Source organism: Hymenobacter fastidiosus, from assembly GCF_039539565.1.
In the GTDB taxonomy this organism is placed as follows: domain Bacteria; phylum Bacteroidota; class Bacteroidia; order Cytophagales; family Hymenobacteraceae; genus Hymenobacter; species Hymenobacter fastidiosus.
Window position 1 is genome coordinate 115,343 of record NZ_BAABDJ010000035.1, and the last position, 115,343, is coordinate 230,685.

Below are 115,343 nucleotides of genomic sequence, written 5' to 3' on the forward strand. Positions count from 1 at the left end.
AATCATGTGCTCGGCAATCTGCACCGCGTTGGTGGCCGCGCCCTTGCGCAGATTGTCGGCTACTACCCACAGATTCAGGGTGCGGGGCTGCGACTCGTCGCGGCGGATGCGGCCCACCAGCACCGCGTCCTGACCGTGGGCATCTTTGGGCATGGGGTAGCGGTTGCTGGTCACGTCATCGACCACTTCCACGCCGTCGGTTGCGCGCAGCAGCCGGTAGATATCCTCGATTTCAAATTCCTGCGCAAACTCCACGTTGATGGCCTCGGAATGGCCGCCCATCACGGGAATGCGCACGGCGGTGGCCGTCACCTGAATCGTGTCGTCGGAGAGGATTTTCCGGGTTTCATTCACCATTTTCATCTCCTCCTTAGTGTAGCCGTTGGCCTCAAACACGTCGATGTGGGGCAGCACATTCAGGTCGATGGGGTGCGGGTAGGCCGGGTTGGAGGCCGCGTGGCCGGCGCGTTCCTCCAGCAGCTGGTCCACGGCTTTTTTGCCGGTACCCGTCACGCTCTGGTAGGTGCTCACCACGATGCGCCGGATCTGAAAGGCCTCGTGCAGCTGGTGCAGCGCCAGCACCATCTGAATGGTGGAGCAGTTGGGGTTGGCAATGATTTTATCGGCTGCCGTAAGCTGGCGGGCATTGATTTCGGGCACCACCAGCTTTTTGGTGGGGTCCATGCGCCAGGCGGAGGAATTGTCGATTACCACGGTGCCCACTTCGGCGAAGCGCGGGGCCTGCTCCTTCGAGACGCTGCCGCCGGCCGAAAAAATGGCTACGTCGGGCCGGGCGGCAATAGCCTCGTCCATGCTGATCACCGGGTATTTCCGGCCCCGGTACTCCATCTCCTGGCCTACCGACCGCGCGGAGGCCACCAGCAGGAGCTCCGTAACGGGGAAGTTACGCTCAGCCAGCACTTTCAGCATTTCACCACCCACCAGGCCGGTGGCACCAACGACAGCTACTTTCATTTCAGGAAGGGTTGAGGACTAGTTAAAATCCGGAAAGAGAATATTAGCAGAATAAATATAATTAAGAATATATTCCGTGGTGATTGGGTAGGATGACCTATTGGTCCTGCAGCCTTTCATCCTTAGGGCCACTATCGGGAACCTCATTATTACAATCCACGTGAAATATCTGCTGGTCTATCTGCTGTTAGGGCTGGCTGGTCCCGTCCGGGCCCAGCTGACGGAGTCATTCAGCGATGACGACTTCACCCAGAATCCAACCTGGACCGGCGACGTTTCGGGCTTCCAAGTTACGGCCCGGCAGTTGCAAAGCAATGGCCCGGCCATCTCGGGTACCACCCTGGAGCTGGTTACGCCCAGCCTGGCCAGTACCGGCACCACCTGGGAATTCTGGGCTAATCTGCGCTTTGCCACCAGTGGCGCGAACTACGCCGATGTCTGGCTGCTGGCTGACCAGGCCGCCCTCAAAACCGCGGGTACCAAAGGCTACTTCGTGCGCATCGGCGGGGCGCCCGACGAAGTGTCGCTGTTTCGCAAAGACGCATCCGCCACGCCCGTCTACGTAGTCAACGGCACCGATCAGACCATCAGCTCCCCCACCAACAACCTTGTGCGGGTGCGCGTCAGCCGCAGCGGGCAGGACGTCTGGACGCTGGAGCGCGACCTGACCGGCGGCACCACGTTCGTGAGGGAAGGCACCGGCACCGATGCCACTTACCAGCGCAGCGCCTGGTGCGGGGTGTTGCTGCTCTATTCCCAGGCCAACAACCGCAGCTTTTATTTCGACGATTTCCGCATCACCGATGCCACGGCTCCGACGCTGGTCCGCGCCAGTGCCAGTGCCGCCCGTCAGGTCGACGTGACGTTCAACGAAGCCGTGGCGGCCGCGCAGGTTGCGTCAGGCTACCAGCTCAACGCCGGCGCTCCCGCGGTGCTCAGCGCCGTGCGCGACGCCACGGACCTGAGCGTAGTGCACCTGACTCTGGCCAATGATCTGGCGGCGGGTACTAATACGCTGACGGTGCGCAACGTAGCTGACCTGTATGGCAACGTGGCCGCCGGCCCGCTGACGACCACGCTCACCTTCACGCCCCCGGCAGTCGGGCCCGGCGTCAATCAGCTGCTGATAACCGAAATAATGGCCGATGAAACCCCGGTGGTGGGGCTGCCGGCGTCGGAGTTCGTGGAAATTTATAACCCTTCGGCCACGGCGACGCTGGACCTGAGCGGCGTGCGGCTGCTGCGGCCCACCAGCACGACTACGCCGGCGGCGTTTCCGGCCGGAGCCAGCCTGCTGCCCGGCGAATATGCCGTGGTCTGCGGCAGCACCCGCGTGGCGCAGTTCACCCCGTTCGGCAAGGTATTCGGGCTGAACAACTTCCCCGCCATGAACAGTGCCGGCGACCAGCTGCTGCTGCGCGGGGCCAACGGGCGCACCATATTCGAGGTGCGCTATACCGAAGCCTGGTACCGCGACGCAATCAAGCAGCAGGGGGGCTGGACCCTGGAGATGATTGACCCCGCCAACCCCTGCGGCGGCGCGGCCAACTGGATTGCCAGCACCGACCCCAGCGGCGGCACCCCCGCCCGGACCAACAGCGTGCGGGCGACCAACGCCGACCTTACGCCGCCCGCGCTGCGCCGGGCCACGGTCGTCAGCCCCACGCTGGTCCGGCTCGAATTCAATGAGAAGCTCGACAGCGCGCAGCTGGCCACGCCGGCTTTGTATTCCATTCGGCCCGCCCTGTTGGTGCAGCGCGTGGCGCCCGTGCCCCACGATTTCCGGGCCGTGGAGCTCACCCTGACGGCCGCTATTCCGGCCAACCAGCTGTTCACCGTGACCGTGCAGCGGGCCGTCGACTGCGTGGGCAATGCCACGGGCGGGGCCGTGTCGGCCACGTTTGCGCTGCCCGTGGCTCCGCGGGTGGGCGAAGTCATCATCACCGAAATCTTTCCTGACGAAACGCCCGTCGTTGGCCTGCCCGCGGCGGAATACCTGGAGATTCACAATCCTTCGGCCAGCATTCTGGATCTGGGCGGCGTGCAGCTGTTCAAGCCGGGTAGCACCACGGCTGCGGCTGTATTTCCGGACACCACGCGCCTGCTGCCGGGCCAGTACGCGGTGGTGTGCGGCAGCACGCGCGGGGCGCTGTTTGCGCGCTACGGCACGGTGTACGCGCTGAGTAATTTCCCCAGCCTGACCAACGACGGCGACCAGCTGGTGCTGCGCGGCCGCACCGGCCGCACCTTGTTCGAGGTTACGTATTCTGACACCTGGTACAAGGACAACAGCAAAAAAGACGGGGGCTGGGCCCTGGAAATGGTGGACGCCGCCAACCCCTGCGGCGGCATCGAGAACTGGACCGCCAGCCTCGACCCCAGCGGCGGTACCCCGGGCAAGGCGAACAGCATAAAAGCCACCAACCCCGACAAAACGGCCCCGGTTCTGCTGCGGGCGCTGGCGCTTAATACCACTACGGTCCGGCTGTATTTCGGCGAAAAGCTGGATAGCGTGCAGGCCGCCAACCCGGTATGGTACCGCCTGAGTCCGGCCAATGCCATAGCCCAGGTCAGCCCCCTCGGCCCCGATTTCCGCACCATCGACCTCACGCTGACGACGCCCCTGCTGCCCAACCAGACCCTGACCGTGACGGTGCAGCGGGCCACCGACTGCGTGGGCAACGCCGCCGGCCCCGCCACTTCGGCCACGTTTGCGCTGCCCTCGGCGGCAGTAGCCAACGACGTGGTCATCAACGAAATTCTGTTCAACCCCCGCACCGGCGGCGTAGATTTCGTGGAGCTGCTGAACCGCTCGGGCAAGTACCTGAACGTGCAGGGCTGGCAGCTGGGCAACGAAAAGCCCGACGGCTCGGTGGATGCGGAGACTATCAGCGCCGGCCCGGTGGTGCTGGCTCCCGGCCAGCTGCTGGTGCTCACTACCCGCCCCGACATTGTGCAAAGCAGCTACCCCACCCACGACCGGGCGGCATTCCTGCCCATGGCCGACCTGCCGACCTTCCCCGACGACGCGGGCAGCGTGGTGGTATTCGACGCCCTGGGCCGCCCGCTGGACCAGATGACCTACTCCGCCAACCAGCACCTGGCCTTGCTCAGCGACCTGAACGGCGTGTCGCTGGAGCGGATCCGCACCGACGGGCCCGCCACGGCGGCCAATTTTCACTCCGCCGCCAGCACCGTCGGCTACGCCACGCCCGGCCGCCCCAATTCCCAGTATCAGGAAGACCCCGGCGGCGACCAGCTCTTCCGTCTGGAGCCGGAAATCTTTACGCCCGACGAGGACGGCCAGCAGGACTTCACCACCCTCAACTACACCCTCGACCAGCCCGGCTACGCCGCCAGCGTCACCGTGTACGACGCGCAGGGTCGCCTCACCCGCCAGCTGGTGCGCAACGAAACCATGGCTACGAGCGGCTTTTTCCGGTGGGACGGCCTCAACGACCAGGGCCGCAAGGCGCCGGTGGGCTACTACGTGCTGCACATTCAGCTATTCCAGCCCAACAGCGGCGGCAAGCGGGAGTACAAGAAGACCGTGGTACTGGGCGCGCGGTTTTGAGCCGGTCATTGCGAGGAGGTACGATATTCTGCGCTTCAGGCGGCGTCAATCCGTCCTCTGAAATTGTAGCAGCCTCTTTTTACTGAAACGCCCCACGGATTCGTCCATTGGGGCTTTCTGCTTTTACAACGCTGAGCTCATTGCCCGGGGCGGATTGCCTCGCTTCGCTTGCAATGACAGAAGGCATTAAACCCGGCCCGCTGCCCGCCGTCCAACCACCATGACGACGCAACAGCAAGTGCAGCATCTCTACTGGCGGGCCGGTTTCGGGGCCCGCCCCGCCGACGTGGCGGCCGGCCTCCCGCCAGCCAAGGCCCTGCGGCAGCTTTTCCGCGATTCGGCGAAAGTGGAGCCGCTGACTTCGGCCCCGGTGCGGGCCACCGCCGCGCAGGGCGTGAATCCGCTGCCGACGCCCGACCTGACGAAAGACCCGCAGGCCAGGGCGGTTCCGGGCCAAGCCATGACGACCGAGCAGCGCAGGCAGCAAAACCGCCAGATTCGGGAAGCCTTCTACACCATGAACACCGGCTGGCTCGACCGGATGGCCACGTCGCCGGCCCAGCTGCGGGAGAAGATGACCTTTTTCTGGCACGGCCACTTCGCCTGCCGGGTGCGCCGCCCCGAGGCCGCCCTCCAGCTCAACAACACGCTGCGGCAGGGCGCGCTGGGCAAGTTTGGCGACCTGCTGCTGGCCGTATCGAAGGAGCCGGCCATGCTCCAGTTTCTCAACAATCAGCAAAACCGCAAGCAGCGCCCCAACGAGAACTTCGCCCGCGAGGTGATGGAGCTGTTCACCATCGGCCGGGGCCACTACGCGGAGCAGGATATCAAAGAAGCCGCCCGCGCCTTCACCGGCTGGGGCTACCACGCCGATGGGCAGTTCGTTTTCCGCGAAAACCAGCACGACGCCGGCTCCAAAACCTTTCTGGGCCGCAGCGGCAGCTTCGGCGGCGACGATATCCTGCGCATCATCCTCGACCAACCCCGGACGGCCGGGTTCCTGACCACGAAACTCTACCGGTTCTTCGTTAACGACACGCCCAATTTGGCGCACATTCAGCCGCTGGCCAAAGCCTTCTACCAGAGCCAGTACGACATCAGCGACCTGCTGGAGCGGATGTTTTCGGCCGACCGGTTCTACGCCGCCGCCAACGTAGGTACCCGCCTCAAGTCGCCCCTCGAGCTGCTGGCCGGCATCAAGCGCACGCTGGGCCTGGAGCTGGACAACGACCAGCCGCTGATTGGGTTCCAGAAGGCCCTGGGCCAAACCCTGTTTCAGCCACCCAACGTGGCGGGCTGGGCCGGGGGCCGCAGCTGGATCGACTCGTCGTCGCTGCTGTTGCGGCTCCAGCTGCCGCAGGTGCTACTCCGCAATGCCGGGTTCAATATTGCCCTCAAGGGAGACGAAAACGACCTCGCGCCTTCAGTGCCCAAAGCCGATTGCACGTTCCGGCAGCAGGTGAAGGCCCGGGTGAAGCTGGGGCCCATCAGCCAGCTGCTGGCCCAAACTGCGCCTGCCGCGCAGGCCGCCCAGCTCAGCGGCTTCCTGCTGCAGGCCCCCATCCGCCCCGAAAACCTGGCCCTGATTCAGCAAATGGCCGCCAATGCCCCCGCCGAGGGCCGGCTGCGCACGATGATAACGAGTATGCTGAGTTTGCCGGAATACCAGCTGATGTAACCTAAACCAGGACGGTCATGCTGAGCCTGCCGAAGCAGCTCGCGTGCTTCCCTGAATCACCAACCCACCGTCGGCACGCGAGATGCTTCGGCAAGCTCAGCATGACCGTCCCCAGTACTAAAGCCACTGCCATGTCTACTTCCCGCCGCGACTTTCTGAAGACTTCCGTGCTGGCCAGCAGCCTGCTGTTCGTGCCGAAGTTCCTGCACGCCCTGGACCGTCAGGGGCTTTCCTCATTGCGCGATGCCAACGGCCGCCGCCTCGTGGTGGTGCAGCTCGGCGGGGGCAACGACGGGCTGAATACCGTGATTCCCTACCGCGACGACCTCTATTACCGGGCCCGCCCCACGCTCGGCATCCGCGCCCGGAGCGGCATTCTGCCCCTCGACAAAGACCTGGGTTTCAACCCTGCCATGACCCGCCTGAAGAACCTCTACGACCAGGGGCAGGTGGCGGTGCTCAACAGCGTGGGCTACCCGAACCCGGACCGCTCCCACTTCCGCGCGATGGACATCTGGCAGAGCGGCTCGGCCGCCGACCAGTACGTGACCACCGGCTGGCTGGGCCGCTACCTCGATTCGAGCTGCGCCACCTGCCCGCGGCCCTACAACGGCCTCGAAGTGGACGACACGCTGAGCCTGGCCATGAAAGGCAATGCCCGTAAAGGGCTGGCGCTAAGGAGCCCGGAGAAATTTAACCAGCTGACCCAGAACCGCTTCCTGGCCCAGGTGACCGGACAGGCCGGCCCGGCCGGCGGCTCGGAGCTGGATTACCTCTACAAGACCCTGGCCGAAACGGCTTCCTCGGCCGACTACCTGTACCAGACCGCCAAAGTCTACAAATCGGCCGTGACGTACCCCAACACGGAGTTCGGCAGGAATCTGAAAACTACGGCCGAGCTGATCAATTCCGGGGTGGACTCGCGGGTGTTCTACGTGTCGCTGACGGGCTTCGACACCCACGTGCGCCAGCAGGAGCAGCAGGGCAAACTGCTCGGCGACCTGTCGGAAGGGCTCGGTTCCTTCGTCGAGGATCTGCGCAAAAGCGGGGAGCTGGACAATACGCTGGTGCTGGTGTTCTCCGAATTCGGCCGCCGGGTAGGCCAGAATGCCAGCAACGGCACCGACCACGGCACGGCCAACAACGTGCTGCTACTCGGCGGCGGCCTGCGCCGCCAAGGCATTCTCAACGACGCCCCCGACCTGCTCAACCTCGACCAGGGCGACCTGAAGCACCAGCTCGACTTCCGCAGTATCTACGCCACCATCCTCCACGACTGGCTCGGCGCCGACGACAAAGCCATCCTGGGCAGCCACTTCGACCGGCTGAAAGGGCTGGTATAAGGCTGAGCAACCACCTCGGCTGGCATCTTTATACTCCTCGCGAAGTAGTTTGCAAAAAGGAAGTAGGGTGCGGGGCTTGCCCCCGCCCGTCGTTGAACGAACCACTAGGATTCCGTTCAATGACGGGCGGGGGCAAGCCCCGCACCCTACTTCGGGATGAGTATAACGTCTGTCATCCTTCGTCTCTGCTTTAAGCGCAGAATGCTCAGGATGACAGATGAAATTTGATGCAGACGCGGGCTAGATGCGGAAGCTGAACCCCAGAAAATATTCCTGGCTGGCTTCTTTGGTCAGGGCCAGGTGGGTGCCGCAGTCCAGAATCAGGTTGTCGCCGAAGTGCAGCTGGGGGCCGAGGTTGAGGGAAGCCTGCCAGGCGGCTTGGCGCACATCCCATTGGCCCGCCAGCTCGGCGAAAGTGGAGAGAAACGGAGAAAACTCGTAGTCGATGGCCGTGCTGGGCGTCAGCATCAGAAAGTGCCGCCCGTCCGGTTCGGCCAGCAGGTCGCTGCGCAGCTGGAGCTGGGTGTTGAGCTTTTTGCTGAAGTCATAGGCGAAGGGAACAATCAACCCATATTCGGCGGCGCTGGTGCCCACAGTGTGCCCCACCGGCAGGCGCAGGGTGCCAATTATGCCCAAAGCGGCGGGCTTACCTTCTTCACCGATCAGGGTGTGCTTCAGCCGCAGGGTTAAATCGCCGAATCCCCGGCGGCGTTCCGGCGGCTGTTGGTCGGTCCATTCCTTTTCCCAGGAATAGGAATCAACCTCCACGCCCAGGTCGGTGCGCTGGCTGAGGCCGAGCTTGAGCAGGGCGTGATTGAAGAAGAAGTCCCGTTCGCGGTGGCCGGGCTCCCGGTGGTTCAGGAGGCGGAACAAGTCACTTTCCAGTTGAAAATGCCCGGCGTCGACCGTGAACGGGCTTTCGGAAAAGCCCGGCCGGTCGGGCCGCAGCTCCCGGAGCGAGTCGCGGGGCACGGGCCGGAACAGGGTGTAAGCCTGCGCTCTGGCGGGAGTAGGAGCGGCCGATTGGGCCTGAGCCCGCACTGGACAAAGGCCGATAGCAGCCAGAAAAAGAAAAGTAAGCAGGCGCAAGGGAAGTGGTCTGGGGTAACGTTGGGGCTGCTACGCAGAACCTGCCCGTCGGGATGCCCGGCAATAGCTGAGCCGGCCCGTAAGCCAGGCATAGCCGCTGGGGTCCACGATTTTCGGGAAAAAAAACGTGCGGTATTCCGCGCCGGGTTTTTTTGTCGGATTTTTGCGGGCTTTTCCTGCTTGCCGTCTGCTCATGCCAACCACCAAAACCAAAAACCGCCTCGCTCTTTTATCCCTGGTGGTAAGTGTCGGACTGGTGGCCATTAAGTTCTACGCCTACTACCTCACCAGGTCGCAGGCGGTGCTGACCGATGCGCTGGAATCCATCATCAACGTTTTCACCAGCGGCTTCGCCTTCTACAGTATCTATCTGTCGGGCTTGCCCAAGGATGAAAACCACCCGTATGGCCACGGCAAGATTGAGTACCTCTCCATCGGTTTCGAAGGGGCGCTGATCCTGATTGCGGGGGTTTATATTTTCTACAGCGCCATCGTGGCCATGCTGCACCCGCACGCGGTGGGCCGGCTCGATACGGGTATGCTCCTGCTGGGCCTCACGGCGCTGATCAACCTGGGCGTCGGATTTGTGCTGTTGCGGGCGGGCAAGCGCCTCAACTCCGTGGCCCTGGTTGGCGACGGGCAGCACCTTTACCTGGACGCGCTGAGTACGATCGTGTCGTGCGTGGCGCTGGTGCTGGTACTGGTAACGGGCAACCTGCTCTTCGACGCCGGTGCGGCCCTGGTGCTGGGCGTGTTCATCGTGTTCAATGGCTTCCGCATGGTGCGGCGCTCCGTGTCGGGGCTGATGGATGAGTCGGACGTCGCCACGGTGGAGCAGGTAATTGCCGAGCTGCAGCGCCAGCGCCAGCCGGCCTGGATCGACGTGCACAACCTGCGCGTGCTGCGCTACGGGGCCAACCTGCACATCGACTGCCACATGCAGATTCCCTACTACTTCAGCCTGGAAGAAACCCACAACGAGCTGAACCGCATCGAGGGCGTAATCAAAAACCGGTTCGACGTGGAGGTGGAAATGTTCGTACACGCCGACCCCTGCACGTTTGCCGCCTGCTCGCTCTGTCACATGCCCGGGTGCCCGGTGCGGCGGCACCCGTTCAGCCAGGAAATCAGCTGGACGGTGACCAACGCGGTGAAAAACGAGCGGCACCACTTGCCAATCGGGTAGCCAAACCGGGGGTTGATTCCCCCTGCTTCAGAACGGCCAATTCAGATAGGGCGCGACGTTGATCAACGGGCCAGTTGCACCCAGCCTTTCGATTGGCCGCCGCTGTGGTCGGTGAGCCGGTAGAAATAAATGCCGGCCGGCTGGTCGTCGCCGGTCCAGTCGTTGGCATAGTCGATGTAGTCGCGGACTTTGCGGCCCCAGCGGTTGAAAATCTGCAGCCGGCTGCCGGGTGGGTTAATGGGGATGACAAAGGTTTCATTCAGCCCATCCCCATTCGGGGTGAAGATGTTGGGCACCTTCCCATCGGGCACAACTACCTTAACCAGCACCGAAGCAGTGTCCTGACAGAGGCCGGCAGGAAAGCTCAGCCCCAGCACGCGCACCTGGTAACGGGTGGTCTGGGTGGGCCGGACCGTGAGCGTCGGCCGGGTGCTGTCGGCCGGGTTTAACCCATTCGCCGCGGTCCAGCGGTAGCCATATTGCGCGGGGGAAGCGCCCACCGAATCGGGCCGGAAGGGCGTGGCGCTGAGCGTGACGGCCGCGCCGGAGCCTGCGTAGATAACCGGAGCCGAGGCCGTGGCTCTGGCGAAGTTGCCCGCCGCAATCCGGAGCACGATGGTCCGGTAGGTGATGCCTTTGATAGGGCAGCTGTTGTCTTCGATCTTGACCGGAATGCGGAAGGTGCGGCCCACGAAGGCGGCATCGGGCCGGATTTTCAGAATGCCGGTTGGCGTGCTGGTTTCATTGGCCACTACCCGGAAGGTGGCCACGCCGGCCGGCAGGTAGGCCGGCGTCAGCAGGCTGGGAGTGGCGGGGTCCAGCTCGGGGTAAGTAACCGTCAGCTTATCGGCCGGGTTGGGGTCGGTGAATTTCAGCCGTACTTCGGTGTAGTTGCAGCTGTAGGCCGTGATGAAGGTCGAGTCGCGGGAGCTGGCAATCCGGACGCTGGTCTTGGGCGCACCGGTCGCCACGGGTGGGGCCGGCGTCAGGTTGGCGTTGCAGTCGATAACGATAACCAGTATGTCGCGGCGCACGGAGCCCACTTTGTACGCGGTTGTAGTGCCGTTGGCCTTGCGCACCCGCCGCCATTCCGTAATGGTGCCCACCACCGCGTACTTGTTTTCGGCCATGTTGATGCCCGGCCTGAAGAAAGCGGGCGTAAACGTGATGGTGCCCAGCGTAGGGTTGAAGAGGAAGTTGGGCGTCGCTGTTTTCGTCGGGCACGACCCGCTGTAGGCGAAGGAAGCAATGGGAAACGTTGGCCGGAACAGCAGGGATACGCCGGGCGGAATAAAGGCCGCGCAGAAGCTGGTCGAGCCCTTCGGGGTGAGGTCGATGGCGCGGCTGGCGGTGTAAGGCAGGTAGGTGGTGGTGTCGCCGCAGTTTTCCAGCGAACGGCCCAGGCTGTACACCAGCGAGTCGCCATCGGGCTCGGTGGTGGCAAACGAGAGCTGCGTATCCTGCCGCCAGCACACGAAGGGGATTACGGCATTCAGCGGGTCGTTTTGCGGGGCGGTATTTTCAATGGCCTGCCCCCCGATCAGGTTGTTCAGAGTGGCCTCAAAGTAGCAGAGCTCGGAGCCTACGTCCACGTTGCCCAGCTTTGGCCGGGCCCCGAGCGTGACGCTCAGCGTCCATTCCGGCGCGGGCGGCAGCGTAACGACGGCTTCAAACAGGCCGGTTTCAAAATTGGTGGGCCGCCCCACGCCGCAGGGACTCGCGCCGAAGGGTCCGGTAGCGCAATACGGGTCGCCGATGCGTTGGGAGCCCGCAACCAGCGTCAGCCGCTCTTTGGGCCACGGCCCACCCTGGCAGCCCGTCGTCCGGTACTCCAGCTCCGGCCGGATGCTCGCGAAGGACGAGCCGCCACAGTCGCGGAAAACGGCGAGCGTGACCTTGTACTGGTTGGCGCCCAGGGCCTGGTAGGTGAGCTGGCCCCCCTGAATGTGGGAGGCCACCGCCTGGGGTGTTCCCAGCCCCAGCCAGCCCCAGGCAAAGACCAGCAAGCAAATAACGGATAGCAGTCTTGGCATGCGGTGGGTAAGGGGAGGCCGAATAAAGCCGTAATATATAACCGAACGCTAAGTTGGTCCCGCCCCCCAGCTCCGCCCGGCGTAGTGCCGGGGGCAGTAGTGGGCTATCGGGTGGCGCCGGAACCCCGGATGAGGCTGGCAGGAAACTGACCCGGCGACGAATATAGCCGCTGGCAAGCCTCCGCGGCCGGTGGTCCGGAAATAACCAAAGCACTTCGTTCCGACCAGGCCCTTTGGTTATTTCCGGTTTCTGGCCGCGGTTAGTTGATCAGCAGCCGCTGGGTGTAGGTGCGGGCGCCCACCCGGGCGCGGACTACGTACCAGCCCGCGCGCAGCCCCGCCACATCCAGCGACAAATCGGTTTGCCCTACGGCCACCGGCCGGGTAACGGCTAAACGGCCCAGCACGTCGAGCACCTCCACGGCGCCAGCTGCAGTGGGCGCGACGGGTAACCGTAGCCGCACTATCTGCCGGGCCGGGTTGGGCCACAGGAGCAGCGCGGGCCCGGGCAGGGCCGTAGCCGTGCTGGTAGGCTGGAAAGCCTTGTTTTCCAGTACCACGATCTTATCGTTGTTCTGGTTGCTGGTACCGATAAAGATGCGGCCCTGCGGCGAAATACACACGGCCCGCAGCCGGCCGAACGTGGTGAGGTAGCTTTGGGTGGTCGTTATGGCGTCACCGGTAGCGTTCAGCTTAAGCTGTACCAGTCGGGAGGCTTTGAGCGTGGCCAGCAGCAGGCTGCCCTGCCATTCCGGAATGGCGGGCGAGTTGTAGTACGCCAGCCCCGCTACGGCCAGCGTGGGGGTCCACGCAAACAGGGGTTCGCGCACGTTGTTGGCCGTGCAGAAGGCTTGCTCGGCGGGCAGGTTACAGAAGCCCTCCACATTGGGCCAGCCATAGTTGTGGCCGGCTTCGATCAGGTTCACTTCGTCGTCGTTGCTGGGGCCGTGCTCGGAGGCGTAAATCTTACCGTTGGGAGCCCGCACCAGACCCTGCGGGTTGCGGTGGCCGAGGGTGTAGAGCAGGCTGCCGGGGGTTGGGTTGTCGGCCGGAACGGAGCCGTCCAGGTTCAGGCGCAGAATCTTGCCGTTGAGGGAGCTGGTGCTCTGGGCCAGTGACGCGGCCTGGGCATCGCCGGTAGTCATGAGCAGGGTCCGGTCGGGCAGGATCAGCAGGCGGGAGCCGCTGTGGGTGGAAGCCGCCGTGATGTTGTCCAGCAGCACCAGCGGGGCCGTCAGGGCCCCGCCGGCGTAGGTATAGCGCGCCAGCTTTTCTTTTAAAGCCCCGTTCAGCAAATAGTTGTACACGATGTACACGTAGGGTGAGGTCCCGAAATCGGGGTGCAGCACCATGCCCAGCAGGCCGCTTTCCCCGGTCGGGGCCACATCCGGCACCGTGAGCAGGGGCAGCACCTGGCCCGAAACCGGGTCGACGCGGCTGATACGCCCGTTGCGCTCCGTCATCCAGAGGTAGTTATCGGGGCCCCAGACCAGCTCCCAGGGTATTTGCAGGTTGTCCACCAGGGGCGTTACCGTCACGGTGGTAGTCCCCACCTGGAACGTGGTGGTCTGGGCGCTGACGCAGGTAGCTGCACTCAGCGCCGTAAGCAGCAGGAGAAGGGTAAAAGATTTCATAGCCAGCAGGTTAAAGCGTGAAACGACGTCTGATGGTGCTAACGCAAAATAGGGATTTTCGGATTCTGCCCGTCACCGGAACCGGTCGGCTCCAGCCCGGCGGGGCCATTCAGTTGCGGAGCAAAGTATTTCTGCCAGCTTTGGGGAAAGAATCCGCGTTTCATTCTCCGCATTGCATGGCTTTCGAATCTGAACATCCGCTGGGCTTCACCATCAGCACCGACCCGGCCCGCCTCGACGTAGCCGCCATTCACGCTTACCTGGCGCAGGAGTCGTACTGGGCCACAGGGATTCCGCGCGAAACGGTGCAGCGGGCCATCGACCATTCCCTCAGCTTCGGCCTGTATGCTCCTGATGGCCGCCTGGCCGGCTTTGCCCGGGTAGTCACCGATACGGCCACGTTTGCCTGGCTCTGCGACGTATTCGTGCTGGCCGAATTCCGGGGGCAGGGTCTGTCCAAATGGCTGCTGGAGCAGGTATGGGCCCACCCCGAGCTGCAGGGGCTGCGCCGCCGTCTGCTGGCCACGCTCGATGCCCACGGCCTCTACACCCGGTTTGGGTTTGCTCCGCTGGCCGCCCCCGACCGGTTTCTGGAAATCCGGCAGCCTGATCCTTACGGGGCCGCTACGGCCAATTAGCTGCCGCTTGCCGCCGGTTGCGTCGTTGCCACGTCGGCCGGCTTGCGTTTGTTCTTGTCCGGCCGGGTATCTTACCACTTCTACTTCCCACCTTGCTCTTTTCCGATGCGTGCTTTCTCTTTCGTCCGGCTCTTGCCGTGGCTGTTGCCGGTTTCCGGCGTCTTCGCTCAATCCAGGGCGGTAACGCCCGTAGCGGCGCTGGGGCCGCTGACGGTGGAGAAAATAATGCGCGACCAGGCGCAGTGGCTGGGCTCGGCCCCCGGCGCTATTGCCTGGAGTGAAGACAGCAAGCGGATCTACTTCACCTGGAACCCCGAAAAGGCCCGCCGCGACTCCCTATACGTGACCACGCCCTCGGGCGGGGTGCCGCGCAAAGTGAGCGTAGCCGAGCAGCGCAGCTTGCCGGCCACCGCGGGCGAATACGACCAGCCCTACGCCCGCAAGGTGTACGAGAAGAATGGCGACATCTTTTTGCTCGACCTCAAAACCGGCCGTACCCGGCGCGTGACCAACACCGCGGACCGCGAAACCGACCCGGCGTTTGCCCTGCGGGGGCAGCTGATCAGCTACACCCGCGCCAACAACCTCTACACCTGGGACCCGGCTACCGGCGAAACCACGCAGCGCACCGATTTCCGCCGGGGCAGCAGGCCGGCCGGCACTCAGCCCACCGACCAGGCGGAGAAATTCCTGCGGGCCCAGCAGCTGGCGTTGTTTCAGGTGATCCGCCAAAAGGACCAGGACGCCAAAGCCCGGGCCCAGGCGCAGCAAGCCGTGGCCCGGCTCAGTCCCAAAGCTATTTATCTGGGCCCGAAAACCGTGGAAGGCATGCAGCTCAGCCCCGACGGCCGGTTCGTGACCTACCGGCTGGTGCAGGATCCGGCCAGCGATAAAACGGCCATCGTACCCAACTTCGTAACGGCTTCGGGCTTCACGGAGGATATTTCGACTCGTACCAAAGTGGGCGCGCCGCAGAAAGCTTACGAAATGGGCCTCTACGACATCGGCCGCGACACCACGTTTGCCTTAGGCTACAAAGATCTGCAGGGCCTCGACGAGCAGCCCGCCTACCGCAAGGAATACAAGCTCACCCCCAGGGCGCCCGCGCCGGCTGATTCGGCTAAAGCAGCACTGGCCAGGAAGCAGGAAAAGCCGGCCACCGAGCTGCGCCGGGTGGTCCCCTACGGGCCGTTCTGGTCGGCCGACGGGCAGCGGGCTTTCCTGGTGGTGCGCTCCGCCGACAACAAGGACCGCTGGATTGTAGGCCTGGACCCCGCCACGCAGAAAATCAGCCTGCTCGACCGGCAGCACGACGACGCCTGGATCAACGGGCCCGGCATCGGCTACGACGAAGGCAACGTAGGCTGGCTGCCGGACTCGCGCCGGGTATGGTTTCAGAGCGAAGAAACCGGCTATTCGCACCTCTACACCGTGGACGTGACCACCGGCCGCAAAAAGGCCCTGACCAGCGGCAGGTTTGAGGTGCAGAAGGCCCAGCTCAGCCGCGACCGGAAAACCTGGTACCTCTCGGCCAACAAAACGCACCCCGGCGAGCAGCACTTCTACCGCCTGCCGGTCGAAGGCGGCCCGCTGACGCAAATCACCACTATGCCGGGGGCCAGTGAAGTCACGCTGTCGCCGGACGAGAAAACCCTGGCCGTGCGCTACAGTACTTCCACCAAACCCTGGGAGCTGTACGTGATGCCCAACAAGCCCGGGGCCCAGGCCCGCGCCCTCACCCACAGCACCACGCCCGAGTTTGAAAGCTACGCCTGGCGGGAGCCCGAAATCATCACCATCAAAGCCCGCGACGGGGCCGACGTGTATGCCCGCCTGTACCGGCCCACTACGGCCGTGGCGCAGGGGCCGGCCGTGGTGTTCGTGCACGGGGCCGGCTATCTGCAGAATGCTCATAAGTGGTGGAGCCAGTATTCCCGCGAGTACATGTTCAACAACCTGCTGGTGGAGCAGGGCTACACGGTCCTGGATATCGACTACCGGGGCTCGAGTGGCTACGGCCGCGACGTCCGCACGGGCATCTACCGCGCCATGGGCGGCAAAGACCTCACCGACCACGTCGACGGGGCCAAGCTGCTGGTAGATAAGTACGGCGTGAGTCCGCGGCGCATCGGCATCTACGGGGGCTCTTACGGGGGCTTCATCACGCTGATGGCCATGTTCACCCAGCCCGACGTGTTCCGGGCCGGGGCCGCCCTGCGCTCCGTAACCGACTGGGCGCACTACAACCACGGCTACACCGACAACATTCTCAACGAACCCTACAACGACTCCCTGGCCTACGTCCGCTCGTCGCCGATTTACTATGCCGAAGGTTTGAAAGGGGCCCTGCTCATGTGCCACGGCATGGTCGACGTGAACGTGCATTTTCAGGACATCGTGCGCCTCAGCCAGCGCCTTATCGAGCTGCACAAGGACAACTGGGAGCTGGCCGTGTATCCGGTGGAAGACCACGGCTTCGTGGAGCCCAGCTCCTGGACCGACGAGTACAAGCGGATTCTGAAGCTGTTCGATACCAATCTGAAACCTGCTGAAAGCCCCCGATCCGGTAGCAGTAGCCAGTAGGGCAGCCGCAATGGGCACCCGGCCGGTACCCGGGGCATTACTAAGGTCCTTTCCCTTTTTCAGTTAGCTTTGCGGCCCTGTTCCGACGTTCGTCAGGGCAGGGCAGGGGCTACCGGCCTCTCGCGTACTTCTACCTTACAAGCTGATGCCCTACCTGTTCACTTCAGAATCCGTTTCGGAAGGCCACCCCGATAAAGTAGCCGACCAGATTTCCGATGCCATCCTCGACGAGTATCTGCGCCAGGACCCCGCCTCTAAAGTCGCCTGCGAAACCCTGGTTACCACCGATTTCGCCATGGTAGCCGGGGAAATCAAGTCCAAAGCCCACGTCGATGCCGAGCCCATTGTCCGGGGCGTCATCAGCCGCATCGGCTACAACAAGCCGGAGTATCTGTTCAACGCCGATACCTGCGAGGTAATGAACCGCCTGCACGAGCAGTCCCCCGACATTAACCAGGGCGTGGTGCGCGCCAGTGACGAAGAGCAGGGGGCCGGCGACCAGGGTATGATGTTCGGCTACGCCACCCGCGAAACGGCCAACTATATGCCCCTGGCCCTCGACCTCTCGCATCGTCTGCTCGATGAGCTGGCCAAAATCCGCAAGGCCGGCCAGGAAATGACGTACCTGCGTCCCGACGCCAAAAGCCAGGTGACCATCCGCTACGCCGACGACAACACGCCCGAAGGCATCGACACCATCGTGGTCAGCACCCAGCACGACGAGTTTGACGAGTCGGAGGAGAAGATGCTGGCGCAGATTTCGGAAGATATCCGCCACATTCTGGTGCCCCGCGTGAAGGCCGGTCTCGATGCGGCCACCCAGCGCCTGTTCACCGACCAGATCACCTACCACATCAACCCGACCGGCAAGTTCGTCATCGGGGGGCCCCACGGGGACTCGGGCCTCACCGGCCGCAAAATCATCGTGGACACCTACGGCGGCAAGGGGGCCCACGGCGGAGGAGCCTTCTCGGGGAAGGATTCCTCTAAGGTAGACCGCTCCGCGGCGTACGCTACCCGCCATATCGCCAAAAACCTGGTTGCGGCCGGCGTGGCCGATCAGGCCCTGGTGCAGGTGGCCTACGCTATTGGCGTGGCCCAGCCCGTGGGCTTGTACGTGACGACCTATGGCACCACCAAAGCCAAGCGCCCGAATGGTCAGATACTCACCGACGGCGAAATTGCCGATAAAGTGAACAAGCTGTTCGATATGCGGCCGTACGCTATTGTACAACGCTTCGGGCTGCGCAACCCTATCTTCGCCGAGTCGGCAGCCTATGGGCACATGGGCCGGCCCCCGGGTACCAAAGAAGTGAAAATGGGCAATGGCGAAACCAAAACCTTCGAGACCTTTACCTGGGAGAAGCTCGATTACGTGGACAGAATCAAAGCGGAGTTCAGCCTGTAATATCAATTCTGATTAAACCAAAAAAGCGCTCTTCCAAGCAGGAAGGGCGCTTTTTTGGTTTATGATTCGATGAGTCTCAATGACTCATGACTTTCTCTTTGTGCTTCGTGATCTGGCGGCGCAGGTTCTCGGCGGCGGCATCAGTGGCGGCTTCAAACGAAGCGGCATCTTCCTGGCTGAACAAGGTAGTCCCGGGGATGAAGAGCTTAATCTCGACCGTCTTATTGTCGATGCCGTCTTTGTTATTCAGTTTCAGAATCACTTCCCCGTTGGTTACACGGTCGTAAAACGTTTCGAGCTTATCGAGACGCTTCTGGATGAAGTCAAGTAGTTTTTGGTCGGCGTCAAAGTGTACCGAATGCATCTGTACTTTCATCGGTCGTAGGGGTTTGGGGTAGAAAAAAGGAAAACACTCAACTAGTCAGGCCTTGGGATGGGCCTTCTCAAATACGGCTTTCAATTTGTCAATCGACAAGTGGGTGTACACCTGCGTGGCCGCCAGGTTAGCGTGGCCCAGCAGCTCTTTGATAGCGTTCAGATCAGCTCCTTTGTTCAGCAGATGCGTGGCGAAGGAGTGACGCAGCACGTGGGGGTGCTGTTGGGACGTAGCGGTCGTGATTTGGCTCAGATAGTGCTTCACGGTGCGATACACGAACTTTTCGTAGAGCGGTTCGAGCTTATCTGTAACGAGGAGCGCCCCCCGGGCGTTGTCGGAGCCGCCAAATTCGCCCCGTTTGAGGGCTATATAGCGTTCCAGCACTATGAGCAGGGTAGGGTTCAGCGGGACCAAGCGCTGCTTGTTGCCTTTGCCCGTTACGCGCACCGTGCGGCCCGTCAGGCTCAGGTCGTCGTGGCCAATGCCGATCAGCTCCGACAAACGGATGCCGGTACCGTAAAGTAATTCCAGAATCAGCTGATCGCGGCGGCCCGCCAGCGTATCCGGGAACTCGAAGGAGTTGAGCAGGCCATTCAGGGAATCCTCCGGCACGAAGTCAGGCAGCTTCTTGGTCACCTTCGGCGACCTGATGCGCAGCATGGGGTTGCGGCCGATGACGTTGGTGCGGAGCAGAAACTTAAAGTAGGAGCGCAGGCAGGCAATCTTGCGGTTCACCGTGCGCGGGTCCAGCGGCTGCTGCATCAGCGTGACCACCCACGAGCGGATCAGCGTATGGTCGGCCTGGGCCGGATTTTCTAGCTCATACGCGGTTTTGAGGTAGTCCGTGAACTGCCTCAGGTCGGTCTGGTACGAAAGCACGGTGTGGGGGCTGTAGCGCCGCTCGAACCGCAGATAATCAAAAAATAACTCCATACTGACAAGGGCCCGCGACTAAGGGCGGGTATCCAATGTAGGGAATTAAATCGGAAAGGTAAGACGCGAAAAAACCGGCTGATTCGCTTGAAAAAGCAATTCAGCCGGTGGGCAATCTTCGCCGGAAGCTACGGATTAGTAGTTCTCCGTAGCGTACATCGTCTGCTTATAAACAGCTTTGATTTTCTGCTTACGCTTGGTAATGGAAGGCTTCTGGAAGAAAGTGCGACGACGCAGTTCCTTCAGAACGCCGGTGCGCTCAAATTTCTTTTTGAAACGCTTCAGGGCACGGTCAACCGACTCGTTATCCTTAATCTGGACGATGATCATATGCTCAGTAAAATTGAAAAGTCTTCTTTTAGGGGTTGCAAAGGTAATCACTGATTCAATTGATCATACTGATTGCCCTGATTTTTTTGTTCAAAGGTCTAAGAAATAACTCCTTCAACCGCCCGGACCGGGCAAAAATCAGCGCAATCAGTATGATCAGCGCAGATCAGTGATTTATTTCAGTAAGTTCCGGGCAATAACCAGCTTCTGAATCTCGGAAGTGCCTTCGCCGATGGTGCAAAGCTTGGCATCGCGGTAATATTTCTCGGCCGGATAGTCCTTGGTGTAGCCGTAGCCGCCAAAAATCTGCACGCCTTCGTTGGCGCAGCGCACGCACACCTCCGAGGCATACAGCTTGGCCATGGCCGATTCCTGGGTCACGTTCAGGCCTCGGTCCTTCATATCGGCGGCGCGGTAGGTGAGGAGCGAAGCCGCCTCGATTTCGGTGGCCATATCCGCCAGCTTGAAGCTGATGCCCTGAAAGCTCGAAATCGGCTTATTGAACTGGTGACGCTCCTGCGAATAAGCCAGCGCGGCCTCGAAAGCCCCCTGGGCAATGCCCAGCGACAGCGCCGCAATGGAAATCCGGCCGCCGTCCAGTACTTTCATCGACTGAATGAAGCCGTCGCCGACTTTGCCCAGGATATTCTCTTTCGGTACGCGGCAGTCCGTGAAAATAAGCTCGGTCGTTTCGGAAGCGCGCATGCCCAGCTTGTCCTCCTTGCGGCCGTGGGTGAAGCCTTCGGTGGGCTTTTCAAGCACGAAGGCCGTCATGCCGTGGGAGTCGCCGACTTTGCCGGTACGGGCAATAACCACGGCGATGCTGCTGCTCTTGCCGTGGGTGATGAAGTTCTTGGCGCCGTTGAGCACGTAAAAGTCGCCGTCTTCCACGGCTACGGTGCGCATGTTGCCGGCATCGGAACCCGTATTGGGTTCAGTCAGCCCCCAGGCCCCGATCCATTCGGCCGAAGCCAGCTTAGGCAGCCACTTGCGTTTCTGCTCCTCGGAGCCGAACTGTAGAATATGGCCGGTGCAGAGGGAGTTGTGGGCCGCCATGCTCAGGCCAATGCTGCCATCAATTTTGGACAACTCAGCAATAGCCGTCACGTATTCGACGTAGCCAAAGCCTGCCCCGCCGTATTCCTGGGGAACCAGCACGCCCATCAGGCCCAACTCACCCAATTTTTTGAATACTTCGATAGGAAATTCCTGGCTCTCGTCCCACTTCATCATGTCGGGCTTGATGTGGGTGGCGCCGAAGTCGCGCACCATCTGGGCAATCATGGTTTGGTTCTCGGTGGCTACTAATTCCATGGAAACTGGGGGATTGGGTGGGAAGGAAGATTGGCAGGAAAAACCAGGATGGTCCGGTTTTGGGTCTGCGAAAGTACGGCTTTGCCGCCAGACAAGCCAGCTTTACTCCGGGCTGGCGGGGCTTCAATTTTGAAAGGGCCCGCCAATTCGGTTACTTTGAAGGTTTTTTAGGGGAAAATGTTCGGTTTTATACCGTCTTTTCTGATACATTCTGTACTTAGCCCCCGGCTTTTCCAGCCTGCATGCAACAACCTGCTCTCTCCCGCTTTCTGCGCCTCTGGCTGCTTTGGGTGCCGTTCGCGGTGCTGTTTTCTTCCTGCGCTTCGTCCCGGTATTATCAGCAAAGTATCATGTTTCAGACTCCCACGGGAGTGGGCATTGATACGATGAAGCTCCGGGCGGCCGTGAACCGTACGGCCCGCAATTATCTGATTCAACCCAACGACTACCTGCGGGTGCAGGTCTACACCAACAAGGGGGAGCGGATTCTGGACCCCAACGGGGAACTGAAGTTTGGCCCGCCCGGCTCCACGAGCAGCGGCACCTCAACCCCCGGCACCAGCCGCATGAGTCAGGCCCTGCAGAGCATGCAGAGCATGCAGGGAGGCCAGTCGGGCCAGGGTAGCGGACAGCCAGCCACCACTTCGATGGCTGCCGACGAGTTTCTGGTGCAAAGCAACGGCAAGGTAAAGCTGCCCATGGTTGACATCGTCAGCGTGGCGGGCCTGTCGCTGCTGCAGGCTGATAGTGTGCTGCAGGTGCGCTACAGTGCTTATTACAAGGACGTGTTTGTATCTACCCACGTTACCAACAACCGCGTCTTCGTGCTCGGTCATATCGGGGGGCGCATTGTGCCGCTGACCAACGACAATACTAACCTGCTGGAAGTGCTGGCCCTGATCGGGGGCCTGAGCAACAACGGCGGCAATAATAACAACAACAATAATAGCACGGCCGGGGCGCTCAGCGGCGGCCGCGCATACAATATCCGGTTGATTCGGGGTGACCTGAAAAATCCACAAGTCCAGGTAATTGACCTGTCCACGATTGAGGGAATGCGCCGCGCCAATCTGCAGGTTGAGCCCAACGACGTAGTCTACATTGAACCGATAAATCGTCCGTTCTTCCAGGCACTATCCGATGCCAGTTCGGTGTTTGGCCTTATTGGTGGCTTAACCAGCTTGGTTACGACGCTTTATCTGATTCAGAGACTTTAATAATTGCTTGAAATTGGTTGGGAGCGGGCAGGGCCAACAGCATGCCGCGCTTTAAAACCAACTTGCTAACGACCGAATGGCAAACGAAAACGCTGAACTGGAAGCCTTGATTCGCAATGCGGGCGGGGGAGATACAGATGCTGAAGATGAAGAAGGCGGCGGACTTGATATCACAACGCTCCTGCTGGTCGCACGCCGTAGTCTGATCTGGATTGCCTTGCTCATCGCGTTGGGGTTGACGGCTTCGTGGCTGTTTTTGCGCTATACCAAGCCGGTTTACAAATCGACCTCCCTGCTCAAGATCGATGAGAAAACCGAGGCGGGTGCGCTGGGGTTGAGTGGGGCCCTCGGTCAGGGGCTGAAGGAGCAACAGAGTATAAGTCAGCTTTCCGGCGAGGTTGAACTGATCAAGTCCAACATCATCTACCGCCGGCTGAAATACTCCCTGGAGCTGGATGTAAATTACTATGTGGAGGGTAACGTGCTGGAGAGTGAGCTTTACGGTACCTCGCCTTTTGAAGTACAATACCAAATTAAGGATCCGGTTCTGTACAATACCAAATTCAATTTGGTATTCATGGGTTCCCAGCAGATCCGCCTGAGCTATCTGTATCAGGGGCAGGAAAAAACCGGTGAATTTACTTTAGGACAGCAGATTACCCTGCCCGGAATGCAGCTGCGCATCACCGCCACGCCGCGGTTGAATGCGGAAACCCGGGACCTGAAATACCATTTCCTGGTAAATGATGACGCCGGGCTGAATGCCTATCTGAGTAATAATTTGAGTGTTGAAATTGTAAATGCCGACGCCAATACCATTCAGATAGCCTTCACCGACTTTAACCCGGCCAAGGCCCAGGATATCGTCAATAAGATTGACACGGTGTACCTGCAGGAAAAGCTGGCCAAGAAGCAGCAGGCTACGGCCCAGACCCTGCAGTTTCTGGAAAAAACCCTCTCGGAAAATCGTACGCAGCTGCAGAACGCCGAAGAAAACCTGCAGTCGTTCGTGCGCATTAACAAGACCTATGACGTGCGCTCCGACGTGACGGCCATCATCACGAAGCTGGCTACGCAGGAAGAGGAACGCCAGAAGCTGGCCGATAAAGCCCGCCTGCTGAGCGAGGTGACGCGGCTGGTGGAGCAGGAACGCCTTATTGCCAGCGACGAAGCTACCCTGGAGGAAAGTATCCCGGGCTTGGCTATTCTCGAAGATGCGCCCCTTACCCAACAGTTGGGGGAACTCAATAACCTGCAGCGCAATCTGCGGCGCGTGCTTCGTTCCTATACGCCGGCCACTGAAGCGGTTCAGGCGCAGCAATCGGCTGTTGCCTTTTTGAAGAATAGTGTCCGGCGTCAGCTCCAGCAAAACCGGCAACTGTTGCAAAAACAGCTGGCGCAGATGAACCAGCAGCAGGCGGCCTTTAATTCGGAGTTGCAGACACTACCGCAAAAGGAAACCGAGCTGGCCCGCCTGAAACGCCCATTTGGGTTGTACGAGAAAACGTACCTCATGCTGATGGATAAAATCGTGGAGTTCAACATGGCCAAAGCGGGTACGACGGCCGACTTTCAGATTTTGTCGCCGGCCAGCCGGCCCGGGGCGCCAATTTCACCCGTGCGACTGATGATTTATTCTATCGGGCTGGCTACCGGTATCGTTCTGGGTTTGCTGCTGATAGCCGTACGGTTCCTGATGCACAACACGGTGACTAACGTGCGGGAACTGGAGCGGTCGACTGCCGCATCGGTGCTGGGCGTGATTCCGACCTATGACAAGGAGAAAATGACCGTGTCGAAGCTGGTGGTAGATAAAAGCCCTAAATCAGCTATTTCGGAGTCGATCCGCTCCATTCGTACCAACCTGGACTTTATCAGTTCGGCCAAGAAAAAGCGGCTGATATCGGTCACGTCGACTATTTCGGGGGAGGGCAAAACGTTCGTTACGGTCAATTTGGGCGGAATCATCGCCCTTTCAGGCCAGCGAGTCGTGATTCTGGATCTGGACATGCGCAAGCCTAAAGTGAATCTGGCGTTTGGAACCGAAAATATTAAGGGGATCAGCACCATTCTTATTGAAAAACATACCGTGCTGGAATGCGTGCAGCACACCAGCATCCCAACGCTGGATTTTATCTCGGCTGGCCCCACTCCCCCCAACCCATCGGAACTGATCCTTAACCCAAAGTTCGATGAGATGCTCAACGAACTCTACGAACACTACGATGTGATTCTGATTGATACTCCGCCGGTGGGACTTGTTACAGATGGAATTCTCATCATGAGGAAGGCCGATATCCCCGTTTATATCGTCCGGGCCAACTACTCCAAGAAAACTTTCCTGAAGAACATCAACAAGCTGATGCGGGCCAATAATTTCACCCGGTTGTGCGCTATTCTCAATGATGCCAATGCCAGTGGCGTGTACGGCTACGGCTACGGCTACGGCTATGGCTACGGCTATGGCTATGGCCAGGGCTACTACGAGGAAACCAAACCAACGGGCAGCGCCTTGTCCCGCCTGCGCAAGCGGTTTACCTGATTTTCCGGCTTTCTTTCCTTACGCGTGGCGTCATTCTTTCAGAAGCTTTTTGGCGGCGCTAATGCTTCCACTTCCATCGATCCGGCCGCTCTGGCCGTGCTTGGGGCGGATATGCACTCCCACGTGCTACCCGGGCTCGACGATGGCGCCGAAACCGTAGAGCAGTCAGTGGCGCTACTCCGGGCCCTGCAAAGCATGGGCTACCGCAAGCTTATTATGACGCCCCACATCATGGGCGACTTCTATAAGAACACTCCCACTGGAATCCGGGCCGCCCTGGCCCAACTGCAGGTAGCGGCCACGGCTGGCGGAGTAACCGGTCTGCAGCTGGAATGTGCCGCCGAATACTACCTCGATGAGTGGCTGCAGCAGAAGATTGATAGCGAGGAGCCTTTGCTCAGCTTTGGCGGCGACAAGAAGTACGTCCTCTTCGAGACGTCTTACATCAACGAGCCGTTCAACTTCCGCGAAGTCGTTTTCAACCTCAAGTCGGCGGGCTACCAGCCGGTGCTGGCGCACCCGGAGCGGTATACGTATTTCTACGGGCGTTTTCAGGAGCTGGAAAAGGTGCGCGAGGATGGGGTGCTGCTGCAGCTAAATCTGAACTCGCTGTGTGGCTACTATTCGCCGGGGGCCCGGAAAATAGCCGAACGACTGGTCGATGCGGGCCTGGTGGATATGGTTGGGACCGATGCGCACAACCTCAAGCATACCGAAACCCTCCGCCTGAAAGTGTTCCCAACCGACTACCTGCGGAAGGTGCTGGCGCTGCCGCTGTTGAATACCAGTTTATAGCGTCTGGGGGCCTCAGAGTCGTGGTTTCGGCTGTTAAAAACCAAGTCCCCAAACTCCAAGCTCCCCAAAGAATGATTTTCGTTACCGGCGGCAGCGGCCTTATTGGCAGGTTTCTGATTCCAGCGCTGGTAGCGCAGGGTTATGCGGTGCGGGCTTTATACCGCACCCGGATTCCGCAGCTTCCGGTAACCGGGAAAGTGGAATGGGTCGAGGGCGACCTGCGCGACACGCTGGCGCTGCAGGCGGCCATGCTGGGTATCACGCACGTATTTCACTGCGCCGGTCTGGTTTCCTACGCTCCCCAGGATGAAGATGCGCTGTTGCAAACTAATGTCGAAGGCACGGCGGCCATCGTGGATGCCTGTTTGGCGCAGCCGGGGGTACGGTTGTGCTATGTGTCATCGGTAGCGGCGCTGGGCACGCTAGTGAAGCAAGCCGGCAGTACTGCTCCTGCCTTGGTGGACGAACAGGCCAAGTGGGACCTGGGGGCTGAACACCCCGCCTACGCCACGTCGAAGTATCTGGGTGAGCTGGAAGTGTGGCGCGGCGTAACGGAAGGTCTGGCCGCCGTGATGGTGAATCCATCGGTGGTGCTGGGCCCCGGCGACTGGAACCGAAGCAGCACGCGGCTGTTCCGGTACGCCTACCAGGAACACGCTTTCTACACCCCGGGAAATCTGAACGTCGTCGACGTACGCGATGTAATAGAGGCCATGATGACGCTGACGCTGCATACCACAATTTCCGGGGAGCGGTTTGTCCTGAGTGCCGGAGCCGTGCCACTGGCCGATTTCCTGGGGCAGGCTGCCGCTTGCTTCGGCAAAAAGCCGCCTTCGGTAGCTGTTCCCAACTGGGCCGCGGAGGTGATCTGGCGACTGGAGCATGGCCGCTCCCTGCTCACCGGCGCCCGACCCCTTATCACCAGGGACACCGCCCGGGCCGGCCGTCATCCCGTGGAGTATGGGGCTGGAAAGGTGCAGCAGGCTATTGGCCTGACGTTCCGGCCCCTGGCCGAAACAATTCAGTGGTGTTGCGCCGGCCTGCGTCCGAACTACCCGGCATCCGGTGCGGTTGTTGTACCTTAGGACACTTACCGGCGGTGTGCCCTACCCTTGATTTAATACCCGTAGAGCCTGCCTTTTTGGCGGCTGTGCGCCGATTGTAGCAGCATGAGAATGAACGAGAATTTTGAGGACCAAAACGAGGTAATGGACATCGTGCGCCGCTTTGAGCGTATGCTGGCCAACAACGAGCCCGTGTTTTTTGATCTGGCTGACTTCGAGAATATTATCGACCATTACACTACCAACACGCAGTATGAGCAGGCCTTACGGGCGTGCGAAGCGGCCATTGCGCAATATCCCTTCTCCACTGAGCTGCTCATCGACCGCTCCCAGGTGCTGGCCATGAAGGGCGAGTACAGTGCCGCGGCCCAACAGATTGAAGACGTAGCTCAGCTCGATCCTGACAACCCGGACGTAGCCGTCACCCGGGGGATCATTGCCACCCAGAAAGGGGAGTTCTCGGAAGCCGTAGCCTATTTTCAACAGGCGGCGGAGCGCGCCCCCGACCGCGACGATATCTACTTTAACCTGGGGCTGGCTTACCAGAGCTGGCAGAAGTTTAAAAGCGCCGCCAAATTCTACAAGCAAAGCCTGCGTCTGAACCCCGACAATGAAGTAGCGGTCCAGGAGCTGCTGTATTGTCTGGAGGTAAGTGAGCGGCTGGAGAAGAATCTGGAGTTCTTCCGCCGCTTTACGGATGAAGACCCGTATTCCGTTATTGCCTGGTACAATCTGGGGCAGGCCTACTTCCGGACGGGTAAATATGCCGAAGCCGAAGCGGCGTTTGAGTACGCCATTCTCATCGATGCTGAATTTTACGAGGCGCACAGCTTCCTGGCCAGCACGTACGTGAGCCAGGAGAAGTACCGCGAAGCTATCCTGGAGTTTCACCTGAGCTACGAGCCCGGCACGCCTACCTCGGAGGCGCTCTGCAACATCGGGGAATGCTACGAGAAGCTGGCGGAGTGGGACCAGGCGCGGAAGAACTACCAGAAAGCCATTGACCTCGACCAGACCATGGACGAGGCCTGGTTTGGTATCGGCGTAGTGCTCAACGCGCAGGAGCGCTGGTTCGAGGCCATTCATTTCTTCCGCAAAGCCACGGAGCTCTACGACGAAAGTCCCGAGTACTGGCTGGCCCTGGCGGCGGCCGAATACCAGCTGGGCAATGTAATCAGCGCCATCGAGGCCTACGACAAAGCCACCCAGGTAGCCCCCGACAACAAGGATGCCTGGCTGAACTGGAGCATCATCCTCTACGAGCAGGGCAACTTCGACGGGGCCATCGACCTGATGACCAACGCCATGGAGATTCAGCCCGGCGAAGCGGAGCTGCACTATCGGCTTTGTGCCTACCTGTTGGCCGCGGGCCGCTACCGCGAAGCGTATCAGAACCTGGAAAATGCCCTGGTACTTGATTTTGACAAGCACCGGCTGCTCTTCGAATACTTTCCCGAGCTGGAGTCCCAACGCGCCTTGGCCCGGCTGATTGACCAGTACCGGAAGTAGGGACTTGGGGTCCGGGGGACTTAGGGTCTGGGTTGTTGTTCTGACAAAACTTGTAGAACGGCACCCAAGACCCTAAGTCCCCCGGACCCCAAGTCCCTTTTTACTACTTACAAAATTCGGGCGTACTTTTGCCGCATTGCTCCGGGCGCCCGGCACGAAAATCCAGCGCCCAAGTCCCTAAGACCCTAAGACCCCAGGAATGAATTATACCCTCAACAATCTTCCCGAGCGCACTGCCAAACCCCGCGAGCAAGGCTACACCATGGTCATGGATAAAGGCCTTAGTATCCGCGAAGTCGAAGACTTCCTGGAAGTAGGCACCCCGTATACCGACATCGTGAAGCTGGGCTGGGCCACTTCCTTCGTAACGCCCAACCTGAAGCGTAAGCTGGCCGTGTATAAGGAAGCGGGTATCCCGGTGTATTTCGGTGGAACCCTGTTTGAGGCCTTCATCATCCGCAATCAGTTCGATGATTACCGCCGGCTGCTGGAAGAGTACGGGATGGAGTATGCCGAAGTGTCCGACGGCTCCATCGATCTGGTCCACGACCGCAAGCTGGACTATATCCGCACGCTCTCGGAGCAGGTAAAGGTGCTGAGTGAGGTAGGGTCGAAGGACGCGGAGAAAATCATTCCCCCCTACAAGTGGATTTCGCAAATGAAAACCGAGCTGGAAGCCGGGGCCATCAAGGTGATTGGCGAAGCCCGCGAAGCCGGCAACGTGGGCCTGTTCCGCAGCACCGGCGAGGTGCGCTCCGGCCTGGTAGAAGAAATTCTGACCCAGATTCCGGCGGAGAAGATTCTGTGGGAAGCGCCGCAGAAGTCGCAGCAGGTGTGGTTTATCAAGATGATGGGCGCCAACGTAAACCTGGGCAATATTGCCCCCAACGAAATAGTTAGCCTCGAAACCATCCGCCTGGGTTTGCGCGGCGACACGTTCACGCACTTCCTGGATATGGACACCGTGGACGAGATGTTCAAGCCCGAGGCCAAGACCGGCAAGCCCGGCACCTCCATGCCGCGGGGCTAGGCGGTGTCGGGGCGCGGCCCGTTTGCGGTTGTCGTGCCTTACGCCATAAGCTTTCCCTGAGTGGCAGTGGCGGCCGTAGGGTTGCAACCTAATTCTCCCACATTTGCTCCTTTCTGATATGAAACATATTTTACTCGGCTTCGGCCTGTTCCTGTCTGCCTTGTCCGGCCAGGCTCAGGTGACCAATACGTTCAGCGGGGCCCTTACTGCAGCGGATCCAACCATTCCCGGCGTCCGTATGGACCGTAGTGGCATCACGGCGGCCTGCGCCACTACCCGGGTCTACCCCGGGGTAGCGAAGAACAACAGCATCGGCGTACGTTACGATTCCTACACCATTACCAATCCCAGCACCACCACCCCGGTATGCGCTACGCTGACCCTGACGCCGGCCTGTTCGGAAGGTACCAGCGACTACCTGTTCTGCTCGGTATATCTCAATTCGTTTGATAAGACCAATCTGGCCACCAACTACCGCTCCGATATGGGTTCCAGTCCAACCACGGCTCCCCTGTCGATGGGCGTAAAGGTTTCTCCCGGCGAAAAGCTGGTGGTGGTCATCAGCGGGGTTACGGCGGCCTCCACCTGCAGCGCCTACAGCCTGACGGTGGCGGCCCCCATTGCTTTGTCGGTGCGGGGGGGGCAACTGGCCGCCGCCGCCACGCTTTCTGCCTACCCCAACCCGGTGGAAGACGTGCTGCACATTACGGCCGCCAACGCGGGGAGCTACACGCTGTATAATGCTACCGGAGCCGTAGTGCAGCAGATTGAAGGCAGTGAAGTATCGTTGCGCAACTTACCCGGAGGAGTATACCTGCTGCAGCAGAATACCACTAAGGCCGCCACGCGCATCGTGAAACTCTAACGGGTGGTACGCTTTGCCGTTTCTCAGCTGCCCCACGGCCGACTTTTTCGTCAGGCCGTGGGGCAGTTGCCTGTGGTGACTTGGCCCCAGGCCAGTACGCAGACTCCGCCCCGGTTTTCTGCCCGTCCGCTACCTTACGCCCATGACCAATCGTTTGCTGTTGCTGTTTGCTTTGCTGGGGCTGGCGTTGACCGCGGCGGGGCAGTCGGCGGTTTCGTCCGGCCGTTTGGAACTCCTGCCCGCTTTCCCGTCGAAATTCGTGCCGCCGCGGTCCGTGGAAGTATGGTTGCCCGAGGGCTACGTGGCCGGCCAGCGGTATCCCGTGCTGTACATGCACGATGGGCAGAACCTCTTTGACCCCAAAGCAGCCAGCTACGGCATGGCCTGGGAGGTCGACAGCGTGCTGGCCCGCCTGAACCAGGCTGGTCAGACGCGCCCCTGCATTGTGGTGGGCATCAGCAATACCAGCCGGCGCTTCCAGGAATACACGCCGGCCAAGCCCTACGCTGCTCTGCCCGCCGCCACGCGCGCCCGGCTGGAGCTGGAGCGGTCCGGCCCGCCGCTATCCGACGATTATCTGCGGTTTGTGGTGCAGGAGCTCAAGCCTTACATCGACCAGCACTATCGTACCCGCCCCCGCCGGGCCGATACGTTCATCGCCGGCTCCAGCATGGGCGGGTTGATTTCCCTGTACGCCTTGCTCGAATACCCGCGGGTATTCGGCGGGGCCGCCTGCCTTTCCACCCATTGGCCGCTGAGCCTGAAGGAGAACCGGCCCGATTTCACCACGGCCATGCTCGCCTACCTGCACCAAACGCTGCCGCGCCGCCGCAAGCCCCGGCTCTATTTCGACTACGGCACCACCACCCTCGATGCCCGCTACGAACCCCATCAGCTTCGGGTCGATAGTCTGCTCCAGGCGCACGGCTACGACGCCCCGTACCGGCTGACCCGTAAATACGTGGGCGCGGCCCACAACGAAACTGCCTGGAAGCGCCGCTTTGCCGTACCGGCTACATTTCTGCTGGCGCCCCGGCAGCCCGTCCACCAGGATACCGGTAACCATCCGCGGAAAAGGCAGTAGAAAGAAGCAGTCCATTCTTTCTGACTCCATGAAAAAAATGACTTTTTATGCCGGCACCGCGCTGCTAGGGGTGCTGGCTGCCTGCAGCGGCCCTTCCAGGGAGGAAAAGCGGGAGGCTCAGGCCAACACCCCGGCCGACACCGTTAGCACCGGCGCGCAAACCGTAGTGCTGCCTGCCCCCTACGCCACCAAATCGGCTACCAAACGCAGCGAAGTAATCGACTGGCCGGCTGGTAAGAGGCCCACCGCTCCCGCCGGCTTTACCGTAACCGAGTTTGCCCGCGACTTCGACAGTCCGCGCTGGCTCTATATTCTGCCTAATGGGGATGTGCTGGTCGCGGAGTCCAGCACCATCCCCAACGACGCCAAGAAAAAAGTCGCGGCCGCCCTGGGTCTCGACAAGTCCCGCTCCCTCAGACCAACCAGTGCGAACCGCATCACCCTGTTGCGCGATGCCGATAAAGATGGCCGTCATGAGATACGGCAGCCTTTTTTGAGTGGCCTCAACCAGCCCCTGGGCATGCTGCTTATCGGCAACAATTTCTACGTGGCCAATACCGATGGCGTGCTGCGCTATCCGTACGTGCCCGGCGCTACCAGCATTACCGGCCCCGGGGAGAAGATCCTGACTTTGCCGGCGGGCGGCTACAACAACCACTGGACCCGCAACCTGCTGGCCAAGCCCGACGGTTCTAAAATCTACGTGAGTGTGGGTTCGGGCTCCAACGTGATGGAGCACGGGGCCGCCAACGAAGTGCGCCGCGCCAATATTCTCGAAATAAACCCCGATGGCTCGGGCGAAAAAATCTACGCCAGCGGCCTGCGCAACCCCGTCGGGATGGCCTGGGCCCCCGGTACCACCACGCTCTGGACGGCCGTGAACGAGCGCGACGAGCTGGGCGACGACCTGGTGCCGGATTACCTGACCAGCGTTAAGGCGGGTGGTTTCTACGGGTGGCCGTACTCCTATTTCGGCCAGCACGAAGACCCGCGCCGCAAGGGCGAAAAGCCGGAGCTGGTGCGCCGGGCCCTAGTGCCTGAAGTGCCGTTGGGCCCCCACACGGCCTCGCTGGGACTGGCCTTTTACAACCAGGCAGCTTTTCCCGCCAAATATCAGGGTGGGGCTTTTATAGGGCAGCACGGTTCCTGGAACCGCACTGAGTTCACGGGCTACAAAGTAGTGTTCGTACCCTTTAAGAATGGTCAGCCGGTTGGTCCGCCCGAAGACTTCCTGACCGGATTCCGGGTAGATGAAACCAGTAACCGGGTGTATGGCCGGCCCGTGGGCGTTTTCACGGCCCCTGACGGCAGCCTGCTGATTACCGATGATGCCGGGAACCGGGTCTGGCGGGTGAGCAAAACAGCCAGCTAACGTCGATTGTATCACCCGACTGCCGGTTGAACCGGCTGGTATATAAGCCCACCTTGGCTGAACGCATCCGTTCAGCCAGGGTGGTCTTTGTCGTTAAATAAAAATTTGTGTTTAATGTAATTAAGAATATATTTGATTGAACTAAATAAAGTAAATAGCTCGCTCGGGCTCTCAACTGCCCGTTGAGTTCTGCTGAACCAAACCAACCCTTTAGTTATGCAAACCACGATCCGCCCTACGTTGCCGGAGCAGACCCGCAACTTCGCCAAATCGATAATGGACCGCTATCTGGGCGAAACCATCGTGCAGAAGTGGGTGCGGCAGGGAAGGCCGCTGCCGCCCCCGCACCAAGTGAAACAGGCCGTAATTGAGGAGTATCGCCAGCGGTACGGCTGCCGGGTCCTGGTGGAAACCGGTACTTTTCTCGGCGACATGGTAGAGGCTCACCTGCGGCACTTCGATGCCATAATCTCTATTGAGCTAAGCAAGGTGTTCTACGAAAAAGCCTGCTACCGCTTCCGCAATGCGGCCCATGTGACCATCTACGAGGGCGACAGCGGAGCGGTGCTGCCCCAGGTGATGCGCACGCTGCGCCAACCGGCCATCTTTTGGCTCGATGGTCACTATTCCTCCGGCGAAACGGTGAAAGGCGACAAGGACTGCCCGATTTTCGATGAGCTGTCCGCTATTTTCAACCAGCGCAACCGGCAGGATCATGTGCTGCTAATCGACGATGCCCGCCACTTTGTGGGCGAAGGCGACTATCCCACGGTGGCCGCCGTGCGGGAATTCATTCAGGGCTGTGATGGCCGCTACCGCGTGGAGGTGAAAGATGATATCATCCGGGCCACCGTAGAACACTGAACCGAATAAGCTCCGACAAAAGCGGAAACATTGGGGTACAGGCTGCCACTTTCCCGGCAGCCTGTTTTCTTTGTGGGATAATTGTCTGGCGGTTTCCGCCGATTTTCTTACCCAACCCCGCAATGGAGCTTATCAAGCAATTTTTCGACCTAGTCCTGCACCTCGACAAAACGCTGATTGATGTCGTGCATCAGTATGGCACGCTCACGTATCTGATTCTGTTTCTGATTATTTTCACCGAAACCGGCGTCATCGTATTCCCCTTTCTGCCCGGCGACTCCCTGCTGTTCGTGGCCGGCACCCTGGCGGCGCAGACCGCTAATCCGGGTTCGCCCGAAACGCTGCTCAACATCTGGTACCTGATTCCGCTGCTGTTCGCCGCGGCTTTCCTCGGCGACAACCTCAACTATTTCGTCGGCGACTACCTCGGGCCGCGGGTGTTCCGGGAGGATTTCCGCTTCCTGAAGCGCAAATACCTGGAGCAGACCCAGGCCTTCTACGCCAAGCACGGCGGCAAAACCATCATCATGGCCCGCTTCGTGCCCATCGTGCGCACCTTCGCGCCGTTCGTGGCCGGCGTAGGCACCATGAAGTACAGCTACTTTATCAGCTACAGCATTGCCGGCGCGCTGTTCTGGGTTATTTCGCTCACGGCCGCCGGCTACTTGTTTGGCAACATTCCGGTGGTAAAGAACAACTTCACGCTGGTGATTTACGCCATCATTCTGGTATCGATTATGCCACCGGCCATCCAGTTTCTGAAGTCGAAGCTCAGCCCCGGTCCCAAGCCCGCCTAAGGCCTGAGTTTGGATTATATTTTAGAAAACCGCTCCAAGCCTGCGGGAATGGAGCGGTTTTTTTGTTTTTTCGGGGCATCGTTAGCTGCGCCATACTATGAGGGAATTCGGGCTTATCGGGCAGTCGCTCGGCCATTCATTTTCACAGACCTACTTCCAGCAGAAATTCCATACCCTGGGAATTGAAGGCTGTAGCTACGATTTGTTTGAGCTGCCCTCCATCACGCACTTTACTGATCTGCTGGGCCGCCGCCCGGCCCTGGCCGGCCTGAACGTGACTATTCCCTACAAGGAACAGATCTGGCCTTACCTGGACGAAGTAGCCCCATCGGCCGCCCGGGTGGGGGCCGTGAACGTGGTCGAGTTTGCCGCCGATGGCCGCCGCATCGGTCACAACACCGATTATATCGGCTTCCGGGAGTCGGTGCGGGGTTTTTACCCCACGCGGGGGGAGGCGGCCGGGGCGCTGGTATTGGGTAGCGGCGGCGCTTCCAAGGCCGTGGAAGCCGCCCTGCGCGAGCTGGGCATCCGGCACTGGCTGGTGTCGCGCAACCCCCTGGGCCGGGGCCTGACCTACGACGACCTGACGCCCGCTATTCTGGACGCCCACCCGCTGATTATCAACTGCACCCCGCTGGGTACGGCCCCCAACGTGCACGAGTGTCCGCCGGTTCCGTACGATTCTCTTACCGCTGAGCATTACCTGTTCGACCTGATCTATAATCCCAGCGAAACACTGTTCATGGAAAAAGGCCGCGCCGTAGGAGCCCAGACCAAGAATGGGTTTGAAATGCTCTGCATCCAGGCCGAAGCCGCCTGGGAAATCTGGAACCAGTAAGCGAACGAGGACATTCTGCCGCCGGAAGTATTGCTATTCAGGAATGCGGTGATACCTTAAGCGGGCAAGCCCGCAAGTGAGGCGGCCGCGCCGGCAACAGGGGCTCCGAAAGCTCCGGGGTGCCAGCGCTGCTGCCTTTCTCCACGGGGTTGCCAGCCACTGCTAACCACGCTTCCATGCCGGTAAGACTACCCCTGAAAACCCTGCTTCTCGCCCTGTTGACGTTGCTGGGTGCTGCTGACGCCACGGCTCAGCGTGCCGCGAAGCGCAACGCCCCGAAAAGCGCCGCCCTGCCCTACGACTCCACGCTCTACAATGGGCTGCGCTGGCGCTCCATCGGCCCCTACCGCGGCGGGCGGGCCGGCACGGTGACGGGTGTGCCCGGCAACCCCAACCTCTACTACATGGGCACGGCCGGCGGCGGCGTGTGGCGCACGATGGACGGCGGCGGCACCTGGGCCAATATTTCCGACGGCTACTTCGGCGGCTCCATCGGGGCCGTGGCCGTGAGTGAGTCGGACCCGAACGTGCTCTACGCCGGCGAAGGCGAGCAGACCGTGCGCGGCAACGTGTCGTCGGGCTTCGGGGTGTGGAAGTCCGTGGACGCGGGCCAGACCTGGCGCCACGTGGGGCTGAAGGACTCCCGCCACATCGGCCGCATCCGCATTCACCCCAAAAACCCCGACCTGGTGTACGTGGCCGCGATGGGCAACCTGTACGGGCCCGGCGAAATGCGGGGCGTGTACCGCAGCAAGGACGGCGGCCAGAACTGGGAGCGGGTGCTGTTTGCCAATGCCGATGCCGGCGCCGTGGACCTGACGCTGGACCCCGCCAACCCGCGCATTCTGTACGCCAGCACCTGGAATGCCCGCCGCACGCCCTACAGCTTCTCCTCGGGCGGTCCGGGCTCGGGCCTCTGGAAAAGCACCGACGGCGGCGACACCTGGAAGGATATTTCCCGCGCCGACGGCCTGCCCCCCGGTACGCTCGGCATTATTGGCGTGGCGGTTTCGCCGGTGAACTCCAGCCGGGTGTGGGCGCTGATTGAGGCCGAAAAGGGCGGGCTCTACCGCTCCGATGATGGGGGCCTGCACTGGCAGAAGCTCTCGGATGACCGCAACCTGCGCCAGCGCGCCTGGTACTACACCCGCATCTACGCCGACCCCAAAGATGCCGACGTGATGTATGTGCTGAACGTGTCGTACCACAAGAGCAAGGACGGCGGCCGCACGTTCCAGGCCAGCGACGCCCCGCACGGCGACCACCACGACCTCTGGATTGCCCCCGAAAACCCCGGCCGCATGGTCATCGCCGACGACGGCGGGGCGCAGGTGAGCACCGACGGCGGCCAGAACTGGACGACCTACGAAAATCAGCCCACCGGCCAGTTCTACCGCGTGGTCACCGACAACCACTTCCCCTACCGCATCTACGGGGCCCAGCAGGACAACTCCACCGTGCGCATTCCGCACCGCACCGGCAGCAGCACCATCGAGGCCCGCGACTGGGAAGCCACGGCCGGCGGCGAAAGCGCCCACCTGGCCGTGGACCCGCTCAACCCCGACATCGTGTACGGCGGCAGCTACGACGGCTATTTATCCCGGGTAGACCACAAAAACCAGCAGGAGCGCCTGATCAACGTGTGGCCCGACAACCCCATGGGCCACGGCGCCGAGGGCATGAAGTACCGGTTTCAGTGGAATTTCCCGCTGCTGTTTTCGCCCCACGACTCCAAGCGGCTCTACACCGGCTCGAACCACCTGCACGTGACTACCAACGAAGGCCAGTCGTGGGAGCTGCTCAGCCCCGACCTGACCCGCAACGACCCGAAAACCCTGGGGCCGTCGGGTGGGCCCATCACCAAGGACAACACGGCGGTGGAGTACTACGGCACCATCTTCGCCATTGCCGAGTCGCCGGCGGAGGCGGGCGTCATCTGGACCGGCTCCGACGACGGCCTGATCCACGTGACCCGCGACAACGGCAAGACCTGGACCAAAGTGCAGCCCCAGGGCCTGCCCGACTGGATTCAGATCAACAGCATCGACGCCCACCCCACCATCAAGGGCGCGGCCTACGTGGCGGCCACCATGTACAAGTCCGGCGACTTCCGGCCCTACCTCTACAAAACCACCGACTACGGCCGCACCTGGAGTAAAATCACGACCGGCATTGCCGATACCCACTTCACCCGCGTGGTGCGCGCCGATGCCAAGCGGCCCGGGCTGCTCTACGCCGGCACCGAGTACGGCCTGTACGTATCCTTCAACGACGGCGCGCAGTGGCAGCCGTTCCAGCTCAACCTGCCCCCGGTGTCCGTCACCGACCTGACCATCAAGAACGACAACCTGATTGCCGCCACCCAGGGCCGCGGGTTCTGGCTGCTCGACGACCTCACGCCCCTGCACCAGCTGAGCGCAACGGTAGCTACCCAAAAGTTTCACCTCTACACGCCCGCGCCGAGCTACAAGATGGAGGGCCGGGGCTCGGCAGACATTCCCAAAACCGCCGGCCAGAACCACCCGGGCGGGGTGCTGCTGTATTACCAGCTGGCTCAGAAAATGGACTCGACCAGCACCGTGAAGCTGGAAATCCTGGATCCGAGTGGTAAGCTCATTCGCTCCTTCGCCAACACCGACCGGGAAATTAGAACCCAGAACCTGACCAAGGACGACAAGGCCAAAGCAAAGAAGGAGCTGCTGCCCACCAAAAAGGGCCTGAACCGCTACGTGTGGGATTTGAGTTACCCCGGGGCCAGCAAGTTTGAGGGGCTGGTGCTGTGGGGTGGGGGCACCCAGGGCCCGAAAGTGGTGCCCGGCACCTACAAGGTCCGGCTGACGGTAAACCAGGAAACCCAGGAAACCGCCTTCTCCGTGCGGCCCGACCCGCGCAGCCCGGCCACGCCCCAGGATCTGCAGGCCCAGTTCGACTTCCTGCGCGAGGTGCAGCAGAAGCTCACCGAAACCCACGATGCCATCCGTGACATCCGCACCATTCGCGGCCAGCTCAAAACCCTCACGGGCCCGCTGAAAGAGCAAACTGCCGCCAAGGAAATAGTGGATTCGGCCGAGGCCATCGACAAGAAGATGACCGCCATTGAGGAGACGCTCTACCAGACCAAGAACCGCAGCGGCCAGGACCCGCTGAACTTCCCGATCCGGCTGAACAACAAGCTGGCGAACCTGACGGGCCAGGTCAACTCCGGCGACTTCCGCCCGACCGAGCAGGCCGTGGCCTACAAAAAGGAGGTTATCGGCCAGATTGATGCTCAGCTCAGCCAGCTTCGGCAGATAAAGGAGCAGGACGTGCCCGCGCTGAACAAGCTGGTGAAAGACAAGAATGTGGACGCCATTACCCTGCCCAGGCAGGCGGCGGCAGCGGCCCCGACGAACATTCCGTAGGTTTAAAAAAACCAGCAGAAAGCCCGGTTCCGTTGTGGAACCGGGCTTTCTGTTTTTAGGCTGACTGCGCCGGTGGTGGTTATACGCATCACGAAGTGGTTCGCGAAAAGAAAGTAGGGTGCGGGGCTTGCCCCCGCCCGTCGTTGCCCGAAAGCAGGTGTTACCGTGCAACGACGGGCGGGGCAAGCCCCGCACCCTACTTCGGGATGCGTATAACCACAAATTGTGTCAGGCGCTGGCTGCCATTATCAACTCTGCCGAAGCGGTAGTTGAACGAGAGCCGGAAGTTGCGACGAAACTGGTAGAAGCGGTTGGTTTCCTGTAATCCGGAACCGGGTGAAGAATCTGCTTCAGCTATCGGCTAAGCCTGTTTACATAACCAGGCCCTCTACCGGTGAGCGGTAGAGGGCCTGGTGCGCTGCACGACGAGTACTGCAGAATCAGAGGTAGGTCCTTCGCTTTGCTCAGGATGACAGACGGTTTACTTACGCATGTACCTACGCATCTGCTTACTGCTGGCCGTTGCCGCCTTCGCCCTGCTTCACGTCGTCGTTCTGGATGCCGCGGCGGCGTTTCTGGGGTTGGGTCGAGACTTTGCCGAAGCGGTAGTTGAAGGCCAGGCGCACCCCGCGCAGGTAGATGTAGTTGTTGCTTTCCTGGCGGAACTGGTCGGTATCGACAGCTGACTTCAGGTTGCGGGTGGCGCTCAGGAAGTTGTCGGCGTTCAGGGTCAGGTCGGCCTTGTCCTGGAGCAGATTTTTGCGCAGGCCCGCTGAGTAGAACGTCCAGGCGGCCTGGCTGCCCTGCAGCTGCACCCGGCGCGAGTTCAGCCCACCGTTGAACTGCAGGCTCAGTCCCTTCTCAAACTTGTAGCCGGAGTTGATATTCAGGCTGTACATCATCCCGGAGTTGGCCAACCCCAGGGAAGGGCTCTTCAACGACACGTAGTACACGTTCAGGGTGCCGCTCACGTCCCACTTGGGCAGGGGCTTCACCGAGCCGAACACGCTCATGCCGTAGGTGGCGTTGCGGCCGATGTTGCGGAACGTCTGGTTCTGCACGAGCCGATCCGCCTTGTTCTCAACCTTGACCGTATCCACGAAGCGGAAGGTTTCGATAGCGCTGCCGGTGCGGCGGGCGTAGGCCGAAATGTTCAGCACCGACCCCTTGATGAAGGTGGTGTAGTTCAGCTCGTAGCTGTTCGTCAGCTCGGGCTTCAGCTGGGGGTTGCCGTAGCTGATGTTGAGCGAGTCGGTGGCGTTGACGAACGGGTTGAGGTAGAAAATCTGGGGCCGCTGAATCCGCTGCGAGTAGGCGGCGCGCAGGCTCTGACCGGGTTTCTTGGGGTTGCCGGGCTGGAAGCTCAGGCTCACGTTGGGCAGCAGGGTGGTGTATTCCTGCGCCACGCCCGAGTCGGAACCCTGCCGGAAGCTGCCGTCGATACGGGTTTGCTCCACCCGGGTTCCTACTTTCGAGCTTAGCTTCTTGCTCAGGCTGAAGCCGTAGGAGCCGTAGACCGACAGCACGTCCTGGTCGTAGCGGAATTCATTGGAGCGGGGTTTATTCTCGACCAGGGTGCTCTGGCCGGTGGGGTCGGTCCGCACCGTGTAGTCGCTGCTCACGCGGCGCATGATGGCTTTGGCCCCGGTTTCGAGGGTGGTGGTTTCCGAGAACGGGTGCACGTAATCGGTTTGCAGCGTCGTTTCCAGGTTGCGCGACAGGTTCAGGCTCTGCTCGCGGTAGTTTCTGCCGGCGTCCGCCCCCACGCTCGCGCCCGGATACTGGTCGAGACGGTAGTCCTGGTTGTTGCGGTTGCGGGTATGCTGGGCCAGCACGCTCCACTCGCGGCGTTTCTGCTCGAAGCTGCGGGTGTAGCTGCCGCTCACGTCGTAGCTCTGGGTGCGGAACCGGCGCTCGGAGTCGCGGGTGAACTGGTTGAAGAGCGTCGGCTGCGGCGTGCTGGTGTTGAACAGCTGGTTGTCGCCGCTGTTGCGGAACATGCTGCCCTGCACGCCCAGCGTCAGGCTATGGTACCGGGCCGGGTCGTAGTCGAGGCCCAGGCGGCCGAAGCCGCCGCCGCCCAGGGAGTTGCCTTCGCCCCGCTGGTCCAGCGTCAGCCGTTCGGTGCCGTCCGCGTTTTTCAGGTAGCGCTTCAGGTCGTTGCGGCCGGGGCTGTAGTAGGCAAAGCCGCTGGCCGAGCTGGTCAGCCCGATTTTACCCTGGCGGTAGTTCAGCGCCGCGTTGGCGTTGGAGCTCCGCGTGCCGCCGGCCAGTCCCACGCTGCCGTTGGTGCCCTGCAGGTTGTTTTTCTTCAGGATGATGTTGATGATGCCGCCGGTGCCTTCGGCGTCGTACTTGGCCGAAGGCGAGGTAATCACCTCCACGCTCTTGATCTGGTCGGCCGGAATCTGCTTCATGGCATCGGCCACCGAGGAGGCCACGATGCCCGAGGGCTTGCCGTTGATGAGCACAAGCACGTTGCTGCTGCCGCGCAGCTCGATGTTGCCCTCGGGGTCCACGCTCACCAGCGGCACCTTGCGCAGCACGTCGGCCGCCGTACCGCCGGCGTTGGTGATGTCCTTTTCGGCGTTGTAGACGATGCGGTCAGGCTTGGTTTCGATGATGTCCCGCTCGCCGGTTACGGTTACTTCGCCCAGCTTCTGCGCCGACGACGTCAGCATTACGGTGCCCAGATCGGTACTGGCTTCGCCCACGGTTACGGCTTCGATGCGGGCGGCGTAGCCCAGAAAGCTGATCTGCACGCGGTAGGCGCCCGGGGCCAGGCCTTTCAGCGCGAACCGGCCCTTGTCGTCGCACACCGTGCCGTCGAGCGGGGTAGTACCGGTAGCGGGCAACAGGGCCACGGTAGCAAACTCCACCGGCTTTTTGGTGGCCGCATCCAGCACAACGCCCGTCAGCCGACCCGCGCCGCGCGGGGCCGCGGGCAGAGCCAGGGCTTTAGGAGCCGCCGGAGTGCCCGGAGCCCCGCCGGGCTGCCCGGAACGGGTAGCCGCCGGGGCAGCAGTCGGGGTAGTTTGAGCCAGGACCGGGGCCGTCAGCAGGCCGGAAAGCAGTAGCGGTAGATAAGCGTGTTTCATGGAGGTATAAAAGCTAAGAAGAAGTGAACCTGTTTAGGGTTTCGGTTTTTTCATCGTTTGTCATCCTTCATCTGGCGTACGCTTGCGAGGGACCTTCTCACGACTGCTCATTTTGGCCTAATTACAAGTGGTACGGACGTGATAAGGTCCTTCGCTCCGCTCAGGATGCCAGCTTTTTCGAAACCCTAAACAGCCTCAGTACAAAGGGACGGCAAAGCCTGAGCAATAGCAAACAAAAGAGGCCGAGTGGTAGAAATCCGGCGCTGAGAGGTAGAAACGGAGGGCTGAGGAGCAGCCTGCATCATTCTGCACAGGGTCACCGGGAGGCCGAACGAAGTTGCACGCAGCCGGAAAAAACAGGCGCTATTCGGCCCGGCGCAGCTGAAGCAAGGCGTAGCCCAGCAGGACGGCGGCGCCAAACCAGGCCAGGCTGTACCACTCCGCCGGGGTAAGCGCCGGATCGACCAGCAGCGTCTGCCGGTTCATAGCCTGGAGCGCCCGGGCCGGGGCCGCGTACGGAATCAGGTCCACGTGTTCCCAGCGCAGCAGGGTGAGGGCCGATACGATGCCGCCGATGCCCAGCGCCAGCGGCCCCACGAAGCCGCGCCACCACAGTGCCGCCACGTACTGCACGCCCAGCATGCCCAGCGTCGCCAGGAAAGTATGGCCCAGCATCAGCGCCACGGCCCCCAGCTCAACGCTTTCAGTCTGGAAGCCCAGCTCCGGGCGTACCCGGCCCAGTATCATGCCCGCCGCCAGCAGCAGCGCCGCGTAGAGCACTTGGGCCGCCACCGTAAGCTGAAGCACAACCAGCAGCTTACTCACGTACACGGCCCCGCGCCCCACCGGCAGTGCGTACAGGTGCTTCCAGCCGGCGGCCCGGTGCTCCACATTAGCCAGCAGCCCCGTGAGCATTACCACGAACAGCGGCAGCAGCAGCAGGGAAGCCGTCTGCCAGCTCATGCTCACGTACTGGGGCCAGGGATTTTCGCCCGGCTTCACCAGGTACTGACCCTTAAAAAAGAAGATGGCAAAGTTGAGCAGCACCGGCAGCGCGCCACCGGCCAGCGCCAGCCACAGCGCGGGCGTACGGCGCAGCTTGCGGTAGTCGGCGGCCAGGCAGCGGCCGACCTGGGTGAGCGGACCCGGGGCCGCCGACAGCGTATCCCAGGCTGCGGGGAGGGGAGTAGAGAGAGCATTATTCATTGGGCAACGCTGGTTTCGGTGAGCTGGAGGAAGGTTTCTTCGAGGCTGGGCTGCTCCTGGCGCAGGCCGTAGATGGGCTGGCCCGCGGCCACCAGGGCGGCGGCCAGCGCTGCTACCTGGGCCGGGGCGCGGCCGGGCAGACGGAGGGTACCGGGCCCGGTTACGGTGGCGTCGGCCAGCAGCCGGGGCAGCAGGTTGCGGCAGGTGTCGGCCGATTCGGTTTCCAGCACCAGCTGCTCCTGGCCCGCCCGCAGCTGCCGCAGCTCGGGCAGGGCCCCCTGAAACACCAGCCGGCCCTGCTGAATGACGCCCACGTGGGTGGCAATCTTCTCAATCTCGCTGATGAGGTGGCTCGACAGCAGGATGGTTTTGCCGTGTTCCTGCCGCAGCCGCTCCAGCAGCCCCCGCATTTCCATGATGCCGCTGGGGTCGAGGCCGTTGGTGGGCTCGTCGAGCAGGAGCAGGTCCGGGTCGGGCAGCAGGGCCAGGGCCAGGCCGAGGCGCTGGCGCATCCCGAGGGAGTATTCGCGGGCGGGGCGGTCGGCGGCTTCGCTTAGCCCCACCAGGGCCAGCACGTCGGCGGTGCGGTGGGCGGGCAGGCCCCGCAGGCCGCGGGTGGCGTCCACGTTTTCCCGGCCCGTGAGGTGGTCGTAGAGCGAAGGGTTTTCGATCAGGGCACCTACCCGGCTCAATAGCGCTACCCGGTGCCGGGCCAGGTCGTGCCCGAACAGCTGCACCGTGCCCGCCGTGGGCTTCAGCAACCCCAGCAGCAGCCGCAGGGTGGTGCTTTTGCCGGCCCCGTTCGGACCCAGAAAGCCGTAGATGCTGCCCGGCGGCACCCGCAGGTTCACCCCGTGCAGAATGGGGCGGGCGCCGAAGCGGAAGTGCAGGTCCTGGGTCTGGAGCAGGAGCGGAGCGTTGGTCATGGCGGAAGTGGGTAGGGTGGAACTGCCGCAAACCTAGGTCGGCCGCCGGGGTCGCGCCCGGCTATTCAACCAACCGGCCCGTTACCCGCCGCAAACCCGGATTTAAACCGTCCAACCCACGGGGCTGCCCCTGCCGGCTGCCCGGGAAGCCCTGGCGGCCGGTTGGTAGAGAAAATATGGGGGCTGAAGGCGCGCAGGACGGCATTGGTTGAATGCCGGTGGGCATTGCGGGGGCCAGCTGTATCTTCCGGGGTGCAAACTGTCGGATCGGCTTCCTCTTCCATCGAATCCAGCCGCTGGCCGGCGTGGCTCCACACGCTTAGCCGTCTCGACTGGTGGCCCCGCGTGAACGAAGTAGCCGCCGTGCCCTGGTGGGTGCATCTGCTGTTCTGGGGCATTCTGCTGCTATTCGATGGCATGATGCTGTCCTATAATCCGACCAAGTTCGGCAGCCAGCTGGTGCTGCGGCAGTTTCTGCTGCGCGCGGCCCTCACCGACGCGCTGGCGGCGGCCCTGTTCTACACCAACTGGATGGTGCTGATTCCGCGCACCCTGAGCCGGGGCCGGCTGGTGCCCTACATCATTGGCGTGCTGGTGCTGCTGCTGCTCTACATTCCCGCCCGGTTCGGCACTTCCCTGCTGATTGGGGGCGCCGCTGAAGGTGCGCGCAACCAGCCGCAGACGCTGGCCATGATAGTGCCTTATGGCATGATGGGGCTGATGGCCATCTTCTTCAGCTCGGCCCTGCGCATCACCGGCGACTACCTGCGGGCCCTGAGCAACCGCCGGGAGCTGGAGCGCCAGCAATTGCTCACGGAGCTGGCCATGCTCAAAACCCAGATCAACCCGCACTTTCTGTTCAACACGCTCAACAACATCTACTCCCTCACCAGCCGCAAGTCCGATAAGGCCCCGGAGGCGGTGCTGCGGCTGGCCGAAATCATGCGCTACCTGCTCTACGAAAGCGGTACCGAGACCGTGCCGCTGAGCCGGGAGCTGGCCCACCTGCATTCCTTCCTGGATCTGCAGCGCCTGCGCCTGCCCGCCTCAGCTCCCGAAGCCATCCGCTTCGAGGTAGCCGGCGGGCCCGCCGAAAGCGACTTCCCCATTGCTCCGCTGCTGCTGCTGCCGCTGGTCGAAAACGCCTTCAAGCACGGCGACCTGGCGGCCCGGCCGGTGGCGGTGCATATTGCCCTGGCGCTGGTCCCCGATACCGGCCTCACCTTCAGCGTCCTCAACCACGTGGCCCCCGATGATGCCGGCCGCGGGCTGCCCGACCAGCCCGGCGGGGTGGGGCTGGCCAATCTGCGCCGCCGCCTTGAGCTGCTCTACCCCGGCCGCTACGCCCTGCAGGTCAGCACCCCGCCCGGGCAACACCTGGTTACGCTCACGCTGCGCCAGTCCTAGCCGGACTCAGCTCAATCGATTCTTATCCTCTTTTCTGCCGCTTATGCTGACGTGCGTTATTCTGGATGACGAGCCCCTGGCGCTGGACCTGCTGGCCGATTATTGCGCCCAGGTGCCGGGGCTGGAGCTGAAAGGCCAGTTCGACGATGCCCTGGCGGGCCTGGCATTCCTGCAGGATCACCCCGTGGATATAGTGTTCCTCGATATTCACATGCCCCGTCTCACCGGGTTGCAGCTGGCCCAGCTGCTGCCCGCGCCCGGCCCGCGCATCATCTTCACCACCGCCTACGACCAGTACGCCGTGCGCAGCTACGAGCTCAACGCCGCCGACTATCTGCTCAAGCCCATTGCCTTTCCCCGGTTTGTGCAGGCCGTGCAGAAAGTACGGCAGCAGCTTTCATCCACCGGGGTGCTGCCTGGTGGGCCCGGGCCCGCCGGGCCCACTGGGCCGGTCGAAAGCCTGCCGGTTGCCCCGGATGCCATGTTCGTGAAAAATGAGCACCGTCTCCAGCGGGTCGCCTTCGCCGATATTCTCTACATCGAGGGCATGAAAGAGTACCTGCTGATCTACACCACCACCGGCAAGATCCTCACGCTCCAGTCGTTCCGGCGTCTGGAGGAGGTGCTGCCGCCGGAGCGGTTCGCGCGCATTCACAAGTCGTTTGTGGTGGCTCTGCGCTGCATCGAGCACGTGGAGCGCGGCAAAGTGCAGGTGGTGGGGCGCCTGCTGCCCATCGGCGACACTTACCGCGAAGCCTTCGTCAACCTGATCAAGCCCTATCAGCAGCTCTGATAAGCCCGTCGGCCCGGCGCGTACCGGAGGCGTATCCGCAGGGCGGCCGGACTGGTCTTAAACCAACAGCAGCCCACCGAAACCGGTGGGCTGCTGAAATTGCAGGTAGGCGTGCGAATGTGGGAGTAAGTAAGCTAATTATTTTCGCTTTTCAGCGGCTCCAGGCCGGAATCAGGGAAAAATCTCTGGGGCCTAACGCGCTCAGGTTGAATTTTTTCCGGGACCGGTCAGGAATTTTTGACCAGTGGGTGCAACCCTGCTCCGGCTCGTAGTATCTTCCCCATGGAGTCTGGCCCGCGCCGTGGCCGGGGCTCCGATTCTAGCTTATCCTACGCCCCGCATATGCTGCCATTTATTCTCTTCTGCTCCGCGCCGGCTCTTACCGGCCCGGGCGTACACCTTAACGGCGGCCGGGCAGGCCGGATCGGATAATGGGGGCCTTGTCAGCTGTACTGGGAAATTCGGGTGGGTTGCGCAGCCTGCTGCCGGAAGGCCTGTCGGCTACCAAATCCGCTTCCTCCCCCTCATCGTCCGCGGCTGTGCGTCATCTCACCCCGCCCGCCCAGCTCAGCGAGGCCGAGTTGATTGATGGCTGCCTGGCCGGTAGCCGTCTGATGCAGAAACACCTCTACGACCGGTTTGCCGGCAGGATGATGACCGTGTGTCTGCGCTACGCCCAAACGACCTTCGAGGCCGAAGACGTGCTGCAGGAAGGCTTCATGACCGTATTCAACAACTTGCGCAACTTTCGGCGGGAGTGCCCGCTGGAGTTCTGGATTCGCCGCATCATGGTGAATGCTGCCCTGCGCCAGCACCGCCGCAATGCCCCGCTGGTGGCGGTGAGCGAAGGCGAGTATCCGGAGGATCTGGCCGGCGAGGAGTTCACGCTGTCGAACTACGCGTTTGAGGAGCTGCTGCACCTGGTGCAGGAGCTGGCTCCCCGCTACCAGATGGTGTTCAACCTGTTCGCCATCGAAGGCTATGGCCACAAGGAAATCGGGGAGATGATGGGCATCTCCGAAGGCACCAGCAAGTCCCAGTATTCCCGCGCCCGGGCCATTCTCAAGTTAAAACTGGAGCGTCTCGACGCCCACCGTCCCAATGCTACCTTCCGACACTAATCATACTCCCCCTTCCGGCCCGCCAACCGGCGACCTGGAACACCTGTTCCGCCAGAAATTCGCGGAGGCGGAAGTACCGCCTTCCGCCGGTCTGTGGGCGCAGCTCGACCATAACCTGGTAGTCGGCCAGAATGAAACCTACCGCCGCCGGCTGGCGCTGTACCGGTGGGTAGCGGCCGCCAGCGTGCTGCTGCTGGTCGGTTTCGGCAGCTGGTTTGGCCTGCGCTACGGCAGTACGTCCGGCCGCCTGCCGGAATTCGCAACCCTGGCTGCCCCGGCCACCGATGCTCCATCCGCAACGGGCTCGGGTAGTCCGGCTGGTGCTGCGGGCCGGCTGGCCCTGGGGCCGCAAGCTGGCGCTACCCGCGCGGACGCGGGCAGCGCCGCTGAGCTTAATAGTGCGTTGTATGATATTCCCGCTGCCGCAGCGGAGGCTTATGTAGTGCCAATGGATCGGGCGGAAGGACCGGCGGTGGCGGTGCAGCTGCCCTTCGGTTTCACGGAGCAGGGTAGCTCGCTGCTGCCCGACAACGGGCGGCGTGGCGCAGACGGCCCGTTGGCCGCCGCCGGCTATGCCCGGACTCCCTCGGCCGCGCTGGGCAAAACAGCTGGTGGCAGTGGTCCGGTAACGGCGGTTTTCGCCGCCCTGCTTGGTGCCAGTGGTACTGCGGCTGCCGGGCAGCTGCCCGGTGAGCTGCCCGGATTAACTGCCCGGATGGCTGCTTTACCCCGTGGCCTGGGTTACGGCCGGCCGGCCCTGCTGCCCCTGACGACTATGCGGTCTATGCTGGCTGACCTGGCCAGTGCCACAAGTCAGGAGGAGAAAAAAGAGGAAGGCGTAGGGCGTCCGCGGCGCTGGCGTCTGCTCGGGTCGTATGCGGCCTCCGCGTACAACCCTAACATTGATTTCTCGCCGGCGGGCAGAAGCCCGGTCGTTGCTTCGCGCGGCTTTTTCCTTAACAGTGCCAGTACGTACGCCATGGCCGCCGCCGAGTACCGGCAGCACCTGCGGGCCGGGCTCGGCCAGCGCGTAGCGCTGACGGCCAGCTACACCGTTAACAAGCACTGGACTCTGCAGACCGGGCTGGAAGTGGCCCAGCAGCGGGCGTCCTCCCGCACTTCGCATGGCTTTCTGGATGGCCGGCAGGTGGTCGCGGATGTCAGTACCCCCAATGTTGACCCTGACCTGCTACCGGCTCCGGTAGCGGTGGCTCATCCTACCTATTACCGCTACCGCACGGCTGGTCTCCCGGTAGGCGTACGCTACGGCTCTACCAAGTCCGGGATATCGGTTTATGCCAAGGCCGGAGCGGTAGTTAGCATGCTGCTCAACAGCCGCTCAGAGCTGGAGGGTACGCCCGAAGCTACGCGGGTCTACACTATGAAGTCCATTGCTTCGCCCTACCGCCCGGTGCAGGCCAGCGGGCGGGTGGGCGCGGGGGTGCGGTTTCAACCGGCCAATGCCACCTGGAGCCTAGCCGTGGGGCCTACGGCCGAAGCGGGCCTGACTCCGCTGAATGCTGACTCCGGCCAGGGGCTGCAGTACCGTTCGCGGCCTTATTCAGTGGGTATGGAAGCCAGCGTGGAGTTCGGCGGCAAGCCGGTGCTGGCCCCGTAATAATTCGCTATGATGAAAACAGTACTGTTTCTGCTGCTAGTATGGGGTTGTCTGGGGCTGGTTCAGCCTGGCCCATTGCCAGGTAAGGAGCCGGCAGTGAAAACAAAATCCAGGGCCGCACAGCCAGCTCCATACCCCGCCAGACCACCGCAGGGAGCCCTGCCGGTATTGCCTGCGGGCAAGGATAATCGCTGACTTATCAGCGGATTGGTGCAAGCCATTTTCGCCCTGTTGAAAACCTGTCCGGCTCCCCGGATGGGTTTTTTCTTTTCCCAGGAAACCTACCTTGCCGCATCGGAGTTATCCGGGGCTGCCTTAGCCGCCAAAATCCCCTGTCCTGCATGGAGTATAAACTGACCTCAGAATTCAAGCCCACCGGCGACCAGCCCAAGGCCATTGCCCAGCTCGTGGCGGGCGTGGAAAGCGGGGAGCCCGCCCAGGTGCTGCTCGGGGCCACCGGCACCGGCAAAACCTTCACCGTAGCCAACGTAGTGGCCCAGACCGGCCGGCCCACGCTGGTGCTCTGCCACAACAAAACCCTGGCCGCCCAGCTCTACAGCGAGTTCAAGTCGTTCTTCCCCGAAAACGCCGTCGAGTACTACATCAGCTACTACGACTACTACCAGCCCGAGGCCTACATTGCCAGCACCGACGTCTTCATCGAGAAGGACCTGGCCATTAACGAGGAGATTGAGAAGCTGCGGCTGCACTGCACGGCCACGCTGCTCAGCGGCCGCCGCGACATTATTGTGGTGGCGTCGGTGTCGTGCATATACGGCATCGGCAACCCCGAGGAGTTTAGTAAAAACGTGATTTATCTGGCTCCGGGGCTGAAATACTCGCGCAACAACCTGCTCTACCAGTTCGTGCAGATCCTGTACTCGCGCACCGAGGTGGAGTTTACCCGCGGCACGTTCCGGGTGAAGGGCGACACGGTGGATCTGTATCCGGCCTACGCCGACTTTGCCTACCGCATCTTCTTTTTCGGCGACGAAATTGAGGCCATCCACAAAATCGACCCGCAGAGCGGTAAGAAGCTGGCCAACGAAGAGAGCGTGACGCTCTACCCGGCCAACCTGTTCGTAACCGGCAAGGACACGCTCAACCAGGGCATCAAGGAAATTCAGTTCGACCTGGTGCAGCAGCACGCCTATTTCGAGAAGGAAGGGCGCGACTCGGAGGCCAGGCGCATCATGGAGCGCACCGAGTTCGACCTGGAGATGATCCGGGAGCTGGGCTACTGCTCGGGCATTGAGAACTACTCGCGCTACTTCGACGGCCGCCAGCCCGGGGGCCGGCCCTTCTGCCTGCTCGACTACTTCCCCGACGACTACCTGATGGTGATTGACGAAAGCCACGCCACCATTCCGCAGGTGCGGGCCATGTGGGGCGGCGACCGAAGCCGCAAAACGGCCCTGGTCGAGTATGGCTTCCGGCTGCCGAGTGCGATGGACAACCGCCCGCTGACCTTCAACGAGTTCGAAAGCATGTACCGCCAGGCCATTTTCGTGTCGGCCACGCCCTCCGACTACGAGCTGACCCAGGCTGCCGGCGTGATTATCGAGCAGATTATCCGCCCCACCGGCCTGCTGGACCCCGAAATCGACGTGCGCCCCAGCGTGAACCAGATCGACGACCTGCTCGACGAGGTAGACAACCGCGTGAAAATGGGCGACCGGGTGCTGGTCACGACCCTGACCAAGCGTATGGCGGAAGAGCTGCAGAAGTACATGGAGCGGCTGGGTATCAAGTCGAGCTACGTGCACTCCGACGTGAAAAGCCTCGACCGGGTGGAAATCCTGCGCCAGCTGCGCCTGGGCGTCATCGACGTGCTCATCGGCGTGAACCTGCTCCGCGAAGGCCTCGACCTGCCCGAGGTGAGCCTGGTCGCCATTCTGGATGCCGACAAGGAAGGCTTCCTGCGCGACCAGCGCAGCCTGATTCAGACCATGGGCCGCGCCGCCCGCAACGAGAAGGGCAAGGTGATTATGTACGCCGACCGCATGACCGGCTCCATGCAGCGCGCCATCGACGAGACGAACCGCCGCCGGGATGTGCAGATAGCCTACAACGAGAAGCACGGCATCACGCCCCGCACCGTGCGCAAGTCGCACGACGAAATCAACGCCTCCACCTCACTGTCGGATAAGCGCCGGATTGAGCCCATGGCCTACACGGGCCCGGAAACGGACACGCTGCTGCTGGCTGCCGAGCCCGTTATTGCCATGATGACGCGCCCCGATCTGGAAAAGCTCATCAAGCAGACCGAGAAGCTGATGGAAGGTGCCGCCAAGGACCTCGACTTCCTGCAGGCCGCCAAGTACCGCGACGAGCTGGCCCAGCTCCGGCAGCTGGTGAAAACGAAGCGGGAGTAGCGGGGTTGGTGGGGCCGCCCCGCCCCGCCCCCCGGGTAGATAATGAGCGCGCCGATTCAGGACGAATGATGTTGAGCAATCGGGTAAACTGCTACTTTGGGGCATCCTTTCCTCTCAATGCCCTCTGTGTATGAAGCGCCTCTTCACGCTTACCCTGCTCTGCGCCCTTTGGCTGGGCGGGCTCGTTGGTTCTGCCCCGGCCGCGGCCCAAAGCAAAAGCCCCGCCTACACCTACATGCACATGACCACAATTGAGTCGGTGGTGGCCGGCGGAATGGGCCGGTCCCGGGTGCTGTTCACCCCCGATTTCAAAGGGCAGAAGGAAGTTGAGCTGGAAAACCTGTTCAGCCTGACCGGCATCAACATGAAGAATGTCCGGGTCAATGAGGAAGCTATCCTGCGCTTTCTGGGCGACGTAAACAGCGAAGGCTGGGAGCTGGTGCAGGCCATTCCACTCACCCAGACGCTGCAGAGCGGGGGAACCACCGGGCAGGGCATCTTCATGACCCGCTACCTGTTTCGCCGGGCGAAATAGCGGGGAAGTAAGCCGCCATAGAAAAGCTCCGAACCCAGCGTTCGGAGCTTTTTTTAGCCACGTTATTGGGGCCCTGGGTTCACCTGCTGCTGCGCCGCCTTGCCGCTCCTGGGCCAAGCAGTAGCAGCGGGGCATAACCGTTTGTTGGCCCCCGTCGTTAGGGGCAGCATCCCCAACGGCTTCCGGCATACAGCTTTATATGGCCAGGCGGGGCATAAAACACGGTCTGCCGCACTATGGGAAAACATCCTGACTCTTCAGCTCCGCCCGAGTTTACCGGCTTCGTGCGGGTACGCGGCGCCCGGGAGCATAACCTCAAAAACGTCGACCTGGATATTCCGCGTGATGCGTTGGTCGTCTTCACCGGCGTGTCGGGCTCGGGGAAGTCGAGTCTGGCCTTCGGCACGCTTTACGCCGAGGCGCAACGGCGCTATCTGGAGTCGGTTTCGCCCTACGCCCGCCGGCTGTTTCACCAGATGGCCGTCCCCGAAGTAGACACTATTGATGGGCTGCCGCCCGCCGTGGCCCTCCAGCAGCAGCGCGGTACGCCCACCACCCGCTCCTCGGTGGGCAGCGTTACCACGCTGTCGAATCTGGTGCGGATGCTCTACTCGCGGGCCGGGCACTACCCGCCGGGGCAGGGCATCGTGTACGCCGAGGGATTTTCGCCCAATACGCCCGAAGGAGCCTGTCCTACCTGCCACGGCCTGGGCCGCGTGTATGAGGTAACGGAGCGCACCATGGTCCCCGACGACGCGCTGACGATCCGGGAGCGGGCCATTGCGGCCTGGCCCCAGGCCTGGGGCGGCCAGAACCAGCGCGACATTCTCGTCACCCTGGGCTTCGACGTTGACCGGCCCTGGCGGGAGCTGCCCCGGCAGGACCGGGACTGGATTCTGTTTACCGATGAGCAGCCCGTAGTGCCGGTTTATCCCGGCTATTCGCCCGAAGAAACGAAGCGGGCGCTCAGGCGCAAGGAGCCGCCGAACTACATGGGCACGTTTACCGGGGTGAAGCGCCACGTGCTGCACACCTTCGCCAACACGCACAGCCCCCTGATGAAAAAGCGGGCCCTGCAGTTTATGCTCAGCAGTGAGTGCCCGCTGTGCCACGGCAAACGGCTGCGGCCGGAGTCGCTGGCCGTCACCTTTGCGGGCGTCGACATCGCCGACTTCTCCCGAATGCCCTTGCAGCGGGTGGCGGCTTTGCTGCTCCCGTATGCTGAAGGGCACAGTACCGGCAACAAGCAGCAGGATGCCGCCCACCCCGAGCAGGCCGTGGTGGCCCAGCGCATTGCCGCCGACCTGGTGGCCCGCCTCGCCGTGCTGCTCGACCTGGGGTTGGGGTACCTGGCCCTGGAGCGCAGCACGCCCACGCTGTCGCCGGGGGAGCTGCAGCGGCTGCGGCTGGCTACGCAGCTGTATTCCAACCTGTTCGGGGTCGTGTATGTGCTCGATGAACCCTCCGCCGGTTTGCATCCGGCCGATACGGAGGCGCTGCTGGCTGCTTTGGCGGATCTGAAGCGGGCCGGCAATTCCCTGTTCGTGGTCGAGCACGATCTGGACGTCATCCGCCAGGCCGACTGGCTCGTGGACGTGGGCCCGGCGGCCGGAGAAAAGGGCGGCGAAGTGCTCTACAGTGGCCCACCCGCCGGACTGGCGCAGGTGGAGGCCTCGCAGACGCGCCGCCACCTGTTCGACCACAACGCGCTGCCAACCAGCCAGTTGCGGACGCCTACCGGCTGGCTCCGGCTGCACGACGTACGGCGCAACAACCTGCACGGGCTCGACGTGGCTTTTCCCCTGGGCGTGTTTACCACCGTCACGGGCGTATCGGGGTCGGGCAAGTCGAGTCTGGTCAGTCAGGTACTGGTAGAGCTGGTCGCTGCTCACCTGGGACATGAGCTACCCGCCGAAGAGGAGGAGGGCGACCCGCTGGAGCGCAGTGCGCCGCGGGCTACCGGCGGCCATATCGGGAGTGGTATGGCCGCCATCAAGCGGCTGGTGCGCGTCGATCAGAAGCCGATTGGCCGCACGCCGCGCTCCAACATGGCCACCTACACCGGGCTGTTCGACCACGTGCGGAAGCTGTTCGCCGCCACCCCCGAGGCCCGCAGGCGGCGCTACGACGCCGGCCGCTTTTCCTTCAATGTGGCTAAGGGGCGCTGCGAAACCTGCCAGGGCGAAGGCTTCGTGATGGTGGAGCTGCTGTTCCTGCCCAGCGTGTACTCGCCCTGCCCCACCTGCCACGGGGCGCGCTACAACGCCAAAACTCTGGAAATCAAATACCATAATAAGTCCGTGGCCGAAGTGCTGGGGCTGACGGTGGATGATGCCTGGGCGTTCTTCGCCGATGAGCCGGTCGTGCAGCGGGCCCTTACGGTGCTGCGCGAAGTAGGGCTGGGCTACCTGCGCCTGGGCCAGCCCGCCACGGAGCTGAGCGGGGGTGAGGCCCAGCGCATCAAGCTGGCCACGGAGCTGCAGCGGGCGCAGCGCGGCAACTCGCTCTACATTCTCGACGAGCCCACCACCGGCCTGCACCCTTCCGACGTGGAAAAGCTCCTGGCTCAGCTCGATGGGCTGGTGGAAGCCGGCAACACGGTGATTGTGGTGGAGCACGACATGCGCGTAGTAGCCGGCTCCGACTGGGTGCTGGACATTGGGCCGGGAGCCGGGGAAGAAGGGGGCCGGGTAGTAGCGGCCGGCCCGCCGGCCGAAGTGGCCCAGGCGGCCGATAGCCGCACGGCGCCTTATCTGGCCCGCTTTCTAGCCGCGGGCAGGTAGCGCCTTTTTCAAGGTGGTGTACAAGGCCGTGCTGGTGGTCGCCTCACCCCCAGCCCCCGCATCAAGCAGCGTAGGGGCCGGGGAATGAAGCGTCTCGTTGAACGACTAAGCAACAGACCTGTTCCCAAATACCAAAACACAAAAACAGAACGTCATGCTGAGCGAAGTCGAAGCATCTCTACCGCCACGATAAATCTGATTACTACTGCGGTAGAGATGCTTCGACTTCGCTCAGCATGACCGTTCACTGAAGCGGCACCTCAACTCCCGCTCAGGAATTCCTGCCCGCGTTGGGTAGTCTGGTAGCGCTGATTGGGCGAGCTGGGAATATCGGGCAGTGTCAGCGCCAGCAGGCCGCGCTGGATGAGCGCATCGGTGTAAGCAGTCTTGAACCGGCTGCGGCTGCTGACCCCCAGCAGCTGCATAACCTCGGCCAGGGGCTTAGGCTCCAGGCACACGAAGAGCGTGGCCGCGAAATGGCGCAGTTTCACGGAAAGCAGCCTGTTCCCTTTTTGCGGTGGGCTTGTATCCTGCCACTCGGCAAAATCGGGTATTTCGTCATCTGGGACGGTTTTATCCAGGTTTAGCCTGTGCCCTTTTCGCATCCAGCTTGTACCCAACTCGTAGAATAACCGCTCAGGGTCGTCGAGATGAGAACGCAGTGACTCGCCCACGGCCAGTTGCTGGGCGGCTTGCTGGTCGACCTCGGCCACCCGTAGTTGCAGGCGGTCCAGCCACAGGTCGGCCACTACGCCAAGGGGGTACACCGCCAGTGGCAGGATGGTCTGGAATATGTTGCCATCGACAAAGCGGGGCACTGCGCCGCGCACGTACTGCGGCAAATATTTGGTGACGTTGAGAATTCCGGAGCCCAGCTCATCGACGCGCCCCAGCTGCAGGAAGAACTTGGCAATGCTGGGGTTTTTGGGGTAGGGGGCAAAGTTATCGAGCTGCACGGGGCCGGAACCGTGGTGCGGCACGTTGGCATTTTCAGCCTCAACCCGGTCAGCGTAAATAACGAGGGTAGTAGGCCGGGCGTTGGTATACTCGCGGTGCACCAGGATATTGGCCACTACTTCGCGGAATATCTTGTCGCGCAAACTTACCCGCGTGGTGCCTTCCAAATGAAAGGAATCGGGCAGGTGCTTGCCAATGAACTCCATCACCAGCACGTAGGTCTCAATCAGGTTGGTACGCACGTCGAGCCGGTCATCGTAACGCTCCAGGTTCTGGCGGCGCACTAACACATCGACGCGGTGGTGCGGCACAATCTGCGCAATCACCTCGTCCTGCCCGAATAGCAGCGCTGCCGCCAGGGTATAGCCCTCTTTACCGGTCTGGTAATCGCGCTTGAAAAGGCCGGCTTTGGCAAGCAGCTGCCGGTCGTCGAGCGCCAGCCAGGGATGTTCCGGGTTGCGGTTGGCCATCAGCCGCCGCACTTTGGGAAACAAGTCGGCCCGTAAGTCTTCAAAGCGCAGGTGTTCGTAGAGGGTGCCTTCCGTGTAGAAAAGCTTTTTGCGGTTGTAAAGCTCTGCTATCCGAGCCGGGTCGACAACCCGAAAGTCGCCATCCTCGCTGCGGTCGTACACGGCTCCTTTGGTCCGGTGCAGCTGCGAATCGGCTACTACCTGAACGCATAACACGATTTTGCCCTCGACCACTGCCTGGGTAGGAAACAGCACGCAAGCTGGGTCCAGCTTCTCAGAGTTGTTAGACTGGGTGGCAATGTTATTTCGGATGGCTTCTACCGCTTCCGGCTGTACTCCCAGGATAGTGCCGTCGTTTTTCACGCCAAGCAGAATCGTCCCCCCGTCCCGGTTAAGGAAGGCACAGGCGGTTTCAAAAAACGTCTCCGGTAGTGCGTAAGCCGCTTCCTTAAATTCCAGGTGAATACTCTCGCCTAGCGCAACAAGCCGGCGTACTTGCTCAAGAGTCATTAGCAGACGATAGGGTCTAGTAGAGGTAGTGTATTAGCATCTGTAAAGCTTGGTTGCTGCTCACACTGGAAGGAAAGGTAAGGATAAGGAGAATCGATTTGCTGAAAACACCCGTCATCGGAGCAAGATAGAATATGGTTGTTTAAACCAACGTTTAAACCAAAACCAAAACAGCCACCTAGCAATGAAGCTAAGTGGCTGTTAATCAATGAGCGAGAAACGAGGCTCGAACTCGCGACCCTCAGCTTGGGAAGCTATGATACAACCTCTATCGTGGTTACTCGCCATTTACTAAAAATGCTTTTAAATACCCTTAAACGGACTTTACCTTGTTAGCATTTATCAGAGCTAACTCGTTTTTTATTACATTTGTGTAAACCGCAGTGTAAACCACAAGTGGTTTACCTATCATGAGCAAGACCACTGACCATAAGGAAGGCAAAGCGGCCGTGAAGGTCATCTACTTCCCCAGCAAGACCCTGGCAGATGGCTCCCATCCCTTTCTGGTTCGTATTACAAAGGACCGGAAGCGTAAATACCTCGCTACAGGCAAGTCGCTACTTCCAAAGTATTGGAACGCAGAAAAGGGAAACTACCGCGATGCTATTCGCAAAAGCTACCCTGAGCCCTACCGTGAGCAACTGATAAAGGACCTTACCGATTGGGAGAAGAAATACAGCGAGGCGGCCGACACGCTGGCCAGCGCCGATGAACAACATGACGCGCCGGCTGTGGCGGCCAAAGCTATTGAGGGCCGCAAGGCAGCGCGGCGCATAAAGCTGCTGGCCTATTGTGATGAGCTGAGCGCGGGCTACCTCAAAACTGGGCAAGCCGGCAACGCTACAGTGTACCGTGACTTGCGCAACCAACTGGCGAAGTTCGTCGCGTCTGAAGCCAACGCGCCCACGCCACCCACTGGCCGGGGTCAAGCCGATGCTTGGACTGCTTGGATAAATCGACACGACGTACCTCTAGACCGAGTGAATGTGCAGTTCTGCACCGAGTGGGAGCAAACGCTACGCGCTACGGGCATAAAGGAAATAACCTTGTCACTGCGGTTCAGGACGCTTAGGGCAGTACTCAATCAAGCCATAGCGGCCGGGCTGGTGAAGCCCACGGCCTACCCTTTCGCCCGCACCGTGGCCGAAAAGCACAAGCTGCAAGTCGGCAAGTTTGACGTAAGCACGGGCAAGCGAGCCATTAGCCGCGACGAGCTGCGCAACCTGGAAGCCCTAACACCAATCACCGACCGCCAACGGCTCGCGAAAGACGTGTTTCTGTTCTCGTTTTATGGAGGTGGCATCAACTTCGTGGATTTGGCCCAACTGCGTTGGCGTGACCTGAGCGGGGCCGCCGTGGGCACCGGCCATGCCGACCGCCTGCACTACGTTCGCCAGAAGACGGGCGGCAAGTTCTCATTGCGGCTGTTGGCACCCGCCGCTGCCATCGTGGCCGCTTACCGGCCGTTCACCTTTGCCACGCCCGACAGCTACGTGTTCCCGGTGCTGGATTCGGCCAAGCACGTCAGCCCCGCTCAAGTGATGAATCGGCTGCACAAGGTGCTGGGGCAGGTGAACTCTGACCTAAAAACGCTGGGGCATCTCGCCGGCATTGCTACCCCCCTCACCACCTACGTAGCTCGGCACACCTTCGCCACCACGCTACGCATGAGCGGGGCCGGCACGGCGGTTATCTCGCAGGCGATGGGACACAAGACTGAAGCCGTTACGACAGTGTACCTCGACAGCTTTGCGTCTGATTTAATTGACACGGCTTTTGAAGGGCTGCTGTAAATGGCCCGCTCTTGACTGAATAGGAGCAGCACTGTTTGAGTAAGCCAGTACGGGCAGTATCTGGCTTCCACATCTTCGACCATGTTAATCGAGAAGAAGGCTAGCTGCCAACGTTGATGCCGTGGTGCAAAGGCCAGACAGTCCTATCAGTGACTACACATGGCTGCACTGACTACACATGGCTGCACTGTGCCCTGATGTAAAGGACAAAACCTGTGCTGACAGGTGCAAAATATTAGCGTCAGCTATCAGCTATCCTGTCTTGACAGGCATCGTAACAATCTGATAGACAGTCCTAATAAATAAAATTTTAAAAATAGACACTGGTGTACACCAGTGTCCGCTACCCAAGTAGCTGGTGCTTTGCAATCGTCAAACCAAAAACGATTACGCAATGACAAACCCATTCGATTTTTTAAATCATCGACTCGAAACGATCGAGGAGCTGCTCAAACGGCTGCTTCTACAACGTAGTCCCGACGCAACTCCTACCCTAGGCGGAATGGAGCTAGCCCAGCAAGTCACGAGACTTTCCAAGGCGCGCCTCTACAACCTTGTGTCCGCGCGGGCTATTCCTCACTCAAAAAGAGGAAATAAGCTATATTTTGATAGGTCAGAACTATTGGAGTGGGTAGCGGCTGGTAAGCGAAGCGAAAATAAAACGGTCACCAGCGCATGAGCACCAGCGACCGGAATTATTTGAATTTGCTTGGAATGCGATTCAAAAGTACAACGCAGAGCGAGATTAATTCCAGTGGAGGGGAGGACAAATGCTAACCTTCTCTTCCGCTGAAAACTACCAAGCCGCGATTTTGGCTGATGCTGCCCGCCTGGCCGCTGCGCCAGCAGACCCTGCTCCCGGCTGGCCCAAACCGGCTGCCCTGAAGCCCCGGCTTCTCCCGGTGCCGCTGTTTGATATGGCATTATTTCCACCAACCCTACGGGCATCTCTACTTGATGTATCACGTCGGATGAGTTGCCCGCCTGATTGGCCCGCTGTGAGTCTACTGGTGACACTGGGTAGTTTGATAGGAAACCGGTGCGGTATCAGGCCCAAACAACTGGACACAAGCTGGTTGGAGGTCCCAAATCTTTGGGGTGCCATTGTGGCCGAACCATCTTCGCTGAAAACGCCGGCCTTAAATGCTGCCTTGATGCCATTACAGCGGCTAGAGGATGCCGCCCGGAGGGAGTTCGACCAAAGCAATAGGCTTCATGAAGCCGCCGCTGAAGTATTGAAGGCTCGCAAAGAAGCTATCAAGAAAAAGCTGGCTAAGGCAGCTGATAAAGGCGATGAGCCCGAATTACAGCGGCTACAAATAGAATTGGCTGAACTTGAAGCTGTCGCGGCGCCCAAAGCCCGACGTTACATCGTCAACGACACTACCGTTGAAAAGCTGATAGAACTGCAAAATCAAAATCCGCACGGACTGTTGATGTTCAGGGATGAATTGACCGGGCTATTGATGAGCTGGGAAAAGCATGGTCGTGAGGGTGACCGGCAGTTTTTTCTCGAAGCCTGGACCGGAACCAGCGAGTACAGGTCCGACCGCATTGGCCGCGGCTCCCTTTATGTGCCCAGATGTTGTCTGGCGGTGCTGGGCGGAATTCAACCGGATAGGTTAGCTCAGTATCTGCATCAGACCCTGCACGGTGGCAATGACGGCATGACCCAACGCTTTTCGCTGCTGGCGTGGCCTGACCCAGTTCGATACAACTACGTGGACGAAGTGCCAGACTTGTCTGGTCAGCTTGACGTCGTAGAACTACTACGCCGTCTCGACCAGTTCGACCCGGTGCAGCTCGGGGCTACTTTGCTGTCCGAGAATGCAATTCCGAGCTTCCAGTTCAGTGCAACGGCTCAGGAAGTGTTCGTTAGCTGGCTCATTGCCTGGCAACGAGACCTTGAAGACACTGATGAGGCTCCGGCGCTGGTTCAGCACTTGGCCAAGTATCGAAAATTATACCCAGCTCTTGCACTGTTATTCCACCTGATTCAGGTCGTCGGTGGTCAAGCCGCCAGCGGTCCTGTCAGTTCCGAGGCGGCTAAACTGGCGGGCCAATGGTGTACATATTTCGCTGCTCATGCCCAACGCGTCTACACCTATGGAGCAGGTGTTGGAGGCGGGGTTGCAACTCTGGGCGAACGTATCAAAGAAAAGCAACTGCCTGACCGTTTCACGTTGCGTGACGTGCAGCGCAAAAACTGGCAAGGACTGAGCAATTATAGCTCTGTACGAGACGCCCTAGAGGGACTCGTTGAAGCGGATTGGATTCGGGAAGCTGCCCCAATGCCTGCTGCTGGCACAGGTCGTCCGCGGTCTGCCGCTTTCGAGATAAACCCGCGCTTATTTCTCCCCATCGTTTGATTGCCTAGCTGACAAAACCGACGAAAACCATTCCGTCAGTTTTGTCAGCTAGGAGGTCGCTAAATTATACTCAACACAAAAATGTCTAGCCCTTACCGCTTTACGCTCAAGCACCGCGCCGGACCTAAGTCCATGTGCCATAATTGCGATAGACCTAAGTGCTTCGTGCGCTACATCGATACAGACACCGGGGAATTGCTACCCTATATATACGGGCGTTGTGACCATGAAGTGAGCTGTGGCTATCACTTGAATCCCTACCGTGCCGACACAAACGGGATTAGCTACGCAAAACAAATCTACTTTAATGAAAAGCCGCAGCATGATTTTCCTCCGCCCCGCCCCAAAATCCGGCCGCTCGCTGTAACTCCTGCTGTAGTAGACTTTCCGACCCAATTGTACTTGGCATCATTAAGGGGCTATGGGCGCAACGCTCTGGCTATTCTTCTACGCCGGAATTTCGGGTTTGGGGTCGCTAACGACTTGATGCGACGGTTTAACCTTGGAACTTCGTCTCGCTGGCCTGGTGCCTGTATATTCTGGTTAATTGACCAACAGGACCGGGTGCGTGCCGGCCAAATAGTACTGCTTGATGCTACCGGCCATACCGTGAAAGACCCACACCGCCGTACCACGTGGGTACATACGGCACTCACCAATAACTACAAGCTTAAGGGACAACCAGTACCAGGCTGGCTGGCCGATTACAATGCTCAGGAACAGAAGAGTAACTGTCTTTTTGGCCTGCCTCAGCTAGCTAGCGCCCCTGCTTCACAGCTGGTAGCTCTGGTTGAAAGCCCTAAAACAGCTATGATAGCGACAGTGTACATACCAGAGTTTGTATGGATGGCTACAACGAGCAAGAGTTACCTTACGCTTGACCGCTTAATGCCTCTCAAGGGGCGTCAGGTGGTGCTGTTCCCGGACGCAGGCGCATATGCCCACTGGCAGGCCAAAGCCGCTGAATTTCGTGAACTGGGGTTTGATATGGAGGTGTCGGAAGCTTTGGAAAATAGGGTGACTGAGCAACAGCGAAAGGCTGACATTGACATAGCCGATGTATTTCTCAGTGCATGGCCTGGCTACCCCTGGAGTTGGGAACTGAAACCTCCTACTCCTGAAACGTTTACAGAACTCTAAAGAAAGTAAATGTTTTGAATTACACCCCGGGGTAAGGACCAGTAAAACGATGGTACTGACATCATACAATAAACTTGATTTATACCCATCAGAAATTGTGTGAAAGCTACCGGATGGTGATGTCTTCCAGGAGCGGGCAGTTCATCTCCTTGCGGATAAAAGCAATCAATGCTAGTTTATGTGGCTCCAGCCAAGCAGGGTTGTTGCCTTCAAATAAGATTAGCTCCCACTGGTACCTGTTGCGGCTGCGTGGACGGTGGTCCCAGATGATGTCTGCCACCGCTTTACATCCATAGAATAGGTTGACGATGCGGCTTATCTCTTCCTCCACATAGACCGATTCCTTACTCGATGGACGCTTCATCTCCAGAGTAGCCTTAGGAGCTAGCAGGCGACTCCTATGCACCCGGAAGTTGATTTCATTGATGCCCTTATCTTTGTGGCACACGCTGCAAAGGGTCTGGGAGTTGTCGAGGCTGGTCTCACCCCCAAACCGGAAGGGATTGATGTGGTCGACCTGCAAGGTTACCCGGCGCTTGGACCCATAGGTTTTACCACAGCACAGGCAGGTGTACTTGTCGCGCTGGAATACCTGCTGCTTTTCGTCCTCGGTCAACTCCCGCTGCTCGACCGTTTGCGGGGTAGAGGACGGCAGGTTCAATTCCGGCACGCTGCCGAACTTGCGGATGTGGTAGATACGGTTGCGAGCCGAGTCAAAAGCGGTTCTGAATCGGTCATAGCTCTTATAAAAGCGCTGCCACAGATAGGCACTGTCGTGGTAGGTGGCGTGCAGCTTATCCTGCACCACAAACTCATTAAACTCCAGCAGGTCACCAGCCAGCTTGTCAAGGTCGTGCTTGTTGCGCTCGACAAAGCTCTGGAAAGGAGGCACCGTCTTAGTCTGACCGTAATGCCGGGCAATTTTTATCAGGTCCGCATCGAGCAGCTTGCTGGTGTTATCGCTCAGGTCGAAGAACCCGGCTATCCAGAGCGCAGCCTGCTGCTGGGCGTAGGCCTCGTCGAGGCTGTCGTCTTCCCACTGCGCGGGCAGGTTCTGCTGGATGTGCGCGATGAAACGCACGAACTTGGGCTGGCACTTTTCCGACACCACCACAAACTCCCGGAAGCTGTCTGTTTCTTCGCCAGTGCTGGCCAGCACTTCGGTTTCGTACCAGCCCACGGGCAGGCTATCAAGATAAGCGTGGTCGGCAAAAACCAACCCGCTGTCGAGCTGCCGCGACAGGTCCTCTACCAAGCCGATGGAGATAAACTCGATGGGGTAGCCGCCCCGCGTGCGGGGTTCCGACTCCTCCCGGCCGCCGCCTTCCGGCGTGGCGAAGTTGATGACCTTCTTCCAGTTGTCAACGAAAAACACGATGTTGGCCACGTCTTTGTCAGCACCCCCACCCGCGGCCTTGCCGCGTAGGGCCCGGCCTATCATCTGCGTCAGCAGAATGGCGCTGGTCGTCTGCCGGGTGATGAACACCGTGTTAACGTTGGGCACGTCGGTGCCTTCTGACAGCATACGCACGTTCAGCAGCACGTCCAACTCGTTGTTGTGAAACTGACGCAAGATGCGCGTGTTCTCGGCCGTGTTGCGTTGGTTGCGCTCTTCGACCGTGCCGGCGCGAGCGTCAACGTGCGAGTACACCGCGTCGGCCCGCAACGTGATGCCGCGCTCTTTGGCGCGTTGCATCAACTTTTCTTTGAGGTACACGCACTGAAACCAGCGGTCCGCGAAGATGATGGTTTTGCCGTAGACTTGGTAGTTGTCGAGGTAATCGTTAACGATGTAGTCGTTTCGCCCGCTGTCCCGGGCCAAGCGCTCAATCAGGTCCTCGGGCAGGTCCTTATGCTGGCGCACCAAGCGGTCAAACAGGCTGTCGTCAACGGCGATGTCCTGGCCGGTGTTCTTCTGCACGTACTGGGGCAGGGCTAGGATGTTTTGACGAATGAGGTCGGCTTTTTCTACCTGATGGATGATACCATCCTTGAAAATGTCCCAGAGCCAGCCCCGGCGCCGGGCGTCGGAATAGCTGGGCGTGGCGGTGAGACCCAGGAAGTACGAGTTAGGTACTTTCTGGCGGATGCCGTCAGCAAAGCGATTGCCGCCAATCAGCAGGTTGCGACAACCATAGGCCGGGGCATGGTGCGCCTCGTCAAGTACCACGAACAGCCCGCTTTGGCGGGAATGCTCCAAGAATTTCTCAAAGGCCGTTTTGCGAGGTTGGCCGGTCGCATCCAGGGCCGCGGGCTCCGTGTTGGAGATGGCGGTCTGGGTCGTAATAATCAGCACGTCGTCGCTGGTGTCAATCTGCGAGGCATTGGAGTGCTCCGGGTCGCTTGACACCAGTCGCATGTTGACACTGCGCCGCTGGGGCACTTGCAGCAGGTTACTCTCGAAGGTCTTGTACGCCTGCTCCAGCAGGTGGCCGGTGTGGGCCAGCCACAGCACTTTCACATTTTTGGGCAGCACGTTGCGGCAAATCCAGTTCACCGAGGTGAAGGTTTTACCCGCACCAGTTGGCAGTACCAAAATACCGGCCTTGTGCTCCTTGTCCGAGAACGTGAACAGAGCGTTCAGCTTCTCAAAAGCGTCGCGCTGGTGCTCAAACGGGGTTTTGTGCATCGCGTGCGGATTATCCTGGCGCAGCTGTTCAAGGTCGGTTGATTGGTACATTATGGGTCAGAATCAATTAGCTAGTCAGACGTAGAGTTTAGGCCAACTAAAAGTAATGGTAATGATTTTGAAAAGGGTTATTGAAGCATAGACGGACACAATTTTAACACCAGATAGACTCTTGTCATGTTTTCCAAACGAAGGCCGGTATTCTGTAAGACGGTACCACCTGCTACAAGCAGCTGGCGGCTTCGTTACAACAAGTCCACACGGCGGCCAATCACACGCCTGGCATCCTACGAGGTGGCCTGTGTCTCTAACATGATGTGCGGGTCGCCGTACAGGTGCAAGCACGCCCAGGCTGCCGGGGTTGGATAAACTTCGCGAACGGCCATATTAGCGTTGAACATTGACGTACTGATATTGTGGCCATTCTGAAGGTTTTGGAGGAAAACAGGCAGCCATATTCCAGGAACGTACACGTGCAGCGCCCACGCCGGCGCAATGACCGCGCTGTAGCCTTTCCGCAGGTACCGTTTTACAAGGGAGGAGATGCTGTTCTTGAAAAACTCAGACCGCATGGACCCCGAGTGGCACACGAAAAAGACCAACACTTTGCCCTTGCCCACGACATTATCCAAATTGAACGTGAAGTGCTCGGTGGCTTGCTCGAAGTCCTCGGGTAGAAGTGTCTGCGATACTATCTGGGTTTCGGAAATGTTCCGGGCGCCGTGGGAGCACACGATGTTCAGGTCTGCACGAAGCGGCTCAGCCAACTCTATTTCTTCCGACACGGAAAAAGCGTGTGCAGACAAGGCGTCTTCTATTTTGCTATAAAGCGTGCTCAAAGCAAAGTCCCCGCTCGCAACCGGTATCCAGATGGACTTAGAGTAGTTTGCTGCCAGCTTTTGCTTGCCTGCATTGGCAGCAAACCACTCGCTCGACACAATGTTGGTGATGGCTCTTTCCCTGTGAATAAATTGACCATCAAGGCCGAGAAACAGATTGTGCGGATAGTTAGCCAACTCCATATCCTTGACAATCAGCAGTGTACGCTTGTAGGGGTTGATGTTTAACGTGGCGTAGGATAACTCTGCCACCAACTTCTGCTCAGCCTGCTCGTGCTCTTCCGGCAATACTTGCCTCACCCCGCCGCGCCGTTCTTTAACTGTGGTATCGAAGCCCAGGCCGGCGAATAACTCCTGGTGGAGGGAGTGCCGGTATAGGGCGTTTTCCCAGCTAGCTGGCTTGTAGAAGCTGAATTTCTCATCGGCCAGGTTTAACTGGTAAAGGGCTCCTTCGACCAAGGCCAGCCACGTTACTTCCTCCTGTGGTGTAATGGCGAAGATGCTGGGTAGCCCTGCTTCCTCCACATAGCGCCTGTACACTGGCTCATCAGCGGCTTGCTGCTGCGGTAAGATTGGGGCGGCGTCTTCGGCCGTAGTTGATTGAAACAACACACTGAAATCGGATCTGACCACCATGGCCAGCAGGAAGGAGGAAGCGTCCTGCTCGGCCACGCTGGTGGGAAGCAGCCGGCCCGAGAAGGTCAGGGCCTGGTCGTTGTCGTACACGAAGTCGTCGATGCTACGGGTGCGGTGGAGCTGCTGCAACGAGGTAAGCAGGTACTTCCTAAGATTCTGTCGGTCGCCTTCGACAATGCTCTTTACCCATTGCTTCATTTCGGCCGGGGCAATGTGCTCCAGAATGCTGATGTACTGGTCCAGCAACTGCAGCTGTTCAGGCTTTTCGGAATACAATCGCCGAATCTGATACAGCGTAGTGAGCCAGGGCATGGCCTCGTGCGGCCCTCCGTCAAATATGCTTTCTCGTTCCTGATTAAGGTAGTCGTAAATCTTATAAGGAAGCTCGGCTGCCTTATAGCTCAAAAGCACCGTGAAGTAGGTGTGGTCGAGGGAGTGCCGCTCATAATCCGATTCGTAAACCAGTGGGGGACGCTCTTCATACACCTTGACAGCAAAAAGCGCCAAGCCCAGGCCCCGGAACATCTTCAGGGACTGCCAGACCAGCTCTCTAATAAACCGGGTGGAAATGGCACCCATGGCACTCCTATCCCGCGTGGCATATAAAGTCAGGTTCGCATACATCAAAGCAGCCTGCGCATTCTTGCTGATGGAGTAGAACCGAAAACAGCAGAAAAACCCGAGTTCAGGCACCCCGTCGAGGAAGGAAGCCATGAGAAACTCTTCGCACACGTCCCGTCCCAGTTGGTAATGCTCGGAAGAAGCCAGACGGTCGAGAAATATACCAACCGCGTGGTAGAACGACTCGATGTTGTTGCTGAGGAGCAACGTTTTCCGGAGGACAGCGAGGTTGAGTGACCAGTCGTTCACCTCTTCTAACGACCAGACCATCTTTTTGGATCCGTCTTGCAGCAGGTGGACATATACGGAAGCTATAGATTCTGCCTCGGCAACAGTTAACGAACTGATATTCGGATTAAAGTTGTGAATGCGCACTTGGTTGTCCGCAGCAAGGGTAACCTGTAGGGCATCCTTTAACTTTTGAAACGCAGCATCGTCAGGCTCCCGCTGCATAAAAGCCGTATCGGGCTTCTTGGTGTTCTTGATGGCCACGATTTCGGGGTATATCTCGAAGAAAGTGTCCCCACTGAGCGATATTGCCGTTATGCCGATTTGCTCCAACACGTCCAGAAAGGAGGCGATATGGTGCCGGTAGGTATCGTAGTCTCTCAGCAGTTCGCGCAGGATACGCGGGTATAAGCCGACCAGCTCCTGGAGGTGAGTATCGGAGCTTAACAGGTTATCCGTGAATGCTTTTTTGCGAAAGTCGGCAATGAATTGCTTTACCATAGTGCATGCTTAATGACCGTCAAATTAGCTGCCCTCGTCTTGCCGCCCGGTCAGCCGCATGCGCCCTGGGAAGGACAGGCGCAATGGCGTACGCCGCAGTACACCACCCTTAGAAGATTTACTAATGGTTGGCTAAGCCAATTAAGTAGTTCGTTGGAATAGTTTTTACAATTAGGCGGTCATGCTGACGACAGGAAGTATTTCGCAAAGTCCAGTAAATCAATAGTTCATGCGAGATGCTGCGCTTTGCATGACTGCCTAATTGCATAATCAATTCAGCCCAACTACTTATTATGCGCCCAGCAAAAAGAGAGTTATCTGTGTAGTACTTCATACCGCCTTAAGAGAAATTGAATCTGGAACAAGTGCGGTTCTGGCCTCTTGGCGCAGAGTCATGCCCATAAAGAAACCCCCGGCTGGTGGAACAACCGGGGGCTCTGAAGCGAGTGCTGGTACACCTTGACTTCTACTCTATGAAACGGGAGTACCCAAAGTTAACTCACTATAACGAGAACCCTAGCTAACAGCCTCACTTATCCTGCTTACTGACCAGAAAATTAGTCTGAAGGCAAATAACTCCGTGGCTCAACAAGGTGCACCTTTCTGATACCCCCCTCCCTTGCTCTGGCTAGCAACTGTAAAAGGCCGTTTTTACGGCTCAAGAAGTGGGTTCTGAAAGTTTTTATGAATTAACTTTATGACCCATACTTACTGAGCCATGCAGCATATTTTCGGCTACGCCCGCGTTTCCGCTACTGACCAGAATCTCGATACCCAGCTGGACGACCTGACTCGTGCCGGGTGCTCACGCATCTTCCAAGAGAAGGTTTCTGGTACTCGCACCAGTAGCCCAGCGCTCGATGAGCTATTGGCCGCGGTGCGCGAGGGCGACGTGGTGGTAGTGAATCGGCTGGCGCGGCTGGGGCGCAATACGGTGCACACGATTCAGCTCGTAGAAGAATTCAACCGCTGCGGTGTACACTTTCGGGCGCTCGACCTAGGCATCGACTCACGCACCCCAGCAGGCAAGATGATTATTGGCGTGTTCTCGTCCTTCAACCAATACGAGCGCGAGAACAACCGTGAGAAGAGTTTAGCAGGCATTAACCTGGCTAAGCAACAAGGTAAGCATCTGGGTCGGCCAGCCGGGCGAGATACCGAAAAATTAACTAAAGTGGCTAAGGCATTGGAAAAGGGATTATCGATAGCTGAAATTGTAGCGCTAACCGGTATCAGCCGTGCAAGTGTAAAGCGCTATCGGCAGGAGCTTTTTGCATAAATTTCGCTTTGGGAAATTACAAAGCGGTCATCTAAGTAGTTAAGCCTAAATAATCGACACCGATTTGAACGCTCTGCTGAGCGCAGCCGAAGCGCCTCGCATAGTCGAATAAGCCTTCGAATGAGGCACGGACAACTGCGAGATGCTTCGATTTTACTTGGTATGGCGCTCTTCTTTATTAATGACGATTATTTAGGTCGAACTACTTATCAACTATCAATAAAAGCGAAACACGTTCGAAAACAGTAGTTTTGCGAATGGCCCAATCTGATTTTAGAGAGTACCAGCCTGGAGATATATACTCTTTCTAGGAATCATATCCAGATGCTCGACATCCATTTGCGATTGTAGGCCGGTTTGATGAGCAGTACTACCTCGGATGTATGATTACCCACGGTGACACTGAAAAGTGGCCTGACAACATACCGATGGAACCCGAAGATTTTAAACAGGAGTTTGACCAAGGCAGAGAAGCGACTGTTGTGTATTCGGAGAGTCGAGGCGTAGGCTCACATTTTGTCAAAGTGGCTCTTTTGAAAGAAGTTGACCTTGCCGTTGCATGGTCAGGGCAACTATCATCTCAGGGGTTGGAAAAGATGTGTAGAGCCATCGAAGGATTGAACCCTGAGATGTGGCGTCAATACAAGGTCAATTCTGCTGAGAAGCTTAAAATCAGTACGGGCAAAAGATGAATGCTGCCATTTACGCCCGCGTCAGTACCAAAGACAAGGGTCAGACCAACGAAAACCAACTCCGCGAACTACGAGTTTTTGCCGAACGGTTGGGCTATACTATATATAGGGAACTAGGAAAGTGGAGGGTCAGCTGAGCGGCCACGGTTTCGGAAGCTATTTGCCGATGCCTATAAACGCCGTTTCGATGTGGTGTTGTTCTGGAGCCTGGACCGTTTTAGTCGTGAAGGGGTAACCGAGACGCTCAATCATTTGCAACGGCTCACGGCAGTTGGGGTGCAATTCAAATCATTCACGGAGCAGTATCTCGATGGCACTGGGTTGTTCCGGGATGCTATCATTGGTTTCCTGGCTGCTATTGCCAAACAGGAGCGGGTGCGTTTTTCGGAGCGTATCAAGGCGGGTCAGGCTCGGAGTAGCAAGGCACTAGGTCGTCCACCATTAGCAGATACTGTCATTGCTGAACTGCGAAGGTTGCGGAGCGAAGGACTCAGCTTTAAGAAGATTCAACTAGCCACGGGAGTGCCGGTAGCAACGATGCACAAGTACTTGGTAGCCGATGATAAAACAATGCCGGTATAGTTGTATAATTTGTACTAAACGATGAATGGGTGCCGTGTTTTGTCTTCCTGAGGTGAGGTTTTCTTCTTGTTTTATAAGGCTAATTTTTGCCATGTTTTATTAGTTTTGTTTAAGAAAGAAATAGTTTTAACAATGTTTAAATTATTAATAGTTAAAGTGTTGAAATAATAGTTGGAATAAGATTGCGGGTTATTATCTTGCTAGTGAACAAGGGTTTTTGATGAGCAAATTAACGCTTCAAATCAGGAATTGCTTCTGCTTAACAAGTATCACTAATCATCTACGCATCGTGATTTTCATTCCAGATTTACTCGTTTCAGAGTGGTCGCAAAAAGGCAGTGGGGGAAACAATAAGAGCTACCTGACGACCCCAAACTGTGCGGCTACGGGGAGCAAGAAGTGTTCTGACGTTGTCAAAACCCGTTCGGCTATCGCCTCACTCTTCTCGCCTCTGCCGGGGGCTCTAACCTTCTAACTTCTAGTTGGTCATGACGCCTCAAAACGATACTCCCGAAGAGTCTAAAAAGAAGCGCGGACCTGGCCGCCCGAAGCAGGATGTCCACTACGCTTCGTTCACCATCACCATGCCGGCCGCCGACTTTGACCGGCTGAATGAGCAGGTAGCCGACACCGGCCGTAAGCGGTCTGAAATACTGCGCATGGCCTGGAATGACAAGCCTATCACCTTACGGCACGAGCCAGCTTTGGACGAGCATTACAACCAGTTGGTGAAGCTGGGCACGAACCTAAATCAGTTGATGAGTTTAGCACATTTAGGGCTTGTACCGCCCGCTCAGGTGCAGCACATTTTGGCACAGGTGGACCAGAAGATGGCGGAAATTAACGGCTGTGGGAACTGATGACTGCGAAGACCAAAACAGGTAAGACCTTTCCGGGCCTCGTCAAATACGCTATGCAGGAGTGCAAGGAAGCGCGGGTGCTGGGGGCGGAAGGGGTGCGTTCGGACAGTGTTGCGCACATGGCCGCCGACTTCGATTTCCAGCGCGACAAGCGGCCGCGGCTGGGCAACGCCGTGCTGCACGTGGCCATCTCACTGCCGAAGGAAGAAGCTGTCGGCAAAACGCGGGAGCAGGTTGGCGAGATGCTTAGGCAGGCGGCGGAGGCGTGGCGCAAGGAGATGAAAATTGAGAATACGCAATGGGCGCTAATACAGCATTTCGACCGCGACCATTCCCATGCACACCTCATCATCAACCGCGTCGACAATACTGGCAAGACAATCTCTGACCAGTTCATTGGCAAGCGCAGCCGGGAAGCTGCCAAGGAAGTGGAGCGTCAGCTAGGGCTTATATCGGCGGAGCAGCGCGGGCGGGAGCACGCTAAGCAGCCGGGGCCAACTCCAAGTCAGCTGAAGGCTCGCACGCCCCGAGAGGTGCGGCAGGCAGACTGGCAACGGACGCGGCACGAAGTGGCGAACGCATTGGCTCCCCAAAAGGGCAAGACTGGCTCATTCGACGACCTGCAAACCAAGGTGGTGTGGAATGGCATTGTGGTAAAGCCACTTATGCATAAAAAGGCCGAAGGGATGGTCGTGTACGGGGTCGTCTTCTCCAAAAACGGCTTCAATTTTAAGGGCAGCGAGGTCGGTAAGGATTTCAGTGCTGGCAACCTGCAAAAATCGTTCGCGGAGTATCGGGCCCAATCTTCCGCACAGCATGATGCTGTTCAGCAGTTGGGGACTGCCTTTGCTGCTGGAGCCCTGGGGCAGCTGTTTGCCGATGGCGCGAAACAAGCCCAGACAAAAAAGCAGGATAGCATCCCGAAACCTGCCGTGCAGGCAGCACAGATTCCCGTGCTACCCCAAAATGACTTTGAATTTGGTTTGTAATAACTCATTTATTTCCTGACACTTATGGAGCCTATCGACGTTTTCTCGAAAATAACTTACCTGGAGGAGGGTATGAAGAAGCTGCTAGCCGAGAAGGCCGCGAGCAGCGAAGAAGTACAGCAACTGCTGGCGGCTGTCGAGGCCAAAGCCCAGCCGACCATAACATTCGACACCGAAGCACTGGCGAAGCATCTGGCTCCACTGTTGGCAGCTCAAATGCCGGCCTTGAATGCTGCTGCCGTGGCTAAGCAACTGGGGCCGCTGATATCGGCCGGGCTGCCTACCTCTGACACCCTGCGGCAGGCAGGCAGCGACACGGCGGCCAGAATAAATAAGGAGTTCGCCCAGCAGGAGAAGCGGACGCTTGATTTTGTCGGCTACCTAAGGGGAGAGATGCTGGTAGTGAAGGACCAGGTAGAAGAAATAGTGGACCAGATGCCCAAGTCGGTGGGCCTGGATATTTTTCGGGATAAGAGAATCTTGGCAATGGTGCTGGGGACACCTATCGTCTGTTTACTGGCTCTCATTATCTACAGCTCGTTTTTCCGGGTATCTAAAGGACAATATGAACAGTTGCAACAGCAGAGCATCCTTTTACAGCAACAGCGTACCCTCTTGAAACAACAGAGTGACCGAATGGCCGATGCAGGCATCTTCTATTCAAACCAGATAAAGGGATACAAGCGGAAGTATCCGAAGTCTGCTGGTTACTTCCGCGACTATCGTCCCATGTCGTTGGCGCAACCGGTGAAGTCTGTAGCACATTAAGCGGTTGACCTAGCCGCCTCATTGTTTCTCCGATGCTTACTCAACTTCGGGTGATTCGTCCTCGTGGTATGTAGAAGCCACTGCGTTTCGAAACAGTAGCGAATGAGCTACTTCAGCTTCCTTCTGCTCATCTACATACCATACGGCACCATCTAAATACGTCAAATCGAAGCTCTTAATAGCATCAAAACCTCCGGCTTCGGCGGCTACGCCAACGAGTTTTCGGGTGTTGCCAAAGTTGCGAAACTTGACGGCCAAGCAGTAAGCACGTAGGGCTTTAAAACGCTCTGCTCGATAGTCCGCCTCGGGCACGCCCTCGGCATGAGGCAACAGCAGAAACAAGTATTGCACTCCCGTATCTTCGGTTGCGCTGGTGTGTTTTACCCGGTATTGGCCGGGCTGCGATTGTTCTATCATTTGTCGGAAAGCCTTAGCCAGCATCCGCCGACTCAGCCGGGGCTCTTGAGCCATGAGCCGTAACCCGGCCTCCCGGCTCGCAAACGACGTGTCGGTGCTTAGTGGGTGAGCCTTGCCGGGGGCGGTATTTGTATAAAGGTGTTCTATTAGCTCATCCCAGGTGTAGCTGCCTTTATCGGCCGCATGTTTAGATTGGTAGTAAGGACTACGGATGAAATCGCGCCAGTACCCTTCTTCAATGCTCACACCCTCATAACCCGGCGAAACTGGGAAGAAGTGTTGGCCAAACGTGGGGCTGTCCTCATCTTGGTCGGTGCTATGCAAGTAGTGAGCAACGAAATCATCTTCTCCAGCTGCCCATATTTTTAAGCCTTGATGCACTAGCAGAGCCTCTTTCTTCTCTAAATATTCCACGAAGTCGGTTATCGTGTCCAGCATTCCCATTACGGCCGCTAGCGAGGCATCATCGAAGACATGAACGTAGCCCTTGGCGGGGTCCACCAAGCCTACAGTGAAGGGCTCCGGCTTGAACCGCTGGGTGTCGTAGTGCGCGGGACCCACTACCTGATTGTCTAGCATCAGACTGCCTGTGCCGCCAAATTCTGCCTGGCACGGCCCCGAGGCACCATGCGCTACCACGATGCGATGCACCTTCATGTTGGCGGCAGCGGGTAGAGGCACCGGGAACGGGTGCTGGCAATCTTTGTCCAAGTACACTCGATTGGGGTGCTGTTTCAGCCACCGCTCGGCCCCATAGAGCTGGTCGGCACCAGCAGCTACAGCCCGCTTGTACCACCGGCTCCAATTTAGAATTGGGTCCGCCGTAGTAGGGTATTGGCAGTGTTTACTGGAGAAAATAATGACGTGGTGGTTAAACACCACCAGTAAGTCGCACAATTCTTTACCATCGCCACCTTGCGTGCTGGCGTTTTGGTTACGAAACGGGCTGGCATAGCTCCAAAGCGTTAGAAAGGACCGCTCACCGAGTCGAGCCAGGTATTGCTCGGCGGCTGTTCCACCAGGATTTTTTCGGAACTCCGACATGAGACAAAGCTGAAAAGCGTGTTAAGGCACAAACCTAACTTGGGTTAACTCCAGTTTAGGCACCTTTTTCTTCATCAGGGTCAGATACAGAGCGGCAGACTTGCGTTTATCATCCTTACACACGCTCTACTATCGAAAATCGTATTGCTTAATCAGCTGCTCGTATGGTGTTACCCCCGTGTTGTGTCACTCGAGGCCGAGTCAGGATTTTAATGGGCTGCTGAGTCACCAACTTATTATTGGAGCGAGTAGCCCACAGGAAGGCTTCACCGGGTCCTAACTGCGAAAGGTCAGCGGGCGTGAGCTTGTCGAATTGGACAATAGACTTCTGTATGTGCTTAAGCCACTGCGGTGAGTTAAAGCGGTGAACAAGAACCGCCGAGCTGAGCTCGATGATAGCATTAGGCAAACTAGGAGGGTCCTGACTAGCAATTAGTAAGCTAACGCCCTTATGGCGCATTTCCCGAATAGCCGTTACAATGCTTCCCGTGAGGTCCTCGTTGCCCATGTACTTGTGGGCTTCATCGAAGACGATGAACTTGTTGAATGTTTCGCCGGTGGGCAAGCGTGCGTTGGCGAAGATGTTTAGCATGATGACGAACAGTCCCAGCGCATCGTCTTGGTCTAGGAACTCGTCGCGCAAATCCACTACCAGCAGCCGACCGGGAGCCATTAGCTGCCCTAAACGAGTAGAATCGTCCAGATATTCGGCAGCCAGCGAGAGGCGCGAAAGCGCTAATTCACGTTGCGAAGTATTAAGCAAAGACGTACTTTGAATGGCAGTGCGCAAACCTGTTAGCGTCAAGTTACCCCGTAGGTCGCGCATGATGCTGTTTAGGTGCTTCATGTACAATGCCTGACTGCCAATGGCACCCATCAGAAAGCGCCAGTCTTGAATACTCAATTCGGCTGACGACAACGAGAGTGGCTTAACCTCTAAGTCGGGGTATTCGGCTTGCCGCTCGGCCAGTTTGGCTTTGGGAACCACCAATATCACGTCGTTCATGCCCTGAGGCCGCGCATTATACCACTCTTGCAAACGGTTAATTTCGCCGGGCTTGCGGTTAGGTGCCGTCATGGATGTAAACTCAGGCTTGTAGTCCTGACTTTCGCTGTAATGGAAAATTACTCCCGCCAGCGGCTTAGGCAGCGCATTCACGTTAGGAATGTGCTGCAATACCATCTCCGTAATGGTGCCGATGGAGTAGCTTTTGCCAGCGCCCTGCACCCCAAAGAGACTGATGGTCTGAGTGCCGTTTAGGTCTAGCGCCACACTCTGGCCGTGGGGCGTGCGGCCCAACATTCCATACTGCGACGAAGGCTCATTCTCACCTACATAAATATTGTAAGCTGGTGGTGTGGCTGCCGGTTGCGTCTCAGTACTATCAGCCCCTGGTTCTTCCCGAGTGGGGTTGTGCTCCCCACCAGAAATTACATCTACTCCTTCTGCATTGGTCACAACCGGACCAATCGCGTCAACTAGTAAAGGAGAGGCAACTGCTTCATCTACTAGGTTAGGTGTGGCCGTAACGGCAATGGTAGGTGACAGTTTGGGGGTGGGGACCGCCGGGTGCGGGGGTTGCTCAAGGCTAAGCAAAGCAACTACCCCATCAGTAGTTGTTACGCGTCCATTGGAAGTTGGCAGCTCTTTGGTTTGCAGAGGCCGGCGGCGCGTCAGGTCATCGCGGAGGCGGTGCCATTCGGGGGTGGGACGGCGCGTGTTGAACGTGGATTCGGGGTCCAGCAGGGCGTCAATACCAGGACGGCCCACGCGGTAGTACACCGTGTCGCCGTACTCGTCACGCTGCACTTTTACCGGGCTGTCAAGGTTGAAAACGATACCGCGACGGGTGAACTCCATCTGATAGGGCACTGTGGTAAGTTGCCCCAGATAGGCGCGTAGGCGCTCGGGCTCATCCGCACTTAGCAGGCCGTAGCGAGCGGCTCGTTCGGCGTAGAACTGCAACAACTCGCTCAATTCGCGGCTGCGCAAGGGTTGGTCGAACCGGGTGGTGCTGGCAAATTGCTCGAAGTCGAAACGCTGCCGCAGGTGCAGAATGGTGTTCGTGAGCTGGTCGCTCATCTGCTCGCACAATTGGCTCCATTCACTGCTACTCAAATCGGCCGTGCGCACTTTTATTTCCACCACCTGCACGTGGATGGTGTTGCGTTCGGGGTCAGCGTCTACCAGTAGCAAGTCAGCCCGGCTTTGGCTGGCATTCTCCTCACTCGCCTTGAAAAAATGTTGGTGCAGGTCAATAGGAATGATAAACTGATAGTCCAGCAAGCCCTGCTTCTCTAAGAGCCGCTTGGCCAGGGCAATGCCTGCGTATTCGAGCACCTTGGTTTGGTGAGGCTGGCTGCTCAGCTTCATCACCAACGAGCCGCTGACCGTGCGCAGGTCGTTGAGCACGTCCTGGGTTAAGACCTCCAGCCGGCCGGGGGCCAGGGTGCCGGTCAGCACCTGCATAACGGGGGCAAGCAAGTGAATTAGTTCCGCACCGGGCTTGCTAGTCAGAAACGTGGACACGCCCAGGAACTGTTGCCCAGGCAGATAGTCCAGCAGAAAAGGCACCTGGCCGTCTTCCACGGGCAGGTCAAATAGTTCGGGTCCTAGGTGCCGGTCAAACGTGACAACCCAATCCGAATAGGAATGTATTTTATCAATTAACACGCTTTCCGGGCCACCCAGCCGCAGCTCTGTGGCAGGCAGCGAGGCCGTAGGCTTGCCAGCCAGACACGTGGCTGTGAACTCACTGAGTTGCTGAAAAGCTTGGTGAACGATTGCTCCAATAACGCCAGCATCAGCCTCGGGCATGGCGCCCGGCGTAATGTATCGCGTCCATGTGTAGGTGTCGGGCGAGCGGGTGGCCAGAAAATCAACCTATGGCTCTACAACTAGGCCCGCAAGATGAAACGAGGAAGCATCCCGTGAAGGTACCTGAATGCGCGGCGTCAGCGGAAACGGGTTGATAACGAAACTTAGGTGGGCATCGGCTCCGGCAGGGGCACGGCCAAAGTCTTCCGTGGGGTTGATGCTCAGCCGAAGCTTGGGAAACAAACGGTTGCGCGTGGGCTGGGTAAATGCCTCAGCTTCCTCAGTGAGAGTGGTAGCCGGGTTCAGCAGCCGATTGAAAGCTTCGCCTTCCTGTACCAGTGAGCGATGTGCGGTGAAGAGCCGGATTTCATAACGCACAGATTTGAAGGTGGGCAACTGCTCCAGCTTCAGCAGCACGTCATGGAACACTTGGCCCTCGCCCGGATTGAAAATATTGAGGGTAAGCTGCTCAGTATAGGGGTGCAGCTTCAGGTAGTTTTTAAGGTGATGAATGACAACCTCGGCATCCACGTCATTTTCAATCACGCTGCTTGTGCCGCGCAAGTCGAGCACGTGTTGTAAGTACTGCACCAGCGAGCGGCTTGACCCGGCAGCTGCCAGGGCGGAGTCATTGCCCGCCGTCACGGTACGCGTGAATACGCCCCAGCCAAAGCACAGCTCGCCAGCGTACTCGTAGGGCTGCACATCGGCGTCCTTCACCAACAACGGGTGGTTGGTGGGCTGCAAGCGTCCGAAAAACAACTGCTCTATCTCGGCCGTCCAATGCGGGGCCTGCCGGTCAAAATCCTCGCGGGTTAGTTTCTCCCAGCGCTCAAATAATTGGAGTAAGCCTAGCTGCCAGCCTAGCCGCAGCGGGTGCAGGGGCGGCACCAGCAGGGCGGCGTACCGCTCCTGCGTATCGGGCAGCCGGCCCCCCAACGACACCATATCGAGTTGCTGCACGGCCACCAGCAACTCTTGTAGTTGTGCTTTTCCTTCTTCCGGCAAATCTAGCCACTGTTCTTGTTCCTGTTTCAACCCGGCCAACAAGTCAGCGTAAGCTTGGACATAAGCCGTGGCCGCGTCACGATGAAGCGCCAGGTCAAAAGTCTCAAAAATGCCGTTTTTGCTGGCGATGCTCTCGCTTACCACCGCAAAAAACTCGCGCCGAGCCTCCAGGAAAGGTTGGGTGCCGGCATGGTCGCTCAAAGCACTGGTTTCGGGCGTGAGGGCATCCGCCGCCAGGGATTGCCCGGCAACGGGTGCTTCCACTGCCAAACGCCCCAAACCTGCCGGGTACTGCAACACATACTGCTGAAACATTCGCAGCTTTGACGACACCGCCAGTTGAAAACTGTAGGGCGAGTCTTTGTACTTAATTTGAAAATTGGAAGCCGTCTGCTTATCCGGCTCATTCAGCCAGCGCCATTCGTCCTCGTCCGGCTCCAGGCGACGCTCCGTGGTTTCGTGCTTCCGCAGTAGCAAGTCGAGCCGGTACCGGAAATAACTTTGGAGCACACTAGATACCTTTTCCCGCCGCGAGGTTTCGCCTTCCGGGTCACCATCAATCTTATCGGCCTCGAAATAGAAAATCTCCGTATCCGAGGTCCAACGGCCTTTGATATCCAGGCGGTTGGCCGCTTCGCCGTCAAGGTCTTGCAGGCGCCGCCACTCGGCCTGGGCCTCCGACTCCTGAAAATCGTCGTTAGTGTTGAGCACGTTGCCTCGCGTATCAAGTGCAAAAACGCGCAAAAAATATTCCCCTGGCTCCAGCAGGTTCGCGTCAAACTTCATCTCGCGTGTACGGCTCTTACCCTGACTGCCCCCGCTGACCCACCGGTCGAATTGCGGAATGGCACAGGCGTAGTCACCTGCTCCCACCACCTGCATCAGGTCGGCCTGAAAATGACCCAGGTCAGCGATGTTGGTTGGCTTGGGGTCGGTGCTGAATTTAACCTTCACCTTTACCGGGGCACTGAGGTTGCCACGCAGTTCGAGCTTGCCGTTCTCGTCCCGCTCAAACACGTTGCTCGGGTTGCCTTTTAAGTCCTCCACGGTCAGCTTCGGGGGCTGGCTACGGTGCAGTTCCGCAATGGGCCAATGCTCAAAAAACAACTGCGGGTACTGCGCCTGGATAAGCTTAGTGAGGGCAGCCGGCGACTTGGCCGCTCCGTTCTCGCGCAGCAGCCGAGCCAATTCTAGCTGAAGAGTGTTTGGGTTAGCCGGCACCGGCAAAGCAGCCAGGCGCTCATAAACGCCTTTACTGAACTCGCACAGCGTATTGATGCACTGCTGATTATAATTCAGCCGGGCTGGGGTCTTGGCTGGGTTGCTCAACAAGTCGCCATCCGGAATCAGGTCCAGCAGGTGCAAGGCGTGGCCGGTACGGGTGGCATTGGCCGGCTCGTCCAGCACGTGCAGCAAAAACTTGTTACGCTTCTCAACGCTCACCCCACTGTCCATAAACTTGATGACGGCCGCGAACGGCCCACTGGCCAGCCCCACGGCCTCGGCCCGCTCGCGCAGTTGCCGGTTGATGAGGGCCTCAATGTCGCTCAAATCCAACTCCGAAAACGTGGCGTTGCCGAACGAGTCTTCGGCCGCCGTGCGCAGCATGGCCGGGCACAGCACTAGCAGCGGCGCAGCTTCTAGATTTCGACGTTCAATGAGCTTGGTGGCCTGAATGTAGCGCGGCTGCCCGGCGGGCGGATTTTGACTTAGGATGTAGCATTCCAGCTTGGGAGCGGCTTCGGTAAACCGCTCCCACAGCGTTTCCAACACCTGGTCGGCCACGCCGCCTAGCTTCATGCAGTGGCCCTTGGGGGCCTGGCGCAGCAGCGGCGTAAACTTCTGCTCAATAGCGTCAATAACAATAGCGTTGTAAGACATCAGGCGGGCTGGGAATTGAGCGTGTAGCGGGGACGAATTTTTTGCAGCAGGTAGGCGTCACTCAGCTGTGTGTAGAAGCCAATTTGGCGGAGCTTGTATTTGAGAGCCTCCACGTTCTCGCTGAATGCTTCGTGGATGCGTAGGTCAGCATCCTGAAAACGAGGCAGGCCCAGCCCGTTGATGACGATGCCGTAACGCTGGTGCAGGTGCGCGGTGAAGTCTTCGATGGAAACTGCTGTACTGTAGTAGGAATCCGTGGCGTCGTCGGTCCGCAACACACTGATTTGCACCAAGGCTTCAAGCAGCCGGGTGCCCAGCACAAAGCGGCGCTTATGGCGGCGGCTTTTGCCCTGAGCCAGCATTCCGTTCTCAGTGTTTTTGAGCAGCAGCGAATCCAGCAGGTTGGTGTGATAGAGTTGGTGCCACGCGCCGCGCACGTACAAAAACACGGCGAGGTAGCGGTTCACGTCGTCGGTTTCCAAGGCCACTAGGTCGTCCAGCGTCTTGTGTAGCTCGTCCGGCGTGCCCTTGTACACTTCGCTCAATTGCTGGCGGCAATAACCCACAAACTCGGTGTCCAGGCCACTAATTGCCTTCACAGCTAGCTCTAACCGCTGCTTAGCCGGCAGGTCGCGGGCGGCAAAGGGCAGCGCGGCCAAGCTGTTGTTGATGGCAAAAACGGCCCGTACGTAGTCGGGTAAGCTGTTGTAGAACTGGCTGGCATCGTCCATTGCCAGTTGCCCGGCCTCGGTGTCGGGGCTGTCGGTCACATCGAGTACGATGTCCAGAGGCCGCACAGCGGGCAGTTGGCCGGTGCTCACCAGCTCGGGCACGTAGCGGATGAGGCGCAGCAGGTAGAGACTCAGGTGAAAACCGGTGAGCGTCTTAAGGTAATCCAGCAGCACGTGGCGCGGTATCACGTGGCGGTATTGCAGTAGCCGGTGTACGTCGTCGCAGTACGTGGCCGCTTCGGCGGGCAGTAGCGGGCCAATCTTGTCAAATACCGGCTTAGCATCGCCTGTGGCGTCGGGCTGCGTTTTCTGCACAATGTCAATCATCCGCAGCAAGCCCAACGAGTCAATGTCGAGCAGGGCGCTCGGGCTGACGGTTTTCGAGGTCTCGTCCCAGCCTTCGCTCAAATAGCGCTGCAGCTCTTCGCGCACCGCCGGTTTTACCGACAGCATGGAATACACCTGGTCTGCCGAATTGTAGTCGCGGGTGTGCTTCTGGTTACGAATGCGGTAGCTGAATAAATGGATGGGCTTCAGCGAAGTGAAGTTTTCCTTTTCCGGCCCTTGTCCCCGGTACACCATGTCCATGAGGTTGGCCCGCAGCCAGCCCCGCACAGCCAGCTGGTTTTCCTTAATGCCGCTGGCCTGACCGGCTTCTTCCATCGAGCGGAAAACCTGCATCAGTTCTTTCTCGCCCACCTGCTTGTTGGCCTGACTTACGCGACTGCGGGTGCGCCCGCCGTTGTGCTTCAGCAGCACGTACAGGTTCACCAGCGTCCGGTCGAGGTTAATCTGCTTGGCATCAATGAAGAATATCTGCTCGTTGCGAAACGGCAGTTTGGGCATTTTAATGGGCATAGGACGGGCAGATTAAGCGGGTTGAGCGAGGAGTACGGGCGCAGCAAACTGCTTTTTTTGCACCACAATCTTGTTCTGCGGGTCGGCTTCTACAGTGTAATAGTCGCGGTGGTCGCCTGTTACCAGCACCTGCCGGTAGGGCAGGTTAGCCAGCAGATTTTTGAAAAGCTGTAACTCCAGGAAGCGCCCTTTTAAGTCGTTGAGTGAGGGCTGATAGCCTAGTCCGATGTAAGTCAGCAGCTCGAACAGGTCGAGTGAGATTTCCATCGAGACGTGCGGTAAGGTCAGATGGCGAAATACCAGCCGGTCCGGGAAATACTCCAAGTATTCGGTGCGCTTGGGTGGCACGCCCAGACGCAGCTCGAAGTCGGCCAGCGCAAATAGCCGGTAGGTCATGGCTACGTTGTCTTTTTCGCCCACGGCCAGCACCAGATACTGCTCGCTGATGAGCTTATTGGGGCACCTTTCCAGGATAGCAATAGCGTAAGCAATGTTGAGCCGTAGCTTGTCCAATTCCCTTTGCTGCTCGACCGGCGTCGCCATCAACACCTTCGCAAACTGCCCCACGGCCCGATAGGGCAGCCGCAAATCCGAATCGAAGCGCCCTTCAAAATACTGGTGGCGGGCCAGCAGGCGGTGCAGAGGCCGTTGGGGCGGCAGCTGCCCTTCTTCGGTGGGCGCGTCACGTAGCGCCACTTTCTCGCGTTCCAGCCAGCTAAGCAGGTCGCCTTCCCGCTGGGCGCTGAAGGGCAGATAGTTTCGGCCTTGCAGCGGGTTATAATACAGGTTGCGGTCAAGCTCGGGTAAGGCCCGCTGGCCCACGTCGGTCAGGCGAACCAACTTCACCAGCCGGTCGCGGTTGCCAGCATCCTCAGCCTCACTGTCGGGTAAGTTGAAGTAATACTTTTCTAGCAAAGGCATTGCCTGGCCGGCCGCGGCCAGTGCCTTCACGTCGGCGCAGCTATGGTCGCGGGTAAGCCAGAAGGCCAGCAACGAGCGCAGGTCGCGCATGGTCAGATGCAGCTCGCGGCGCAGGTGCACGGTTAGCAGCAGCCGTTCCATGCGGCGCAGCACTTCGTCGCCGGCATCAGGGTCGTTTAGGCTTTGGGCGTTGTATCGGATAAAGCACTGCTCGCGCACCGCACACGTGTTGCATCCGGTCCAGAACTCCGGTTTAACCAACTCTTTTATCTGGCGGCGAAAAATACTCTGTTCGCCTGTTAGCTCGCTCAGGCTCACCACCGAGCGCAGATTAAGATTGACCAGCAGCAGACCAGCGGGCAGGTCCGTTACGCCTTCCTCATAGAAAAAAGCCTCTACAGCCTTTTCCAAAGCCCCAAACTCGGCGCGGTGCGCTTGCAGGTATTCGACCAACCGGCCCTCGTTGATGGCAATGAGCCGCCCAGCCGGTACCTTGTCGAAGTCAGCGCGCCCGGCAAAGGGAGCTAGAAACTCGTCCAGTACCTGCGTGTTCTCCTTGTCGCCCTCGTCCTGCGAGCCGTCGTAGTTACTCTGAAACGGTATGCCTTGCGACTCGAATGAAGCGCCGTTTTGCGTTACGCTGTCGCGCTTAAATGATGCCGAAAATAGCTTTTGGGCCTCTTTTTCTAGCTTCTGAATGAAAGCCGTTTTGCCATCGCCTGCGTTGCCCGTGATGATTACCAGCCGGTATTTGGCTTGCAGAATGTCGTTGATGAGCTTGGTGTCCAGCCGCGTCTTGATGTAGGTGCGCTCGGCAAACGCATCGAGCCCCCGGGTACCAGCGTTGGTGTAGCGCGACTGGCTAAAAAGCTTGTTCAGCTCCATCACAAACTTCTCCGTCGGGATGGTCGTGGCGGGCACAAGGCGGTCGGCCAGCAAGCCCGGCAAGCCCAGCTGCTCCAGCGCGTCCTGCATCTCGCGGGCAGTGGCAAAACGGTCAGCTCGCTGAGGCTGCACCGCTTTTAAGAGCCAAGCCGCAAACCCGTCTGACAGCTCCGGCCGTAAGGTTTTGGGGTGGTGCGGTTCACGGGTAATGATTGGCTTGTTGGCCTTGCCGTTAGCATCTGCCCAAGGATGGCGTTTGCACACCAACTCAAAGAGCGTAATGCCTAGGGCAAACGTGTCACAGCTCTCATCCCAGCGCACACGCATTTGGTCCACTACCCGGTCGGGGGCAATGTAGAAGGAGGTACCTACGTGGTCCTTGTCAGCAGCTTCCGAGGTAGCCACGTTGAAATCAATCAGCACGAACCGTTCGTTACGGTGCCAGATGATGTTGCGAGGTTTGATGTCGCGGTGGAAAATCGGGTGTGGGCGCTCGTGCAGGTAGCGCAAGGCCCCTGTCAATTCCTGTCCCAACTGAAATATAATGGGCAAGGGAAGGCGTTGCTCTCCTTTCACGCCACCAACGTAGTCGCCCAGGCAGTCACCTTCCAACAGTTCCATCAGTGTGAAGAAACGGCCCGTAGGCAGTTCTCCATTCCACACGAACTTGACAATGTTGCGGTGGTCGAGGCCTTTCAGCGCATTATACTCATCGAGCACCGTGCGGGTATTCACGCTCTCATTGTACACCTTAATGGCGCGCTCTTCGCCTTGCAGGGTGTGTTTCACCTTCCATACTTCCGAGTAGCCGCCTTCGCCCAGCGGGGACACAAAAAGGTAAGACTCCTGTTGGTCGCCCACGCGAATGCGACCGTCTGAGGCAGTCGGTGCCGGTGTACTAGCAGGGGCAGGCGTAGTCAGGGTGCGCGTATTGCTTAAGCCCTGGTCGAGTTTGGCCAATACTTCGGTCATGGTTTGCAGCCGGTCAGCTGGCTGCAGTCGCACCATTTGGTCTACCAGGTTATCCACCCACTCAGGCAAGCCAGGTACCCGGCGGCCCGGTAGCTCTGAGGCAGGAAGTTTGCCCTGCCAGTGGTCTAGGTCGTGCCAGGAGTTGGGCAGAGCCCGTTCGCCGGTCAGGGTTTCGTACAAGGTCAGGCCAAGGCCGTACACATCGGTGGCTGCCGTGGCATCTGCCGGGCTGTCGTCCAGCTCGGTGGCGCGGTAAGGTAGGGCATCAGCATCATCGTCCGCCGCTGCTGGCAGTACCGTGATGCCTTCGCGCTGCGCAGCCCGGAAAAAGGCCCGGCTAAAGTTTCCCAGGAAGGCGCCTGCAGCTGTTAGGTAGATATTCGCCGGCCGCACATCGCGGTGGTACACGCCGGCGGCGTGAGCAGCTTGTAGGGCCAGCGCCACCTGGCGTATCAGGGCTAGCTTTTCGGGCAACGAATACGTGGCCCGGTCCAGCTCCATGGCCAGGGTCTTCTCGTCCAGGTAATCGGTTATCTCAAACAATTCACCCCGCAACTCATCCGTCAACATTTGAACGGTAAGCACATGAGGCGCCGCTCCAATCTTTTGGAGCGCCTGGTATTGGTTGCGAATTACGCCCAGGCGAAACGCGCGGTCGGCGGGGCTCAGCTCGTGCACATCAAGGCTATAGGCACGCACCCGCTTCTGGCCAGCGCCGTCGAGGCCGCGCGGCCGCACTAGGTACTCTGTGCAGTCGGCGCTTTGGGCCAGGATGTCCAGCACTTCATAATCGGCCTCAAACAGTTTAGGCTCGGGCCGTGGCTCTTGGCTGAGGCCGGTTAGGAAAGCCACCACACCCTCCTGCAGGTCGGCTATTTTGCCAGGCGTGCTGCGGGCCGCGTCATGGTCTTGCAGGTAAGTCGTGAGCGACTGGTCAAGGGAGAATACCCGGCTGCCGGTGGCATCGGGCAGTTGGCGCGACACCATTGATGGGTCCGACAGCGTGATGGACGTTTCTATCCACGCCCGGCCCCAGGCGGCATTTTCCTGTTTGAGCCGGCTAGCCAATACACTGGTTTTGAACCGCGCCCCGAGTAGGGGGCTTTTGAAGCTACGGCCACTTACCCGCCAGGTGTGGTCGTCGCCAATGAGGTGCCCTCGCCAATCTTTGTTTTCAAGGTGGTAAAGCGCATGGGGGGCCACTACTATCAAGTCATACTCCAGCAGGTCCACCGCGTTATTGCGGGGGTTGCGGTATGCCAGGTTCACGTTGGGAACCAGCAAAAACGTGTCCGGTAGCTGGGCTTCTAGAAAATCTAGGAGCCGCTGCTCGCCGGCCTGCACCGCGCCTTCATGGTGGGCTGGGTTGATGATTCGTGCCATGCGGCTATGGAGTCAACAAGGTTAATCCTTAGTTATTATTCTATGCCCAGCTTGCTACCAAGAAGCAATTGCCGATTCAATGTGTTGAATGGCTTGGTTTTCAAGCTGAAGTGCCTCATAGCGTTTGGCATGGGCCGTAACTACAAGCTGATGTATCTCCTCCATTTTATCAGTGCTCAAAACAGGTACAGGCACGTCAGCCAACAGCTTCGGTATCGGACGGCAGAGCTTAGTGCCAGACTGCGTGGCCCGAATTAGACGAAAGCCGTACTCGCTGGCCAACCACGCATAGAGGTAGCCAGGTGGTACTGTGCCATTCGTATTCATGCGTATGAATTCCCCCGAAATCAGCTTGCCGCGCAGCTCCTCTCCAGCGAACAGGGCTCGACAAAAGATTTCGTTTTCGCCTAGTGTCCCGACACCTGCAATCAGCACTTCGCCATAATCTACAAGTCGTTGGCTGCCGGCGTATTTGCGAGCCAAGCGCTTACCCTTTATTCGGATGTCGAAGACGTCGGACTGGTTTATGAGCTCAATACTGGTGGGCGAGTCCAACTCCAACCGTTTGAACGAACCAGTGCTGAAAAACCGGTTGCCTTCTAGACATTCCGCTAGTGGCACAGTATTCACATTTTCGATGACCCGCGCCCGGAGCCGACCTATACGCTTTGAGTAGTTGAAAGCAGTAAGAGTCGTAGCATCTACTTTACGCGAAGTAAAAGTTGAGACAGGCCTGCTTCCAGGATGGAAACCAAAGTATTCATACTCATCAGCCGTAAGTTCTGAAAGTTCGCAAGCGAGCATTAAGTCTTCGCTTGCTTTCCTCATTAAACGAGTTGCTTCTTCCCGGAAACTAGCGGATTGCTCAACCCACTGAGTTATCTGTTTAACTTCTGCTTCAGATAGAAGCGGCACGGGTAAATCAAGAACGTGATGCTGTTCGATATGCTGTATTGCCGAACCGTATGTGTTCTGGGTAAGCAGCCCATACCCATATTTTGAAGCTAGAAATGCATACAGATAGCCTCCCGGTATTTTATCTACATCTGGTACCACACGCATTATGTGTTCCGACCCTGTTTTGCCAACAAAATCCTCGGTGGCATAAACAGCTTTACCAAGAGTACCACCATAGGTGCCTGAGCGAGAAAGAAGGGTCCACCCCTTCTCAAACCATAGGTCGCTGAGATTTGCGGTCTTAGTCTTTGATATCAGTTTCAAAGAAGTGAAGTCCGCTTTTAGCATATCAGCATTGCCCATGAAAGGGATGCCACGCTTCACATCATCAACGTAGTACCGTTTAGGCCGGCCACCATTGAAAATCCGCTTTGTTATGTCTCCAAGCTCTTTCCAACCGTTTGGGCTTTGCTTAATCTTATATTCTGCCTGTCGCCCTTCGCTTAAGTGATAGGAGGCATCTAAGCGCACACCTGTTTCGGTAAACCAAGCAGCTTTTGCACGTGCTGTTATCATAGTCCTTGGCTTTTAACAAACTCGTGGTAAGCAGCGCGGATTTTGGGAAGGTCGTCATCGACTGTAGGCGCCTTTTCGGTACGGTGCTTCAGTTTTTTTTCACCTGTTTTCCCATCTAAGCTTAAATAAGAGATGATTTTTGAGCGGACAATCTCCGCTCCATCCTCGTCCCGCTCATAGACAGGTATACCTCGGCGGTCTTTTCCAACCCTTTCAGCAATGGCCATAAACACTTCATAATCGTGGTCGCCACGGTCATATGCCAAGCTGCGTTCTACATCAGTGAGCTTTTGCAAAAACAGCAGTGAAGCATGGACCCCTACCTGTGGCAAAAATGCCTCTACGGGTAAGTCCACTGAACCCAAGAGCCGAAATTTGCGAAGTATCCAAGCCCGTAAGTATTCGGTGTTTGGGTTGCCCAGAATGCCATCGGGTAGCACAATGGCCAAACGTCCACCAGGTTTGAGAAACTGATAGCAGCGGTCAATGAATAGGATTTCAGGAGGCTGGCTCGTGGCTACGCCTTGCTTATCCCACTCTTTACCGTTGGCCATGCGCCGCCAAGTATGGCCCAGGTCGAACTCGCGCAGAATGCCTTGGTCATTAATAGGAATTTTAGCCCCAAACGGCGGATTCGAGAAAATGAGGTCAAAGCAGCCTAAACCATTGGTGTAATACTGTGGGTCAGTCTCTTCCTGGTCACCTGCCGCGTCCACACTGTCCCGAACAGCATCATTGAATGTCTTGATGTCAGGAAAGTTGCCTTTAGGGTACTCCAGCGAATTGAAGTGAAAGATGTTGGCGTGGCCGTCGCCGGCCATCACCATGTTCATGCGGGCCGCTCGTTTCAGGTCGGGGTCGAAGTCGATGCCAAACTGATACTGCTGGGCATAGGCAAGTACCTTTTCGTTTACGTCGGGCGAGTTGTACTTGTCGCGCAGCCATTCGCCTTCCAGGTCGGGGTATAGGTCCTTGGCAATCTTGTGCCGCACGTGGTCGAGCACCATCACCAGGAAGCCCCCACTACCGCAGCTGGGGTCCAGCACCCGTTGGTCGGGCTGGGGGTCCAGCATTTCGACCATGGCACGTACGATGTTGCGCGGCGTGAAGAATTGTCCCCGCTCCCGCTTCAGTGTCGTGCCGACGATGGTTTCATAAGCCAGGCCTTTCACGTCAACGGTTGCATCCAAGAAGGAGTAACGAGCCAGCTCGGCCGCTACATAGCCCAGGCCCCGGTCGGTCAGACGGATTTCTTCATTGCCTTCGAATACCTCCGCAAATTCGAGGGATTCTTTCATCTCGGCAAACAACCTCTTGATACGCTCGGCTACACCGGCGCGGCCTTCCTCGGTGTTGTTTTCCTTCACCCCCACCCAAAAGTAGCGGCGGTAGCTCTTGCCCTCGCGAGCGCAGATGTCGCGGCGCTTCTCGTCGTAGATTTTGCAGAAAATCAGGTTCAGCAGCTGCCAGAAAGCGTCTTTCTGGCGCCCCTCGTTGCCATAAATGTAGTCGTGGCAAGCCCGGAAGGTGCGCACCAGCGACTCGTTGGCCGGGCTGCGGCCGGTCATCTTGTCTGAGCGCTCCAGGTCGGCCAGCGTTTCGCCCGCCCCAGGAAAGTCAGCTAGCTCCTCGAACACCACGGCGTTCATCGCATCGAGCTTTTTCTGAAAGAAGGTGAACACCGTGCCGTTCGACCACAGTCCGAACTCACAGTTCTCGGCCGCGCTCAGCGCGTCTTGCAGCACCGGCCAGCCTTTTTTGGGGTCGTTAGGCTTCGTTTTTTCGTCGTTCACCACGCACATCCGAATCAGATGCTCCTGCTTATGCTCGGCGTTCGCCTCGAATACCACCAGTTCCACGCGCCGCTTCCACTTCTTACCCTCATCGGTGGTGCCGGTTACGGTGAAGTCGCGGGCCATATCTTCCTTGTCGAAGCCGTATTCTTCGAGCAGCATCAGAATTAGAGCTTGCAAGTTCTTCTCCTTGCCAGTTTCCTTAATAGGCTGGCCCGTTAGGCGGCATTGGGCAGTGCTTTCGTCCTCAGCCGGGTCTTCGGTCAGCAGGTCGGGGTCGGTCAGGTCGTCGGGTTGCATGGGTTGGGGCGTTTGGCAGGGCGGAACTTGCGGGGTGGGCCGTGGGACGGGGATAGCGCGAAGCAAGCGCAGGCTAGGTTTCGGGTTGGAGTAGGTGTTGCACTTCGGCCCACAGGTCGCGCCGGTTGGCGTAGCGGCGCAGGCGGCTTTCGTTCAAGGCGTAGCATTGGCGGGCCTGGGCAAAGATGCCAGGCAGGCTCACCTGATAATCGAGGTATAAGTCGCGGTGGGCCAGCGTGTCTACCAGTAGCTTTTCAATGGGACTAGTGCTAGCCGAACCCGTTCTCGTCAGCGGGGCCTCGCTAATGAGAGGCCGTAGCACCACGGCCCGTTCGTGTCGGTGCACGTAGGTGAGTACAGCCGCCGAGTCGGGATTTAGAAATACTAGCCGGCTATGCGTCAGCAAGGCCTCATAGAGCGCGGGCAAGTGGACTTTGCTGGTTTCCAATAGTCGGTAGCTCGGTAGCATTGGGCCATTGTGAAACTCATTCAGCCAAGCGGTATCAGAAAAGCAGAGCGCCGCCCCGGTGGGTAGGGCCAGTTGCGCTTGGCGCAGGAGCCGGGTCGTGCCACTGTCGAGTACCGGCGCAAAGGTGGGGCGTGGGGCCAGCGAGGTGTAACAGCCGCGTCCCACTGAGTGCAGCACTCCCTTAATTTTCAGTGTGTGCAGGCGTGAGACGAGAGTTGCCACCGGCACTCCTGGCTGCTCTTGTCCCAGCAGCATCAACAACTCCTGACGTGACCATTCCGGCCGACTCAGCAGCATTTCCTGTAAGGGCGAAGTAGGTAGGGTTTGCGGCACGCCAGACAGGTTTTTACCAATTCTTAAGCGAAGGTTGCTGCCGAATTTAGTATTTCCAAATTTTCGGCAAAAATTACTAGCTATTTGCCGAAATTTTGCTTGTCATACGTTTCACAAGCAACTTTAAAAACCCATTTTTACTAACCATGATTATACTTTCCTAGTCAATCTAATATTTTTAGCCAAACGGAAAAATGGTGCACTTCGTCTTACAAGAAAGGGCTTTGAGAGAAGAATGGCTAGCTCCTTTCTGCCCTCAAATCAGAAGTAGATGGTGGCCATGCTCTATACAATGGTGTTAGCAAATGACTGTATGCTCTGGCTGGCGTGATATTTCATCCTGCCACCACAAGCTGCTAACACCAAACCTAACTGCCCACCCCTGCTCGCCATTGAAGTCCTAACCACTGTCTGAATCTCTACGCCGACAAAACTGACAAAAGACATTGCGTCAGTTTTATCGGCGTTAGCTTTGGTAATCCTTCCGGATTACGATTAAGCTAGTTGGCTGGCGAGCGTTCCTGAGTGCAAGAGCAAGTTGCTACAGTGACATTCTGGGGGATGGAATGATGGTAGAACAAACTTGAATGATGAATACGGGAACTGAGTTGTTGGATAGCCAGATAAAAGCGAAACGTGAGCAGTTGCGTCGTCAAGACCCCTCTCACAAATACCACGGTATGCCTCCCGTATATCATAGTACGTTCCACTTGTACTTGCGCTGGGTGCTCGCTCGGATTCGACCACCACGTATAGGTTCGGATGGAACTCCACCACCGCCTCTCATCAATGTCTATGATGACGAGTTCCAGAGGGTTGTGGCACTTTACAAACGGGCGCCCATTAGTCTGAATGAAGTAGGGGCCTTTCTAGAAGAGTTATTTGGTGAGCAGTTCGAGGCCACATTCGACCGCATAGCCAATGCGAACGACTATGAGTACGTGGCGGATACTCTTAGCGAAGAGACAGACCTACTGAATCCTACTTCTGCTACCGTGGTTCGGGCACTTACTTGGCTTAGAGAGCAGGGAGAACTACTAAAGGTTACTAGCCACAGCCTGCCAGATAATATCATGCCCTCTGTTCCTGATAGCTTACCTCAGGAAGTAAGCTTGGCAATTGAGCCGGTAGAGTTGGCAGTGAAAACGACAGTCAAACTAGATTTGAGGCAGGTAGCGCTGCTTTACATTTACCAAGGCAAAGTCATTCCTCCAGCTCCGGAAGCTGATGCCATAGCAAAGCAATATCATCACAAGAGTGGACATTCACTATATAACCGTTCGCTTAAGCTACTTGAACCTGCTGACCGTACAGGAGTTAGTGTGAAAGCGCGACCAAAAATGATTAAGGATATAACGGCAGTTATACCACTTCTGACAGGGGCAGCACAGCAAAAGGCAAAGAAAGAATTGGAAAAACTGTCTAATAAAGAAAAATAGAGATTTCTGTAAGGTTCCTCCGTGTATACAGGGATTAACCTGATTGAGAAGCTAGAAGTGATGCAGTAGTGAAAGGCTGTGCATCAGCTTTAACGCTTGTTCTACATTAAGTAGCATGATTTCAGCTCATCAACGTGCGCACGCTGCCGAGCTAAGCCATATGCTGGAGCCCCGGCGGGCGCATCAACTACACGTGCAGTAGCTTGCACCTGGACATTGACGGCGTGTCCGTGTTCCGCGTGCGTAAATCGGATGACGACCCGCGCATCCCCTTGCAGCAATGTTGGGGCAGCTTTTCGTTGGCAACAGCAAGAATAGGGTAATAAGGGGTGTGAGCAAGGGCCCTTGTGTAAACCAAATTGTAAACCAAAACCAAAACAGCCACCTAGCACCGAAGCTAAATGGCTGTTAATCAATGAGCGAGAAACGAGGTTCGAACTCGCGACCCTCAGCTTGGGAAGCTGATGCTCTACCAACTGAGCTACTCTCGCGAAAAAGTTTGGTGGGCCAAAAGTACGCAGGGAAAATCAATTTGCAACTACAGCCGTACGCGGAGAGTTATCAACGCCTCCGCCATGAAACTCCTCATTTTTGGTGCCTCGGGTGCTACCGGCCGCCAGCTGGTGCAGCAGGCCCTCGACCAGCAATTCAGCGTAACGGCCTTCGTGCGCGACCCGGCTAAATTTACCCTCGCGCACCCGAACCTGCGGGTAGTGCCGGGCGATATTCTGCAGGCCGACACCGTGGAGGCGGCCGTGCCGGGCCACGATGCGGTGCTGTCGGCCCTGGGCGTGAACCGCAACCAGGTAGGCGAGACCACGCTGTCGGATGGCACCCAGACGATTCTGGAAGCTATGTGGCGGCATGGCGTGAAGCGCTTCATCTGCGAAACGTCGCTGGGGCTGGGCAACAGCCGGGGCGAGGAAAGCCTGTTATTTCGCCGGCTCATCCGGCCGCTGTTCCTCAAGCACGTATTTGCCGACAAGGAGCGGCAGGAGGTCCTGATTCAGGCCAGCCCGCTCGACTGGGTTATCGTGCGTCCCGCCGGGCTCACCAACGGCCCCAAAACCGGGGGCTATAAAGTGGCCCTCAGCTTTGCCAATGCCCGCATTAAAGGACGCATTTCCCGCGCCGACGTAGCCGACTTCATGCTCAAGCAGGTAGCCACGGAGGCCTTCGTGGGCCGGGCCGTGGGAATTTCCTACTAAGTTTGCGCCTTAACCCCTTTTCCTATGGCTTCTTCTTCTCCTGAGCGCTGGCGCGGCATACTTTACCTGGTGGCCGGCGTATTGCTGCTGGTAGTACAGGGAATCCGCTTTTCCGGCTTCTATGCCGACTGGCAGGCCGGCCGCCTGGATTCAACCCGGGTCGTTATCAGCATGATGGGTTTAGTGGCTGCTATGTTTCTGTTGCGCACCGGTTGGCGGCTACGGCGCAACAGCGACCAGAACGATATGATTGACTGATGTTACGCAGGATGAGGCGGGTCGCCGGCTGTTAGGAGTCAGCAGCCAGGAGTCCGGCGTTTAGGGAGCCGGTAAAAGAGCAAGGAACGAAACGGCTGCCAAGGCAGCCGCGCCTTACCTCGGCAGCCTGCTCGTAGGCTGACTTCCAGCTTCTAACTCCTGGCTTCTAACTCCTAACTCCTCAAACAGGGTTTCAGAAATGCCCCGCGTAACATCAGTACTTAATCCCGGTTTTTTACCCGCATGCCGCGCAAGCTTCATCCTGTATCCCAAAAGATAGTTGGCTGGCTGTTTCTGACGGCGGGCGTTTTGCTGCTGCTGGGGTTGCTGCTGCGCCTGGTGGTGCTCTGTTACCGGTTTCGCGCGACTGGTTTGCCTGGCATCAGCGGCCGGGAAGGCGCGCTTGGGCTGGCCATGCTGGCCGCGGCCCTCATCATGCTGCGCGTCGGGTGGCGAATGCGGACCAGCAACTGACTGATTTTTTTGTTTTCCGGGCAGGCGAAAATTGCCTTTCGCCCCCAGTGTCCTGTTTTTTGCTCTCAATGACTTCTCCGCTCCGTATCACCGTGGCCAAACGTACTGCCCCCGTAGCGGCGCAGCTAGCCGAACTGGGTCATCAGACGTTCCAGGAAACCTTTGCCGCTACCAACACGGCCGGGGATATGGCCGCTTTTCTGGCTGAGAACTTCAGCCCCGCTAAGCAGCTGGCGGAGCTCCAGGATCCCAAAACGACCTTCCTGTTGGGTCAGATGGTGCAGGAAGTAATTGGCTACGCCAAGCTGCGGACCGGCTCGGCTTTGGGCCTGGAACCCCGCAAAGCGGTAGACGACCGGCTGGAAATCGAGCGGCTCTACGTGCGCGAAGACTGGATCGGAACCGGCTTGGGGGCTTCGCTGATGCGCCGGGCGCTGGAGGAAGCCCGCACCCAGAGCTGCCGGACCGTGGTGCTGGGCGTCTGGGAGCATAATCAGCGGGCCCTGGCATTTTACCAGCGGTTCGGCTTCAGGCCAATCGGAACCCATGAATTCCGGGTGGGCAACGATATTCAGACCGACCTGATTCTGCGCAAAGGCCTGTAGGTGGTGAATGGTGAAATGGGGAGTTTTTCGTTCTGGTAGCGCAGTCTGCCCGGGTCGAGCAGCAAACTCCCCGTTTCACTGAAGCTGTTCAGGAAGTCGGTTTTTCTAAGCGTTTGTCATCCTGAGCGCAGCGAAGGACCTTATCCCGCCTGGTAGTTCATCGAGCGGGTACCGTTCAGCCGGGATAAGGTCCTGCGCTCTGCTCAGGATGACAGACGTCTTGACTTTCTAAACAGCTTCACTATCTCCCCGTTTCACCACTTACCTTTGACCCCTGGTTTACCAACCCCTATTCTGTGCGCCACAGCCGGTCAGCTTTTCTTTCTTTTCGGTTTTGGAGGACCACAACGTGGCGGCTGCTGTCAGGCTGGGCGTTGTTAAGCAGTTGCTCCCCGAACAGTGGAGCCAAGGTAGTGCCTCCGCCAACGGGGCATTTTGAGGGCCGCGTTACCTACCAGGGCGCTGACCTGCGCCTGGCCCTGGACCTGAGGGAAGTAAAGCCGGGCCAGCTCCAGGCCGATCTGCGCTTTCCGGATCGGGAGGGCCTAGGCTTTCCGGTGGAGAGTCTGTCATTCAACTCGCCCCAGCTGCATCTGGAACGTCAGCCTGGCGCATTGGCGGGTAACACCGTAATCGATGCTATCCGGGAGGGAGACTTCCTGCGCGGCCTCTTCACCGCCGACAGCGTGCAAGCCGACCTGCTGCTGGTGCGCCGGGGTAAGCCGGAGCCGCGCCCATACCGGGCCCTGCCGGTTCGCTTCCGTAGCGGTAGTCTGACCCGGCACGGTACCCTGCTTATTCCCGACGATACTATCCGCCGGCACCCGGCCGTGGTCCTGGTGCCTGATGCCAACACGCCGCCCCGGCCGCGCAACCTGCTGCCTTACGCCGATTTGTTAGCCCGGCATGGCTTCGTCGCTTTGGTGTACGATCAGCGCGCCGCGACTCAACCAGCCAGCCAGCGGGCCGGCGAACCGGCGTTGGCCGATGAAGTTCTGGCGGCTGTAAAGGCTGTTAAGGGCAATGCGGCTGTCGATTCCACGCGGGTTGGACTGTGGACCCTCGGCCAGGGTGGGCCGGTGGCCGCGTCGGCGGCGAGCCAGCCGGGCCGGCCGGTAGCATTTGTCGTAGCCCTTTCGGCCCCGGGTACGTCCCTGGCCACGGTCAGCCAAACGCAGACGCTCGATGCTCTCCGCCGGCAGAACGCTCCCGCGGCAGCTACCCGGCTGGCGCAACGCGGGTTTGCGCAACTGCAACGCTATGTGCGGAGCGGGGGTCAGGGTGATACGGCCCAGCTCCACGAAACTTTACTGGCCGCCTGGCAGCAGCCCTGGGCCGCGTCGACGACGATGCCGCGCCGCATTCCTACGGCTGCCGAAATCCAGACTCAGCTGCCGTGGCGCGACTGGCTCCTGGACCCGCGCACGGACTGGCAGCAGGTGCGCGTCCCGGTACTGTTGCTCTACGGCGCGGCCGACCGTTTCCTGCCGGCCCGCGAAAGTGCCCAACGGCTGCGAGGTGCGGTCGGCTCCCGGCGAGGCTCGGCGGTACGCGTCTATGCTCAGGCCAACCACGAGTTACTGCTGCCTGCCGGAATCAGGTCCGATACCGACGGGCAGTGGGACTGGGCGCGCCCGGCCCCCGGTGCCATAGAAGATATGTTGGCCTGGATGAAGCAGGCCGTGAAATAGGGGCTTATCCAGCTACTGCGCTAAAACAGTAGCAAGCCCTTCTCGCGCAGCAGCAGCCACGTCGGCGACAGCACAAACTCCCCGAACGATGTCCCAGCCGTGGTCGGGAAAGTCGCGGCCATGTCCTTCAGCAGCCGCTTGGTCTGGTAATCGGTATGGAGGGTAGTCAGCAGGTCGTGGAGCCATTGGCCGATGGCGGGCGTGGTTTTCAGCTCGAAATCCTCGGCCTGCTCGTAGAAGGTTAGCGTGGCGCGGGCCCCGGGCCGGGCATCGATGGGCTGCAGCTCAGGGGCATTGCCAAGCCAGAAGAGGCGCAGGTTCTGCTTCGCAAAATCAGGTTTCGACGCTTCCTGAACGGCTTTCTGAATCAGCTGGCGGGGTACGGTGGTGCGGGGTACGCGGAAGTCGAACCAGAACTGGAGCGGCTCCTGCAGGGCCACGCCGTGCATGTAGTTGTAGAGGGCTTTAGCCAGGCCCGGGCCGAACTGCTCGTGGTCGGTGCCCGTGGGGTCGTCGTGCCAGAGGTCGTTCCAGGCGAAGTTGCCGGGCTCGGGGCCAATGGCGGCTACTTTATATTTCGCCGGGTTCTTCCCCACCGGCGAGTGGGCCGTCATCGAGAAGCGGTGCCAGTAGCCGCTCTGCACGATGCCCGCGCCAAACAGCTGCCGCACCACTTCCAGCGAATCCACGGTTTCCTGGGCCGTTTCGGTGGGGAAACCATACATCAGGTAGGCATGCACCATGATGCCGGCCTGGGTGAAGCCATCCGTAACGCGGGCGACCTGGGCGATGGTGACGCCCTTTTCCATGAGCGCCAGCAGCCGGTCGGAGGCCACTTCCAGCCCGCCGCTCACGGCAATGCAGCCCGCGGCGGCCAGCAGGCGGGCCAGGTCGGGGGTGAAGGTTTTCTCGAAGCGAATGTTGCCCCACCAGGTGATGCTCACGCGCCGCCGCAACAGCTCCACGGCCAGGTCGCGGAGGGCCAGGGGCGGGGCGGCTTCGTCCACGAAGTGAAAGCCGGTCTGGCCCGTTTGCTTCACGATCTGCTCGATGCGGTCCACCAGCAAAGTGGCGGGAGCCGTTTCGTAGCGGCCGATGTAGTCCAGGGTTACGTCGCAGAACGAGCAGCGCTTCCAGTAGCAGCCGTGGGCAATGGTGAGCTTGTTCCAGCGGCCGTCGCTCCAGAGGCGGTGCATGGGATTCAGCACCTCAATCACCGACAGATAGTCGGCCAGCGGCAGATCGGAGTAGTCCGGCGTACCTACCTCGTGGTGGGGCACGTCGGGGTGGGGGTGGTTGATGTACTCGACTTCGCCGGCCGCGTTGCGCAGAAAGGTGCGCTGCAGGGTTTCAGTTGCCAGTTGCCGGTTGCCAGTTGCCAGTTGCGGGTTGCGGGTTGCCGGTTGCGGGTTGCCGGGTGCCGGTTGCGGGTTGCCGGGTGCCGGTTGCGGGTTGCCGGGTGCCGGTTGCGGGTTGCCGGGTGCCGGTTGCGGGTTGCCGGGTGCCGGTTGCGGGTTGCCGGGTGCCGGTTCGCTCTGGCAACTGGCAACCGGCAACTGGCAACTGATAGCTTCGAGCAGCCGTAGCCAGGGTCCTTCACCATCGTCGAGGGTCAGGAAGTCGACGTAGTCGAAAAAGCGGGGCTCCCGGATCTGGCGCAGCTCCGTGTTGGGGTAGCCGCCGCCCATCAGGATTCTAGCCGCGGGCCGCAGTTGCCGGATGCGCCCGGCCAGCCGCAGGGCCCCGTACAGGTTGCCCGGAAACGGCACCGTGAAGCCCACAATATCGGGCTGCACCCGCGCCATCAGCTCATCAACCAGCTCCAGCAGCATCCGGTCGACCAGATTGGGCGCGGTCTGCAGGGCCTCGTGCAGCGCATCGAAGGAGGTAGCCGACATAGCCAGCTTTTCGGCGTAGCGCGAGAAGCCGAACTGCGGCCCCACGGTTTCCTTGATCAGGTCGCCGAGGTCTTCGAGGTAGAGCGTGGCCAGGTGGCGGGCCTGGTCGGTGAGGCCCATCGTGCCGAAAGCAGATTCCAGGTCGGCCACGTTGTCGAAACGGGCGGCTTCGGGCAGAAACCGGCTGTGGCAGATGCGCGGGGCCAGCGTATTGTCCTTGTTTTGCAGAAAGCGGATGACCGGCTCAATCGTGCTCAGGTAGCTGCGCCGGAGGCGCACCATGCGGCGGGCATTATCGGAAAGCACGAAATCACCCTGCTCAATTTCGGCGAAAACCCGCGCCAGCCCTGCCGCCGAAAACAGCTTCAGCACCAGCTCCAGCCCCAGGTCGGCCTGGGTGCTGCTATAGCCGCGCCCGCCCAGGAAGCCTTTGATGTAGGCCGTAGCCGGATAGGGCGTATTGAGCTGCGTTAGCGGCGGGGTCAGAAGCAGAATGCGGGGAGAGGTCACGGCAGCACAACAACGAAGCGAGGCGTAAAGATACGGCAAGCCAGAACGAGACGCGGCCCCCGATCCGTTCCCGGTTCCATCCGGGTGGGGCGCTGAACGCAAAAAACCTGCGGGGTAGCGTAAGGATTGTGTCCTCACGCTACCCCGCAGGTTTTTTTTAGCCGCCTGAAGGGCAGCAGCAGTCGTTAAGCCAGCTCGTCCAGCGACAGACGCTTAGGCATCAGGTCGCGGCGGAATTCACTTACGGAACGGCCCGTAACCTGACGGAACTGGTTACTCAGGTGCTGGCCGCTGCTGTAGCGCATCTGGTCGGCAATTTCGCCCAGGGTCATTTCACCGTAGCTCAACATTTCTTTCACCCGCTCGATCTTCAGCCGGATCAGGTATTTCTCAATGGTCAGGTTGGCGGTGCGCGAAAATACCTTGCTCAGGTGCGAGTAGGTGGCCGCGAACCGGTCGGTGAGGAAAGCCGAAGTCGTGAGCGGCATCCGGGCTGTGCGCAGGTGCTCCAGGTATTCGCCCAGGGCGCCTTTGATCTGCTCCGTCAGCTGTTCCGCGCGGCCCAGCAGCACATCAAAGCCGGCTTCCTGGAGCAGCGAGGCTACGGCTGCCGGGTCGGCGGGCGTGGTCTGGTCGAGCTGGGCCTGCCCCAGGGTAACCTGCGTGGGCCGGTAGCCGGCTTGTTCCAGCAGGCCGCGCACCGCTTCGATGCAACGGGGGCAAACCATGTTTTTGATGTGCAGGAGCGTAGTTTTCACGGGCGTTTCGAAGATGAGTCCAACCGGGCGGCGGGCCGCCCGGGTTTCCGGGTAGGAGAAGAGACAACGGCAGGGGCAGAACGGGAATTACGCCGCGCGGGTTCCGGCGACGGTTCAGCCCATGCTTTCCCAAACCAATGGAGCGCCGCCCAGTTCACAAAAGGCACCACGCCCAGGAACGTAACGGCTAACAGCCAGAATAATACGAAAAAAGCACCGGATAGCCGGCTGAAAAAATGGTCGGCAGCGCCGAACAGGTAAGCTACCAGGGCCAGGGCCAGGGTCAGACTCACCGCCGCCAGCCCGCCGGCCCGGCGCAGCAGGGGGGAAGTAGCCAGGTTCAGCGCGCGGGGAAGGGTCATAAGTAAAATCAGGACAACAAATATATCGGGTTACGCGACTTTTGATACTGGTTAGCGTCCCGTTTATGAGGTACTTCTCCCGTTGGGCAGTCGCTTGCCCCGAACTAATGGCCGCGGCGATGTTGGCAGATTTGAGTAACTAAGCACCCGAACGATGATCTGCCGCTAAAAACCACGTTGGCGCGCTGTCGTACGTTAATGAAATACTCGCTTCGCCTTTTATTGTTTCAGACCCACTACCATGAAAACTGTTTTGCTCCGCCCTTTGGCCCTGGCTCTGCTCCTGGCTACGGCTTCGTTTACTGCCTGCAACACCGGCACCGGCTCCGGTGATACCAACGTGGAGCGCGGGGCCGATAAAACCAAAGACCCCGACTCCGGACAGCGCGCCACGTCCAATACCACCGGCACGGCCAACGATACGACCCGCGTCACGACCGGCCAGGACCTCTACGACCACGCCGCGGATGCCAAAGACCGCAACAACGACGGCATCGAGGATAAGTAACGGGCGTATGACAAGAAAAAGCCCTTCTGCTCCGGGAGCAGAAGGGCTTTTTGCGAATGGTGCCTCAGCCTGCGGGCTAGTAAAAAATAAACCCGTTCGGACCGATGCCGACGGCGGCGGAGTCGATGGCCTTGCCTGCGGACGTGTAGCGGATAAACTTGCCCGGTGCGGTGAAAGTGGGGGCTACGCCCACGTACACGGTATTGTCGTTGGGGTCGATGTTGAGACCGTAGATGTCGAAGCTGCCCCGGGTCAGGAAAGGCTTGGTTGGCAGAGCCGCGTCAGCCGGGCTCAGCCGGTAGACCGCGGCATCGGTCTTGACGTAGAACTGATCACGCGTACCGTTGGTGCGCAGGCGGGCCAGATAGCCCAAATCGGAAGCGAAATCACGCTTGCGCACGGTGTATGGCGGCGTTGGCGCGAAGTCGGTCAGGCTGCCTTTCGTGGACAGGGCCGGGTTGGAGTAGTTGGTTACGCCATTGCCCAGTACCCACAGCCGGCCGTTGTTGTCCAACGCGAGGCTGGCCGGAGCCGGTCCTACGGTCAGGGTAGTTTCCACGACGTCGGTGGCGGTGTTGATGACGGTTACCGTGTTTTCTTCGCTGTTAGTCACGAACAGCTTGCCGCCCGCCAGCAGCATTTCCTCGGGCGCTTTGCCCACGACGATGGTGCGCGTTACGGTGTTCGTCCGTAAGTCGATGACGGATACCCGGCCCGGCCCCGGCGTGGGGAACGTCGGCGTTACCCATTCCGACACGTAAGCCTTGTCGGCCGAGGCCGCGACCAGGTAGCGGGGGAGCTTAAGGCCGGCGGTTATCGTGCCCACCGACTTGAAGGAAGGCAGGGTCACCACCTCAATCTTGTTGCTGTTGTTGGCCACGATGTAGCCCTGCTGCCCGACTACCGTCATCGACTGGGTGACGTTTGAAAGTAGCGGCCGGCCGTTGGCCGCCTGGAAAATGTCGGGGGACGTCACTTTGGCCGCGGCCACGTCGAACACACTGACGGAGCCATTGGGCTGGTTGTAGGTGCCCTCGTTGATGATGAAGACGCTGTTGGTGCGCACTTCCGGAACCGGGACCTCCGTGGTTTTCGGGTCGCAGCCCAGCAGCGTCAGGGCAGTGATGCCGGTAAACGTCAGACGGGTAAGCAAAGCAGGGTAAGGCAGTCGGGGGAACATAAAAAGGGGTTAGAAGGAAAGAAAAAAGCCGGTTAGCGCCACGCCACCCGCAGGCTCAGCGCCGCCGACCGTAGCGGCATGGCCCGGTAGGCGTAGCTTTGATACATCAGGTTGGTGAGGTTATAGCCCTGGGCCAGCAGAGTCAGCGTCCAGGCCTGGTCTTTCCGCAGCGTGTAGCCCGCCGAGGCATTGACCAGCGTGTAAGACGGCAGAAACGTTGTGGCCGAAGCGTCGGTGAAGCGGAAGCCGGTGAAGGTGAGCGTAGTGCCTGCCTGCCAGCCCCGCCAGGTATGCTGCGTGGTAAAAGCCGCCGAATGCTGCGGCACGTAGGGCAGCTGCTGCCCCACGGGGTCGACATCGGTCGTGGTGCCCCGCAGTTTCACCGACTGGGTGAAAGCGTAGCTCAGGCCTGTGGCCAGGGAGTAGCGACTGCCCGGAGCCTGCCAGTCCAGGCGGGTACTGGCTTCTGCCCCCCGGGCCCGTACCTGTCGCAAATTGCGCGGCGACCAGATTCCCCCCGGGCCCGGCGTCCACTGCACCCAGTCGTGGATGAGCTGGTGGTAAGCGGTCAGCTCGGTTTGTAAGGAAAGCCGGGGCTGGCCTATCGGGGTCAGCTCCTGGCGCAGTCCGGCTTCGTAGCCCAGGCTGTTTTCGGGGAGCAAATCCGGCCGGCCCCCGGGGCGCCAGTACCGTTCGTTCAGGGTAGGGGCGCGGTAGGAGCGCGAAACGCTGGCTTTGGCTACCACTACCTGCCGGGCTGAGCGGGCTAGCTGCCACTCGGCGCCAACCGTGGGGGTGAGGGGCGGCCGGCGGCCGGGTAGCAGGGCCTGGCGTACGTTCAGCGTGAGCCGCAGGGTTGGGGCCGGGTCGTAGCGCAGCAGGCCGAAGCCGGAAAAGCGGTGCTCGGTTATCCGGGCCGCGTCACCGTAGCCCTGCACCTGGGCCGCAAAGCGCTGGGCTTCGCCGCCTATCCGCAGACTGAGGTGAGGCTTGAAGGTGAAGGTATGGTCGGTTTGCAGCTGGGTGGTGCGCACCCGCGACTTGCTGGCGTCAGTATCACCCAGGCCGTAGTCCAGCACGTCCTCAAACCAGGCCGCCCGCACGTTCGACTCGTGCCGCTGGCTGGCCCGGTGGCGGTAGCCCAGCAGAAAGCGCCGGCTGCGGTCGTATTGCCGGGCTTCGTCGTTGTTGGCCCCAATGGTAGGCTGAAGCTGCCGCTCGGAGTGAGTGAGCCATACGGCGGCCTGCACTTCCCCCGTCGTTCCTACCCGGAGCGAGGCATCCTGGGCCAAGCTCCGCTGCCGTAAAGCACTGTTTGGATTGCGCCGCCACACCACGCGGTTGCCTTCGGGCAGGGGATAGGCAAAGTCGTTGCGGGCTTCGCGGTAGGAAACCTCCGTCCGCAGGGCCAGCTGCTGGTTGCTGAAGCTGCCTTCGGCCTGACCGGCCCCCAGGCCGAAGCTGCCGGCTTCGGCCTGAGCTGCCATCCGCAGGCCCGCCCCCCAGCGCACCGGCGACGACAGCAGTACCGTGCCGCCCACGGCCCCGCTGCCATAAATAGCCCCCGCCGGACCGTGCTGTACGCTCACCTGCGTGATACCCACTACTGGCAATAGCGCGAAGTCCGACTGGCCCAGCGTGGGCAGGCCGATGTTGAAGCCGTGCCACAACACGGCCGTATGCTGAGCCGCCGTACCCCGAAAGGAAATTGACGCCAGCTGCCCGGGGCCGTAGCTTTTGATGTACACCGGCGTGCGGGCGGCCAGGACGTCGGCCAGGGTTCCGCCGCGGTGCTGCGCCAGCGCCACGGAGTCCAGCGTGGTGACGCGGCTGCCCACGGCAAAACGGCTGGGCCGGGAGCCTGCCACCCGAACGGCGGGCAGAAGCTGCTCCGCAATTCGGCGTACCGAATCGGGGGAGGACTGCTGGACCCACGCACTGGCCGGCCAGGAGCATAGCAGCCCCAGCAGTAAAAAAACAAACGAAAACAGGTTGGGTCGCCGGAGCGGCGCCAACTGACAGGTAACCATCATCCGAACTAAATTTCCGGTTTAGGAAAATTCAGTTCAAAACTTCAGGTGGGCTTTATCCGGGGAAAAAGCTGCCCCGAAGCCGAGGCCGAAAACAGGGAATCGGCGGCCCGAAGGCCGCTGCTGCAATCATTCTCCGCCTTTCTCCCGAAAGCGCTGAACACTAAAAGTATATAGGCAGGTCTCCTGGCTTGCTTCGGGTGGGCCGCCTTCCCATTTCTCCAGCTTCCTGCCAAGCAGGAAACCTTCACGGAAACAGTGGCTGGGGGATAGGCCCACCTGGTAACGGAAGCGTACAGTTGCGGGGACAGCTCCGGCATTGAACCGGATTCCCTTTTCAGCCTCGCCCCGCAATCAGGGTCCGGCCACCTATAACGAGGGCAAAGATAGCGGTTTTCAACGGGGTTGATGTGATTGGAATGTGCTAATGTGGTTAATGTGCTGATGGGGTAATGTGTTTTGAATGTGCTGATGTGGTTAATGTGCTGATGGGGTAATGTGTTTTGAATGTGCTGATGTGGTTAATATGCTGATGGGGTTGATGGACTGAGGTGAACCGGTATTGCCGGACTAGTCAGCGGCAACAAGTACCTGAAATCGATAGTATGGCTGGTATAGCTTCAATCACTGGTATAGCTTCACTCAGGTAGGGGCACCTCTGAGTTGGCGGACAACCGATCAGCCCATCAACCCCATCAGCCCCGTCAACCCATTCAAGCTACATTAACCCCATCAGCACATTAAAAACACATTACCCCATCAGCACATTCAAATCACATCAGCACATTCAAACCACATTAGCACATTCAACCCCATGAAGCTTCCTGTCGCCTTTTACCAGCGTTCCGATGTAGTGCAGATTGCCCGCGAGCTACTGGGGAAATACCTGTTCACCACCATCGGTGGCGTCCTCACCGGCGGCCGTATCGTCGAAACGGAAGCCTATGCGCATAGTGGGGACCAGGCTTGTCACTCCCACCTGGGTCGCTACACCAACCGCACCCGGGTGATGTACGAAGCCGGGGGCGTCGCCTACTGCTACCTGATTTATGGCCGCTACACGCTCTTCAACATTATCACCAATGAAGCCGGTAAGGCCGATGCCGTCCTGATTCGTGGGCTTGAGCCGGTGGAGGGCATTGCGGAGATGCTGCTCCGTCGGGGGCTATCCGCGCCGGCCCGTAACCTTACTGCAGGCCCCGGCCTGCTCACCCAGGCACTGGGTATCACTACCCAGCACTACGGCACCGATTTAGGTGGCGACCTGATCTGGCTGGAAGACCAGCAGGAGCCGGTGCCGGCCGATCTCATACTGGCCAGCCCCCGCGTTGGTATCGACTATGCCGGAGCTGATGCCGCGCTGCCGTGGCGGTTTCGGCTGAAAGGCAGCCCCTGGGTAAGCCCGGCTAAGTGAGTGGCGACCGGTTCGCTCTACCGGCGCAGGCCGCTCAAACGCTCACCAGCTAAATAGATTACACCTTCTCACATACCATCACCACCAACCGGCCGCGCAGGTCGGTGGTCGCAAACAAATAGATGTGGCCGCCTTCGCGGATACCCGTATGCTGTCGGAACTCGGCGACGCTGTCAGGAAAGTTGCGGGTCGTAACGTGGGCGCGGCCTTCCGGGCCGAGGTGAGCCCGCAGCTTTTTCCGGTCGTATTTCTCGGCTGCCAGAATGCGGAAAATGCGCCCCGGAAACTCTTCCCGGAGTGTATCCGACATGTAGAGGTGGCTGTGCTGGTGCAGCTTCAACAGCTCGAAGGCCGTGCCGACACTGCGGAAGCCGCCGGCCTTGAGCACGGCCACGTTCGGTTCGTAGAGGTAGCCCTGCGGCAAGGGCTCGGCGTAGCGGGCCACGGCACGGGTTTCGCGGGCTTTGTTGAGGCGAAACTCCTGCTGCTGCCCGTTGCGGAGCAGATTCACGGTGTAGCGCTCCGGGTCCACGGCGGGCTCCGGTCCCAATTCGTACAGTACTTCCTTGCACTCATTATCCACGGCCACTACCCACAGGCGGCGTACCTGCTTCAGCTCCAGCAGGGCCTGCTCAATGTCGAGCATGGGCGACGTTTTGAGCAATATCCGATTGCCTTTATGCAGCAGTAGCGGTAGCAGGCGCAACACGTCCGGCTCGCAATCCTGTAACCGGTAGATTTTGCGGTCGGCAGTATCACGACGAGCAGGATCCAGGTAGATCCAGTCGAAGGTATCGGGGGTGCTTTTTAGAAACTGCAGCGCATCGCCCCCGTGGCAGTGCACGTTGGTCACTCCCAACTGCTGCAGATTGTATCGCACCACCGCTACCAGGGCCGGGTCGCGTTCTACGTAGTGCACTTCCGGTATCCGGGTGGCAAAGCAGCAGGCATCAACGCCAAAGCCCCCGGTCAGATCAACCAGCCGCTGCCCGTTGACCAGGTCGGCTTTGAAGGCGGCGGTGCGAGCGGAAGACGCCTGCTCCACCGATAAGGCCGGCGGAAATATCAGGTCGGGATTGTCGGCCCAGATGGGAAGCTTGGTCCGGGCTTTCTGCCGGGCCTGAATCTGGCGCACCAGATCCGGCACGGGCAGATTCGGATAGCGGCGGGCTTGTAAAGCCAGCTGAGCGGGGTCGTCGTGCAGATGCTCGGCCACATATTGCCGGGCCGCTGCCGGCAGCGGGTATTCCATGAATAAAGCCTACGTAAAAATGCGGGGCCCGGACTAACGCAGGCTCCAGCGTAAAGCCAGCTGCGGGTGGCCGCTGGCGGCTAGCGTCATCCCCACGCCCGTTGGGGCCAGGCGCTGCAGCCCCCCCGCGCGGGCCGACGACAGCCCGGCATTATACTCGCCGATGGCCCGCTGAAAGTGGTCGTTGGTGTGGCGGGAGAGAAACACATTCGACAGCAGGCTGAAGGCCATTATCCCCACGGCGAGTTGCTGCGTGCTGTTGAAATACTGCTGCTGCTGTTCGCCGGAACCAGCCAATACCTGCTGGCTGTAGAGACCCACGGCGCTTACGAATACGAGACGCTCCAGCAGAAACAGCCGTTTCTGCCGCCGGTACAGATTCAGACTGGCCAGGGCTGCGTTGTTCCCGGCCAGATAGGGCCGCAGGCGTTGCCCAAAGACCCCGGCATTTTTATATTCCTTCGTTGGTATGTTCTCCGTAGTGAAATAAAAGTTTTTCTGTGGTCCGCTTTCCCGGCGGTCCTCATCCTCCGGGCTGAGCCGGATAAGCGGGCCGGTCGAAACCTGCTGCGCACGGGCAAAACTGAAGGTAAGCAGCAACAGCAATACGAGAGAAAAACGACGGTGCATAGGGGTAGAATCGGAGAGGACGGGGAACCGGTAAGAGTGCAAAGGTAGGTAGTATATTATATCGTTATAATGTATTGAGCGGGAGAATAGTGCAACTCGCCGGGGAAAACTTTGTTTTGCCCGCCCAACAAAATCCTGAGCCCTTACGTTCTGAGCCCAGTTAACCCTGTCCTTTCCCCAGTTCTGACTTATGAAGACTCTCGCCCCTGTTTTTTTTCGCCCAGTTTTGCTGGCTGCGCTGCCCGCTGTTTTTGCCTTCGCCGGGTGCAGTAAAGATGAGGACCCCGTGATAACGCCGGCCCCGGACCAGGGGGCCGTGCTGTTTGTCAATGCTGCCGCCAACACTTTCGTGGGCATCAAAGCTTTCGTAGATGCAGAAGAAAAAACCCAGCTTACGTACGGGCAGAACGGCGGCGGGGCCACTCCCCTTTACCAGACCGTAAATGCCGGTAGCCGAACTATCAAGATCGACAACGCTGCGGCCGGGACTGCTTTCTTCAGTCAGTCGGCTACCGTTGAGAAGGATAAGCGACACTCCTTTTTCATCTACTCGCCCAATGCCACGGCTACCCCAGCCGGCCTGTTTACCACCGACAACCTGACGGCGCCGATGGCTGGTAAGGCCAAAATCCGTCTGGTGCACGTGGCCCTGGGCTTTCCCGTTACTACGGGCGCCATCAGCCTGAGCCAGACGCAGCCCGTTGGTTTTCTGCCGCTCACGGCAGCCGTAGCTTTCCCCGGCAGTTCCGACTTCGTGGAAATTAACGCCGGCCCCGCCAATCTGCTGGTTACAACCGGGACCAGCCCAGCCGGGCTTACGGTGGCCACCGTTGGCGATGGTACGGGTACCGGCACGGGCAACAAGAACTTTGAGGCCGGTAAAATCTACACCATTGTAGTACGAGGCGCGGTGGGCAACCAGGACCCGTCCCGTGATGCGAAGGCTTTCATCATCCAGAACAACTAGTGGCCTCCACTTGCCAAGTAATTAGAGCCCGGGCTGAACAGGTCCGGGCTCTTTTGTGATCATATGCCGCGAACAAAACCTGTATCTTTGTGGTTGACAAGCCACACAAAACAAACTCCATCATGGTGGAAACCACGACGAAAACGTACGTTCCGTACAAAGTAGCAGACATGTCATTGGCCGAATGGGGCCGCAAGGAAATCCGTTTGGCCGAGGCGGAGATGCCCGGTTTGATGGCCCTGCGCGACGAATTCGGGGCTTCGCAGCCGCTGAAAGGTGCCCGCGTGGCCGGCTGCCTGCACATGACTATCCAAACGGCGGTCCTCATCGAAACGCTCATCGCCCTGGGCGCTGACGTAACGTGGTCGTCGTGCAACATCTTCTCAACCCAGGATCACGCTGCTGCCGCTGTTGCGGCGGCCGGCATCCCGGTATATGCCTGGAAGGGCATGAGTGAGGAAGAGTTCAACTGGTGCATCGAGCAGACGATGTATTTCGGCGAAGACCGCCAGCCGCTGAACATGATTCTGGACGACGGCGGCGACCTCACCAATATGGTGCTGAACCAGTTCCCGGAGCTGGCCGCGGGTATCCGCGGTATTTCGGAGGAAACCACGACCGGCGTGCTGCGCCTGCTGGACCGCGTGAAAAACGGTACCCTGCTGATGCCGGCCTTCAACATCAACGACTCCGTTACCAAGTCGAAGTTCGATAACAAGTACGGTTGCAAAGAGTCGGCCGTAGATGCTATCCGCCGCGCTACCGACGTAATGATGGCCGGCAAGATTGCCGTAGTGGCTGGTTACGGCGACGTCGGAAAAGGTACCGCTGCTTCGCTGCGTGGTGCCGGGGCCCGGGTTATCGTAACTGAAATCGACCCGATCTGCGCGCTGCAGGCCGCTATGGATGGCTATGCCGTGAAGAAAATGGCTACCGCCATCAAAGAAGCGGATATCGTGGTAACCGCTACCGGCAACTGCGACATCATCACCGAAGAGCATTTCCGCGCCCTGAAGGACAAAGCCATTGTCTGCAACATCGGTCACTTCGACGATGAAATCGACATGGCCTGGCTGAACGGCAACTACGGTCACACCAAAGACACGGTGAAGCCCCAGGTTGACCTGTACACCATCGACGGCAAGGAAGTAATCATTCTGGCCGAAGGCCGGCTGGTGAACCTGGGCTGCGCTACCGGTCACCCGTCGTTCGTGATGTCGAACTCCTTTACCAACCAGATTCTGGCGCAGCTGGAGCTGTGGGAGAATGCGGCCAACTACGAAAACAAGGTATACACGCTGCCCAAGCATTTGGACGAGAAAGTAGCCTACCTGCACCTCGCCAAAATCGGCGTGGAGCTGGACGAGCTGAATACCAAGCAGGCCAGCTACATCGGCGTGGATGTAGCCGGTCCGTTCAAGTCGGATGCTTACCGCTACTAAGTCACCCTTCGGGTGCTAAAGTTAAAAACCCCGCCCGGCAGTATGCCGGGCGGGGTTTTTCTTTGAAAAATTTCAGGTGCTGCGGCAGTTAGCTTAGGGTTCGAACCGTAGTCGTTGGTTTCGTTATCACCCGGAGCAACCAGCATCCAAAAGACCTGTTCGCAAATACCAAAACACCCAAAAAAATAGCCCGTCATGCTTCATCTGGCGTCCGCGAAGTCGAAGCATCTCGCGTGCGGCACTACTCCATCCGATTAGGAATTACGGCTGCAGGCGCGATGCTTCGACTCCGCTACGCTGCGCTCAGCATGACGCCTCCTTTTTAGGTAGGACTTACGCCCCTGCGCAGTTGGCTAACCCCCGAGGGGCGGTACCCGGCTGCCGTTCTGGCAAGTGCCGCCCCTCGGGGACTTGGTGAACATAGTTTTGCGTAAGCCCTGTTAGTATTTGGGAACAACTCTAGTGGCTATGATCAGCTCACCAAGAGCTGATTTGGAAATATATCCAAATGGGAGAAAAGACGTGCGGGCATTCGTTGCGGCAGAGTTGTCGATATTTGGCCTCCTATGCCTATTTCACTTTCGGTCGTCATCATCACCTACAACGAAGAAGCCAACATCGGCCGTTGCCTGGCGGCGCTGGGGAGCGTAGCCGATGAAGTGCTGGTGGTCGACTCGTTTTCCACCGACCAGACCGTTAGCATCTGCCGCCAGCACGGCGTGCGCGTACTTCAGCACACTTTCGAGGGCTACGTTCAGCAGAAAAACTACGCTACGGCCCAGGCCCGGCACGACTATGTATTGCAGCTTGATGCCGACGAAGTCCTCACCGAAGAGTTGCGTCAGAGCATTCAGGCGGCCAAAGGCAACTGGCAGCACGCCGGCTACACTTTGGCCCGCCTCACCAATTACTGCGGCACCTGGGTGCGGCACGGCGGCTGGTACCCCGACCGTAAGCTCCGGCTCTACGACCGGCGGCTGGGCCAGTGGGAGGGTCTGCTGCTGCACGAGCGGTACGAGCTGACTCCCGGGCAGCCGGCGGGTACTTTGGCCGGCGACCTGCTGCACTATTCCTACAACTCGGTGGAGCAGCACGTGAGTCAGCTCAACCGCTTCACCAGTATCGCGGCGGCCGAGCTGGCGTTGCGGGGTAAGCGCCGCGTTACGGTGTTTCATCTCCTGCTGAAACCGCTCTGGAAATTTGTGCACGGCTACTTCTTCCGGCTGGGCCTGCTCGATGGCTTCGCGGGCCTGTGCATCGCGGGTATTTCGGCCTGGGGCGTATTTCTGAAATTTGCCAAGCTGCGCACCATGCCGGCCAAATCATCTGCTGCCGCATGAGGACTTTCCTGGTTAGCCGTACCGACGCTATTGGTGACGTAGTGCTCACGTTGCCGGTGTGTGGCCAGCTCAAGCGCCTGTTTCCCGGTTGCCGGATTGTGCTGCTGGGACGCACCTATACCCAGGCCGTTGCCGAAGCCTGCCCGTGGGTGGATGCGTTTCTGAACTTCGATGCCCTGGCGCAGCTGCCGGCCGCGGAGCAGGTTGCTTTGATGCGCCGGCAGCAAGCCGACGCAGCTATCCACGTTTTTCCTAATAAGCAAGTCGCCCGTCTGGCGCAGCAGGCCGGTATTCCGATTCGCATCGGCACCCGTAACCGCTGGATTCACTGGCTGACCTGCAACCGGCTGGTAGCCCTGAGCCGCCGGGAGTCGCCGCTCCACGAAGCGCAGCTAAACCTGAAGCTGCTCCAGCCGCTGGGCCTGCTGACGGAGCTGCCGTTGGCGGAAATAGTCCCTCTGGTGCGGCTGAGACCCCAGATAGCCCTGCCACCGGAGCTGCATCAGCTGCTGCAGGCCCGCCAGCCGGGCCAGCTCAACGTTATCCTCCATCCCCGCAGCCGCGGCAGTGCCCGCGAGTGGGGGCTTAGTCATTTTGGTGCCTTAGCCCGCTTACTTCACCAAGCCGGCCACCGCATATTCATTACCGGCACCGCTGCCGAAGGCGAAGAGCTGCGTCCCTGGCTGACGGAACACGCCACCATATTGGCTGCCGACCTGACGGGTAAGCTTTCTTTACCGCAGCTCTTGGCCTTTATTGCTGGTGCCGACGGCTTAGTAGCCAATAGCACTGGCCCGCTCCACCTGGCAGCCGCCCTCGGTCGTCACGCTCTGGGGTTGTACCCGCCCATGAAGCCTACCCACCCCGGCCGCTGGGCACCCTTGGGCCCCCACGCTGACTACCTGGTATTTGACCGCCCCGAATGTTCTGACTGTCGCTCGCAACCAGCTTGCTGCAGCTGTATCAAGGCTATTGCACCTATAACGGTCCGGAACCGGATTTTGCGGTGGCAGTCGTTGCCTTCTGCCCAATCCTGACTTTCTTGCGCTACTGAAGCCATTGCCTGATCCGGGCAGCCACCGGCCGTGGCACGGCGGGCGGTAACCTGAACGCCGCGAGTGTCTGGTAACAGGCTGGATGGCCCGGCAGAGGTGAAAATGCCCCCGCCCATGATGCCAGGCAGAAGCCCAGGACTATATTCTGGCGTATCGTTTCGAAGACTGCTCTATCTGCTTATATGAAGTCAACTCTGCCGGCTGGTACGTTCCGGCAAGCTTATGCCGACGGGCGTCTTTCCCAGTATCTGTTGCTGCTGGCCTGTCTGGCGGGGGTGGTTGGGCTGCAGGCGTCCCGGGCGCTGGTAGCGCTCAGTCCGGTGGTGGGCGTGCTGGCCGCCGCCGCCAACCCGCGGCTCCGGCAGGAGCTGCCATCCTGGCTTCGCAACGGGGCGGCCGGGCGGCTGGCAGTACTCTACCTGCTGTTGCTGCTGAGCGGGTTCTACACGTCGGCCGGGGAGGAGTGGCGGCATGAGCTTTACCGGCAGCTGCCCCTGATTGGGGTGCCATTGGCTTTTTCCCTGGCTGTTCCGTTGAGTAGCCGGCAGCGGTTTGGAGTAGGCGTGCTGTTTGTAGTGGGCCTGGCGCTGATTGGAGGAGCTACGCTGGGACGATATCTGGCGAATCCGGCCGCGGCAAACAAGCTGATCGAAATTGGCCAGAATGTGCCTTCCGTGACGCGGATCTTCCATATTCACTTCAGCATTATGCTGAGTCTGGCTTTCTATTTTGGCTTGCTCCTGCTCCGTAGCCGCTGGACGACGACTCCGTTGCGGTGGGTGTTGCTGGCCGCCGTAGCCGTAGTGGCCGTGGTGCTGCATGTGCTGGCCTATCGGACGGGACTGCTGGTGTTGTATGCGACGTTGCTGGCCGATACGATCTATTTGCTGACCGTGAAACGGCAGATTTTCCTTGCCTTGCTGCTGGTCTTACTCCTGGTTGGGGTTCCCCTGGCCGCTTACACTGCCTTACCATCAGTACGCCAGCGGGTGAGCTCTACTCTGTTCGATCTATACGCTCTCCGTGATGGCCGCGATATCAACAACCTCTCCTGGTCCAAACGACTGGCGGCCTGGCAGACGGCTCGCACCATTGCCAGCAATAACCCCTGGCTCGGGGTAGGAGCCGCCGACACCTACAATGCCATGATGGAGCAGTACGCCTACAAGGATTTTGGCGTGCGGCCCGAGAACCGGGTAATGATTCATAATCAGTATCTGCACTACTTGGTTAGCGACGGAATTGTCGGACTATTTCTGTGGCTGCTGGTCCTGTTAGGACCGTTGGCGCAACCCAGGCAGCGCCATAATCCGTACGTATGGCATTTCCTGCTTATACTGGGCACGGCAATGCTGGTTGATTCTCTCCTGGAATTACAGATAGGATTCAACCTCTTCGTGTTTCTTTACGGATTCTTGGTGGTGGCTACCGAGCGTGGCCAGTTTCCCCGACCGCAAAACCCTGCTTGAGCGGATTGGTATAATCTGTACATTTGTTTACACGACTGCTTTATCCTTATCACTGCAGCCGCAATTTCCAGCGTCCATGAGCGACTCTCCCGAACGGGTTTCCAAGTTGAGCAAAGAAGAAAAAGACCGCCGCTTTCAGGCTGAGCTGATGCCGGTGCTTGATTCGTTGTACAACTTCGCCTTCCGCCTTACCCTTGATGAAGACGACGCTAACGACCTCGTCCAGGAGACGTATTTGAAGGCTTATCGCTTTTTTGAGTATTTTGAACAGGGAACCAACGCCAAAGCGTGGCTGTTCCGGATCCTGAAAAATTCGTTCATCAACGACTTCCGGAAAAAAAGCAAGCAGCCCGCCAAAGTCGACTACAGCGAAATTGAGGGCTACTACAATACGGAAGATGTAGAAGCCGACGGCGACGCGGGCAGTACGTCGTCTGACATGCGGCAGCAGTCCGTGCGCGACCTCATCGGCGATGAAGTGGCCAGTGCCCTGAATTCGCTGCCGGTGGATTTTCGGACCGTCATTATTCTCTGCGACCTGGAAGGGTTCACGTACGAGGAGATGGCCAAAGTGCTGGATATTCCTATCGGTACCGTCCGTTCCCGCTTGCACCGGGCGCGGAACTTCCTGAAGGATAAATTAGAAAAATACGCAAAATCAATGGGCTACGGTAACGATACCGATGGCTCTGATGTTGAGGACGACAACGACTAAAATCTCCCCCGGCTCGGCTATGGAAAACACTGCTACTACACCAACCAACCAGAACGTCTCTTCCCCCGAAGGCGCCGACTGTGAACGCGTGAATACAATTCTCGACCAGATCATCGTGGGCCAGGTGCCCAGTGCGGAGGATGAAGTCTATTTCATTGATCATGCCAAAGATTGCTCCCCGTGCTTCGACAGCATCGACAAACAGCGCATTTTTGTTGACTTTCTGGTGCAGAAAGTGGGCCGCAAGGGAGTTCCTTCCGCGCTGCCACAAACAATTTTAGCGCGTGTTCAAGCAGAAATGGCCTAATTTTACCCCATGCAGGGTAAAATCATCGCTTTTTCAGCTCCTTCCGGGGCCGGTAAGACTACTATCGTTCATCGGCTGCTGGAAAGTGTTCCGGAATTAAGTTTCTCTATTTCAGCGTGTACGCGCGATAAGCGGGGCCGAACTGAAGCGAATGGGAAGGATTACTACTTTATTTCAGTTCAGGAATTTCAGGAAAAGATCCGCCATGATTCCTTCGTAGAGTGGGAGGAAGTTTATGAAGGGGCCTTTTACGGGACGTTGAAAGAGGAAATAGAACGGATCTGGGAAAGCGGCAAGCATGCCGTGCTGGACGTCGACGTAAAAGGCGGGCTTAGCATCAAGGAATTTTATAAAGACCGGGCGCTGGCCGTGTTTGTAAAGCCCCCGTCCCTGGAAATTCTGGAGGACAGGTTGCGCACCCGCGCTACTGATTCGGCCGCGAGCATCTCGGCCCGGCTTTATAAAGCTAATTTTGAGCTGACGTTTGAAGACCGGTTTGATGTGACCGTCATCAACGACGACCTCAGTCATGCAATGGCCCAGGCTGAGAAGCTGGTGCGGGACTTTATTACTGCCGAGCCAGCTATTCTGTGAGCTACGATACCCGCGCCACGAAGGTAGGGCTGCTTTTTGGGTCCTTCAATCCTATTCACACCGGCCATCTTATTTTGGCGCACTTCATGGCTACCCACACCGATCTGGATGCCGTCTGGCTGGTTGTGTCGCCCCAGAGTCCATTTAAGGTAGGGCAGCAGATGCTGGCGGAGCAGAAACGCTACGAGTTGGTACAATTGGCCATAGCTGACAACGAACGCCTCCGGGCCTTGAACATTGAGTTCAATATGCCCAAGCCCAGCTATACTATCGATACCCTCGATGAGCTGGCCCAGCGCCATCCGGAGCATCGCTTCGTACTGCTCATGGGCGAAGACAACCTGCCTGGGTTACCCCGCTGGAAGCAGGCGGACAGAATTTTAGCTGAACATGAGGTGTACGTATATCCTCGTCCCGGTGTAGATGCTACCGATGTCAATGCTCATCCCGGCGTGCGCGTCGTAGATGCCCCACTCCTCGATATCTCCGCCACTTTCATTCGCGACTGCGTCCGCGCTGGTAAGTCGATCCGCTATCTGGTGCCGGAACTGGTCGAAGAACGGATTCTGCGCGACGCGTACTGGCAGGAATAAAAAGCTGTGATTGAAGCGGACGAAGCAATCCGTCCTGAAAAACACTGAAAGCGTTATAAACGGAAGAAGCCCTGACGTATGCGCTACGTCAGGGCTTTTCTGTTTGCCGGAAACCGCATCTCTGCGCAACCAGCAGTTTGTTGCGCAGAGATGAGAGAAATCAGATGGTCATGATTTCCGTTTCCTTCTTACTCATCAGCTCATCAACTTTACTGATATAGCTGTCGGTAGTTTTCTGCACTTTGGCCTCCGCGTCCTTGATGGAATCTTCGGCCGCGCCATCTTTCAGCAATTTGCGCAGCGAGTCGTTTACATCTTTGCGGATACCGCGGATGCGCACTTTGCCCAGCTCCGTTTCATTTTTCACCTGCTTCACCAACTCGCGCCGCCGCTCCTGCGTCATGGGCGGAATATTCAGGCGGACCCCTTCCGCATCGGACTGCGGATTCAGGCCTAAGTCACTATTGTTGATGGCCTTCACTACCTCGGCAATGATGTTTTTCTCCCAGGGCTTAATCATCAACGTCCGGGCATCCGGAGTGGTAATGTTGGCTACCTGGGCAATGGGGGTAGGGGTGCCGTAATAATCTATCCGTAAGCTGTCCAGCATGGCTGGCGATGCTTTACCCGCCCGAATGCGGCTCAGCTCTGAACCGGTGTGTTGAAGCGACTTGCTCATCGATTCCTCGGCTTCGCTCAGGTAAAACTGGATTTCCTCGTCCACTTTTGAAAGGTTAAAGGGTGAATGTTGAAGGCTGATCTATGCGGGTCAGGTGCAACAGATACAGCTTAGGGTTCCATATTTGTTAGGCTTGCTCTGGTTGATTGCCCACCAAGGGTTGCAACGCGGTATGCTTAGGGTCCGACAGAGGCTGTATTTGACGCGGTCGGCGGCCCGTGCCACCCATACTTACCAGGGTACCAAGCGGCTCACCATTCAGGAGCCGCTCCAGATTGCCCGGCGTGTTCATGTCGAATACGATAATGGGCAGGTTGTTTTCTTTGCAGAGAGTGAAGGCCGTCATATCCATGACGTTAAGATTTTTCTCGATTACCTCGTCAAAGGAAATTTCCGAAAATTTCTCTGCCAGTGGGTTTTTCTCCGGGTCGGCCGTGTAAATACCATCTACGCGCGTTCCTTTCAACACCACGTCAGCCTCT

85 protein-coding genes, 1 tRNA gene, 1 pseudogene and 1 riboswitch (2 of these 88 running past the window's edge) are annotated in these 115,343 nt (G+C 59.1%); of the genes and pseudogenes, 55 read left to right on the forward strand and 32 right to left on the reverse strand.

Features of this window, described 5'->3' with window-relative positions:
• Positions 1–975 carry the 5' portion of an aspartate-semialdehyde dehydrogenase gene (locus ABD833_RS14780; protein WP_345074014.1) on the reverse strand. Its footprint begins 24 nt before the window's first position, so the window shows 975 of its 999 coding nt (coding positions 1–975); it begins with the start codon at positions 973–975; its stop codon lies off the left edge, out of view.
• A 160-nt stretch (positions 976–1,135) separates the two neighbouring features.
• On the opposite strand from ABD833_RS14780, the gene ABD833_RS14785 reads away from it, so the two are divergent.
• The 3 genes from ABD833_RS14785 (at position 1,136) to ABD833_RS14795 (ending at position 7,570) form a co-directional block, all read left to right on the forward strand.
• Positions 1,136–4,549, forward strand: a complete 3,414-nt coding sequence (locus tag ABD833_RS14785) for a lamin tail domain-containing protein (RefSeq protein WP_345074016.1) — start codon at positions 1,136–1,138, stop codon at positions 4,547–4,549.
• 220 nt (positions 4,550–4,769) lie between these two features.
• On the forward strand, positions 4,770–6,227 hold the full coding sequence (locus ABD833_RS14790; RefSeq protein WP_345074017.1) for a DUF1800 domain-containing protein: 1,458 nt from the start codon (positions 4,770–4,772) through the stop codon (positions 6,225–6,227).
• Between the two features lie 131 nt (positions 6,228–6,358).
• Positions 6,359–7,570 carry a DUF1501 domain-containing protein gene (locus ABD833_RS14795; RefSeq protein ID WP_345074018.1) on the forward strand — a complete coding sequence of 404 codons (1,212 nt, stop codon included), beginning with the start codon at positions 6,359–6,361 and terminating at the stop codon, positions 7,568–7,570.
• A gap of 240 nt (positions 7,571–7,810) precedes the next feature.
• Here ABD833_RS14795 and ABD833_RS14800 read toward each other — a convergent pair whose 3' ends face one another.
• A complete protein-coding gene (locus ABD833_RS14800; protein WP_345074019.1) occupies positions 7,811–8,659 on the reverse strand; it encodes a transporter in 849 nt (282 codons plus the stop codon).
• A 193-nt stretch (positions 8,660–8,852) separates the two neighbouring features.
• Between ABD833_RS14800 and ABD833_RS14805 the strand changes: the two genes are divergently transcribed.
• Complete coding sequence (locus tag ABD833_RS14805) at positions 8,853–9,845, forward strand: cation diffusion facilitator family transporter (protein WP_345074021.1); 993 nt, start codon at positions 8,853–8,855, stop codon at positions 9,843–9,845.
• Between the two features lie 62 nt (positions 9,846–9,907).
• Here ABD833_RS14805 and ABD833_RS14810 read toward each other — a convergent pair whose 3' ends face one another.
• On the reverse strand, positions 9,908–11,878 hold the full coding sequence (locus ABD833_RS14810; protein ID WP_345074023.1) for a T9SS type B sorting domain-containing protein: 1,971 nt from the start codon (positions 11,876–11,878) through the stop codon (positions 9,908–9,910).
• Between the two features lie 260 nt (positions 11,879–12,138).
• Entirely contained in the window at positions 12,139–13,512 is a 1,374-nt protein-coding gene (locus ABD833_RS14815) for a PQQ-dependent sugar dehydrogenase (protein ID WP_345074024.1), read from the reverse strand.
• Between the two features lie 176 nt (positions 13,513–13,688).
• Here ABD833_RS14815 and ABD833_RS14820 point away from each other — a divergent pair, with 176 nt between their 5' ends.
• From ABD833_RS14820 to metK, 3 genes are all read left to right on the forward strand, one after another.
• Positions 13,689–14,150 (forward strand): GNAT family N-acetyltransferase, encoded by a 462-nt coding sequence (locus ABD833_RS14820; RefSeq protein ID WP_345074025.1) that lies wholly within the window; start codon positions 13,689–13,691, stop codon positions 14,148–14,150.
• Positions 14,151–14,255: 105 nt separating this feature from the next.
• Complete coding sequence (locus tag ABD833_RS14825) at positions 14,256–16,733, forward strand: S9 family peptidase (protein ID WP_345074026.1); 2,478 nt, start codon at positions 14,256–14,258, stop codon at positions 16,731–16,733.
• A 145-nt stretch (positions 16,734–16,878) separates the two neighbouring features.
• The gene (gene metK, locus ABD833_RS14830) at positions 16,879–18,141 is read left to right on the forward strand and encodes a methionine adenosyltransferase (protein WP_345074027.1); all 1,263 of its coding nucleotides are present in this window, start codon (positions 16,879–16,881) and stop codon (positions 18,139–18,141) included.
• A 76-nt stretch (positions 18,142–18,217) separates the two neighbouring features.
• Here the strand turns inward: metK and hpf are convergent, their stop codons facing one another.
• The 4 genes from hpf to ABD833_RS14850 form a co-directional block, all read right to left on the reverse strand.
• The gene (gene hpf, locus ABD833_RS14835) at positions 18,218–18,517 is read right to left on the reverse strand and encodes a ribosome hibernation-promoting factor, HPF/YfiA family (protein ID WP_345074029.1); all 300 of its coding nucleotides are present in this window, start codon (positions 18,515–18,517) and stop codon (positions 18,218–18,220) included.
• A 45-nt stretch (positions 18,518–18,562) separates the two neighbouring features.
• Positions 18,563–19,450: a tyrosine-type recombinase/integrase gene (locus ABD833_RS14840; RefSeq protein WP_345074030.1), complete on the reverse strand. Its 888-nt coding sequence runs from the start codon at positions 19,448–19,450 to the stop codon at positions 18,563–18,565.
• A gap of 135 nt (positions 19,451–19,585) precedes the next feature.
• On the reverse strand, positions 19,586–19,780 hold the full coding sequence (rpsU, locus tag ABD833_RS14845; protein WP_073107232.1) for a 30S ribosomal protein S21: 195 nt from the start codon (positions 19,778–19,780) through the stop codon (positions 19,586–19,588).
• A gap of 174 nt (positions 19,781–19,954) precedes the next feature.
• The gene (locus ABD833_RS14850; protein WP_345074031.1) at positions 19,955–21,094 is read right to left on the reverse strand and encodes an acyl-CoA dehydrogenase; all 1,140 of its coding nucleotides are present in this window, start codon (positions 21,092–21,094) and stop codon (positions 19,955–19,957) included.
• Positions 21,095–21,336: 242 nt separating this feature from the next.
• On the opposite strand from ABD833_RS14850, the gene ABD833_RS14855 reads away from it, so the two are divergent.
• From ABD833_RS14855 to ABD833_RS14915, 13 genes are all read left to right on the forward strand, one after another.
• Positions 21,337–22,311, forward strand: a complete 975-nt coding sequence (locus ABD833_RS14855; RefSeq protein WP_345074033.1) for a polysaccharide biosynthesis/export family protein — start codon at positions 21,337–21,339, stop codon at positions 22,309–22,311.
• A 76-nt stretch (positions 22,312–22,387) separates the two neighbouring features.
• Positions 22,388–24,853, forward strand: a complete 2,466-nt coding sequence (locus ABD833_RS14860) for a GumC family protein (protein ID WP_345074034.1) — start codon at positions 22,388–22,390, stop codon at positions 24,851–24,853.
• 24 nt (positions 24,854–24,877) lie between these two features.
• Positions 24,878–25,648, forward strand: a complete 771-nt coding sequence (locus tag ABD833_RS14865; RefSeq protein WP_345074036.1) for a tyrosine-protein phosphatase — start codon at positions 24,878–24,880, stop codon at positions 25,646–25,648.
• Positions 25,649–25,719: 71 nt separating this feature from the next.
• Positions 25,720–26,733 (forward strand): NAD-dependent epimerase/dehydratase family protein, encoded by a 1,014-nt coding sequence (locus tag ABD833_RS14870; RefSeq protein WP_345074037.1) that lies wholly within the window; start codon positions 25,720–25,722, stop codon positions 26,731–26,733.
• A 90-nt stretch (positions 26,734–26,823) separates the two neighbouring features.
• Positions 26,824–28,221 (forward strand): tetratricopeptide repeat protein, encoded by a 1,398-nt coding sequence (locus ABD833_RS14875; protein ID WP_345074039.1) that lies wholly within the window; start codon positions 26,824–26,826, stop codon positions 28,219–28,221.
• 199 nt (positions 28,222–28,420) lie between these two features.
• The gene (locus tag ABD833_RS14880; protein ID WP_345074041.1) at positions 28,421–29,251 is read left to right on the forward strand and encodes a phosphosulfolactate synthase; all 831 of its coding nucleotides are present in this window, start codon (positions 28,421–28,423) and stop codon (positions 29,249–29,251) included.
• A gap of 118 nt (positions 29,252–29,369) precedes the next feature.
• Complete coding sequence (locus tag ABD833_RS14885) at positions 29,370–30,116, forward strand: T9SS type A sorting domain-containing protein (protein WP_345074043.1); 747 nt, start codon at positions 29,370–29,372, stop codon at positions 30,114–30,116.
• A gap of 142 nt (positions 30,117–30,258) precedes the next feature.
• Positions 30,259–31,200, forward strand: coding sequence for an alpha/beta hydrolase (locus tag ABD833_RS14890; protein ID WP_345074044.1), 942 nt, complete (start codon positions 30,259–30,261; stop codon positions 31,198–31,200).
• A 28-nt stretch (positions 31,201–31,228) separates the two neighbouring features.
• Entirely contained in the window at positions 31,229–32,572 is a 1,344-nt protein-coding gene (locus ABD833_RS14895; RefSeq protein WP_345074046.1) for a PQQ-dependent sugar dehydrogenase, read from the forward strand.
• Positions 32,573–32,788: 216 nt separating this feature from the next.
• On the forward strand, positions 32,789–33,436 hold the full coding sequence (locus tag ABD833_RS14900) for a hypothetical protein (RefSeq protein ID WP_345074048.1): 648 nt from the start codon (positions 32,789–32,791) through the stop codon (positions 33,434–33,436).
• 122 nt (positions 33,437–33,558) lie between these two features.
• Positions 33,559–34,233, forward strand: coding sequence for a DedA family protein (locus ABD833_RS14905; protein ID WP_345074049.1), 675 nt, complete (start codon positions 33,559–33,561; stop codon positions 34,231–34,233).
• A 97-nt stretch (positions 34,234–34,330) separates the two neighbouring features.
• A complete protein-coding gene (locus ABD833_RS14910; protein WP_345074050.1) occupies positions 34,331–35,071 on the forward strand; it encodes a shikimate dehydrogenase family protein in 741 nt (246 codons plus the stop codon).
• Positions 35,072–35,247: 176 nt separating this feature from the next.
• Positions 35,248–38,472 carry a WD40/YVTN/BNR-like repeat-containing protein gene (locus ABD833_RS14915; RefSeq protein WP_345074052.1) on the forward strand — a complete coding sequence of 1,075 codons (3,225 nt, stop codon included), beginning with the start codon at positions 35,248–35,250 and terminating at the stop codon, positions 38,470–38,472.
• A 509-nt stretch (positions 38,473–38,981) separates the two neighbouring features.
• Here the strand turns inward: ABD833_RS14915 and ABD833_RS14920 are convergent.
• From ABD833_RS14920 to ABD833_RS14930, 3 genes are all read right to left on the reverse strand, one after another.
• On the reverse strand, positions 38,982–41,570 hold the full coding sequence (locus ABD833_RS14920) for a TonB-dependent receptor (RefSeq protein ID WP_345074053.1): 2,589 nt from the start codon (positions 41,568–41,570) through the stop codon (positions 38,982–38,984).
• Between the two features lie 363 nt (positions 41,571–41,933).
• The gene (locus ABD833_RS14925; RefSeq protein WP_345074055.1) at positions 41,934–42,776 is read right to left on the reverse strand and encodes an ABC transporter permease; all 843 of its coding nucleotides are present in this window, start codon (positions 42,774–42,776) and stop codon (positions 41,934–41,936) included.
• Positions 42,773–43,702, reverse strand: coding sequence for an ABC transporter ATP-binding protein (locus ABD833_RS14930; RefSeq protein ID WP_345074057.1), 930 nt, complete (start codon positions 43,700–43,702; stop codon positions 42,773–42,775). The genes ABD833_RS14925 and ABD833_RS14930 overlap by 4 nt, the downstream gene beginning before the upstream one ends.
• A 252-nt stretch (positions 43,703–43,954) precedes the next feature.
• Here ABD833_RS14930 and ABD833_RS14935 point away from each other — a divergent pair, with 252 nt between their 5' ends.
• The 7 genes from ABD833_RS14935 (at position 43,955) to ABD833_RS14965 (ending at position 54,334) form a co-directional block, all read left to right on the forward strand.
• Positions 43,955–45,109, forward strand: coding sequence for a sensor histidine kinase (locus ABD833_RS14935; RefSeq protein ID WP_345074059.1), 1,155 nt, complete (start codon positions 43,955–43,957; stop codon positions 45,107–45,109).
• A 43-nt stretch (positions 45,110–45,152) separates the two neighbouring features.
• The gene (locus ABD833_RS14940; protein WP_345074061.1) at positions 45,153–45,902 is read left to right on the forward strand and encodes a LytR/AlgR family response regulator transcription factor; all 750 of its coding nucleotides are present in this window, start codon (positions 45,153–45,155) and stop codon (positions 45,900–45,902) included.
• Positions 45,903–46,372: 470 nt separating this feature from the next.
• Positions 46,373–47,023 (forward strand): RNA polymerase sigma factor, encoded by a 651-nt coding sequence (locus ABD833_RS14945; RefSeq protein ID WP_345074063.1) that lies wholly within the window; start codon positions 46,373–46,375, stop codon positions 47,021–47,023.
• The gene (locus ABD833_RS14950) at positions 47,004–48,641 is read left to right on the forward strand and encodes a hypothetical protein (protein WP_345074064.1); all 1,638 of its coding nucleotides are present in this window, start codon (positions 47,004–47,006) and stop codon (positions 48,639–48,641) included. Before ABD833_RS14945 ends, ABD833_RS14950 begins: the two co-directional genes overlap by 20 nt.
• Before the next feature lie 341 nt (positions 48,642–48,982).
• Positions 48,983–51,016, forward strand: coding sequence for an excinuclease ABC subunit UvrB (gene uvrB, locus ABD833_RS14955; protein WP_345074065.1), 2,034 nt, complete (start codon positions 48,983–48,985; stop codon positions 51,014–51,016).
• A gap of 130 nt (positions 51,017–51,146) precedes the next feature.
• A complete protein-coding gene (locus ABD833_RS14960) occupies positions 51,147–51,551 on the forward strand; it encodes a hypothetical protein (RefSeq protein ID WP_345074066.1) in 405 nt (134 codons plus the stop codon).
• 236 nt (positions 51,552–51,787) lie between these two features.
• Positions 51,788–54,334, forward strand: coding sequence for an excinuclease ABC subunit UvrA (locus ABD833_RS14965; RefSeq protein WP_345074067.1), 2,547 nt, complete (start codon positions 51,788–51,790; stop codon positions 54,332–54,334).
• A gap of 260 nt (positions 54,335–54,594) precedes the next feature.
• Here the strand turns inward: ABD833_RS14965 and ABD833_RS14970 are convergent, their stop codons facing one another.
• The gene (locus ABD833_RS14970) at positions 54,595–56,271 is read right to left on the reverse strand and encodes an RNA-binding domain-containing protein (protein ID WP_345074069.1); all 1,677 of its coding nucleotides are present in this window, start codon (positions 56,269–56,271) and stop codon (positions 54,595–54,597) included.
• A gap of 410 nt (positions 56,272–56,681) precedes the next feature.
• Between ABD833_RS14970 and ABD833_RS14975 the strand changes: the two genes are divergently transcribed.
• The 4 genes from ABD833_RS14975 (at position 56,682) to ABD833_RS14985 (ending at position 61,573) form a co-directional block, all read left to right on the forward strand.
• Positions 56,682–58,064 (forward strand): site-specific integrase, encoded by a 1,383-nt coding sequence (locus tag ABD833_RS14975; RefSeq protein ID WP_345074070.1) that lies wholly within the window; start codon positions 56,682–56,684, stop codon positions 58,062–58,064.
• Between the two features lie 502 nt (positions 58,065–58,566).
• Positions 58,567–58,743 (forward strand): helix-turn-helix domain-containing protein, encoded by a 177-nt coding sequence (locus tag ABD833_RS19390; RefSeq protein ID WP_425553685.1) that lies wholly within the window; start codon positions 58,567–58,569, stop codon positions 58,741–58,743.
• Positions 58,744–58,834: 91 nt separating this feature from the next.
• Positions 58,835–60,433 carry a YfjI family protein gene (locus tag ABD833_RS14980; RefSeq protein ID WP_345074071.1) on the forward strand — a complete coding sequence of 533 codons (1,599 nt, stop codon included), beginning with the start codon at positions 58,835–58,837 and terminating at the stop codon, positions 60,431–60,433.
• An 81-nt stretch (positions 60,434–60,514) separates the two neighbouring features.
• The gene (locus ABD833_RS14985) at positions 60,515–61,573 is read left to right on the forward strand and encodes a DUF6371 domain-containing protein (RefSeq protein ID WP_345074072.1); all 1,059 of its coding nucleotides are present in this window, start codon (positions 60,515–60,517) and stop codon (positions 61,571–61,573) included.
• Between the two features lie 106 nt (positions 61,574–61,679).
• Here ABD833_RS14985 and ABD833_RS14990 read toward each other — a convergent pair whose 3' ends face one another.
• Positions 61,680–64,253, reverse strand: a complete 2,574-nt coding sequence (locus tag ABD833_RS14990) for a DEAD/DEAH box helicase family protein (RefSeq protein ID WP_345074073.1) — start codon at positions 64,251–64,253, stop codon at positions 61,680–61,682.
• A gap of 236 nt (positions 64,254–64,489) precedes the next feature.
• Positions 64,490–67,027, reverse strand: a complete 2,538-nt coding sequence (locus ABD833_RS14995) for a hypothetical protein (protein WP_345074075.1) — start codon at positions 67,025–67,027, stop codon at positions 64,490–64,492.
• Between the two features lie 718 nt (positions 67,028–67,745).
• On the opposite strand from ABD833_RS14995, the gene ABD833_RS15000 reads away from it, so the two are divergent.
• The 7 genes and pseudogenes from ABD833_RS15000 to ABD833_RS15025 all read left to right on the forward strand — a co-directional run bounded on the left by ABD833_RS15000 (position 67,746) and on the right by ABD833_RS15025 (position 72,197).
• Complete coding sequence (locus ABD833_RS15000; protein ID WP_345074076.1) at positions 67,746–68,306, forward strand: recombinase family protein; 561 nt, start codon at positions 67,746–67,748, stop codon at positions 68,304–68,306.
• A 383-nt stretch (positions 68,307–68,689) separates the two neighbouring features.
• Positions 68,690–68,998, forward strand: a complete 309-nt coding sequence (locus ABD833_RS15005) for a hypothetical protein (RefSeq protein ID WP_345074077.1) — start codon at positions 68,690–68,692, stop codon at positions 68,996–68,998.
• Positions 68,995–69,135 (forward strand): recombinase family protein, encoded by a 141-nt coding sequence (locus ABD833_RS19395; RefSeq protein ID WP_425553681.1) that lies wholly within the window; start codon positions 68,995–68,997, stop codon positions 69,133–69,135. Before ABD833_RS15005 ends, ABD833_RS19395 begins: the two co-directional genes overlap by 4 nt.
• Positions 69,131–69,580: pseudogene (locus ABD833_RS15010) on the forward strand (recombinase family protein); the annotation flags it as partial. The gene ABD833_RS19395 and the pseudogene ABD833_RS15010, both read left to right, overlap by 5 nt.
• Before the next feature lie 488 nt (positions 69,581–70,068).
• Positions 70,069–70,440 carry a plasmid mobilization protein gene (locus ABD833_RS15015; protein WP_345074079.1) on the forward strand — a complete coding sequence of 124 codons (372 nt, stop codon included), beginning with the start codon at positions 70,069–70,071 and terminating at the stop codon, positions 70,438–70,440.
• The gene (locus tag ABD833_RS15020) at positions 70,440–71,429 is read left to right on the forward strand and encodes a relaxase/mobilization nuclease domain-containing protein (RefSeq protein WP_345074080.1); all 990 of its coding nucleotides are present in this window, start codon (positions 70,440–70,442) and stop codon (positions 71,427–71,429) included. The genes ABD833_RS15015 and ABD833_RS15020 overlap by 1 nt, the downstream gene beginning before the upstream one ends.
• Before the next feature lie 24 nt (positions 71,430–71,453).
• Positions 71,454–72,197 (forward strand): hypothetical protein, encoded by a 744-nt coding sequence (locus ABD833_RS15025; protein ID WP_345074082.1) that lies wholly within the window; start codon positions 71,454–71,456, stop codon positions 72,195–72,197.
• A gap of 36 nt (positions 72,198–72,233) precedes the next feature.
• Here ABD833_RS15025 and ABD833_RS15030 read toward each other — a convergent pair whose 3' ends face one another.
• From ABD833_RS15030 to ABD833_RS15065, 8 genes are all read right to left on the reverse strand, one after another.
• Complete coding sequence (locus ABD833_RS15030) at positions 72,234–73,658, reverse strand: hypothetical protein (protein ID WP_345074083.1); 1,425 nt, start codon at positions 73,656–73,658, stop codon at positions 72,234–72,236.
• A gap of 148 nt (positions 73,659–73,806) precedes the next feature.
• Positions 73,807–76,476 (reverse strand): ATP-binding protein, encoded by a 2,670-nt coding sequence (locus tag ABD833_RS15035; RefSeq protein WP_345074084.1) that lies wholly within the window; start codon positions 76,474–76,476, stop codon positions 73,807–73,809.
• 66 nt (positions 76,477–76,542) lie between these two features.
• Complete coding sequence (locus tag ABD833_RS15040; protein ID WP_345074085.1) at positions 76,543–79,365, reverse strand: hypothetical protein; 2,823 nt, start codon at positions 79,363–79,365, stop codon at positions 76,543–76,545.
• A complete protein-coding gene (gene mads7 / locus ABD833_RS15045; protein ID WP_345074086.1) occupies positions 79,365–80,954 on the reverse strand; it encodes a methylation-associated defense system protein MAD7 in 1,590 nt (529 codons plus the stop codon). The genes ABD833_RS15040 and mads7 overlap by 1 nt, the downstream gene beginning before the upstream one ends.
• 12 nt (positions 80,955–80,966) lie before the next feature.
• A complete protein-coding gene (gene mads6 / locus ABD833_RS15050) occupies positions 80,967–85,115 on the reverse strand; it encodes a methylation-associated defense system protein kinase MAD6 (RefSeq protein ID WP_345074087.1) in 4,149 nt (1,382 codons plus the stop codon).
• A 54-nt stretch (positions 85,116–85,169) separates the two neighbouring features.
• The gene (mads5, locus tag ABD833_RS15055; protein ID WP_345074088.1) at positions 85,170–86,588 is read right to left on the reverse strand and encodes a methylation-associated defense system restriction endonuclease subunit S MAD5; all 1,419 of its coding nucleotides are present in this window, start codon (positions 86,586–86,588) and stop codon (positions 85,170–85,172) included.
• Positions 86,585–88,681: a methylation-associated defense system DNA methyltransferase MAD2 gene (gene mads2, locus ABD833_RS15060; protein ID WP_345074089.1), complete on the reverse strand. Its 2,097-nt coding sequence runs from the start codon at positions 88,679–88,681 to the stop codon at positions 86,585–86,587. Before mads2 ends, mads5 begins: the two co-directional genes overlap by 4 nt.
• 73 nt (positions 88,682–88,754) lie before the next feature.
• Complete coding sequence (locus ABD833_RS15065) at positions 88,755–89,483, reverse strand: DUF6577 family protein (protein WP_345074090.1); 729 nt, start codon at positions 89,481–89,483, stop codon at positions 88,755–88,757.
• Between the two features lie 590 nt (positions 89,484–90,073).
• Here ABD833_RS15065 and ABD833_RS15070 point away from each other — a divergent pair.
• Positions 90,074–90,922 carry an NADPH-dependent FMN reductase family protein gene (locus tag ABD833_RS15070; RefSeq protein ID WP_345074092.1) on the forward strand — a complete coding sequence of 283 codons (849 nt, stop codon included), beginning with the start codon at positions 90,074–90,076 and terminating at the stop codon, positions 90,920–90,922.
• Between the two features lie 418 nt (positions 90,923–91,340).
• Here the strand turns inward: ABD833_RS15070 and ABD833_RS15075 are convergent.
• Positions 91,341–91,413, reverse strand: a tRNA-Gly gene (locus ABD833_RS15075).
• An 84-nt stretch (positions 91,414–91,497) separates the two neighbouring features.
• Between ABD833_RS15075 and ABD833_RS15080 the strand changes: the two genes are divergently transcribed.
• From ABD833_RS15080 to ABD833_RS15100, 5 genes are all read left to right on the forward strand, one after another.
• Positions 91,498–92,130 carry an NAD(P)-dependent oxidoreductase gene (locus ABD833_RS15080; protein ID WP_345074093.1) on the forward strand — a complete coding sequence of 211 codons (633 nt, stop codon included), beginning with the start codon at positions 91,498–91,500 and terminating at the stop codon, positions 92,128–92,130.
• Positions 92,131–92,154: 24 nt separating this feature from the next.
• On the forward strand, positions 92,155–92,388 hold the full coding sequence (locus tag ABD833_RS15085) for a hypothetical protein (protein WP_345074095.1): 234 nt from the start codon (positions 92,155–92,157) through the stop codon (positions 92,386–92,388).
• A gap of 243 nt (positions 92,389–92,631) precedes the next feature.
• A complete protein-coding gene (locus ABD833_RS15090; RefSeq protein WP_345074096.1) occupies positions 92,632–92,862 on the forward strand; it encodes a hypothetical protein in 231 nt (76 codons plus the stop codon).
• 68 nt (positions 92,863–92,930) lie between these two features.
• Complete coding sequence (locus tag ABD833_RS15095; RefSeq protein ID WP_345074097.1) at positions 92,931–93,467, forward strand: GNAT family N-acetyltransferase; 537 nt, start codon at positions 92,931–92,933, stop codon at positions 93,465–93,467.
• A gap of 413 nt (positions 93,468–93,880) precedes the next feature.
• Complete coding sequence (locus ABD833_RS15100; RefSeq protein ID WP_345074098.1) at positions 93,881–95,158, forward strand: alpha/beta hydrolase family protein; 1,278 nt, start codon at positions 93,881–93,883, stop codon at positions 95,156–95,158.
• A gap of 20 nt (positions 95,159–95,178) precedes the next feature.
• Here ABD833_RS15100 and ABD833_RS15105 read toward each other — a convergent pair whose 3' ends face one another.
• The 3 genes from ABD833_RS15105 to ABD833_RS15115 all read right to left on the reverse strand — a co-directional run bounded on the left by ABD833_RS15105 (position 95,179) and on the right by ABD833_RS15115 (position 98,686).
• On the reverse strand, positions 95,179–97,566 hold the full coding sequence (locus ABD833_RS15105; RefSeq protein WP_345074099.1) for a B12-binding domain-containing radical SAM protein: 2,388 nt from the start codon (positions 97,564–97,566) through the stop codon (positions 95,179–95,181).
• Positions 97,567–97,751: 185 nt separating this feature from the next.
• The gene (locus tag ABD833_RS15110; RefSeq protein WP_345074100.1) at positions 97,752–98,324 is read right to left on the reverse strand and encodes an AraC family transcriptional regulator; all 573 of its coding nucleotides are present in this window, start codon (positions 98,322–98,324) and stop codon (positions 97,752–97,754) included.
• On the reverse strand, positions 98,321–98,686 hold the full coding sequence (locus ABD833_RS15115; RefSeq protein ID WP_345074101.1) for a hypothetical protein: 366 nt from the start codon (positions 98,684–98,686) through the stop codon (positions 98,321–98,323). Before ABD833_RS15115 ends, ABD833_RS15110 begins: the two co-directional genes overlap by 4 nt.
• A 241-nt stretch (positions 98,687–98,927) precedes the next feature.
• Between ABD833_RS15115 and ABD833_RS15120 the strand changes: the two genes are divergently transcribed.
• The gene (locus ABD833_RS15120) at positions 98,928–99,194 is read left to right on the forward strand and encodes a hypothetical protein (protein ID WP_345074103.1); all 267 of its coding nucleotides are present in this window, start codon (positions 98,928–98,930) and stop codon (positions 99,192–99,194) included.
• Positions 99,195–99,270: 76 nt separating this feature from the next.
• Here ABD833_RS15120 and ABD833_RS15125 read toward each other — a convergent pair whose 3' ends face one another.
• Both ABD833_RS15125 and ABD833_RS15130 read right to left on the reverse strand, forming a co-directional pair.
• The gene (locus tag ABD833_RS15125; RefSeq protein WP_345074104.1) at positions 99,271–100,374 is read right to left on the reverse strand and encodes a YncE family protein; all 1,104 of its coding nucleotides are present in this window, start codon (positions 100,372–100,374) and stop codon (positions 99,271–99,273) included.
• A gap of 32 nt (positions 100,375–100,406) precedes the next feature.
• On the reverse strand, positions 100,407–102,242 hold the full coding sequence (locus ABD833_RS15130; protein ID WP_345074105.1) for a TonB-dependent receptor: 1,836 nt from the start codon (positions 102,240–102,242) through the stop codon (positions 100,407–100,409).
• Positions 102,243–102,563: 321 nt separating this feature from the next.
• A riboswitch (cobalamin riboswitch) is annotated at positions 102,564–102,792 on the reverse strand.
• Positions 102,793–103,218: 426 nt separating this feature from the next.
• Between ABD833_RS15130 and ABD833_RS15135 the strand changes: the two genes are divergently transcribed.
• Positions 103,219–103,818 (forward strand): DNA-3-methyladenine glycosylase, encoded by a 600-nt coding sequence (locus tag ABD833_RS15135; RefSeq protein ID WP_345074107.1) that lies wholly within the window; start codon positions 103,219–103,221, stop codon positions 103,816–103,818.
• A 58-nt stretch (positions 103,819–103,876) separates the two neighbouring features.
• Here the strand turns inward: ABD833_RS15135 and ABD833_RS15140 are convergent, their stop codons facing one another.
• Complete coding sequence (locus ABD833_RS15140; RefSeq protein WP_345074108.1) at positions 103,877–105,070, reverse strand: class I SAM-dependent methyltransferase; 1,194 nt, start codon at positions 105,068–105,070, stop codon at positions 103,877–103,879.
• Between the two features lie 33 nt (positions 105,071–105,103).
• Positions 105,104–105,700, reverse strand: coding sequence for a hypothetical protein (locus ABD833_RS15145; RefSeq protein ID WP_345074109.1), 597 nt, complete (start codon positions 105,698–105,700; stop codon positions 105,104–105,106).
• Positions 105,701–105,890: 190 nt separating this feature from the next.
• On the opposite strand from ABD833_RS15145, the gene ABD833_RS15150 reads away from it, so the two are divergent.
• The 9 genes from ABD833_RS15150 (at position 105,891) to nadD (ending at position 114,182) form a co-directional block, all read left to right on the forward strand.
• Positions 105,891–106,667: a DUF4397 domain-containing protein gene (locus ABD833_RS15150; RefSeq protein WP_345074110.1), complete on the forward strand. Its 777-nt coding sequence runs from the start codon at positions 105,891–105,893 to the stop codon at positions 106,665–106,667.
• Between the two features lie 122 nt (positions 106,668–106,789).
• Entirely contained in the window at positions 106,790–108,109 is a 1,320-nt protein-coding gene (gene ahcY, locus ABD833_RS15155) for an adenosylhomocysteinase (RefSeq protein ID WP_345074201.1), read from the forward strand.
• A gap of 566 nt (positions 108,110–108,675) precedes the next feature.
• Entirely contained in the window at positions 108,676–109,449 is a 774-nt protein-coding gene (locus ABD833_RS15160; RefSeq protein ID WP_345074111.1) for a glycosyltransferase family 2 protein, read from the forward strand.
• Positions 109,446–110,486: a glycosyltransferase family 9 protein gene (locus ABD833_RS15165; RefSeq protein ID WP_345074112.1), complete on the forward strand. Its 1,041-nt coding sequence runs from the start codon at positions 109,446–109,448 to the stop codon at positions 110,484–110,486. The genes ABD833_RS15160 and ABD833_RS15165 overlap by 4 nt, the downstream gene beginning before the upstream one ends.
• Before the next feature lie 200 nt (positions 110,487–110,686).
• Positions 110,687–111,973: an O-antigen ligase family protein gene (locus ABD833_RS15170; protein WP_345074114.1), complete on the forward strand. Its 1,287-nt coding sequence runs from the start codon at positions 110,687–110,689 to the stop codon at positions 111,971–111,973.
• A 76-nt stretch (positions 111,974–112,049) separates the two neighbouring features.
• On the forward strand, positions 112,050–112,688 hold the full coding sequence (locus ABD833_RS15175; protein WP_345074117.1) for a sigma-70 family RNA polymerase sigma factor: 639 nt from the start codon (positions 112,050–112,052) through the stop codon (positions 112,686–112,688).
• Positions 112,689–112,707: 19 nt separating this feature from the next.
• Positions 112,708–112,995, forward strand: a complete 288-nt coding sequence (locus ABD833_RS15180) for a hypothetical protein (RefSeq protein WP_345074118.1) — start codon at positions 112,708–112,710, stop codon at positions 112,993–112,995.
• Positions 112,996–113,004: 9 nt separating this feature from the next.
• Positions 113,005–113,589, forward strand: coding sequence for a guanylate kinase (gene gmk, locus ABD833_RS15185; RefSeq protein WP_345074120.1), 585 nt, complete (start codon positions 113,005–113,007; stop codon positions 113,587–113,589).
• A complete protein-coding gene (gene nadD / locus ABD833_RS15190) occupies positions 113,586–114,182 on the forward strand; it encodes a nicotinate (nicotinamide) nucleotide adenylyltransferase (RefSeq protein WP_345074121.1) in 597 nt (198 codons plus the stop codon). Before gmk ends, nadD begins: the two co-directional genes overlap by 4 nt.
• A gap of 160 nt (positions 114,183–114,342) precedes the next feature.
• Here the strand turns inward: nadD and frr are convergent, their stop codons facing one another.
• Together frr and pyrH are read right to left on the reverse strand one after the other, a co-directional pair.
• On the reverse strand, positions 114,343–114,906 hold the full coding sequence (gene frr, locus ABD833_RS15195; RefSeq protein WP_345074122.1) for a ribosome recycling factor: 564 nt from the start codon (positions 114,904–114,906) through the stop codon (positions 114,343–114,345).
• An 82-nt stretch (positions 114,907–114,988) separates the two neighbouring features.
• A protein-coding gene (gene pyrH, locus ABD833_RS15200) for a UMP kinase (RefSeq protein WP_345074123.1) crosses the window boundary here: on the reverse strand, positions 114,989–115,343 show its end. 449 nt of this gene lie beyond the right edge of the window; the window shows 355 of its 804 coding nt (coding positions 450–804); its start codon lies beyond the right edge, outside the window; it ends in the stop codon at positions 114,989–114,991.

Coding starts and splice junctions, on each gene's coding strand:
- ABD833_RS14790 (WP_345074017.1), top strand. CDS start 4,770: ATGACGACGCAACAGCAAGTGCAGCATCTCTACTGGCGGGCCGGTTTC.
- ABD833_RS14795 (WP_345074018.1), top strand. CDS start 6,359: ATGTCTACTTCCCGCCGCGACTTTCTGAAGACTTCCGTGCTGGCCAGC.
- ABD833_RS14805 (WP_345074021.1), top strand. CDS start 8,853: ATGCCAACCACCAAAACCAAAAACCGCCTCGCTCTTTTATCCCTGGTG.
- ABD833_RS14810 (WP_345074023.1), bottom strand. CDS start 11,878: ATGCCAAGACTGCTATCCGTTATTTGCTTGCTGGTCTTTGCCTGGGGC.
- ABD833_RS14815 (WP_345074024.1), bottom strand. CDS start 13,512: ATGAAATCTTTTACCCTTCTCCTGCTGCTTACGGCGCTGAGTGCAGCT.
- ABD833_RS14820 (WP_345074025.1), top strand. CDS start 13,689: ATGGCTTTCGAATCTGAACATCCGCTGGGCTTCACCATCAGCACCGAC.
- ABD833_RS14825 (WP_345074026.1), top strand. CDS start 14,256: ATGCGTGCTTTCTCTTTCGTCCGGCTCTTGCCGTGGCTGTTGCCGGTT.
- metK (WP_345074027.1), top strand. CDS start 16,879: ATGCCCTACCTGTTCACTTCAGAATCCGTTTCGGAAGGCCACCCCGAT.
- hpf (WP_345074029.1), bottom strand. CDS start 18,517: ATGAAAGTACAGATGCATTCGGTACACTTTGACGCCGACCAAAAACTA.
- ABD833_RS14840 (WP_345074030.1), bottom strand. CDS start 19,450: ATGGAGTTATTTTTTGATTATCTGCGGTTCGAGCGGCGCTACAGCCCC.
- rpsU (WP_073107232.1), bottom strand. CDS start 19,780: ATGATCATCGTCCAGATTAAGGATAACGAGTCGGTTGACCGTGCCCTG.
- ABD833_RS14850 (WP_345074031.1), bottom strand. CDS start 21,094: ATGGAATTAGTAGCCACCGAGAACCAAACCATGATTGCCCAGATGGTG.
- ABD833_RS14855 (WP_345074033.1), top strand. CDS start 21,337: ATGCAACAACCTGCTCTCTCCCGCTTTCTGCGCCTCTGGCTGCTTTGG.
- ABD833_RS14860 (WP_345074034.1), top strand. CDS start 22,388: ATGGCAAACGAAAACGCTGAACTGGAAGCCTTGATTCGCAATGCGGGC.
- ABD833_RS14870 (WP_345074037.1), top strand. CDS start 25,720: ATGATTTTCGTTACCGGCGGCAGCGGCCTTATTGGCAGGTTTCTGATT.
- ABD833_RS14875 (WP_345074039.1), top strand. CDS start 26,824: ATGAACGAGAATTTTGAGGACCAAAACGAGGTAATGGACATCGTGCGC.
- ABD833_RS14880 (WP_345074041.1), top strand. CDS start 28,421: ATGAATTATACCCTCAACAATCTTCCCGAGCGCACTGCCAAACCCCGC.
- ABD833_RS14885 (WP_345074043.1), top strand. CDS start 29,370: ATGAAACATATTTTACTCGGCTTCGGCCTGTTCCTGTCTGCCTTGTCC.
- ABD833_RS14890 (WP_345074044.1), top strand. CDS start 30,259: ATGACCAATCGTTTGCTGTTGCTGTTTGCTTTGCTGGGGCTGGCGTTG.
- ABD833_RS14895 (WP_345074046.1), top strand. CDS start 31,229: ATGAAAAAAATGACTTTTTATGCCGGCACCGCGCTGCTAGGGGTGCTG.
- ABD833_RS14900 (WP_345074048.1), top strand. CDS start 32,789: ATGCAAACCACGATCCGCCCTACGTTGCCGGAGCAGACCCGCAACTTC.
- ABD833_RS14905 (WP_345074049.1), top strand. CDS start 33,559: ATGGAGCTTATCAAGCAATTTTTCGACCTAGTCCTGCACCTCGACAAA.
- ABD833_RS14910 (WP_345074050.1), top strand. CDS start 34,331: ATGAGGGAATTCGGGCTTATCGGGCAGTCGCTCGGCCATTCATTTTCA.
- ABD833_RS14915 (WP_345074052.1), top strand. CDS start 35,248: ATGCCGGTAAGACTACCCCTGAAAACCCTGCTTCTCGCCCTGTTGACG.
- ABD833_RS14920 (WP_345074053.1), bottom strand. CDS start 41,570: ATGAAACACGCTTATCTACCGCTACTGCTTTCCGGCCTGCTGACGGCC.
- ABD833_RS14925 (WP_345074055.1), bottom strand. CDS start 42,776: ATGAATAATGCTCTCTCTACTCCCCTCCCCGCAGCCTGGGATACGCTG.
- ABD833_RS14930 (WP_345074057.1), bottom strand. CDS start 43,702: ATGACCAACGCTCCGCTCCTGCTCCAGACCCAGGACCTGCACTTCCGC.
- ABD833_RS14940 (WP_345074061.1), top strand. CDS start 45,153: ATGCTGACGTGCGTTATTCTGGATGACGAGCCCCTGGCGCTGGACCTG.
- ABD833_RS14950 (WP_345074064.1), top strand. CDS start 47,004: ATGCTACCTTCCGACACTAATCATACTCCCCCTTCCGGCCCGCCAACC.
- uvrB (WP_345074065.1), top strand. CDS start 48,983: ATGGAGTATAAACTGACCTCAGAATTCAAGCCCACCGGCGACCAGCCC.
- ABD833_RS14960 (WP_345074066.1), top strand. CDS start 51,147: ATGAAGCGCCTCTTCACGCTTACCCTGCTCTGCGCCCTTTGGCTGGGC.
- ABD833_RS14965 (WP_345074067.1), top strand. CDS start 51,788: ATGGGAAAACATCCTGACTCTTCAGCTCCGCCCGAGTTTACCGGCTTC.
- ABD833_RS14970 (WP_345074069.1), bottom strand. CDS start 56,271: ATGACTCTTGAGCAAGTACGCCGGCTTGTTGCGCTAGGCGAGAGTATT.
- ABD833_RS14975 (WP_345074070.1), top strand. CDS start 56,682: ATGAGCAAGACCACTGACCATAAGGAAGGCAAAGCGGCCGTGAAGGTC.
- ABD833_RS19390 (WP_425553685.1), top strand. CDS start 58,567: ATGGAGCTAGCCCAGCAAGTCACGAGACTTTCCAAGGCGCGCCTCTAC.
- ABD833_RS14980 (WP_345074071.1), top strand. CDS start 58,835: ATGCTAACCTTCTCTTCCGCTGAAAACTACCAAGCCGCGATTTTGGCT.
- ABD833_RS14985 (WP_345074072.1), top strand. CDS start 60,515: ATGTCTAGCCCTTACCGCTTTACGCTCAAGCACCGCGCCGGACCTAAG.
- ABD833_RS14990 (WP_345074073.1), bottom strand. CDS start 64,253: ATGTACCAATCAACCGACCTTGAACAGCTGCGCCAGGATAATCCGCAC.
- ABD833_RS14995 (WP_345074075.1), bottom strand. CDS start 67,027: ATGGTAAAGCAATTCATTGCCGACTTTCGCAAAAAAGCATTCACGGAT.
- ABD833_RS15000 (WP_345074076.1), top strand. CDS start 67,746: ATGCAGCATATTTTCGGCTACGCCCGCGTTTCCGCTACTGACCAGAAT.
- ABD833_RS15005 (WP_345074077.1), top strand. CDS start 68,690: ATGATTACCCACGGTGACACTGAAAAGTGGCCTGACAACATACCGATG.
- ABD833_RS19395 (WP_425553681.1), top strand. CDS start 68,995: ATGAATGCTGCCATTTACGCCCGCGTCAGTACCAAAGACAAGGGTCAG.
- ABD833_RS15015 (WP_345074079.1), top strand. CDS start 70,069: ATGACGCCTCAAAACGATACTCCCGAAGAGTCTAAAAAGAAGCGCGGA.
- ABD833_RS15020 (WP_345074080.1), top strand. CDS start 70,440: ATGACTGCGAAGACCAAAACAGGTAAGACCTTTCCGGGCCTCGTCAAA.
- ABD833_RS15025 (WP_345074082.1), top strand. CDS start 71,454: ATGGAGCCTATCGACGTTTTCTCGAAAATAACTTACCTGGAGGAGGGT.
- ABD833_RS15030 (WP_345074083.1), bottom strand. CDS start 73,658: ATGTCGGAGTTCCGAAAAAATCCTGGTGGAACAGCCGCCGAGCAATAC.
- ABD833_RS15035 (WP_345074084.1), bottom strand. CDS start 76,476: ATGCCCGAGGCTGATGCTGGCGTTATTGGAGCAATCGTTCACCAAGCT.
- ABD833_RS15040 (WP_345074085.1), bottom strand. CDS start 79,365: ATGTCTTACAACGCTATTGTTATTGACGCTATTGAGCAGAAGTTTACG.
- mads7 (WP_345074086.1), bottom strand. CDS start 80,954: ATGCCCATTAAAATGCCCAAACTGCCGTTTCGCAACGAGCAGATATTC.
- mads6 (WP_345074087.1), bottom strand. CDS start 85,115: ATGGCACGAATCATCAACCCAGCCCACCATGAAGGCGCGGTGCAGGCC.
- mads5 (WP_345074088.1), bottom strand. CDS start 86,588: ATGATAACAGCACGTGCAAAAGCTGCTTGGTTTACCGAAACAGGTGTG.
- mads2 (WP_345074089.1), bottom strand. CDS start 88,681: ATGCAACCCGACGACCTGACCGACCCCGACCTGCTGACCGAAGACCCG.
- ABD833_RS15070 (WP_345074092.1), top strand. CDS start 90,074: ATGAATACGGGAACTGAGTTGTTGGATAGCCAGATAAAAGCGAAACGT.
- ABD833_RS15080 (WP_345074093.1), top strand. CDS start 91,498: ATGAAACTCCTCATTTTTGGTGCCTCGGGTGCTACCGGCCGCCAGCTG.
- ABD833_RS15085 (WP_345074095.1), top strand. CDS start 92,155: ATGGCTTCTTCTTCTCCTGAGCGCTGGCGCGGCATACTTTACCTGGTG.
- ABD833_RS15090 (WP_345074096.1), top strand. CDS start 92,632: ATGCCGCGCAAGCTTCATCCTGTATCCCAAAAGATAGTTGGCTGGCTG.
- ABD833_RS15095 (WP_345074097.1), top strand. CDS start 92,931: ATGACTTCTCCGCTCCGTATCACCGTGGCCAAACGTACTGCCCCCGTA.
- ABD833_RS15115 (WP_345074101.1), bottom strand. CDS start 98,686: ATGACCCTTCCCCGCGCGCTGAACCTGGCTACTTCCCCCCTGCTGCGC.
- ABD833_RS15120 (WP_345074103.1), top strand. CDS start 98,928: ATGAAAACTGTTTTGCTCCGCCCTTTGGCCCTGGCTCTGCTCCTGGCT.
- ABD833_RS15125 (WP_345074104.1), bottom strand. CDS start 100,374: ATGTTCCCCCGACTGCCTTACCCTGCTTTGCTTACCCGTCTGACGTTT.
- ABD833_RS15135 (WP_345074107.1), top strand. CDS start 103,219: ATGAAGCTTCCTGTCGCCTTTTACCAGCGTTCCGATGTAGTGCAGATT.
- ABD833_RS15140 (WP_345074108.1), bottom strand. CDS start 105,070: ATGGAATACCCGCTGCCGGCAGCGGCCCGGCAATATGTGGCCGAGCAT.
- ABD833_RS15145 (WP_345074109.1), bottom strand. CDS start 105,700: ATGCACCGTCGTTTTTCTCTCGTATTGCTGTTGCTGCTTACCTTCAGT.
- ABD833_RS15150 (WP_345074110.1), top strand. CDS start 105,891: ATGAAGACTCTCGCCCCTGTTTTTTTTCGCCCAGTTTTGCTGGCTGCG.
- ahcY (WP_345074201.1), top strand. CDS start 106,790: ATGGTGGAAACCACGACGAAAACGTACGTTCCGTACAAAGTAGCAGAC.
- ABD833_RS15160 (WP_345074111.1), top strand. CDS start 108,676: ATGCCTATTTCACTTTCGGTCGTCATCATCACCTACAACGAAGAAGCC.
- ABD833_RS15165 (WP_345074112.1), top strand. CDS start 109,446: ATGAGGACTTTCCTGGTTAGCCGTACCGACGCTATTGGTGACGTAGTG.
- ABD833_RS15170 (WP_345074114.1), top strand. CDS start 110,687: ATGAAGTCAACTCTGCCGGCTGGTACGTTCCGGCAAGCTTATGCCGAC.
- ABD833_RS15175 (WP_345074117.1), top strand. CDS start 112,050: ATGAGCGACTCTCCCGAACGGGTTTCCAAGTTGAGCAAAGAAGAAAAA.
- ABD833_RS15180 (WP_345074118.1), top strand. CDS start 112,708: ATGGAAAACACTGCTACTACACCAACCAACCAGAACGTCTCTTCCCCC.
- gmk (WP_345074120.1), top strand. CDS start 113,005: ATGCAGGGTAAAATCATCGCTTTTTCAGCTCCTTCCGGGGCCGGTAAG.